The organism is Pseudoalteromonas sp. SR41-1 (genome assembly GCF_014164015.1).
GTDB classification, from domain to species: Bacteria; Pseudomonadota; Gammaproteobacteria; order Enterobacterales; family Alteromonadaceae; genus Pseudoalteromonas; species Pseudoalteromonas distincta.
Map to the genome: position 1 here is coordinate 1 of NZ_JACJEK010000022.1, position 86,893 is coordinate 86,893.

General features: G+C 39.9%; 96 protein-coding genes. 27 read left to right on the top strand and 69 right to left on the bottom strand.

Annotation, left to right across the window (positions count from 1 at the left end; genetic code table 11):
- Positions 1-772: 772 nt before the first annotated feature.
- The 18 genes from rplQ to H5118_RS17175 form a co-directional block, all read right to left on the bottom strand.
- Positions 773-1,174, bottom strand: a complete 402-nt coding sequence (gene rplQ / locus H5118_RS17090; protein WP_002959450.1) for a 50S ribosomal protein L17 — start codon at positions 1,172-1,174, stop codon at positions 773-775.
- A gap of 39 nt (positions 1,175-1,213) precedes the next feature.
- Positions 1,214-2,200: a DNA-directed RNA polymerase subunit alpha gene (locus H5118_RS17095; RefSeq protein WP_002959452.1), complete on the bottom strand. Its 987-nt coding sequence runs from the start codon at positions 2,198-2,200 to the stop codon at positions 1,214-1,216.
- Between the two features lie 24 nt (positions 2,201-2,224).
- Positions 2,225-2,845 carry a 30S ribosomal protein S4 gene (gene rpsD / locus H5118_RS17100; protein WP_002959461.1) on the bottom strand — a complete coding sequence of 207 codons (621 nt, stop codon included), beginning with the start codon at positions 2,843-2,845 and terminating at the stop codon, positions 2,225-2,227.
- Positions 2,846-2,866: 21 nt separating this feature from the next.
- Positions 2,867-3,253, bottom strand: coding sequence for a 30S ribosomal protein S11 (gene rpsK / locus H5118_RS17105; protein ID WP_002959471.1), 387 nt, complete (start codon positions 3,251-3,253; stop codon positions 2,867-2,869).
- Positions 3,254-3,265: 12 nt separating this feature from the next.
- Positions 3,266-3,622, bottom strand: a complete 357-nt coding sequence (gene rpsM / locus H5118_RS17110; protein WP_002959473.1) for a 30S ribosomal protein S13 — start codon at positions 3,620-3,622, stop codon at positions 3,266-3,268.
- 125 nt (positions 3,623-3,747) lie between these two features.
- Positions 3,748-3,861 carry a 50S ribosomal protein L36 gene (gene rpmJ / locus H5118_RS17115; protein ID WP_002959476.1) on the bottom strand — a complete coding sequence of 38 codons (114 nt, stop codon included), beginning with the start codon at positions 3,859-3,861 and terminating at the stop codon, positions 3,748-3,750.
- Between the two features lie 22 nt (positions 3,862-3,883).
- Complete coding sequence (gene secY / locus H5118_RS17120) at positions 3,884-5,212, bottom strand: preprotein translocase subunit SecY (RefSeq protein WP_182749565.1); 1,329 nt, start codon at positions 5,210-5,212, stop codon at positions 3,884-3,886.
- A gap of 10 nt (positions 5,213-5,222) precedes the next feature.
- Positions 5,223-5,657 (bottom strand): 50S ribosomal protein L15, encoded by a 435-nt coding sequence (gene rplO / locus H5118_RS17125; protein WP_002959480.1) that lies wholly within the window; start codon positions 5,655-5,657, stop codon positions 5,223-5,225.
- Between the two features lie 4 nt (positions 5,658-5,661).
- A complete protein-coding gene (gene rpmD / locus H5118_RS17130; protein WP_002959482.1) occupies positions 5,662-5,844 on the bottom strand; it encodes a 50S ribosomal protein L30 in 183 nt (60 codons plus the stop codon).
- A 2-nt stretch (positions 5,845-5,846) separates the two neighbouring features.
- Positions 5,847-6,353 (bottom strand): 30S ribosomal protein S5, encoded by a 507-nt coding sequence (rpsE, locus tag H5118_RS17135; RefSeq protein ID WP_002959485.1) that lies wholly within the window; start codon positions 6,351-6,353, stop codon positions 5,847-5,849.
- Between the two features lie 9 nt (positions 6,354-6,362).
- A complete protein-coding gene (gene rplR, locus H5118_RS17140) occupies positions 6,363-6,713 on the bottom strand; it encodes a 50S ribosomal protein L18 (RefSeq protein WP_002959486.1) in 351 nt (116 codons plus the stop codon).
- Between the two features lie 9 nt (positions 6,714-6,722).
- Positions 6,723-7,256 (bottom strand): 50S ribosomal protein L6, encoded by a 534-nt coding sequence (rplF, locus tag H5118_RS17145; protein ID WP_002959488.1) that lies wholly within the window; start codon positions 7,254-7,256, stop codon positions 6,723-6,725.
- Between the two features lie 13 nt (positions 7,257-7,269).
- Positions 7,270-7,662, bottom strand: coding sequence for a 30S ribosomal protein S8 (gene rpsH, locus H5118_RS17150; RefSeq protein WP_002959491.1), 393 nt, complete (start codon positions 7,660-7,662; stop codon positions 7,270-7,272).
- A gap of 21 nt (positions 7,663-7,683) precedes the next feature.
- A complete protein-coding gene (gene rpsN, locus H5118_RS17155) occupies positions 7,684-7,989 on the bottom strand; it encodes a 30S ribosomal protein S14 (RefSeq protein WP_006794245.1) in 306 nt (101 codons plus the stop codon).
- 10 nt (positions 7,990-7,999) lie between these two features.
- The gene (rplE, locus tag H5118_RS17160; RefSeq protein WP_010554915.1) at positions 8,000-8,539 is read right to left on the bottom strand and encodes a 50S ribosomal protein L5; all 540 of its coding nucleotides are present in this window, start codon (positions 8,537-8,539) and stop codon (positions 8,000-8,002) included.
- A 16-nt stretch (positions 8,540-8,555) separates the two neighbouring features.
- Positions 8,556-8,870: a 50S ribosomal protein L24 gene (gene rplX / locus H5118_RS17165; protein ID WP_002959496.1), complete on the bottom strand. Its 315-nt coding sequence runs from the start codon at positions 8,868-8,870 to the stop codon at positions 8,556-8,558.
- 10 nt (positions 8,871-8,880) lie between these two features.
- Complete coding sequence (gene rplN, locus H5118_RS17170; protein WP_002959498.1) at positions 8,881-9,249, bottom strand: 50S ribosomal protein L14; 369 nt, start codon at positions 9,247-9,249, stop codon at positions 8,881-8,883.
- A 272-nt stretch (positions 9,250-9,521) separates the two neighbouring features.
- On the bottom strand, positions 9,522-11,492 hold the full coding sequence (locus H5118_RS17175; protein ID WP_182749566.1) for an AsmA family protein: 1,971 nt from the start codon (positions 11,490-11,492) through the stop codon (positions 9,522-9,524).
- A 232-nt stretch (positions 11,493-11,724) separates the two neighbouring features.
- Here H5118_RS17175 and H5118_RS17180 point away from each other — a divergent pair, with 232 nt between their 5' ends.
- From H5118_RS17180 to H5118_RS17195, 4 genes are all read left to right on the top strand, one after another.
- Positions 11,725-12,144, top strand: a complete 420-nt coding sequence (locus H5118_RS17180; RefSeq protein ID WP_182749567.1) for a hypothetical protein — start codon at positions 11,725-11,727, stop codon at positions 12,142-12,144.
- A gap of 8 nt (positions 12,145-12,152) precedes the next feature.
- Complete coding sequence (locus tag H5118_RS17185) at positions 12,153-12,353, top strand: helix-turn-helix transcriptional regulator (protein ID WP_024595207.1); 201 nt, start codon at positions 12,153-12,155, stop codon at positions 12,351-12,353.
- A gap of 155 nt (positions 12,354-12,508) precedes the next feature.
- Entirely contained in the window at positions 12,509-13,672 is a 1,164-nt protein-coding gene (locus H5118_RS17190) for a hypothetical protein (RefSeq protein ID WP_024606326.1), read from the top strand.
- A 276-nt stretch (positions 13,673-13,948) separates the two neighbouring features.
- On the top strand, positions 13,949-14,635 hold the full coding sequence (locus tag H5118_RS17195) for a TorF family putative porin (protein ID WP_182749568.1): 687 nt from the start codon (positions 13,949-13,951) through the stop codon (positions 14,633-14,635).
- A gap of 54 nt (positions 14,636-14,689) precedes the next feature.
- Here the strand turns inward: H5118_RS17195 and H5118_RS17200 are convergent, their stop codons facing one another.
- The 4 genes from H5118_RS17200 to H5118_RS17215 form a co-directional block, all read right to left on the bottom strand.
- The gene (locus H5118_RS17200; protein ID WP_182738358.1) at positions 14,690-15,025 is read right to left on the bottom strand and encodes a Bor/Iss family lipoprotein; all 336 of its coding nucleotides are present in this window, start codon (positions 15,023-15,025) and stop codon (positions 14,690-14,692) included.
- Entirely contained in the window at positions 15,022-15,333 is a 312-nt protein-coding gene (locus H5118_RS17205; RefSeq protein ID WP_182693249.1) for a Bor family protein, read from the bottom strand. The genes H5118_RS17200 and H5118_RS17205 overlap by 4 nt, the downstream gene beginning before the upstream one ends.
- Before the next feature lie 183 nt (positions 15,334-15,516).
- Positions 15,517-19,092 carry a M1 family aminopeptidase gene (locus H5118_RS17210; protein ID WP_182749569.1) on the bottom strand — a complete coding sequence of 1,192 codons (3,576 nt, stop codon included), beginning with the start codon at positions 19,090-19,092 and terminating at the stop codon, positions 15,517-15,519.
- Positions 19,093-19,101: 9 nt separating this feature from the next.
- Entirely contained in the window at positions 19,102-19,983 is an 882-nt protein-coding gene (locus H5118_RS17215; protein WP_002959519.1) for an ABC transporter ATP-binding protein, read from the bottom strand.
- A 187-nt stretch (positions 19,984-20,170) separates the two neighbouring features.
- On the opposite strand from H5118_RS17215, the gene H5118_RS17220 reads away from it, so the two are divergent.
- A complete protein-coding gene (locus tag H5118_RS17220) occupies positions 20,171-20,848 on the top strand; it encodes a nitroreductase family protein (RefSeq protein ID WP_182738363.1) in 678 nt (225 codons plus the stop codon).
- Here the strand turns inward: H5118_RS17220 and H5118_RS17225 are convergent.
- A complete protein-coding gene (locus H5118_RS17225; protein ID WP_010554926.1) occupies positions 20,841-21,149 on the bottom strand; it encodes a helix-turn-helix transcriptional regulator in 309 nt (102 codons plus the stop codon). The two genes, H5118_RS17220 and H5118_RS17225, sit on opposite strands and share 8 nt — an antisense overlap.
- 285 nt (positions 21,150-21,434) lie before the next feature.
- On the opposite strand from H5118_RS17225, the gene H5118_RS17230 reads away from it, so the two are divergent.
- The gene (locus H5118_RS17230) at positions 21,435-21,779 is read left to right on the top strand and encodes a rhodanese-like domain-containing protein (protein ID WP_024591370.1); all 345 of its coding nucleotides are present in this window, start codon (positions 21,435-21,437) and stop codon (positions 21,777-21,779) included.
- Between the two features lie 15 nt (positions 21,780-21,794).
- Here the strand turns inward: H5118_RS17230 and H5118_RS17235 are convergent, their stop codons facing one another.
- The 5 genes from H5118_RS17235 to H5118_RS17255 all read right to left on the bottom strand — a co-directional run bounded on the left by H5118_RS17235 (position 21,795) and on the right by H5118_RS17255 (position 24,062).
- Complete coding sequence (locus H5118_RS17235; protein ID WP_182749570.1) at positions 21,795-22,196, bottom strand: DUF1801 domain-containing protein; 402 nt, start codon at positions 22,194-22,196, stop codon at positions 21,795-21,797.
- A 37-nt stretch (positions 22,197-22,233) separates the two neighbouring features.
- A complete protein-coding gene (locus tag H5118_RS17240) occupies positions 22,234-22,779 on the bottom strand; it encodes a PH domain-containing protein (RefSeq protein ID WP_182716547.1) in 546 nt (181 codons plus the stop codon).
- 66 nt (positions 22,780-22,845) lie between these two features.
- Positions 22,846-23,463: a LysE family translocator gene (locus tag H5118_RS17245; protein ID WP_182749571.1), complete on the bottom strand. Its 618-nt coding sequence runs from the start codon at positions 23,461-23,463 to the stop codon at positions 22,846-22,848.
- A complete protein-coding gene (locus H5118_RS17250) occupies positions 23,464-23,646 on the bottom strand; it encodes a hypothetical protein (RefSeq protein WP_182749572.1) in 183 nt (60 codons plus the stop codon).
- A gap of 17 nt (positions 23,647-23,663) precedes the next feature.
- Positions 23,664-24,062 (bottom strand): DUF3224 domain-containing protein, encoded by a 399-nt coding sequence (locus H5118_RS17255; protein WP_182712836.1) that lies wholly within the window; start codon positions 24,060-24,062, stop codon positions 23,664-23,666.
- Between the two features lie 89 nt (positions 24,063-24,151).
- Between H5118_RS17255 and H5118_RS17260 the strand changes: the two genes are divergently transcribed.
- Positions 24,152-25,930 carry an ABC transporter transmembrane domain-containing protein gene (locus tag H5118_RS17260; protein WP_182737900.1) on the top strand — a complete coding sequence of 593 codons (1,779 nt, stop codon included), beginning with the start codon at positions 24,152-24,154 and terminating at the stop codon, positions 25,928-25,930.
- Here the strand turns inward: H5118_RS17260 and H5118_RS17265 are convergent, their stop codons facing one another.
- Positions 25,931-26,563 carry an OmpA family protein gene (locus tag H5118_RS17265; RefSeq protein WP_002959537.1) on the bottom strand — a complete coding sequence of 211 codons (633 nt, stop codon included), beginning with the start codon at positions 26,561-26,563 and terminating at the stop codon, positions 25,931-25,933.
- A gap of 190 nt (positions 26,564-26,753) precedes the next feature.
- On the opposite strand from H5118_RS17265, the gene chrA reads away from it, so the two are divergent.
- Entirely contained in the window at positions 26,754-27,908 is a 1,155-nt protein-coding gene (chrA, locus tag H5118_RS17270) for a chromate efflux transporter (protein ID WP_182725092.1), read from the top strand.
- Here chrA and H5118_RS17275 read toward each other — a convergent pair.
- From H5118_RS17275 to speA, 4 genes are read right to left on the bottom strand one after another with little or no spacing between them, the layout of a single operon-like run.
- Positions 27,865-29,124 carry a mechanosensitive ion channel family protein gene (locus H5118_RS17275; RefSeq protein ID WP_002959539.1) on the bottom strand — a complete coding sequence of 420 codons (1,260 nt, stop codon included), beginning with the start codon at positions 29,122-29,124 and terminating at the stop codon, positions 27,865-27,867. The genes chrA and H5118_RS17275 overlap by 44 nt on opposite strands.
- Complete coding sequence (locus H5118_RS17280; RefSeq protein WP_182749573.1) at positions 29,121-30,041, bottom strand: acetyltransferase; 921 nt, start codon at positions 30,039-30,041, stop codon at positions 29,121-29,123. Before H5118_RS17280 ends, H5118_RS17275 begins: the two co-directional genes overlap by 4 nt.
- Positions 30,042-30,066: 25 nt before the next feature.
- Entirely contained in the window at positions 30,067-30,945 is an 879-nt protein-coding gene (locus H5118_RS17285) for an acyltransferase (protein ID WP_182720125.1), read from the bottom strand.
- Between the two features lie 60 nt (positions 30,946-31,005).
- On the bottom strand, positions 31,006-32,886 hold the full coding sequence (gene speA, locus H5118_RS17290; RefSeq protein ID WP_002959544.1) for a biosynthetic arginine decarboxylase: 1,881 nt from the start codon (positions 32,884-32,886) through the stop codon (positions 31,006-31,008).
- 199 nt (positions 32,887-33,085) lie between these two features.
- Between speA and speE the strand changes: the two genes are divergently transcribed.
- A complete protein-coding gene (speE, locus tag H5118_RS17295; protein WP_182701651.1) occupies positions 33,086-33,949 on the top strand; it encodes a polyamine aminopropyltransferase in 864 nt (287 codons plus the stop codon).
- 180 nt (positions 33,950-34,129) lie between these two features.
- Here speE and H5118_RS17300 read toward each other — a convergent pair whose 3' ends face one another.
- From H5118_RS17300 to H5118_RS17310, 3 genes are all read right to left on the bottom strand, one after another.
- Positions 34,130-35,731 carry a methyl-accepting chemotaxis protein gene (locus H5118_RS17300; protein WP_182672576.1) on the bottom strand — a complete coding sequence of 534 codons (1,602 nt, stop codon included), beginning with the start codon at positions 35,729-35,731 and terminating at the stop codon, positions 34,130-34,132.
- Positions 35,732-35,796: 65 nt separating this feature from the next.
- A complete protein-coding gene (locus tag H5118_RS17305; RefSeq protein ID WP_182749574.1) occupies positions 35,797-37,029 on the bottom strand; it encodes a hypothetical protein in 1,233 nt (410 codons plus the stop codon).
- Positions 37,019-37,642 (bottom strand): methylamine utilization protein, encoded by a 624-nt coding sequence (locus H5118_RS17310; RefSeq protein ID WP_182693754.1) that lies wholly within the window; start codon positions 37,640-37,642, stop codon positions 37,019-37,021. The genes H5118_RS17305 and H5118_RS17310 overlap by 11 nt, the downstream gene beginning before the upstream one ends.
- 158 nt (positions 37,643-37,800) lie before the next feature.
- On the opposite strand from H5118_RS17310, the gene H5118_RS17315 reads away from it, so the two are divergent.
- Positions 37,801-39,843 carry a glycoside hydrolase family 97 protein gene (locus tag H5118_RS17315; protein ID WP_182749575.1) on the top strand — a complete coding sequence of 681 codons (2,043 nt, stop codon included), beginning with the start codon at positions 37,801-37,803 and terminating at the stop codon, positions 39,841-39,843.
- A 19-nt stretch (positions 39,844-39,862) separates the two neighbouring features.
- Here H5118_RS17315 and envZ read toward each other — a convergent pair whose 3' ends face one another.
- The gene (envZ, locus tag H5118_RS17320; protein WP_182749576.1) at positions 39,863-41,179 is read right to left on the bottom strand and encodes a two-component system sensor histidine kinase EnvZ; all 1,317 of its coding nucleotides are present in this window, start codon (positions 41,177-41,179) and stop codon (positions 39,863-39,865) included.
- A 5-nt stretch (positions 41,180-41,184) separates the two neighbouring features.
- Positions 41,185-41,904 carry a two-component system response regulator OmpR gene (ompR, locus tag H5118_RS17325; protein WP_002959552.1) on the bottom strand — a complete coding sequence of 240 codons (720 nt, stop codon included), beginning with the start codon at positions 41,902-41,904 and terminating at the stop codon, positions 41,185-41,187.
- A 195-nt stretch (positions 41,905-42,099) separates the two neighbouring features.
- Here ompR and greB point away from each other — a divergent pair, with 195 nt between their 5' ends.
- The 4 genes from greB to H5118_RS17345 all read left to right on the top strand — a co-directional run bounded on the left by greB (position 42,100) and on the right by H5118_RS17345 (position 46,135).
- Positions 42,100-42,579, top strand: coding sequence for a transcription elongation factor GreB (gene greB, locus H5118_RS17330; RefSeq protein ID WP_002959554.1), 480 nt, complete (start codon positions 42,100-42,102; stop codon positions 42,577-42,579).
- A 116-nt stretch (positions 42,580-42,695) separates the two neighbouring features.
- Positions 42,696-43,007: a hypothetical protein gene (locus H5118_RS17335; RefSeq protein ID WP_033020846.1), complete on the top strand. Its 312-nt coding sequence runs from the start codon at positions 42,696-42,698 to the stop codon at positions 43,005-43,007.
- Positions 43,008-43,057: 50 nt separating this feature from the next.
- On the top strand, positions 43,058-43,639 hold the full coding sequence (locus tag H5118_RS17340) for a CBS domain-containing protein (protein WP_039489108.1): 582 nt from the start codon (positions 43,058-43,060) through the stop codon (positions 43,637-43,639).
- 168 nt (positions 43,640-43,807) lie between these two features.
- Positions 43,808-46,135 carry a Tex family protein gene (locus tag H5118_RS17345; RefSeq protein ID WP_182725074.1) on the top strand — a complete coding sequence of 776 codons (2,328 nt, stop codon included), beginning with the start codon at positions 43,808-43,810 and terminating at the stop codon, positions 46,133-46,135.
- Positions 46,136-46,207: 72 nt separating this feature from the next.
- Here H5118_RS17345 and H5118_RS17350 read toward each other — a convergent pair whose 3' ends face one another.
- From H5118_RS17350 to bioH, 3 genes are all read right to left on the bottom strand, one after another.
- Positions 46,208-47,062: a putative metalloprotease CJM1_0395 family protein gene (locus H5118_RS17350; RefSeq protein ID WP_182737890.1), complete on the bottom strand. Its 855-nt coding sequence runs from the start codon at positions 47,060-47,062 to the stop codon at positions 46,208-46,210.
- A gap of 4 nt (positions 47,063-47,066) precedes the next feature.
- Complete coding sequence (locus H5118_RS17355) at positions 47,067-47,375, bottom strand: hypothetical protein (RefSeq protein ID WP_002959563.1); 309 nt, start codon at positions 47,373-47,375, stop codon at positions 47,067-47,069.
- A 90-nt stretch (positions 47,376-47,465) separates the two neighbouring features.
- Positions 47,466-48,203, bottom strand: a complete 738-nt coding sequence (gene bioH / locus H5118_RS17360) for a pimeloyl-ACP methyl ester esterase BioH (protein ID WP_182749577.1) — start codon at positions 48,201-48,203, stop codon at positions 47,466-47,468.
- 74 nt (positions 48,204-48,277) lie between these two features.
- Here bioH and H5118_RS17365 point away from each other — a divergent pair, with 74 nt between their 5' ends.
- Entirely contained in the window at positions 48,278-48,955 is a 678-nt protein-coding gene (locus H5118_RS17365; RefSeq protein ID WP_182694083.1) for a ComF family protein, read from the top strand.
- Between the two features lie 211 nt (positions 48,956-49,166).
- Here H5118_RS17365 and H5118_RS17370 read toward each other — a convergent pair whose 3' ends face one another.
- Positions 49,167-51,722 (bottom strand): M14 family zinc carboxypeptidase, encoded by a 2,556-nt coding sequence (locus tag H5118_RS17370; RefSeq protein ID WP_182749578.1) that lies wholly within the window; start codon positions 51,720-51,722, stop codon positions 49,167-49,169.
- Positions 51,723-51,868: 146 nt separating this feature from the next.
- Here H5118_RS17370 and nfuA point away from each other — a divergent pair, with 146 nt between their 5' ends.
- On the top strand, positions 51,869-52,444 hold the full coding sequence (nfuA, locus tag H5118_RS17375; RefSeq protein ID WP_002959571.1) for a Fe-S biogenesis protein NfuA: 576 nt from the start codon (positions 51,869-51,871) through the stop codon (positions 52,442-52,444).
- 9 nt (positions 52,445-52,453) lie between these two features.
- Positions 52,454-52,723, top strand: coding sequence for a hypothetical protein (locus H5118_RS17380; protein ID WP_002959572.1), 270 nt, complete (start codon positions 52,454-52,456; stop codon positions 52,721-52,723).
- A gap of 9 nt (positions 52,724-52,732) precedes the next feature.
- Here H5118_RS17380 and H5118_RS17385 read toward each other — a convergent pair whose 3' ends face one another.
- Positions 52,733-54,004 carry an MATE family efflux transporter gene (locus H5118_RS17385; RefSeq protein WP_138489783.1) on the bottom strand — a complete coding sequence of 424 codons (1,272 nt, stop codon included), beginning with the start codon at positions 54,002-54,004 and terminating at the stop codon, positions 52,733-52,735.
- A 42-nt stretch (positions 54,005-54,046) separates the two neighbouring features.
- Between H5118_RS17385 and H5118_RS17390 the strand changes: the two genes are divergently transcribed.
- Positions 54,047-55,084 carry a polysaccharide deacetylase family protein gene (locus H5118_RS17390; RefSeq protein ID WP_165724171.1) on the top strand — a complete coding sequence of 346 codons (1,038 nt, stop codon included), beginning with the start codon at positions 54,047-54,049 and terminating at the stop codon, positions 55,082-55,084.
- On the opposite strand, the gene H5118_RS17395 is transcribed toward H5118_RS17390, so the two are convergent.
- The 13 genes from H5118_RS17395 to H5118_RS17455 form a co-directional block, all read right to left on the bottom strand.
- Complete coding sequence (locus H5118_RS17395; protein ID WP_024596107.1) at positions 55,074-56,105, bottom strand: chemotaxis response regulator protein-glutamate methylesterase; 1,032 nt, start codon at positions 56,103-56,105, stop codon at positions 55,074-55,076. The two genes, H5118_RS17390 and H5118_RS17395, sit on opposite strands and share 11 nt — an antisense overlap.
- Before the next feature lie 8 nt (positions 56,106-56,113).
- Positions 56,114-56,731 carry a chemoreceptor glutamine deamidase CheD gene (gene cheD / locus H5118_RS17400; RefSeq protein WP_039489124.1) on the bottom strand — a complete coding sequence of 206 codons (618 nt, stop codon included), beginning with the start codon at positions 56,729-56,731 and terminating at the stop codon, positions 56,114-56,116.
- Entirely contained in the window at positions 56,721-57,545 is an 825-nt protein-coding gene (locus H5118_RS17405) for a protein-glutamate O-methyltransferase CheR (RefSeq protein ID WP_033020851.1), read from the bottom strand. Before H5118_RS17405 ends, cheD begins: the two co-directional genes overlap by 11 nt.
- A gap of 83 nt (positions 57,546-57,628) precedes the next feature.
- Complete coding sequence (locus H5118_RS17410) at positions 57,629-59,935, bottom strand: methyl-accepting chemotaxis protein (RefSeq protein ID WP_182749579.1); 2,307 nt, start codon at positions 59,933-59,935, stop codon at positions 57,629-57,631.
- A gap of 45 nt (positions 59,936-59,980) precedes the next feature.
- Entirely contained in the window at positions 59,981-60,466 is a 486-nt protein-coding gene (locus H5118_RS17415; RefSeq protein ID WP_182749580.1) for a chemotaxis protein CheW, read from the bottom strand.
- A complete protein-coding gene (locus tag H5118_RS17420; protein WP_182693825.1) occupies positions 60,463-62,553 on the bottom strand; it encodes a chemotaxis protein CheA in 2,091 nt (696 codons plus the stop codon). Before H5118_RS17420 ends, H5118_RS17415 begins: the two co-directional genes overlap by 4 nt.
- Positions 62,554-62,563: 10 nt before the next feature.
- Entirely contained in the window at positions 62,564-62,926 is a 363-nt protein-coding gene (locus H5118_RS17425; protein WP_002959593.1) for a response regulator, read from the bottom strand.
- Between the two features lie 8 nt (positions 62,927-62,934).
- Positions 62,935-63,207: an STAS domain-containing protein gene (locus H5118_RS17430; protein WP_002959595.1), complete on the bottom strand. Its 273-nt coding sequence runs from the start codon at positions 63,205-63,207 to the stop codon at positions 62,935-62,937.
- Positions 63,208-63,358: 151 nt separating this feature from the next.
- Positions 63,359-63,976, bottom strand: coding sequence for an SCO family protein (locus H5118_RS17435; RefSeq protein WP_024595084.1), 618 nt, complete (start codon positions 63,974-63,976; stop codon positions 63,359-63,361).
- Positions 63,973-64,902: a heme o synthase gene (cyoE, locus tag H5118_RS17440; RefSeq protein WP_182716562.1), complete on the bottom strand. Its 930-nt coding sequence runs from the start codon at positions 64,900-64,902 to the stop codon at positions 63,973-63,975. The genes H5118_RS17435 and cyoE overlap by 4 nt, the downstream gene beginning before the upstream one ends.
- A 12-nt stretch (positions 64,903-64,914) precedes the next feature.
- On the bottom strand, positions 64,915-65,904 hold the full coding sequence (locus H5118_RS17445) for a heme A synthase (protein WP_182749581.1): 990 nt from the start codon (positions 65,902-65,904) through the stop codon (positions 64,915-64,917).
- A 28-nt stretch (positions 65,905-65,932) separates the two neighbouring features.
- Positions 65,933-66,427: a hypothetical protein gene (locus tag H5118_RS17450; protein ID WP_024595087.1), complete on the bottom strand. Its 495-nt coding sequence runs from the start codon at positions 66,425-66,427 to the stop codon at positions 65,933-65,935.
- Entirely contained in the window at positions 66,417-67,157 is a 741-nt protein-coding gene (locus H5118_RS17455) for an SURF1 family protein (RefSeq protein ID WP_182712890.1), read from the bottom strand. The genes H5118_RS17450 and H5118_RS17455 overlap by 11 nt, the downstream gene beginning before the upstream one ends.
- Positions 67,158-67,171: 14 nt before the next feature.
- On the opposite strand from H5118_RS17455, the gene H5118_RS20860 reads away from it, so the two are divergent.
- The gene (locus tag H5118_RS20860) at positions 67,172-67,480 is read left to right on the top strand and encodes a DUF2909 family protein (protein ID WP_182749582.1); all 309 of its coding nucleotides are present in this window, start codon (positions 67,172-67,174) and stop codon (positions 67,478-67,480) included.
- Here H5118_RS20860 and H5118_RS17465 read toward each other — a convergent pair.
- The 5 genes from H5118_RS17465 to lexA form a co-directional block, all read right to left on the bottom strand.
- Positions 67,383-68,258 carry a cytochrome c oxidase subunit 3 gene (locus H5118_RS17465; RefSeq protein ID WP_002959610.1) on the bottom strand — a complete coding sequence of 292 codons (876 nt, stop codon included), beginning with the start codon at positions 68,256-68,258 and terminating at the stop codon, positions 67,383-67,385. The two genes, H5118_RS20860 and H5118_RS17465, sit on opposite strands and share 98 nt — an antisense overlap.
- A gap of 35 nt (positions 68,259-68,293) precedes the next feature.
- A complete protein-coding gene (locus H5118_RS17470) occupies positions 68,294-68,824 on the bottom strand; it encodes a cytochrome c oxidase assembly protein (RefSeq protein WP_182693454.1) in 531 nt (176 codons plus the stop codon).
- Positions 68,824-70,416 (bottom strand): cytochrome c oxidase subunit I, encoded by a 1,593-nt coding sequence (gene ctaD / locus H5118_RS17475; RefSeq protein ID WP_002959615.1) that lies wholly within the window; start codon positions 70,414-70,416, stop codon positions 68,824-68,826. Before ctaD ends, H5118_RS17470 begins: the two co-directional genes overlap by 1 nt.
- On the bottom strand, positions 70,416-71,558 hold the full coding sequence (coxB, locus tag H5118_RS17480) for a cytochrome c oxidase subunit II (RefSeq protein WP_182693453.1): 1,143 nt from the start codon (positions 71,556-71,558) through the stop codon (positions 70,416-70,418). The genes ctaD and coxB overlap by 1 nt, the downstream gene beginning before the upstream one ends.
- A 483-nt stretch (positions 71,559-72,041) precedes the next feature.
- On the bottom strand, positions 72,042-72,659 hold the full coding sequence (gene lexA, locus H5118_RS17485) for a transcriptional repressor LexA (protein ID WP_024595093.1): 618 nt from the start codon (positions 72,657-72,659) through the stop codon (positions 72,042-72,044).
- A 167-nt stretch (positions 72,660-72,826) separates the two neighbouring features.
- Here lexA and H5118_RS17490 point away from each other — a divergent pair, with 167 nt between their 5' ends.
- Positions 72,827-73,267: a PaaI family thioesterase gene (locus H5118_RS17490; RefSeq protein WP_149603343.1), complete on the top strand. Its 441-nt coding sequence runs from the start codon at positions 72,827-72,829 to the stop codon at positions 73,265-73,267.
- Here H5118_RS17490 and H5118_RS17495 read toward each other — a convergent pair whose 3' ends face one another.
- Positions 73,268-73,648 carry a hypothetical protein gene (locus H5118_RS17495; RefSeq protein WP_024595094.1) on the bottom strand — a complete coding sequence of 127 codons (381 nt, stop codon included), beginning with the start codon at positions 73,646-73,648 and terminating at the stop codon, positions 73,268-73,270.
- Between the two features lie 313 nt (positions 73,649-73,961).
- Here H5118_RS17495 and H5118_RS17500 point away from each other — a divergent pair, with 313 nt between their 5' ends.
- Positions 73,962-74,687: a hypothetical protein gene (locus H5118_RS17500; protein WP_182749583.1), complete on the top strand. Its 726-nt coding sequence runs from the start codon at positions 73,962-73,964 to the stop codon at positions 74,685-74,687.
- Between the two features lie 62 nt (positions 74,688-74,749).
- Here the strand turns inward: H5118_RS17500 and H5118_RS17505 are convergent, their stop codons facing one another.
- Together H5118_RS17505 and H5118_RS17510 are read right to left on the bottom strand one after the other, a co-directional pair.
- On the bottom strand, positions 74,750-75,070 hold the full coding sequence (locus tag H5118_RS17505) for a chaperone modulator CbpM (RefSeq protein WP_024599636.1): 321 nt from the start codon (positions 75,068-75,070) through the stop codon (positions 74,750-74,752).
- On the bottom strand, positions 75,070-76,038 hold the full coding sequence (locus tag H5118_RS17510) for a DnaJ C-terminal domain-containing protein (protein WP_182725086.1): 969 nt from the start codon (positions 76,036-76,038) through the stop codon (positions 75,070-75,072). Before H5118_RS17510 ends, H5118_RS17505 begins: the two co-directional genes overlap by 1 nt.
- A gap of 231 nt (positions 76,039-76,269) precedes the next feature.
- Between H5118_RS17510 and H5118_RS17515 the strand changes: the two genes are divergently transcribed.
- The 3 genes from H5118_RS17515 to H5118_RS17525 all read left to right on the top strand — a co-directional run bounded on the left by H5118_RS17515 (position 76,270) and on the right by H5118_RS17525 (position 79,002).
- Positions 76,270-76,923 (top strand): endonuclease, encoded by a 654-nt coding sequence (locus tag H5118_RS17515; protein WP_149603346.1) that lies wholly within the window; start codon positions 76,270-76,272, stop codon positions 76,921-76,923.
- Positions 76,924-77,023: 100 nt separating this feature from the next.
- Positions 77,024-78,631 (top strand): S41 family peptidase, encoded by a 1,608-nt coding sequence (locus H5118_RS17520; protein ID WP_182692764.1) that lies wholly within the window; start codon positions 77,024-77,026, stop codon positions 78,629-78,631.
- Positions 78,631-79,002 (top strand): hypothetical protein, encoded by a 372-nt coding sequence (locus H5118_RS17525; protein ID WP_024605009.1) that lies wholly within the window; start codon positions 78,631-78,633, stop codon positions 79,000-79,002. The genes H5118_RS17520 and H5118_RS17525 overlap by 1 nt, the downstream gene beginning before the upstream one ends.
- Before the next feature lie 71 nt (positions 79,003-79,073).
- On the opposite strand, the gene hmpA is transcribed toward H5118_RS17525, so the two are convergent.
- On the bottom strand, positions 79,074-80,255 hold the full coding sequence (gene hmpA, locus H5118_RS17530; protein WP_182749584.1) for an NO-inducible flavohemoprotein: 1,182 nt from the start codon (positions 80,253-80,255) through the stop codon (positions 79,074-79,076).
- 20 nt (positions 80,256-80,275) lie between these two features.
- Positions 80,276-81,508: an NnrS family protein gene (locus tag H5118_RS17535; RefSeq protein ID WP_182749585.1), complete on the bottom strand. Its 1,233-nt coding sequence runs from the start codon at positions 81,506-81,508 to the stop codon at positions 80,276-80,278.
- 279 nt (positions 81,509-81,787) lie between these two features.
- On the opposite strand from H5118_RS17535, the gene norR reads away from it, so the two are divergent.
- On the top strand, positions 81,788-83,344 hold the full coding sequence (gene norR, locus H5118_RS17540) for a nitric oxide reductase transcriptional regulator NorR (protein WP_182749586.1): 1,557 nt from the start codon (positions 81,788-81,790) through the stop codon (positions 83,342-83,344).
- 32 nt (positions 83,345-83,376) lie between these two features.
- On the opposite strand, the gene H5118_RS17545 is transcribed toward norR, so the two are convergent.
- Entirely contained in the window at positions 83,377-84,276 is a 900-nt protein-coding gene (locus tag H5118_RS17545; protein ID WP_182749587.1) for a LysR family transcriptional regulator, read from the bottom strand.
- 119 nt (positions 84,277-84,395) lie between these two features.
- Here H5118_RS17545 and H5118_RS17550 point away from each other — a divergent pair, with 119 nt between their 5' ends.
- A complete protein-coding gene (locus H5118_RS17550; RefSeq protein WP_008138682.1) occupies positions 84,396-84,962 on the top strand; it encodes an NADPH-dependent FMN reductase in 567 nt (188 codons plus the stop codon).
- Positions 84,963-84,983: 21 nt separating this feature from the next.
- Here H5118_RS17550 and H5118_RS17555 read toward each other — a convergent pair whose 3' ends face one another.
- Complete coding sequence (locus tag H5118_RS17555) at positions 84,984-85,424, bottom strand: TerB family tellurite resistance protein (protein WP_154904115.1); 441 nt, start codon at positions 85,422-85,424, stop codon at positions 84,984-84,986.
- Between the two features lie 99 nt (positions 85,425-85,523).
- Here H5118_RS17555 and H5118_RS17560 point away from each other — a divergent pair, with 99 nt between their 5' ends.
- A complete protein-coding gene (locus H5118_RS17560; RefSeq protein WP_039489163.1) occupies positions 85,524-85,904 on the top strand; it encodes a hypothetical protein in 381 nt (126 codons plus the stop codon).
- Between the two features lie 2 nt (positions 85,905-85,906).
- On the opposite strand, the gene H5118_RS17565 is transcribed toward H5118_RS17560, so the two are convergent.
- Positions 85,907-86,500 carry a hypothetical protein gene (locus H5118_RS17565; RefSeq protein ID WP_182695887.1) on the bottom strand — a complete coding sequence of 198 codons (594 nt, stop codon included), beginning with the start codon at positions 86,498-86,500 and terminating at the stop codon, positions 85,907-85,909.
- Positions 86,501-86,893 lie beyond the last annotated feature (393 nt).

Below are 86,893 nucleotides of genomic sequence, written 5' to 3' on the forward strand. Positions count from 1 at the left end.
CAATCTAAGTTTTACTTAACACCCTGAGTTGTTCGTGCCTCGCTATGCGTTGCTGTTTCCCGTCTCAGTGGGGTCGCATTATAGGGAGATCCGAAAACAGATCAACCCTTTTTTGAAGAAAACTTGAAATAATGTGCTGTTCGCTGAGTATTTGAACTAAACGCTCAAAAACACAACTAAACCTCCTGTATTGAGGGGTTTAAAGAGCTATTTAAAGTCAAAGTTATGGTAACTAGTGATCAGTAGAGACATATTTGGATCATCAATGCTGAAAAAGCCAACCAATAAGTTAAGAGTCGTGTTACTAAAATCATTTGAAATAGTCAAAAGCTGAGATTTAAATTCATTGGGCTATATTTTTATTTGAGAAGTGAGTTTACTAAGGCCCCAATGGTTAGCTTTACTATGAGGCTCTTAGTACCGGTATATAGATAAGAGAGCGACCCCATATATCTTCTGAGCAGCTCTAATCACTAAAAACTTCGTTAGGGATTGCTTAATGGTAGTTAAATTCGAAGTGCTATTATTAATAACTGTAAATCACTATATAAAGTGAAAATACTCTTTAACTAAAACCGGATAGGCTATTTTGGATGAATGGTAAGTAAAGGTAACTAGGCTAAGTTATTAAAACAGCAGTCAAAACAACCTATCGATTCAGAATCTATGAGTCGATGCACATAATAGAAGGTAATTACTGGTTCATATAGTTTGACAAATTTTAGGCAAGAAAAAGCCGAGCATAAGCTCGGCTTTTAGGTTTCTTTAAGACTTACTCTGCAGACTGTGCGTCTTCTTGAACTGCTTCGCTAGTCGCTGGGCGACCAACTAGTTCAATATAAGCCATTGGTGCATTATCACCAGTACGGAAGCCACACTTAAGAATACGAGTGTAACCACCTGGACGATCCGCGTTACGTGGACCGATTTCACTGAATAATTTACCAACAACTTCATTATCACGCGTGCGAGCAAACGCTAAACGGCGATTTGCTACACTGTCAGTCTTAGCCAGTGTGATTAAAGGTTCAATTACACGACGTAACTCTTTCGCTTTTGGCAAAGTAGTTTTGATGATTTCATGTTTCACCAAAGAACCTGCCATATTGCTAAACATCGCTTTACGATGGCTACTGTTACGGTTTAATTGACGACCACTCTTACGATGGCGCATGACCCTATCCTTCTAACTAAACTAATATAGTGATTTAGATTATTCAGCTAAGCTTGCAGGTGGCCAATTTTCTAGGCGCATACCTAGAGAAAGTCCACGTGAAGCTAGCACGTCTTTAATTTCAGTTAGAGACTTCTTACCTAGATTAGGCGTTTTAAGAAGCTCAACTTCAGTGCGCTGAACTAAATCACCGATATATTGAATTTGCTCGGCTTTCAAACAATTTGCTGAGCGTACTGTTAATTCAAGATCATCAACTGGACGAAGTAGAATAGGATCGAATTCTGGCTTCTCTTCTTTCTCTTCTGGCTCAGTTACATCACGTAAATCTACGAATGCATCTAATTGCTCAGCTAAGATAGTAGACGCACGGCGGATCGCTTCTTCTGGATCTAAAGTGCCGTTTGTTTCCATATCAATGATTAACTTGTCTAAATCTGTACGTTGCTCAACTCGAGCTGATTCAACCGAGTACGCAATACGTTCAACTGGGCTAAATGATGCATCAAGCAACAATCTACCAATTGGACGCTCATCGTCATCAGAGGATAAACGACTAGATGCCGGCACATAACCACGACCACGTTCAACACGAATACGCATGCTGATCTCGCTGTTATTTGTAGTTAAATTACAAATAACGTGATCTGGATTAGCAATTGTCACATCGCCATCGTGCTGAATATCAGCCGCAGTAACAGGGCCTACACCAGATTTAGTCAGGGTCAGAAAAACTTCATCTTTGCCTTCTAACGTTACTGCTAAACCTTTAAGGTTTAATAGTATTTCAATGATGTCTTCTTGAACGCCTTCTTTCGCGCTGTACTCATGTAATACACCGTCGATTTCAACTTCAGTTACTGCACATCCAGGCATAGATGAAAGTAATATACGGCGTAAAGCATTACCCAGAGTATGGCCAAAGCCACGCTCTAATGGTTCTAAAACTATTTTAGAACGCGTTGGGTTGATAGCGTCGATGTCGACTAACCTTGGTTTTAGAAATTCTGTAACAGAACCCTGCATTTTATCCTCTCTTAACTCTTAACTTTACTTAGAGTAAAGTTCGACGATTAGTTGTTCATTAATGTCCGCAGACAGGTCTGAACGCTCAGGTAGACGCTTAAAGCTGCCTTCCAATTTCTTACCGTCAACTTCAACCCAAGTCGGCTTTTCACGTTGCTCAGCCAACTCTAGAGCAGCGATGATACGTGCTTGCGTCTTAGACTTCTCACGGATTACAACAGTATCTTCTGGAGTAATTACGTATGAAGGAATGTTCACAACACGACCATTAACTAAAATCGCTTTATGGCTTACTAACTGACGTGCTTCTGCACGTGTGCTAGCAAAACCCATGCGATATACAACATTGTCTAAACGTTGCTCTAAAAGCTGTAACAAGTTTTCACCTGTGTTGCCTTTAAGGCGAGCAGCTTCTTTGTAGTAGTTACGGAATTGCTTTTCTAATACACCGTAGATACGACGTACTTTTTGCTTTTCACGTAATTGTAAACCGTAATCAGATAAGCGACCTTTACGAGCGCCGTGCTGACCAGGTGCAGTCTCAAGTTTACACTTAGAGTCGATAGCTCTTACGCCGCTCTTAAGGAACAGGTCAGTACCTTCACGACGACTCAGCTTGAGCTTAGGGCCCAAATATCTTGCCATGTTATTTCTCCTAACCTATTGTTAAACGCGACGTTTCTTCGGTGGACGACAACCATTATGTGGTATTGGCGTCACGTCAGTAATGTTGGTAATACGGTAGCCAGCAGCATTCAAAGCACGTACAGCAGATTCACGACCTGGACCTGGACCTTTAATGAAAACTTCTAGATTTTTTAAACCGTATTCTTGAGCAGCAGTACCTGCACGCTCTGCAGCAACCTGAGCAGCAAATGGTGTAGATTTACGTGAACCACGGAAACCTGAACCACCGGCAGTAGCCCATGATAGTGCATTACCTTGACGGTCGGTAATCGTTACAATAGTGTTGTTGAAAGACGCATGAACATGAGCCATACCATCAGCAACTTGTTTTTTAACCTTTTTACGACGAATTGGTGTCTTAGCCATAATACTATCCCCTTATCGCTTAATAGGCTTACGAGGACCCTTACGGGTACGCGCGTTAGTCTTAGTTCTTTGACCACGTAGTGGTAAAGAGCGACGGTGACGTAGGCCACGATAACAACCAAGGTCCATTAGGCGCTTGATATTTAAAGTAACTTCACGACGAAGATCACCTTCAACAGTGTACTTGCCAACTGCATCACGCAGTACGTCAAGAATTTCGTCTGAAAGTTCACCGATTTTTGTGGTTTCGGCGATACCAGTCGCTTCTAAGATAGCCTTAGAGCGAGTCTTACCTATGCCATAAATAGCTGTTAAACCAATAACTGCATGTTTATGATCAGGGACGTTAATGCCAGCAATACGGGCCACTAACACATCTCCTATATTCGAATTTGGTAATCAAAAGTTTGAAAAGCCCGTAAGGATACTCAAACGAAGACCAAATCACTACTAAAAACACAGGCCGAGAAAACTCAGCCTGCACGACTGTTTACTTAGCCTTGCCTTTGCTTATGCTTAGGCTCACTGCAAATTACGCGTACTACACCAGCACGTTTAATAACTTTACAGTTACGGCATATTTTCTTAACGGAAGCACGTACTTTCATTGCTCAACTCCGTAAACTGACCTTATCGACCGTAGCCTTTAAGGTTCGCTTTTTTCAGCACAGAATCATACTGATGAGACATCAGGTGAGTCTGTACTTGTGCCATAAAGTCCATGATTACTACAACGATAATCAAAACTGATGTACCGCCGAAGTAGAATGGCGTTTGCCACGCCATCGTCATGAATTCAGGCACCAGACAGATAAAGGTTATATACAAAGCACCTGCCAATGTCAGGCGTGTCATCACTTTATCAATGTATTTAGATGTCTGCTCACCTGGACGAATACCTGGGATAAATGCGCCAGATTTCTTAAGGTTATCTGCTGTTTCACGTGGGTTAAAAACCAACGCTGTGTAGAAAAAGCAGAAGAAGATAATGGCCGCAGCTAAAACAAGCGAGTACAACGGTTGACCTGGAGTCAACGTAGTAGCAACAGCTTGTAATACATCAGCGACTGGACCTTCACCTTGGCCGAACCAGCTAGCAATTGTACCAGGGAACAGAATTATACTGCTAGCGAAGATTGGTGGAATAACACCCGCCATATTTACTTTTAGTGGTAAATGCGTGCTTTGGGCAGCAAATACTTGACGACCTTGTTGGCGTTTAGCGTAGTTAACAACAATACGACGTTGTCCACGTTCGAAAAACACTACAAGATAAGTAACAGCGAATACGATTACCGCAACCATCAACAGTACAAAAACATTCAAATCACCTTGGCGCGCCATTTCGACTGTCGAACCAATAGCAGACGGCAAGTTAGCTACAATACCAACAAATATTAGAACAGAGATACCGTTACCGATACCACGCTCTGTTATTTGTTCACCCAACCACATAAGGAACATAGTACCAGTAACTAAACTCACCACTGCGGTGAAATAGAAACCGAGACCCGGGTTAACAACTAACCCTTCCATCATGCCCGGTAAGCTAGTAGCAATACCGATTGATTGAATAGTAGCTAGCACAAGCGTGCCATAGCGTGTGTACTGGCTAATTTTTTTACGCCCTTGCTCACCTTCTTTCTTAAGCTCTATAAACGGAGGATACATATGCGTTAATAGTTGCGTAATAATCGAAGCCGAGATATACGGCATAATACCCAGTGCTAACACTGAAGCTCGCTCAAGTGCACCACCACTGAACATGTTGAACATTTCAACAATGGTGCCCTTTTGTTGCTCGAAGAAATCGGCAAGTACAGCGGCGTCAATCCCAGGGATCGGCACAAATGAACCTAGACGGTAAATTATGATAGCACCCAATACGAAGAGTAATCGGCGCTTCAATTCCGAAAGTCCACCTTGTGCACTTTTTGTATCTTGACCTGGTTTAGCCATTAGTACTTCCTTAGTCTTCTACCTTGCCTCCGGCAGCTTCAATAGCTTCGCGAGCACCTTTAGAGGCTTTAAGGCCTTTAACGGTAACAGCGCGTGAAACTTCGCCAGATTTAACAACTTTAACGAAAAGAACGTTCTTTTTAACTAGACCAGCTGCTTGTAACGCGCTTAGGTCTACCACATCGCCTTCAACTTTAGCGATTTCAAAAAGGTTTATTTCTGCAGATACTAAAGATTTGCGAGAAGTAAAACCAAATTTAGGTAGACGACGTTGCATAGGCATTTGACCGCCTTCAAAACCAACGCGTACTTTGCCGCCAGAACGTGATTTTTGACCTTTGTGACCACGACCACCAGTCTTACCTAGACCAGAACCGATACCACGACCAACACGTTTTGGAGCAGTTTTTGAACCTGCAGCAGGTGAAAGTGTATTCAAATGCATCGAATTAACCCTCTACCTTAACCATGTAAGAAACCTTGTTTATCATACCACGTACACATGCTGTGTCTTCTAACTCAACAGTGTGGTTGATACGACGTAAACCAAGACCGCGTAATGTAGCTTTATGTTTCGGTAAACGACCGATAGAGCTTTTTACTTGTGTTACTTTTACAGTTTGATTTGCCATGGTTACCCCAGTATTTCGTCTACGCGAAGGCCACGTTTTGCAGCGATTGACTGTGGAGAATTCATATTCTCAAGAGCCGAAATCGTTGCACGTACTACGTTGATTGGGTTAGTAGAACCGTAACATTTAGAAAGTACGTTCTGAACACCAGTCACTTCTAGTACTGCACGCATAGCACCACCTGCGATGATACCAGTACCTTCAGAGGCTGGTTTCATGAACACTAGTGAGCCAGCATGACGTCCCTTAACAGGATGCTGTAATGTATTGCCATTTAGGTCTACATTGATCATGTTGCGACGTGCTTTTTCCATTGCTTTTTGAATAGCAGCTGGAACTTCACGTGCTTTACCATAACCAAAACCTACTTTACCTGCGCCGTCACCAACTACAGTTAGTGCAGTAAAGCTAAAGATACGACCACCTTTAACTACTTTAGACACACGGTTCACCGCGATTAGCTTTTCAGCTAGATCAGGCTGTTGTTGCTTTGCTTCTACGTTAGCCATAGTCTACTCCTAGAATTGCAAACCGGCTTCACGCGCAGCATCAGCTAGCGCCTTCACACGGCCGTGATATTTAAAGCCACTGCGATCAAAAGCAATCTTTTCGATGCCTTTGTCAGCCGCACGTTCAGCAACCGCTTTGCCAACTGCTTGCGCAGCTTCAACGTTACCGGTGCCTTTAACTGTTTCGCTAATAGCCTTTTCAACAGTAGAAGCAGCAGCCAGTACATTACCCTCAGCATTTACAACTTGAGCGTATATGTGACGTGGCGTGCGGTGGATAACAAGACGCGTTGTGCCTTGTTCAATATAATTTCTACGAGTGCGTTTAGCACGACGTAGACGAGCTGTTTTTTTATCCATCGTCTTACCTTACTTCTTCTTAGCCTCTTTACGGCGTACATTCTCATCTGAATAACGAACACCCTTACCTTTATAAGGCTCAGGTTTACGGTATGCACGAATGTTAGCAGCTGTTTGACCAACTAACTGCTTGTCTACGCCCTTAACTAGAACTTCTGTTTGGCTTGGAGTTTCAATCGTAATTCCTTCAGGAACTGCGAAATTAACTGGGTGTGAGAAGCCAAGAGTTAAATCTAATGTTTTACCCTTCGCTGCAGCACGGTAACCCACGCCTACTAACTGAAGTTTCTTCTCGTAACCTTCATGCGTACCAACAACCATGTTGTTGATTAGAGCGCGAGCAGTACCTGCTTGAGCCCATGCATTAGCTACGCCATCACGAGGTAAAGTAGTAATAACGTTGTCATTTACTTGTACTTCAACAGCGTTGTTGATTGTACGAGTAAGTTCACCGTTTTTGCCTTTAACTGTGATTTCCTGGCCTTTTAATGTAACTTCTACACCGGCAGGAACAGTAATTGGTGCCTTTGCTATGCGAGACATAGTTCCCCTCCGGTTAAGCTACAAAACCAATGATTTCACCACCAACACCAGCACTACGTGCTGCGCGGTCTGTCATTAGGCCTTTAGAAGTTGATACGATAGCGATACCAAGACCACCCATTACCTTAGGTAATTGGTCACGTTTCTTATAGATACGTAAACCAGGGCGACTTACACGCTGGATATTTTCAATTACAGCTTTGCCTTCGAAGTACTTCAACTCGATAGAAAGCTCAGGTTTAGTTTCGCCGTTAACAGCGAAATCTACGATATAACCTTCGTCTTTTAGTACTTTAGCTAATGCTACTTTCAGCTTTGAAGTTGGCATCGTTACAGATACTTTCTTCGCTGATTGACCGTTACGAATTCGTGTGAACAAATCCGCGATAGGATCTTGCAAGCTCATAGTCTTACTCCCATGATTCTATTACCAGCTAGCCTTTTTAAGGCCAGGAATTTCACCGCGCATAGCTGCTTCGCGAACTTTAATACGGCTCATGCCGAATTTGCGAAGGAAACCATGTGGGCGGCCCGTAATGTTACAACGATTACGTTGACGTGCAGGGCTAGAATCACGTGGTAAAGCTTGTAGCTTAAGTACCGCGTCCCAACGATCATCTTCAGATGTGTTAACATCACTGATGATAGCTTTTAGTGCAGCGCGCTTTTCAGCGTACTGAGCAACTAGTTTTGTGCGCTTTGCTTCGCGCGCTTTCATAGAATTCTTTGCCATAACCCTACCCTTATTTCTTAAATGGGAAGTTAAACGCTTCTAACAACGCACGGCCTTCCTCATCAGATTTCGCAGAAGTAGTGATAGTAATATCCATACCGCGTACACGGTCTACTTTATCGTAATCGATTTCTGGGAAGATGATTTGTTCACGTACGCCCATGCTGTAGTTGCCACGTCCATCAAAAGACTTTGCACTTACGCCACGGAAGTCACGAATACGTGGGATAGCGATTGATACCAAACGCTCAAAAAAGTCCCACATACGCTCGCCGCGTAGGGTTACTTTACAACCAATCGGGTAGCCTTCACGCACTTTAAAGCCAGCAACAGATTTGCGTGCTTTAGTGATTAAAGGTTTCTGACCAGAGATTGCTGCTAGATCCGCGACTGCGTTATCTAAAATCTTCTTGTCAGCTAGGGCTTCGCCCACGCCCATATTCAATGTGATCTTTTCGATCTGAGGGACTTGCATGACAGAGCTGAAACCAAACTTCTCTTGAAGTTCAGCAACTACTTTGTCTTTATATACTTCATGCAGTTTCGCCATCATTCTACTCCAACTATTAGATAGTTTTACCAGTAGATTTAAAGATACGTAATTTCTTACCATCTTCAATCTTGAAACCTACACGATCAGCTTTACTCGTTTCCGAGTTGAAGATCGCAACGTTTGATGCATCCATAGATGCTTCTTTCTCAACAATGCCGCCAGCTTGGTTCAATTGTGGAACCGGCTTTTGGTGTTTCTTGATCAAGTTTATGCCTTCGACAAAGATTCGACCAGATTCAGTAACAACTGAAAGCACTTTTCCGCGCTTACCTTTGTCTTTACCTGCTAGTACGATTACTTCGTCATCACGACGTATTTTTGCTGCCATGATTGGCTCCTTACAGTACTTCTGGGGCTAGTGAAACGATTTTCATGAACTTATCATTACGAAGTTCGCGAGTCACAGGGCCGAAAATACGTGTACCAATTGGCTGTAAGTTATCATTTAAGATAACAGCAGCGTTGCTGTCAAAACGGATCAGAGAACCATCTGGACGGCGAACACCTTTTCTGGTACGCACAACTACCGCGTTTTTAACATCACCTTTCTTCACTTTACCGCGAGGAATAGCTTCTTTTACAGAAACTTTAATGATGTCGCCAATCGCTGCGTAGCGACGGTGAGAACCACCAAGGACTTTTATACACTGCACTTTGCGAGCGCCGCTGTTATCAGCAACTTCCAGCTGAGTTTGCATTTGGATCATGTTAATGACCTCCGGTGTAGTAATTACAACGTGTCTTAAATTTGTTTAAAATCAAGACATTTCGATTAAATCCCACTCAAAAACAAACGAGTTGTCTCTTAAGGGCGGGCAATTGTACCAGCATTGAGGGGGTAGCGATAGGTTATTTTTTAATTAATTTGGATTGATGGGAAATTAAAGCTGAGTAATTACGGCTATGTAGCTATTTTACAGGTGGTTACAAAACAAACAAGGCACCTGTAATGTGCCTTGTTTGTTTAAAGTGTAATAAATTAACCAAATAAACCTTTTAATTTATCTTTAATTTTATCTTTTGCTTTGTCTTTGGCTTTTTCTTTTGCCTCATCGACCTTCTGCTTAGCTTCATCTTTGAGCGCATCACCAACATCTAGCTTTATACCTACATCGTGGAAAGGCCCTTTTATACGTAGTGGTATTTTAAAGCCAGTGCTGTCATCGGTAGTTCCCTGACCTTCGATAGATCCAACTATACCTGTAACCAAACGATAGTTGACCGTTGTTTGCGGTAAATCAACGTCGCCTTCACCTGATATTCTAATAAGTGGGCTGATAAGTGATAGGTCGGTATTTTTGCCAACGCCATTAGTAAAGTTAAAACTTCCAGTTAATGCTGAAAAATCTGTTTGCTCAGATTCTTCAAATCCGGTATCAAGCCCTTCAGATGCAGCACCAAAGTTACCTGAAATGAGTTCCTTACCTTTACGAACCATCTCAGCTATATTTGCACCTTTTACAGCTCCATCAGCAAACTCAAATCCAAGCTTTCCATTAAGCGCACCAATAAACGACTTTTGACTTTGGCCAGTTGTGTTTAGGTTCCAATTTAAAGACCCCTTACCCATTAGCTTGTCAAAACCTGCCGCATCCGTTAATAAAGGCTGTGCATCTATTCCAGCTAAGTCAAAGTTAGTTGATATTTTATAAGGTACTTGCTGTGCGTTTACATTGATAACGCCTTTACCTGACCCTTCATAAGCAGAAAAGCTATCTAGGCTTAGTTTTGCAACGCTATTTTTTAAAGCAACAGTAAATTGATTTGCGCCTAATTTAATATCATTTGCTTTTAATCCACTTGAACGAATCACTACATTTGCATCTAGTGAATTTAATGCACTTAAATCAATTTTAGTGTCATCCCATACTATTGGCTCTGCAGGTTTATCTTCTTGCTCTTCTGGCTCTTCTTGTTTTGCCACTGCTTCAGGTAGATACGGGTTTAAGTCAAGCATACCTAAATCAATATCAGCATTTACTGCTAAACGCTTACCTAGGTTAAGCTCGCTCTTACCTTTTATTTCTAATGCGTCTAACGTCGCAACTAAATCTTCTAGATTAAATTTCTCACCTAGTAGGTGCATTTTACCGTTTACACTAAATCCGTTAAATGCATTGTCTTTAGCGTCTAGCTCTACACCTTGCCATTTCGCAATACTTTTAACAGACTCACCGCTTAGTGCTAACTGACCTTTAATATCTTGGCCTTGCTTAGCTATGCTCCCTTCGAACGTTAAATCAACTAAACGAGAATCTAAGGTTTGTTTAACATTAAAAGTAGCACCTTCAATTGCTTTAGCAGGAGTATCTAATTTTATATCAAGATCAAAACGCTCTTGCATATAAGTAATACCCCCTTTTACTTCTAATGTTTTACGAAGTGAAGGAAGTAAAATAGCGAGTTCTAAATCGCTAATTTGTTGTTTGGCACCTGTTTGACCATCTAGATAAGTAAATGTGCCGCCATAAATAGCAACCTCACCTAACTCAATATCAAAGTTATCTGGAAGCTTTATCGCTTCACCTGATTGGCTCTGCTCTTTTGGTTGCTCTGCAACTGCATCAAACAACTGCCAATTGGCTTTACCATTTTTATCGGTTTCTAATAGAATATTTGGTTCGTTTATCACAAACTTATCTAATTTAAACTCACCACCAAATAATGAAAACCAAGGTATGTGTACAGCAAGCTGTTTCATACTCGCCATATCGGCGCGCGAACCTGATTCCATATTTGCAAAATGCACGTCGTTAAGTTCTAACTTTAATGCAGGGAATACGCTAAGTGTTTTATCACCTTTAATAGTAAGAGTGCGCCCAGTTGCTTGTTCTACCTGCTGCGACACTTTGTTAAAAATAGTATCAGTAGGGATTAGAAACGGTGCGGCAACAATTAGTGCTATACATAGTAAAAGTATTACACCTACAATTTTAAGTAAGGTTTTCATGATCGTCCTTTAAAACGTGCAAATAATGTTCTTATCATAGCGAGTGTTAGCCTTAAAATCATTGTCGTTCTGATAAAAAAGCTTTTTATTAGATATTACATTCCCATCCTGAATCGCCCCTGAAACATTTTGATACCTTTAGGTTACAAATAAATATTGACCCAATGAAACCTTAAGGTTACATTGATACCTACAGGTTACATATTGTAAAAATTTTAAATGGAAATGAGCTATGTCTAATTACGATATTAAAAGTGAAGAAAAATTTATGGGCCAAAATGCATGGTTTTCATTATTCATGGGGGTCACTTTATTAATCATTAGTGTTTACCCAATGCTTAATCAAACATCAGCCCCACTATTGTTTTTAGGAACTGCTGCTTTTTTAGGTTCATTCTTTATGTTTGTGATCAGAGGCGGGTTTACATGGAGAATGAAATACCACCTTACATATAAAGATGAGTATTTAAATACCATCGACACTATTGCCTATAAACATGTCATGCTTGGCTTACTTTTTAGTTTGGGTGGCGTGTACTTACTCTCCGATACTCTTGCTTTAGAAGTTTCTCACAGCATGATGGCTACATTTTACCTTGCTGTAATGAGTTTAATATACGGCGCTTCATTACTTTGGCAAAATCGTGATTAGGAGAGGAAATGCAAAATAACATAGCAAAGTACCGAAAAGAAGCTGGGCTTTCACAACAAGAACTTGCTGATGCTATTAACGTGTCGCGCAAAACAATAAGTACCGTAGAAACAAACCGGTTTACCCCTTCGGTAATAATTGCTCTAAAAATAGCAAAGCATTTTAATACCTCAGTTGAAAGTCTCTTTGTACTAGATAAAAATGATTGATACATGTTAAAGCGTTAGTCTCATTCTATTAGCAAAAACACCGATTTAGCTACTTCAATTACAACGTATGGAGGACAGCGCTGTTGTTATTAGCGTAATTGCGCTAAAATAGACCAGCAAAAAAATATATATCTAAACCGGAGATTCTACAAGGCATGAAAAAACTGCTAATTTCACCGTCAAAAATGACGCTAGGCGAACAAGAAAATCAAATCTATCAGAACATTCTGAAGCAATCTTCAGAATTAAGCCTTAACCTTATGGCCGTGAAAGTAGAAAACCACCCTGATGATTTTTTACCTTGGTGTTACGAATTGCTAAGTGCAAGCAGAGATCGTATGAACTACGACTTACTAGAGCCGCAGCAATTACCAGTACTTAAGAAGCTACACGATCAGCTTATTTCAGCTATCAGCTTTTTACAGGTTAAAACTTTACGTATTGCTCCGTGGCCTGTAGTAAGTGTATTTGTAGAACAACACAAAGACGTTATTGCTCTTGATGAACAGCTTCGCTTAGTAGATTACATTAAAAGCATTCGTGAACAATCTCTTAAAGATATGATTCCTGAAGATTTACTTGCGTTTAGCGGTAAGCACATGGCATCACTTGATCCAAGCACATACAACTTTGACGTTGAATGGTTTGCATCAACAAAAAGTGCGAAGAGTTTTCATCAAATGCTTGGCGATTTACCAGGTGCCTTTGACGATGCACTAGTAAATATTCCACTTGAAGGTGACATTACTCAATACGAATATCAACAATTTGTTGCTGCTTATTCAAAAATATTCACCGACAATAATGAAAAACCAACACTTGCGCCTGCAACACGACTACTTGCAATGCGTCGCCCTGATATATTTACTCCGATCACAAACAATCGATTAGATGCATTATGCGGTGCCCTTGGTGTTTCTAAACTAAAAAATAGTGATTTTGAGCGTTACTGGCAAGATATTGTAAAAGGTATTCAAGCTATGTCATGGTACAAAATGGCTAAACCTAGTAATGAGTTAGAAGAACAATTAGTTGCTATTAAAGCACTAATCCCATGTTTCTTTCACTATGCTGATGCTAAAACACCAGATAACTCTAACTACATCAAACTGTTAAGTAAGCCTAAACGAACTACAACTACGACAGGTAAAACTCAGCGTAGAGGTAAAGAGTCTGCAGAAATTTTAGTAGACCGCGCACTTGCTGCTGACGATATTCCTGAGCACATTCGCAGTAAGCGCGATTCAATTGTGAGTGAAGTTCAAAAAGGTCGTAGTGTAAACGAAACAATTAGCCTTATGCGCACTATATTTGGCTAAAAACTTCTAATTTAGCCGTACTTTTATGGTGCGGCTAGGTTAATTTATGCACCAGCAGTGTGCGCAACATCTTCCTACATACCATCTCTCATCTCAATCTATAAAATACAAGCCCATGTTTTTAATGTATAAAAATAATTTTTAATAAAAAATAATGAAGCTGGCACATACAGTGCAATTATCCCGTTAGTTAAACAATAAAAAGCCGTCAGCCTAAAGGTTCCGAATACATAATAAAAACCTTGGCGAGCAAAAATCATATAACGGGAAATGGACATGCTAAAACTAAAAAAAACCATCGCTATAAGTGCTATAGCATTAATGGGCGCAACATCTTTAACATCAACAGCCGTACATGCTGAAGTAACAGCTAATGCAGCGGCAACATCAAACTACTTATGGCGTGGTCAAGAGCAAACTGGGGGCGATGCAGCTATTTCAGGCGGTATTGATTACGCCAATGAATCGGGCTTTTATACAGGTACTTGGGCTTCAAATGCATCGTGGGCAGATGAAATGACATATGAGCTTGATTTATATGCAGGCTTTGGTGGCGACATTAACGAAAGCGTTAGCTATGATGTTGGCTATATTTATTACGCTTACCCAGATGCAGCTTCTGAAGCTGACGCAGATTTCTCTGAAATTTACGGTAGCATCAGTGTTGAAGGCTTTACATTTGGTGCTTCAGTACTTGCAACATCAGCTGCAAGTGGTGATGGTACAGACTTTGGTGATTCACTTTACCTGACAGCTGACTACGGTTTTGCTGTTGGCAGTAACGGCACTGAAATGGCACTTCACTTAGGCCACTACTCTGGTGACTTTATTGGCGATGATAATATCTTAGATTACGGTGTATCAATTTCGAAAGATGGTTTCACTTTTGGTTTATCTGATACAGATATGGATGACTCAGATATTAAAGCTTACGTTGCTTATTCTGTAGACTTTAATTTATAAGAAAGAATGTGTTACTTGCTGCGACACGAAGGGCCTTTTGGCCCTTTTCTAGTTTTATAGCTGTTTTGCTTTAAATGGTACCTTATTACATTGTACTTCTACTGTTTTAGGGTACCAAGCTGGGCCAATTTGATTCACAACCACCTCAGCTAAACCATTAGTAAACGATTTATACGTATGAACGCTTTGCCACTCCCCTTGTGGGCAATGTTTTGTTAAATCTAACGGCTCTGATCCCTCGTACAACGCAAGTGCAAAATTATGATGCCACTGTGAACTTTTTAGCGTCTTATTGCTTACTTTGCTCTGCATACCGTTATCAAAGTAAATATTTGTACACCCCGTTAAAATAATCAGTGTGCAACCGGCTGCAAATAGCTTGATGCTCATAATGCCTCCCCTAGTACTTGCTCTTGGCACCACACTTTAATGGTATGAGGCGAGTATATTCCAAGCGTAATTAAACTCAGCGCTCCATCACTAAACGTTTGCTGTGACTGCATTTGAATAACCGGTGTATTTGAACATATTTGTTTTACGTCTACCCGCTGCTCACCCACTAATCCCCATAAATAAAATGGGCGGCTATCTTCGTAATTAGCTTGGCTCGTTATTTTTGCTGTTGCCCGTGGCTGAATGGTTACCGCAGAACAAGCACTGAGGCTTAATGCTATCGCCCCTATAATTAATGGTTTCATACTCTTCCTTATAAACTAAATACCAGTAAGGTAACTTTATAAGAGAACATAAAATATTAGCGTAAAAAGCTGTGGGGAATATGTAGAAACGCTATGAAGTTTTATACAGTTTATTACACATAAAGGCCGCATAAATGCGGCCTTTAAAGTAGTCAGTTTAAGTGGTTAGTAAATAAATAGACTTTAAAACTTAGCTAAGTTGTTTTTACTGTCTTTGTCGACCAGCTTAATGTAAGGATCAACCCCTGCAAATAATGGTTTTTCTTTTACTTTTAGCTCAATAGTATTGGTACCAGATACTATTTGATGCTTTTGCGAGTAAATAACAAAGTCTTCAGCGAGTAAGTTTTCAGGGTCGTCGCTAAATAATGCAATATCAATTAGCTCATCGAGCGGCTGCTCAGTTTCTTCACCTTGTCCATCGGCATGCTGCTTAGTTGCTTCAACGCTCAGTGTTACTGTATAAAAACCTTCGCCATCAACATCAGTAACCGACACTTCTTTCATTTCAAGCTCATAAAGCGTTATATATTTAAACTGATCATCAATAAAACGTTGTTCAGCTTGTGTTGCATCTCGCTTTAAATAACTAAGTAAATCAAGTGTGGTTGGATATGGCGTTGATTGATATTTAAACTCATTCAAAAACGCTTTAAGTGCTGCATTTAAGCGTTTTTCACCTAAGCGGTCATACAAAGCCATCATCGCAACTGAGCCTTTATTATAGTGAAGATACAGCTGACCCTGCGTTTTATATAGCGGCATTTCTTCAAAGGCTTCACCTGTACGGCCCATTAAGTATTTATCTAGCTCGTACTTTAAGAATTTACGAAGCTTCTCGGCGCCAAAGCGTTTTTTTAGCACCATTAGCGCACTGTATTGCGAAAGTGTTTCAGAAATAACAGCACTGCCCTCTACATTGGCCCCCGAAACTTGATGCCCCCACCATTGGTGCGCAACTTCATGTGCGGTTACATAGTAAGGTAGGTCAACTTTATTCTCATCTCTTAGGTCTGAAATAAAACCAATACTTTCAGAGTAAGGCACCGTATTGGCAAAACTTTGCGCAAACGAGCGATACTTAGGAAATTCAATAATACGTAACTGCTTATGCTGATACGGGCCAAAGGCTTGCGTGTAGTAATCTATTGAGTCTTGTACCGATTCAATCATACGGTCAACATTCCATGCATGATCTTTGTGGTAGTACACCTCAATATTTACACCGTTATGCTCAACCTTTTTACTTTCAAGCTCTGCCGAAAGCACAGAGTAAAAGTTTATAATTGGAGCATCCATTTCATAAACAAAGGTGCGGCGTCCATCTTTTACACTCTCACTTTTTAAGTAACCTGGAGTAATCGCAAATTGTGACTCATCGGTGGTTACGGTTGCCTCGTAGTTTATAAATCCATTAGCAGGCCCAAACTCATTTTGCGTATAATAGCGGCTGTCTTCTAGTTTATGTGCGCGCTCAAGTTCAGGTAAATCGTGCTTGCGGCGCTCATACTTATCGGCAATTTGAAAATACTTTTGATAACCAAAATTTGGTAATAATTCTCCATTATTTACAAATGTACCGTTGTGCACGAGTTGAGTATCAGATCTTCTATCATCAAAACCGTCGTGTTCACGAGAAACTGAGAGCTCGCCTTCTCGTACTTCATTGGGCATTAGCGGTTGTTCAAACTCAAACCATACCATGCCAAAATCGGTTAAACGCTCTACTATTTTTCCGCCCGCCATTTTTACATCCCAGCTTTTAGATTGGCTAGGCTCGTTGATTAACACACGGGTTATTGGCTCGTTTGCGGTATTGGTAAACTTAATTTTAGCCACGGCATTTAAAGCACGCTTTTTAGGATAAATATCAATGTGTAAGTCAACATCAGTTATTATAGGCAGTGGCAAGTCTTTGTATTGTGAAAACTCTTGCTCATACCTTACTTGTAGCGCTTCGTTATCATCACTTGTTACAAACTCGTTGATTACACGGGTGTTGTAATAAATGTTATAACCCGCGCCCACAAATACCAATAAACTTATAACGGCTGCAATCTGGCCTTTTAAAGACATGTTGTAACGCACTAAAGATAAACGAGTACGCAATGATTGCGACGGGCCGCGATGCCATAAAGCAAACCCTACAATAGCTAAAAACACACTCAATGCCCCCCAATATAGGGTATACCAATGCGCGCCTTGTAAAAAATGTCCATAACCATTTATATCAGAATACGGTACGCTACTGCTTTGAGAAAAATGATACATATGATGCTCAAACCCGTAAGCACCCATTACCATTTGAGCAATGTAATACAGAATAAATAAACCCATACCTATGTATTTATTAGGGCTAATTATTTGTAAAAAGAACGCCAATATAGCCATCATAATTAAAGGCAGTAATGTAAGGTAACCCAACCTAAATAAGTACTGACCAAGCTCTAGGTTAAATTGCCCCTTAAATAGCTGCACTGCAATGGTAAACATCATGCCTACTAAATAAAGGCCACAAACTGCAGTGATTAACGCAATAATTTTAGATACCCAAAACACACTGTTATGCACCGGGAAACTGTCAACAATATCACCCATACCACTTTGGCGTTCTCGCCAAACCAGCTCTGCGCTGTAATAAGCAATAATGATAAACATGAACAAAGCGGAGGAGTTTTGAATAATGCCCACCATGTTTTGTGTGAGCGGCCAATCCGTTGTGCCATATGCGCCAATAGGTGCAAAAAGTGGTGCGAGTAACATAGTAATACTGACACCCGCTAAAATCATAAAAGGGGCACTTAATATAACTTGCTTAAGTTCAAATAAGCTGCGCATTACTAATTGCGATTTCGTATTTACCCCTTTTGACTTGTAATTTTTAGCGCTGCTAATAAGTGCTGCTTGTTTGTTTTTTACAAACGTTGAGAGAGCAAATTGCTTTTTCTGTTTTTTAGTGACTACGCGATTACCTAACTTTCCGAGGCCAAAAAACATCGCTAAACTTATTGCTACCCATAAAATACGGTTAATTAAAAAATCGCCCGAAAGCGTTAACACTTCAGTATTTTTATCACTTACAGTCCAGTAACGGGTTAAGTCAATTAACGACCCTGTGCCAAATGGGTCTGCGTAAACAACAATATTTCTAAACGCTAAATCGTCAAAATAGATACTCGCCAATTGGTAGGTTATATAAACCACCACGGCCGTTACATATACCGCCATCATGGTTTTAAAATAGACCGCCACACTATTAAAAATAGCACTGAGGACCAATAAGCTTGGCACTGCTAAATATAAAAAAGGCGCTGCGTAATATATAAACTTATTGGGGCCTACTAGCTCGCTATCGAGCCAGCCAACCAACAAGCCAAATTGAGATCCCAAAAATACGCCTAGTGGCACGCTTAAAAACACAATAAGTACAACTAAGTAAGAACCAAAAAAACGCCCTGATTGATAAGCAAGCGGGTTAACGGGCTTACTAAACACCAGCTCATCCATTTTGGTCTCGCTGTTGCGAATCGCTGAGCTTGCAACAAAGTTAACCACTAAAAACATAGCAAGCGTACAAAAGGTAACCGTTAAAACCATAATGGTATAAGGCGAGTTCATATGAACATTAGCCCCACCTAACGGAAACTTACTACTGGAGCTTATAAAAAACGCCATAAAAAAGAATATTAATGAGGTCACATAAAACGAAGGCTGACGCATAAAATAGCGCAGCTCAAACGCTAGCATATTAAAAAACATAGCGCCCCCTTATGCTACTTGGCTGTTACGATGATTAAGCAACGTAGAAAAATACACATCTTCTAGGTTTGCACTGCTGAGCTCAAAACCTTCAGGGGCTTCATTGGCTAATACATGTAATATGGTTTGCCCAGCAAATAAGCGTTTTGAAATAACAGGCAGCTGCGGTTCAAGCTCTAGCGCTTCTTCTTGGCTCATGGCTTTGCGCCAAATTTGGCCTTGGAGTTTATCGGTAAGGGCAATTGGATTGCCCTCTAATAGTATTTTACCGCCTGCCAGCACCGCCATGTTTGGGCAAAGCTCTGCTACATCTTCAACAATGTGGGTCGATAATATAACGACTTTTTGCTCGCCTAAGCTTACTAACAAGTTATGAAAGCGATTTCGCTCTTCAGGATCTAGCCCTGCGGTAGGTTCATCAACGATAAGTAAGTCGGGGTCGCCTAGTAAGGCTTGTGCAATACCAAAACGCTGGCGCATACCGCCCGAAAAGCCACTTACCGCTTTTGAGCGATGTTGATATAAATTAGTATGTGCAAGTAATCCTTCAACCGACTCTTTACGCTCTGCTTTATTATGAATTCCCTTTAAAACAGCCATATGGTCCAGTAAGTCGTAAGCACTAACACGCGGGTACACACCAAAATCTTGTGGTAAGTAACCTAAGCGTTGGCGCAGAGCCTGTGGGTCTTTAAAAACATCAATACCATCAAAAGTGATTGAACCCGAATCAGCCGACTGCAGTGTTGCAATGGTACGCATTAGCGATGATTTACCTGCGCCATTTGGCCCAAGTAATCCAAACATCCCTTTGCCGATAGATAAATCAACACCTTGTAGTGCATGTACGCCATTATCGTAGGTTTTAGATAACCCTGTTATTGATAGCATTTTTACTTCCTTGAATATGAGTAATTATTTTTATAATGTTTTATACCACAAGGAAAATAGGAACATAAGTTACTTGCTGGTTAAATTTGTAACAACAAATAAACATAATTTAAACTCATAACACTTGCCTGCACTGTATTCACTCGGTATAAAAACCACATATACTTTTTATAAGAAACGAAAAGCCATGCAAGATCACCAAAGCCAGCCGTTAAATGACTTTATAGAATATCCACATGAAGAAATGCTAAATCGTGCTAACGAGTTTTTACAAACCAGCCAACGCCGCCATAGCATTCGCAGCTTTAGCGATCGCCCAGTACCAAAAAATATTATTGAAGCATGTATAAAAGCAGCTGGCACAGCACCAAGTGGAGCGAATCATCAGCCTTGGCATTTTGTGGCTATAAACAGTAGCGATGTAAAAAAACAAATAAGAGAAGCCGCAGAAAAATTAGAGCGTTCTTTTTACGAAGGCAGAGCAGGTGAAGAATGGTTAGATGCGCTAAAACCGTTAGGTACCGACGCCAATAAACCTTATTTAGAGCATGCACCTTGGCTTATAGCTGTATTTAGTCAAAAAAAGGGCGGCGTAAGCAGCGATGATAAAAATACGAATTATTATGTGCATGAGTCTGTTGGCTTAGCTACCGGCTTTTTAATTCAAGCTTTGCACCGCAGTGGTTTGGCAACCCTTACTCATACTCCAAAGCCAATGAGTTTTTTAACCGACATATGTAATCGCGATAAAGATAACGAACGCCCATACATGCTACTTATTGCAGGCTACCCAAGCGATGATGCCACAGTACCTGCCCATGCACTTGATAAAAAATCGCTTAATGAAATAGCTACGTTTATTTAGTATTTTCTTGTCGGCAAAACCACTCATATAGCAAAGCAATGATCGACTCAACTTTTGGATCGGTCAATGAGTAATAAATAGTGTGCCCTTCTCTGCGAGTAGCAACCATATCTGCCTTGCGTAAACTTGCTAAATGCTGAGATAACGCTGACTGTGCTAAAGGTACATTTTTATTTAGCTCACCTACACTTTGCTCACCTTGTAATAAACTACATAAAATCATTAAGCGATTTTTGTTAGCCATTAATTTTAAAAACTGTTCGGCTTGCTCTGCGTTGACAGCTAGTTGTTCAATATTCATTTTTATTATTTCTCTTTTTGATACCTTTTTAAGTATAGACTTTTACATTAGTAGGTTCTAATATAATTAACATTAGACTTTACTAATATTAAGGTAATCACAAAATTAACGATGCCGTTTTATTAATCGGCGGAAGTGCTGTAGCAGTATCCGCACTATTAAGTTACTTTATATAAAGTAACTTTCAGTTTTTAACGTTATTTATAAGTATTAACTCAATTCACCTACTTATACCAAGTAGCACTCATTAATGTCTTTTTTAAGAAAAAGAGGATTTACAAACTAATGCTTACATCAATCCCTGACTTACTAAAAATTATCACACCTAACCAACGCCGTATTGACGCAGCGCAAGCAAAACTCGAGCTTGAACAAAATAAAGGTTTACTTATTGATGTGCGAGAACCTGCAGAGCACGCGACAAAATCGGCTGCCGGCGCTATAAATATTCCGCGTGGATTACTCGAGATGAAACTGATGGAAATAGAAAAAGACGCAGCTCGCCCTATTTACGTGCACTGCGCAAGTGGTGCGCGCGCAACGTTGGGAGCAGAAGCGTTAACGCGTGTGGGTTATGAAAACGTAACCGTTATTACCTGTGACGCAAACCAAATATGTAGTGTGTTTTAAACATCAACTGAATACTTATAATGATGCGCCTAGTAAAGGTAGGCGTTTAACTTTGTGATAAGTCAGTGCTAATTTAATACACTCTTTAACTGGGTATTCTGGTAATGGCTTTTCACTATTTAATACAATTGCCCGGTTACCTTCGAAAGTGAGAGTGTGGGAATACAACTCTCTAAATGTGCTTACTAGCTTTGATTGGCAATGAAAAAACAAATAACACGAGGAGCCCTTAAAGCCTACGCGAATGGGGCTGCCATTTATTGTGTTATAACTTGGCTCTCCCCACTTTAAAGACTCTTCAACAGCTCCTAAGTTTTGCTCTTGTGCTACGGTATAAATTAACTCTCGTAATTTTATAAGCTTACTTTTTGCTATCTCAGGATAATTATTAAATATATTTTTTATTTCCGTATTCATAAAAATATCCTTATAAGCTTTACAATTTTAAAACAGGCTACTTTTGCTGCCTTTCATCAAGTAAAACAAGTAGCATCTGCTCAATATTTTTAACACTATAAGTAAGTGATCTCAGTAGCTCTTTCTCACTTTGCTCTGTTGCCTGCTGCGACGCTTTACCTTGGTTTGCCAATACATCTTTTTGCTCAAGTATCGCCTCTCTAAACTCACTCGCATTAACTACACCAAGCAAAGACACTAAAGCACCATTTCCTGACTGCCCAGCTGTTTCAAAGCTTAAACGATATAATCCAAAAATTCGCATGAGCGGCCCTTGGCTTAACCCTACATCTGTTATTTTTTCAAGCGGAATAGATTTTTCTTCTTTAAATAATATGCCACGTTTAACTACCAATTTTTGTGGTAATAAGTCAGCAGACATAGCTGCGAGTATTCGCCCGCCCACTAGCCATACAATCGCCAAGACAATGGGTAACAACGGAATAGTCACCAGCGCTAGTACACTAAAAAAAGCGGCCATTAGCATCCAGTATTGCTGAACCTTCGGGTCGAAAGATGCACTTTTTAAAATATGTTTTGTCATTGTTTTAATCCTTTATCTATATAACTAAAAATACACTCTGCAAGCTTCAATAATCTCTACTCAATCTTACAAGCTAATAACAACTTTTATCGCAAGGGCAATAAATACGACTCCCAGTATTTTATCAAGCCACGGACTTTGCTTGGTAAAGCCAAAGCGATTTTTTGAAACCTCTGTCAGCAACGCCACCAGCAAATACCAACCGGTATCAATTACAAACACGGTTAAACACATAATTATGCCCACGCTTAAAGTAAGTAGCTGAGGGTCAATAAACTGCGAGAACAAGGCTAAAAAGAAAATAGCGAGCTTGGGGTTCAAAAAGGCAATAGCAAAGCCATCTTGTAAAGCTTGGCCAGCACTTACTTCACTTTTTTGTACTTCAAGTTCGTTATTGCTGGGTTTTGCTAGCAATATTTTTATACCTAAATACGCCAAATAGGCTGCGCCTAAATACACCAGTATTTGATAAACAGTCGGAAACTGCATCATTAAAGCGCCTAGCCCTAATAACGATGCACCTGCGTATAACCCCACACCAGTACCATGGCTGAGCGCGGCAAGCATTCCGTTTTTCATACTGCCGTTAAGTGAGTGCTTTAAAACCACCGCTAAACTTGGCCCTGGCGACATTGCCCCCATCATACAAATAGCCGCTAGGCTTAACCATACTGTAAATGTCATTTAAAGCTCGTCAATTTCAATAAGTAATGTATAACCGTGCACTTGCCCATAAAAACCTGTCAATGGCACTGCGCTAATTACTTTCCAGCCATCTTGATTTAATTCCTGTATGCGGTCATTCAATGCAGCTATATCTACGCCACCCAAAAAACGGGTCTTTCTAAATTCGATTACTTTTTGCATTTTAATCCTTGTGTATCTTATAAGGTGTATTCAAAATCGTAGTAGTGAATCCCTTGCTCAATACGTATTTTCATACTGCCCGTTAACCCTTCTAGCTCATGAGTGCCTGAATCGGGAATTACATTTAAAATTAGGCTGTCTTGGCCTTTATCCATAGTGCCAAAATGCTGCAGTACAAAACTGCCTTTTTTGCCGTCAAGCTCGCCTATTACTTGCTCTATGGCAACATAACCGGCACTGCCTTGTGTGGGTGTCATGGCGCTTAGCATTTCGCCTTGGCTGGTGGCATTTAAGCTACCTTTAAATGTTTTATCTATCGACATACGCCCTAAATTAACGCCGTTTTGGCCGCTTGCGTAGCCTTCAATTGGGGCTAGATTTACATTAAATTCTCCACTTACGGTTGCAGTAGTCATAACGTTTCCTTATTGGCTAATATTTAATAGTATTGATTTTTATTATCTTAGTGCCATATCTATACCTTAACCTTTAAAAAGAATCCACTATGTCAAAAACAAGCCCTAAGCCCGAAAAAGCCGCTTTTAGTAGTTTATTACCTATTTTTGCTTTTATTAAACCGTATAAATGGATGGTAGTAGCGGCGCTTGCTGCCCTTTTAGTCACCGCTGGTGTTAACTTATCATTAGGTCAAGGGGTTAAGTTTGTCATAGATCATGGCTTTATAGCTGGCTCTAAAGATCAGCTACAACAAGCTGTATTGGTGCTTATTGGTTTAATTAGTTTATTGGCTGTAGGCACCTTTAGCCGCTTTTATTTAATGTCGTGGATTGGCGAACGAGTCAGTAACGATATTCGCAAAGCGGTGTTTAATCGCATTGTTACCTTGCACCCAAGTTACTTTGAAGAAAACCGCAGTGGCGAGCTTATGTCGCGTTTAACAACCGATACAACATTACTGCAATCAATTATTGGTTCATCATTTTCTATGGCGTTGCGCAGTGTACTTATGCTGGTTGGTGGACTTGCTATGCTGTTGTTTACTAATTTAAAACTTACTTTAGTGGTTGTTGCTTGTGTGCCGTTGGTACTTGTTCCTATGATGGTATTTGGTAAAAAGGTGCGCAAACTTGCAAGCTCCAGCCAAGATGCCATAGCCGATATAAGCACCTATGCCGGCGAGATCATTCAAAATATTAAAGTAGTGCAAAGCTATAGCCACGAAGAACAAGAGCAGCACGCTTTTGCACTTGAAACCGAAAAAGCCTTTAATGTGGCTAAAAGCCGCATTAAACAACGCTCGTTTTTAATTGCAGCGGTAATATTTTTAACTTTTAGTGCTATTAGCGCAATGCTGTGGGTCGGCGGCAGCGACGTATTAGCAGGTACCATGACTGGCGGTGAGCTAGGAGCCTTTGTGTTTTACGCTATTATGGTGGCAATGTCGGTGGCAACCGTTGCTGAAGTATATGGCGAACTACAACGCGCAGCAGGCGCAGCTGCAAGATTACTTGAGTTACTTGCTGTTAAAAGTGAGATAGAAAACCCACTAAATCCACAAGATAGTAACTTACTAAAAAATAGTAACAGCCCTGCTATTACGCTTGAGAATATAAGCTTTAACTACCCTTCTCGCCCAGACGTAAGCGCACTTAATAAAATAAGTTTAAATATACTTCAAGGCCAAACTGTGGCTATTGTTGGCCCTTCTGGCGCAGGTAAAACAACCTTATTTGAATTACTACAGCGCTTTTACGATCCGGCTAGCGGAGCCATTAAATTTAAAGATATAAACATTAAAGAATTATCGCTTAATACCCTCAGAGGTAAAATGGGTATGGTAGCGCAAAACCCTATTTTATTTAGCTCCGATGTAATGCATAACATTCGCTACGGCAACCCAAAAGCAAGTGACGAGCAAGTATATGCCGCTGCCAAACATGCTCATGCTGATGAATTTATTAAACAATTACCGCAAGGTTATAACAGTTTTTTAGGTGAGCAAGGTGTGAGGTTATCGGGTGGGCAAAAGCAGCGTATTGTACTGGCACGCGCTATTTTAAAAGACCCTGAAATACTCCTTCTTGATGAAGCCACCAGTGCACTCGATGCTCAAAGTGAGCACCACGTGCAAGCTGCGCTTGAGCATTTAATGCAAAATAGAACAACGCTTATTATTGCCCATAGGCTGGCAACGGTTAAACATGCCGATGTGATTGTAGTCATGGAAAATGGAGAGATTATAGCAACGGGTACCCACCAAGAATTAGTAGCAAGTAACCCGTTGTATCAAAAACTGTGTGAATTACAGTTTAATAAAGACTAATTATTCTTCAGTGTTTGGTACTATTTGAATTTCTACACGGCGGTTTTGAGCACGGCCATTTGCACTATCGTTAGTCGCAATTGGACGTGTTTCGCCATAACCCATAGTACTTACACGCTCAGCCATGATTTGCTGGTTCACTAAGTAGTTTTTAACGCTTTGAGCACGTTCACGCGATAGGTTCATGTTGTAGCTGTCTTTACCTGTGCTATCTGTGTGGCCTTCAATACTTAGGTACGTTTTTTCGTATTTGTTCATCACTTTAGCAATAGCATCTAAGGTATCGTTAAAGCCAGACGAAATATAAGATTGGTCGGTCGCAAACGTAATATTAGATGGCATAACTAAACGCAAGTTATCTCCTTCACGTACAACTTCAACACCAGAGCCTGCAAGTTCATCACGAAATGCTTCTTCTTGCTTATCCATGTAGTTACCCACTGCAGCGCCAGCTAGTGCGCCGATAGCAGCGCCTATAAAAATACGCTTATCTTTATGGTTACTTGTTGCTTTACCTAATACGCCACCCGCTGCTGCGCCAATAGCCGCACCTTTGCCGGTGTTATTCATTTCACAACCAGAAAGTAATACAGCTACTACGGTTACGCTTAAAAGTGATTTAGTTAAAGTCATGGTGATACCCTATTCATTAAGAATTTAGCAAGAGTATGCAAATACATGTATGAACAAACTATGAAGAGAGTGTTAAAAGCAGCGCATCTTGCATGATTGTTAAACAGACCTCAAACTAATGTGCCGTTTTAATAAAAATGTCATACTACGCTGTGACAATTTAATGAATTTTACAAAGGATATTGGCGCAATGTTAATTGCTATTTTTAGACAATTTTTTTTACTAGGGTGCATGAGTTTTGGTGGCCCCGCTGCGCATTTAGGCTATTTTAAGCGCCACTTTGTAGACTCGTTAAATTGGCTAACTAACACGCGTTACGCACAACTTATTAGTTTAAGCCAAGCATTACCAGGGCCAGGCTCTAGCCAAGTTAGTTTTGCTATTGGTGTTGAGCGTGCAGGAGTACTGGGTGGTATAGCTGCTTTTGTAGGCTTTACCTTGCCTTCGTTTTTAATAATGGTGCTGCTTGCGGCTAGTGCCCATCAGTTTGACGCTGTTTACTTTGCAATTATTGCAGGCTTAAAGTTATTTGCCGTTGTTATAGTCGCTGATGCAACACTTAGTATGGCTAAAAGCTTTTGTACAAGTGGCGCGCTTAAGTTACTTGCGATAATGAGTACACTTGCCTTGGTGTTATTTCCAATGATGGGAACTCAAATAGCGATTTTAATCACTGCTGCAACAGTAGGTGCTATATGGCCTTTATTAAAACTTGGCACAGTAGCAGACGATGTTAGCAGTAAAAACAGTAATATTAATTGGATTGCACTGGGGTTATTTGCGCTCTTACTTGGGGTTAGCTTTATTCCACTAGGGCATGAGTTTGCTTTGTTTACCCCTTTTTACCAAGCGGGTGCAATGGTGTTTGGCGGCGGACACGTAGTACTGCCGGTACTTCAAGCTGGCGTACCAGCATTGAGTGATGATCAGTTTTTAAGTGCTTACGCGAGTGCACAGGCAGTGCCAGGGCCAATGTTTACTATTGCTACTTACTTAGGCGCACAACTTACTACTGAGCAACCTTTAGTGGGTGCCCTTATAGCTACACTGCTTATATTTATGCCTGGTTTTTTACTTATACTCGCATTCCAAAAGAGCTGGATTAATTTGGCAAGTAAGCCACGTTTTGCAAGTTCAATAGCGGCGCTTAATGCAGCGGTAGTCGGTTTTTTAGCGGCCGCATTGTATTCACCAATTTGGACATCGGCTGTCCATAACCTTTGGCAGGTTGCGTTAGTAATAATTACATTTGCATGGCTGCGATTTAAAAAGCCACCTATTTGGTGGCTCTTAGCTTTATTTATTGCTGTGGGTCTTTTGCAGCACTATTTGCCATCACTCTAAATGTTGGCTTATCTGTTTGTTGCTCGTTAGGAGGGCTTAATTGCCCACTAACACTTTGATATGCCCTAAGCCCAAACACTGGCAATACTGCAAGTAAATGGTCCATTATTTCGGCTTGTAGATGCTCGTACGAAATCCAGCGTTTGTCTTCACTAAAGCAATAAAACTCAATCGGTAACCCGTGGTTCATTGGTTGTAGCTCTCGTACCATTAACGTAAGCGACGTATTAATTTTACTGTGCTGCTTTAAATAGCCCTCAGCATAACGACGAAACAGCCCTAAATTAGAAACTTGAGCGGGTAATGTCGTCACTCGAATGTAATCATGCAACGGAATAGCCGCATCTATTTGCTTTCTAAATTCATCACTTACTAAACAAATACTGTGCATATCTATATTAAGTGAACGTTTAATACGTCTACCGCCCGACTCTTGCATACCGCGCCAGTTTTTAAACGAACCCGCAACTAGCATATAAGTTGGAATAGTTGTAATGGTGTTATCCCAGTTACGTACCTTTACAGTGTTTAAACCCAAATCAATTACTTCGCCATCGGCGCCGTAGTTTTCTACTTGAATCCAATCACCATAGGTTACTAGGCGATTTGCTGCGATTTGAATACTAGCTACAAAGCCTAAAATAGTGTCTTTAAATACTAATAACGTAACAGCAGCAATAGCACCAAAGCCAGAGAGAATATAAGTGGGTGACTTCTCAAGGAAAATACTTACAATTAAAATAGCACACACAATAAAGGTGATTAGCTTAACAACCTGAATTAAGCCCTGAATAGGGACTTCGCGTGCAAACTCCAATTGGTTATAAATAGAACCCGCAATACTTACAATACTGCTAAAAATAAAACCTACATGAATAATTAGTATGGCTTGGCCAACCGTTTTCAAAATTTCAGCGGTCAGCTCATTAACCGGATAAACACTGTCAAAGGTCGCCAAAAATAATACGCAGCAAAGCATACCTGCAATACGTCTATTAAGCTTATTAAGCATAGGCGACAACGAACCAATACGTTGAGGCGAAAGCTTAGTTACCACTTTTTGAATGCCTGGTAACATTAACCTACGAGTAAATAAGTAAACAATTAATAAAGAAAAAATCCCTATTGAAACTGCGGTAATAGAACTAAGAAAATCCGCATCGGGTACTTTTTCAAACCAAGGAGCTATTAACTCCTGTAGGTGGGTGTTGGTCATAGTGTTTCAATTTCCTTACTGATTTGTGGTTCAGGTAAATCTTGTTGAGCATAAATATCGGCAAGCTGCTGATCTTTCGCAACCCATAGCTCATTCACATAATGTTGAAAATTAGCTTTAAATACGTCATCGGTTTGATAGCTGCCCTGCATATTGTCATTAATGGGCGTTACGTCTATTGAAACATAAATAGAATCTAGCTCGCCTTTGAGTAAGTTCCGACAAACGTGATCTGTTTTACCGCTATACACTAAACTTGTATTTAGCATGGCATCAAATTGGTTGGCTAGCACTTCAAGCGCAAAAGCAATGCCACCCGCTTTGGGTTTTAATAAGTGCTTAAAAGGACTTTGCTGCAGATTATGCTTAGCTGGCGTAAAGCGTGTGCCTTCAACAAAATTAACGATGGTAGTAGGATAGTGACGAAAATTGCGACAGCTGTGCTTTGTGCGCTCTACATCCAACCCTTTCAATTTTGGGTTTTTAGCAAGCTGTGCTTTGCTTACCCGTTTCATAAACGGCATACCCATAGCCCACGCACCAGTGCCAATAAAAGGCACGTATTTTAATTCATCTTTTAAAAAAAACTTAGGGGCTGGTAATGCATGTAATGAGCTAAGCACGGTTATATCTAACCAACTCGTGTGATTACATATAAGTAAATACCAACTTTTTGAATTTAAATCGCCAGTTATATCAACCACAATATTAGGACAACCTAGCCACAAGCCAAACCGATTGCCATTACACCACCCTCGATAAGCGCTGTGCAATAAAGAGTTAACAACAGACAAAGGCAGTAATAACTTAATAAGCCCTAGTAAAAATACTAGCGAACCAAAAAGCATTACATTAGAAAACAATACGCAGCCCACAATTAAGCCGTTAAGCCAATTTGGTAACCACTTTTTTAGCATAACTGTAAGCTCATATTTTTGCCTTTTATTTGGGATGTTTTTCGAGCGATTGTAATGTTTGCTCTTTATTTTCCCATAAACGATTTAGCTCGCTTTGAAAGCGCACTCTAAATTCAGAATCGCCGGTGTAGTCACCAATAAGCTCTTCGCTTACAGGCCTTACATCCACGTGTACGTTGATATTTTTTACCTTACCACCAGCAAAATCCATGAATGTAGGAATGCCATTAGGGTAATGAATTGTAACGTTAACCACTTTAGTAATTTGCTCGCCCATTGCTTGCATTACAAAAGCAATACCGCCCGCTTTTGGTTTTAATAAATGTGGAAACGGGCTATTTTGGCGCGCGTGCTTTTGTGTAGTAAAACGAGTGCCTTCTACAAAGTTAACCACACTTACTGGCATCTCTTTAAATTTTTCGCAGGCTTTACGCGTGGTTTCTAAGTCTTTTCCACGCAGCTTTGGATTCTTTTTTAATTGGCTTTTACTCGTGCGAGTCATAAACGGAAAATCAAGCGCCCACCAACACAAACCTAGAATAGGTACGTAAATAAGCTCTTTTTTCAAAAAGAAGTTTAAAAATGGAATTTTACGGTTAAACACACGCTGCAATACTAAAATATCGACCCAGCTTTGGTGATTTGCAATTACTAGGTACCAATCCTTTAGCTTAAGGTCTTCAAGGCCAGTTACATTAAGTTTAGTTGGCGTAAATAACTTTTGATTTAAGCTATTAAAGGTCACCCAAATAGTTGCAAATTGCTTTGCAGCCCAGCTCATAATCTTTTGTAGAGGCTTAATAGGTATAAGCTTTATAAGCCCACAAATAAAAATAGGCACAAACCAAAAAAGTGTGTTTATTGTGTAAAAAATAATACTAAATACACCGCGAATAACTGACATTACTTCCATTCCTTTAAACATTGCGCAGCCACTAATACTGCGCTTTCAGTTGCTTACAAATTAATCTTCAAAATAGGTATAGCCTTCAAGGCCTGCATTAAGCTCAGCTAAGTAACCTTCTTTGCACTGCGCTGATACATCAAGTTTATTAACTTGGTACGCAAAGTTGTCAGCTAAAATGGCGCTATCATAGTCAACAAACTTTAATACATCCTTAACGCTATCACCTTTTATAGCATTGGTTAACACATAACCTTCATCGTTAAGCTCTACATGCACTGAATCAGTGTCACCAAATAGGTTATGTAAATCGCCTAAAATTTCTTGATATGCACCCACCATAAACATTGCAATATGGTATTGCTCGCCGTGTTTATACTCTGGTATTGGTAGGCTGGTTTCGATACCAGCGCCTTCAACGTATTCGCGGATTTGCCCGTCAGAGTCACAGGTAATATCTTGAATAATCGCGCGCTGAGTCAATGGTTGAGTTAAGTTTTCGATTGGCATAACCGGAAACAACTGCTGAATACCCCATACATCAGGCAATGACTGAAATAATGAAAAGTTAACAAAGAGTTTATCGGCAAGCTTTTCGTTTAAATCGTCGAGGACTTCACGGTGCGCGCGCGCGTTATTACTAAGCGATGCACGTACACGATGTAAAATAGTAAAGTAAAGCTGCTCTATTTTCGCCCACTCTAGCATGCTTACTAAGCCATGCACGTACTGATCGTGCGCTTCGCTAAATAAGTGCATAGCGTCGTGATAAATCTCAAGTGCCATACGCGGGTTTAAACGCTGTAAACACTGCCACATTTCATCAAGCACTAACGCGCTATTTTCAAGCGGTGGCTCTGGATTTAAATGATTGGGCGCTTTTTCTACGTCAATTACATCGGTAATTAATACCGCATGGTGAGCGGTTAAAGCGCGCCCCGATTCGGTGATAATGGCCGGATGCGTAAGGTTATGCTGATCGCACACCTCTGCAAATGCATTCACTACATTACGCGCGTACTCTTCTACGGTGTAGTTCATTGAACACGCACTGCGTGAGCCAGAGCCCTCGTAATCAACGCCTAAGCCGCCACCCACATCAACGGTATTTAACGGTACGTTTAATTGCGTAAGCTCAGCAAAGTGGCGTGCGCATTCACGCAAAGCACGGTGAATATCACGAATGTTGGCAATTTGAGAACCAATATGAAAATGCACCATTTGCATTAAGTGCAGCTTATTATGCTTTTTAAGCACTTCAACAGCACTTAGTACTTGGCCTGCCGTTAAACCAAACTTGCCTTTTTCGCCGCCCGTGTTTTGCCACTTGCCTTTGCCTACTGAGTTTAGGCGAATACGAATACCAATAGCAGGTTCTATGCCTAGGTTGTCTATTTCTTCAAGTAGTGTGGTTAGTTCTGAAAGCTTCTCTACCACAATTTTTACGCTGTGGCCCATTGCTTGACCAATACATGCTAAGCGTAAAAACTCACTGTCTTTATAGCCGTTACACACAATAGTAATTGGCTCTTTTGCTACGCCCAAAATAGCCATAAGTTCTGGCTTTGAGCCTGCTTCTAGGCCAACAAGCCCGCTTGGATGCGCTAATAGCTTACTTACTACAGAACGTTGCTGATTTACTTTTATTGGGTAAACACAGGTGTATTTTCCGTTATATTCACGATTTGCTCGCGCTTGCGTAAACGCGTTAGTAAGTGTGTCTACACGATTTTTTAAAATATCAGTAAAGCGTACTAAAACCGGCAACGTTAAACCTTGTTGCTTAAACTGCTCAGTTAATTGCGTTAAAGAAATGGCCGGTTTTGTTTGGTCGCCATCTGGGTAAGCCACCAGTTCGCCTTGTGCGTTAATATCAAAATAACCATCACTCCAATGAGCAACGTTATAAGTGGCGCGTGCTGTTTCTAAACCCCAGGTCATGGCAACTCTTCTTTAGTCAATTAGGTATAAAGGCGCATTTTAATACGTCACTATCCACTAGGCTAACAAAAATTGAACTTTCACTCACTCCTAACTAACTTTATTCGTCAAATCAGTTAAAATGTCATTGAGCAAAACGCCAAGCACTGGCAGAATTGCCCCTTTTTCATACTCAACCTAAAAAAGTGTAATAGTAACTATGGCAAATTTAGATCAAAGTAAGTGGTTTACTGAAATTAGCGACCGCGATGGCAGCGCATTTTCATTACGTATTAATAAAAAGTTAGATGAAAAACAGTCTCCTTTTCAAAAGGTAGAAATGTTTGAAACCACAGACTTTGGTAATTTAATGATCATCGACGGGTGTACTATGGTAACAACCCGCGAAAACTTCTTTTATCATGAGATGATCAGCCACCCTGCACTTTTAGCGCACCCAAACCCTAAAAACGTCGTTATTATTGGCGGCGGCGACTGCGGTACTTTACGCGAAGTATTAAAACACCCAGGCGTAGAAACTGTAACGCAAATAGATATAGACGAAGTAGTAACGCAAATGTCGTTAAAATACTTCCCAGAGCTTTGTGAATCTAACAACGACGCCCGTGCAACGGTTATGTTTGACGACGGTATTAAATATATGCGCGAAGCGGCTGGCGAATCCATTGACGTGGTTATTGTTGATGGCACCGATCCTGTGGGCCCAGGCGAAGGTTTATTTAATCATGCATTTTATACAAGCTGTTTAAATGCACTGCGCCCAGGTGGTATTTTAGTGCAACAAAGTGAATCACCACTTATGCATATGCCATTATTAGTTGAAATGCGCGAAGCAATGCTAAGCGTAGGCTTTAACGATTTACAAACACTGCCATTCCCGCAACCAATTTACCCAAGCGGTTTATGGTCGGTAACACTTGCACGTAAATCACAAGCATTTGACGGTTTTAGAGAAGACGGCGCAGCACAAATAGCTGAGCAAAGTGAATACTACAACAGCGGTATTCATCATGGTGCACTCGCTACACCTAACTACATGAAACGCGCTTTTGATAAAAAATAATACTAATTCACTTTAGGCTTTGTTGACTTCTCAAGGTTAAAATCGCATTAAAAAAGGGACTTTTAAAGTCCCTTTTTATATTTATAATGACTATTCAAACTGAGCTCGAGCTAACAAACAACATAAGTACAGTTATATTTTAAAACCTTAAAGAGCTATCTAACCAAATAATCAGCTTATTTAAACTTTAAATCGATGCACTAAATGATTTAGCTCATCAGTCAATTGTTCCATTTTTTTAGATACATCCTCAGTAGTTCGAGCAAGCGCCCCCCCTTCTAAAGTTTGATCGTTTAATGATGATAGGTTTTGACTTATTTCATCTGCAACCGTTGTCTGCTCTTCAGTCGCTTGCGCTGTTTGCATCGCCATATCATTTACTTTAGTAGACGAGCTTTGCATTGCATTAAGCACATCATTAGTTTGACTAAACGAGCCAACCGCATCATCTGCAAATTGCTTACCTTCATCTATCGCTTTAATTGATTGTTCTACGCTCGTTGCAAATTGCTCTATCATTTTTTGAATATCGTTTGTGCTTACTTGCGTGCGTGTAGCCAATGTTCTTACTTCATCTGCTACCACAGCAAAACCTCTGCCATATTCACCAGCTCGCGCGGCTTCAATAGCAGCATTAAGCGCCAGCAGATTTGTTTGCTCTGCAATTGCACGAATAACCTCAAGTACTTTGGCAATGTTATCAGAACTTTGTTGTAGTTCTGTAGAGCGCGCCATAGCTTGCTCCATATTTTGCGACAAAGAAATAATACGAGAACTAGAGTGCGCAACCGCTGTTAGTCCTTGCTGAGCTAAATTTAACGATTTATCAGCTTCTGTTGATGATTGCTGAGCAACACCTGCAACTTCTCTACTTGCTACACTCATCTCATGCACTGCACTTACTATTGACTCAGAGGCTTGGCTGAGCGTTTGATTTACAGCATTGTTTTTATTTGCAACCTGACTTAACTCACCTCCTAATTCACTTAGTTCTTTTGATTGCTCTAAAATATCGCGAATTAATTGCTGTAAGTTGTCGAGAAAACGATTGAACTGCGTTGCAAGTTCAGAAAATTCATCTTTAGACGTTATAGCGATCCTGCCAGTTAAATCGCCATCACCAGAGGCTATATCGTTAATACGAGAAGTTACATAGTTAATTTGCTGTGTTAATTGCTTAGGAATAAGGTAACTAAACCAACACGCCACTAATAAAATTAATATGACAAAAATAAGCATAGTTAACTTAGTTGAAGCAATTGTGTCTGATAGTTTTTGAACTTCTTCAACCGATGTTTGCTCTGCTAATTCACCAGCTTGATCAAGCGTAGCTCTTAATTCGTCAAATGCTTTTTCTGATTGAGACTGTTTTTTTAGATTTGTTTTATCATTCATATAGGCCAGTGAAGCGTTTAACCAAGTATTATAAGCACCATCAAAACCGCGAAGCCCATTTATAGCTTTTGGATAATCCGATAACAAAGTTAAGTACTGCTCTAACCTTTGTGTTACTTGCTCGGCATTTTCTTTATGCTTTTGCAAATAAGCTTCTTTATTGTCGTTATGTGCGACTAAATTTAACTCAGCAACCTTTGCTTGATACAAATCCCTGTCGGCACTCAAAGCAAGAGACACAGCCTTAATAAATTTATCGGATTGCACATCTAATGCATTTTTTTGTAAGTTAATTAAGTATGAATACCCAATAATTAACGACAAGATAGCAATACCTAAAATAACAATAGGAAAAGAGACTTTGACGCGGATACTATTCAAATTCATTAATTACTCCAAAAAAAAACATATTTAATACCTACCTTTTTGATAATAAATCTAGTTTATAAAACCTAAAATCGCCATTGAGCGTTTAGCATTATTTGCTGCTGCGAGATTCGTTCATTAAATCCAATTGGCTCTCTATTTTTTGCAACACTTTTAAGTGCAGAACCTTCAACCCCTATTTGTAGTTTATTAGTGAGCTGGTAGCGCCATGTTGCGGTTAAACCTTCCCCATTGCTTGCATTAGGATCAAACGCAGTGGTGTCGTTATCTGTCACTTTAAAGTAATCGTAGCGTACAGAAACTCGATGCTTGCCTTCTTTATGGCTTAACATTAAATAATGGCTGTAAAAGGCATTATCTATTAAAGCATTAGCGCCCATTTCGGTTTTACCATTAAGTACCTGTGCTATAAAGCGGGTTTTATTATTAAACTTATAAAGCCAAGCGGCGCTTGTAAAGCGAGTATCCCAAGCATACTGCCCTGAACTAATATTAAGTGTGGTTGGGTCACCGTTATTGTTGTAATAATAAATTCGAAATTGTGATTTTTTTAAGTAATCCCAGTGTACGCCAGCGTAATAGCCAAAACGTCCGTCTACTTCTTCAAACGGTAAAACCTGATTAGCTTGCCAGCGTAATTCATACGTATTTAATGCCGCTACAGGCGCAAATTTAACACTTTCGTTAAATGTAGTTTGCCTATCGTGTAATGCAAAACCACGCCAAGCAAGTAAAGTACCGGCAGGGTCATTGCCTTTAAATGTAGCACCTACAAAACTAAAGCTATGAGCGCTGTTAAAACGTTTTGCTGGGCGCTTAATAGTTACCTCTGCGCCAACAGTGCGTACTTCCTCGCCTATCCAGCTATTAATAGCTGAGTTTGTATAGTTATAAGGAGAAGTCCATCCTATATCAGGGTTTTCAAGCGACATAAGTGGATAAAAGCCCCCTACACGCACATGCCATTTATAGTTGCTGTTAGATAGCGGCTGATACTTTATATAAGCTTGCGTAAAACCAAGGCCAACGTCAGGATCTTGATTCGCATTTAACACCCCATGAGCCGACCAACTAGATGCTAAATCAACATTAAAATCTAAAATACCTTGGGATAAAATAAGTTCGTCGCTTTTAGTATCGTGCCGATATAGCCCAAGGCCGCCCTCTTGGAAGCTACGTGTATCGTCACCCTGCACGGCTCTAATTTGTATCAAGCCTTTTACTTGTGCATACAATGCATTACTAAAACATAAAGCACCGGCTAAAAATATCAGCCTCGTTAAACGATTAATAGTCATCAAATTCATCCGTAGCAAAGTCAATTTGCTCCGCAATTTCCTGCTTTACTTTATAAGTGATCGGGTTAGTAGCCACAGTAATAGTTTGAGATTCAACCTTACTAATATCACTAAACCCAGAATGCCAAACACTTAACGTGTATTCGCCTACATTGGCATTTAAATCAACATGACCATTTTCATCAGTGATTGCAAAAATAGTACTATCGACCACCACAATATAACCTAACATCCAATCATGAATATTACAGCCAAGCTCAACAACCCCTGTTTGATCAAAAGTAATGGGCGCTTTTGGGTGCTCCTTATATAGCTTTAATTCAAATGTTTTAGCTTTAGAAAATGAATAAACATGATGCATGATTGAGTCCGCATTCGGAAACTCTACCTTTGCATTTTGTGGGACAACTAAAATACGCGGCTTAAATTCTCGATTTTGCTGGGTCATCGCATAAGGTGCTTCTGGAGGAATAACGTTAGAGGAATCCCCTGCAGTTAGCCACACAACAGCATTAGGTAATGGGCCATTATTAGCATTTTTAATTGTAATATTTGCTGCAAAAACTCCAGTACTAGCACTTAGTAAAAATACACAAAGTAAGCTTTTTATCATTTTCTTGTCGCTATTATCAATTTGTTTACATTATAGACCGATTAAGCCACCAAATTCTTTCTATTTTTTAAAACATTGAATACGTATGTAGGCAGTCGTATTAATCATCAACAGTCATTATCCTTAAATGTCACCACCGACTCATCTAAGGACACACCATGAGAATCCCTGCACTTGTGCTTTTAGCCTTTGCTAGTAATAGCTACGGACAAACTGTAGAGCTAAAATCGCCAGACACACAAATAACAGTAAGCATCTCTGACGAAAACAACACGCCAAGCTACGCAATAAAATTTAAAAACAAAGCGGTTATAAACAAATCTTTACTGGGGTTTGAATTTAAAACACAAGCGGCCTTTAGCGACGGTTTTAAAATTAAAAGCATTGAACAACAAAGCGTTAACTCGCAGTGGCAACAACCTTGGGGCGAACGCCAAAACGTTGTTGACGAATATAACGAAGTAGCCGTTACCTTTACAAAAAACGAGCCAAATAAAGGTACCTACACTATTCGATTTAAAGCATTTGATAGTGGTGTAGGTTTTAGATACGAAGTGCCACAACAAACCGGCTTCGAACATACAGAAATAACCAAAGAGCTGACTGAGTTTGCAATAAACAATAGCCATGATGCAACAGCATGGTGGATACCTGCTCGTGGCTGGAACCGCTACGAATATGTTTACAACACTACTCCACTTAACGAAGCTCCACTAGCTCACACACCATTTACGTTTAAAACAAGTGACGGTACTCATATTAGTATTCATGAAGCCGCTCTTGTTGATTATGCGGGTATGGTGCTTAATCAGCGCCGTCCAGGCACATTTACAGCAGACTTAACCCCTTGGTCAGATGGTATTGCCGTTAAAAAGCAAGGCGCTTTTAAAACACCATGGCGCACCATTCAAATAGCCGACAGCGCTGTTGGCCTAGTTAATTCAGATATAATACTAAATTTAAACGAGCCTAATAAACTCGGTGACGTGTCGTGGGTTAAACCTGGCAAATACGTCGGTATTTGGTGGGGTATGCATATAAACACGCAAACTTGGGGTAGCGGTAAAAAACACGGCGCCACTACGCAAACCACAAAATACTATATGGATTTTGCAGCGCAGTATGGTTTTGATGGCGTACTCGTTGAAGGCTGGAATATTGGCTGGGATGGCGATTGGTACTTTAATGGCGATGTATTTAACTTTACCAAACCGTACGATGATTTTGATATAGCAGCGCTGACTCAATACGGCAAAGAAAAAGGCGTACAGCTCATTGGCCATCACGAAACATCAGGCAATGTAAGCAACTACCGAGACCAAATGGAAGATGCCTTTACACTTTACGAAAAGTCAAACGTCAGCCAAGTAAAAACAGGTTATGTAGCCGATGGCGGAAATATAAAACGTATAGACAAAAACGGTATTGCGCGCCATGAATGGCATGACGGCCAATTTATGGTTAACGAATACCTTCATAACGTAAAGCTTGCGGCTAAACATAAAATTAGCATCAATACTCACGAGCCAATTAAAGATACAGGCCTGCGCCGTACTTACCCAAACTGGATCGCGCGCGAAGGTGCACGCGGGCAAGAATATAATGCATGGGGTTCGCCTCCTAACCCACCAGAACACGTACCAATGCTTGCCTTTACCCGCATGCTCTCTGGCCCTATGGACTTTACGCCAGGTATTTTTGATATGAGCTTTAATGGTTTAGGAGGCGATACAAACCGCCCACAAACTACACTTGCCAAACAACTTGCACTTTATGTTGTGTTGTATAGCCCAATTCAAATGGCTGCCGACTTACCTAAAAACTATTTGGCTAAGCCCGACGCATTTCAATTTATTCAAGACGTACCAACAGATTGGCAGCAAAGTATTGCCCTTGATGGCGAAGTAGGCGACTTTATTGTATTTGCCCGTAAAGAACGTAAAAGCACTAAATACTCAGGAAACGATTGGTACCTAGGTGCTGTTACTGACGAGAAAGCCAGAACAATTCAGGTAAAGCTCGACTTTTTAGAGCAAGGCAAGAAGTTTGAAGCACAAATTTATAAAGACGGTAAAAACGCAGAGTGGAAAAACAATCCGTACGATATAGCTATCGAAAAACGTATTGTAACTGCAAACGATAAACTTACGCTTAAACTGGCCACCAGTGGCGGTACTGCTATTCGCTTTAAAGCACTTTAGTACAATAAAACCCCTGCATTTATTGTGCAGGGGTTGATACCTTGATTGGCAAATATACTTGTGCACTTAAACCGCCTTCTGGGCGGTTTTCTAGCTTTACTTTACCGTCGTGCATATCAACAATGCGTTTAATAATAGCAAGGCCTAAACCACTGCCTTCACTTCCGCGAGCTGCATCGCCTTGCTTAAAGGGCTCAAACACAGACTCTAATTCGTTTTCAGGGATCCCAGGACCACTATCGTTTACAGCGATAACTACATATTTTTTGTTTGAATTAAAGTAACTAAGTACTTCAACATCGCCCTCAGAATAACGCAGCGCATTACCAATCATGTTGGTAATTACACGTTTAATAGCTACAGAGCTTAAGGGTATATTGCCTATATTTGGATTACTTTTAAACGTAATAGTACGTTGATGCTGAAGCTCAGAATTAACAACCTCGGCAACTAAAGCATTTATATCTTCGCAACTTAGTTCTTCACGTTTATGGTGGCGTAAATACTCAATAAACTGATCGATAATCCCGTTCATATCTTCTATATCGTAAATAATACCTTCACGAAGATAGTCATCTTCATCAACCATCATTTCGGTGGCTAAACGGATACGCGTAAGCGGCGTACGTAAATCATGCGATACACCAGCCATTAGTAAACGGCGGTCGTTTTCAAGTGCGGCAATTCCGCGCGACATTTGATTAAACGCGCGCGTTACTTCTATTACTTCTGTTGAGCCTTCTTCTTCTAATTTGGTAGAAAAATCGCCTTTGCCTACTTTTACTGCAGCTTGTTGCAGTGCTTTTAATGGCCTATTAAGGTGCCTTGCAAACAACCACCCACCCAGCACACTTAAAAAGCCAATACTTGATAAGTAGAAAGTTAAAAACTCTAAGTTATTCTCTTTAAAGCCTTTAAGCGGTACTTTTACCCAATAACCTGGCGCTTGCGGTGCTTCAACCCAATAAATTAATGGATCAGTTTGGCTAATACGTACACGAGAATAACCACCAAGTTGCTCAGTCATGCTGCGCGATAGCATAGAATATTCGCGGCTTTGTCCAAGCCCTTGACGCATTGCTTCGCGCTGCGTCATTACTTCAATGCCGGTAATTTCAAAAAACTTCGCAGATACTTCGTCGTTTATTTCAACGCCATCTTCCCAGTCAATAAATACCGTTTTAATTTGCTTAGCAAGCATCAAGTTAACTTGCTCAATAGTTGGTTTTACAACATAAAAACTAACCGTAACATAAGAGACTATTTGATTTATTAGCAGCAAAGCCGCCACTAAAAAAACAGTTTGCCCAAAAGCACTTCGCGGAAACATGCCCATAAATATTACTTTTCACCATCGGGAACAAACACATAGCCCAAACCCCAAACGGTTTGAATATATCGCGGATTAGCAGCATCTACTTCTATCATGCGGCGAAGTCGCGATACTTGCACATCAATACTTCGCTCAAGCGCACTGTAATCGCGGCCACGCGCTAAGTTCATTAGCTTATCGCGGCTAAGTGGCTCACGCGGATGCGAAACAAGCGCTTTAAGCACTGCAAACTCACCACTGGTAAGCGATATTGTTTTATCCCCTTCACTCATTTCGCGCGTTGCTAAATTAAGCGTAAATTTACCAAAAGCGATTAAGTTTTCTTCAGCTGCTGGAGCACCTGGCACTTCTTTTGCGCGGCGGCGTAAAATTGCTTTTATGCGAGCAAGTAGCTCACGTGGATTAAATGGTTTTGGAATGTAATCGTCAGCGCCAAGTTCAAGGCCAATAATACGGTCGACTTCGTCGCCCTTTGCAGTAAGCATAACAATAGGAATTTCATTTTCTTTTTGGCGTAGTCGGCGGCAAATAGATAAGCCATCCTCGCCTGGAAGCATTAAATCGAGAACCATTAAGTGAAAGTTTTCTCGCTCTAGGAGTCTATCCATTTGCTCCGAGTTTCCTGCGGTTCTAACAATAAAGCCTTGCTCTACTAAATAACGTTCAAGCAAACTGCGTAAGCGCATATCGTCATCAACAACTAATACTTTTGTGGTCTCGTGTCCCATAATCTCGTTCTTATTTTTATATCCAATTACTAGTTAATATAAATGAAAAACTTAATAATCAAAAACTAATTACTTGCTTAGATTGTTACTGAACATTTCAAAGCTTCCTTACTCGTACTTTATTACATTTTACGCTCGACAAGTTTTGGCAAATTTAATAACGTGCACACCATTAGAGTTAATAAAGAATTGGCCATGAAAACAAATTTAGTTACCCGCGAAGGTTACTTGCAATTACAACAAGAACACGATCAACTATGGAACGTAAAACGCCCAGAAGTAACAAAAATAGTAAGCTGGGCAGCCAGCCTCGGAGATCGCTCTGAGAACGCAGACTATCAATATAACAAGCGATTGCTGCGCCAAATTGACCGCCGAGTACGCTACTTACGCAAACGCATACCAGATTTAAAAATTATTGACTACTCTCCGGTGCAAGATGGAAAAGTATTTTTTGGTGCATGGGTTGAAATTGAAAATGAAGAAGGTGAAGTTAAAAAGTTCAGAATTGTAGGTCCTGATGAAATTTACGACCGTAAAGATTACATATCAATAGACTCACCTATGGCGCGTGCGTTGATTAAAAAACAAGTGGACGACGAATTTGAAGTGACCACTCCTCAGGGAAAAAAGCAGTGGTATGTAAACAGTATCGATTACCAAAAAAAGAAATAAAAAGTTTTGATTCAGATCATGTTAACTTTTGATTGTGTAAATTAAAGCAATAAGCTATAACTGAATTATTCAAGTTGATTTGTTTAATTTGAAAGCAGTTAATTAAGGTCGTGATTATGTCAAACATAGTACAGCGCATATTTAGTAATGCCGTATTGTTTGCACTTTTAATGAGTGTAAGTTTGACGCTGCATGCCAGCAACACTGACGTAAACCTTGATAACGCTAAACTATCTAATCACTTTATTACTTGTGATATTCCTGACCAAGCAAACCTCGATTTTGACGTGGACTCTCACGTTAACACTATTACCTTTAGGTCGCCTCAACCACTTCCTAATGTCGTAGATTCTTTTTATAAGAGCACTAATCTAAACAGACCTTTTAGCACTGCATACCAACGCGGACCACCTAGCTATTTAATTTAATTCATTATTTTACAACTTAATTAAATTTTATAACTACTAAGGTGATTACTATGTCTAACTTTAAAGAATTACGTACCCAAAATATTTCTCATGGCGTTATTGCTAGCACATTTGCAGATGATCAACCATTAATCGATTTATCTTCTCCAGCGCTAAAAATGGTGAATAACTTTACTCAAAAAACACCTATTCGTGCAGAGCATGGAACAACGATTACAGATGCACTTAAACAAGTAAGTGCACAACAATCTGACTTTGTTTTAGTAACAGACGAACACCAAAAATTAATTGGCCTAGTTTCTAGCGCCGATTTACAAAGCTCTAAAATTACTATTATTGCAGAGCGCTTAAATATGCAACGAAGCGAAGTAAGCTTACGTGACATCATGACACCAGTTAACCGCCTTACAGGTGTAAGTATGCAAAGCTTAAGCTACGCATGCATTGGTGATGCGCTGCAAACGATGGAGCATCAGGGCACAATGTTTTTATTAGTTACAACAGCGAGTAACGAAATTTGTGGTTTAATTTCAGCTCGCCAAATAGCTAAAACATTACATATTCCTGTACATATCTCACCTATTGCTCACTCTTTCAGTGAGGTATTAGAAAACATTGAGCACCCTCACTAGGGCGCTCTTTTAGTTGAATTGATTTGCTCCCGACCCAACCATCTTAAAGCAAGTAAAATAGCTTGCTTTAAGAGCTTTTCATTACTACCTCCTGTGATATTATTCAAGCAATTAACAGCGCCAGTAACACGCTTCTGGTCTTATTTTATTGTATAAAAAGGTTTTTGCATGAGCGATATCTCTGCACGTTTAGCCGGTGAGTTAAACGCACAGCAGCAACAGGTTGTTGCTGCAACAAAGTTACTTGATGAAGGCGCAACTGTTCCTTTTATTGCCCGCTACAGAAAAGAAGTTACAGGCGGCCTAGACGACACCCAATTACGCCTTTTAGAGCAGCGTTTATCGTATTTACGTGAACTAGAAGAGCGCCGTAGTTTTATTTTATCGACAATCGAATCGCAAAATAAACTAACGCCAGAGCTAAGTGCCGATATAACTAATGCACAAAGTAAAACAGAACTTGAAGATTTATACCTACCATATAAAGCTAAGCGCCGCACTAAAGGCCAAATAGCAATTGAAGCTGGTTTAGAGCCTCTTGCAGATGCACTATTTAAAGATGCTAACCTTGACCCAGAGCAACAAGCGGAACAGTTTGTAAGTGCTGAAAAAGGTTTTGCAGATACAAAAGCAGTACTTGAAGGCGCTAAATTCATCTTAATGGAACGCTTTGCTGAAGACGCAAAATTACTTGCTAAATTTAGAAGCCACATTAGCCAAAATGGCGCAATTGAAAGTACTGTGATTAAAGGCCAAGAGCAAGCCGGTGCAAAATACCGTGATTACTTTGAGCATCAAGAACTTCTTAAAAAAGTACCTTCTCACCGTGCGCTTGCAATGCTTAGAGCTCGAAATGAAGGTGTACTTCAGTTAAATATAAACCCAGAGCCTAGTGCAGAAAATTCAGCACAATTATGTGCAAACATGATTGCTGAGCATTACCGTTTAGATATTAAATATAAAGCGGCAAGTCCTTGGTTATTAAACGTTGTTCAATGGGCGTGGAAAGTTAAGCTAGGGTTACACCTAGAGAATGAGTTTTTTGCAGCAATGCGCGAAAAAGCTGAAGCCGGTGCAATAGATGTATTTGCTAAAAACTTAAAAGATTTATTAATGGCTGCACCTGCAGGCCCTCGTACTACTTTAGGTCTTGATCCAGGCCTTCGTACTGGCTGTAAGATTGCCGTTGTTGATAGCACAGGTAAATTACTAGCTACACAAACTATTTTCCCTCATGCACCACAAAATCATTGGGATAAATCAGTGCGTACGTTAGAGCAACTTTGCCGTCAGCATAAAGTTGAGCTAATTGCGATTGGTAATGGTACTGCATCACGCGAATCAGATAAGTTGGTTGCAGAGCTTATCAAAGCAAACAGCGAACTTAAACTTAGTAAAATTATGGTTAGCGAAGCAGGTGCATCGGTTTACTCAGCTTCTGAATTTGCAGCTAATGAATTTCCAGATTTAGATGTTTCTATACGAGGGGCTGTCTCTATTGCACGCCGCCTTCAAGATCCTCTTGCTGAACTTGTTAAAATTGAGCCAAAATCAATTGGTGTTGGCCAATACCAACATGATGTATCGCAAAGCCAATTAGGCCAGAGCCTTACTTCAGTAGTTGAAGACTGTGTAAACTCAGTAGGCGTAGATTTAAACATGGCCTCGGTACCCTTACTTACACGCGTATCTGGCTTAAACAAAACATTAGCGCAAAATATCGTTAATTATCGCGATGCTAACGGCACATTTACTAAACGTAGTGAGCTTAAAAAGGTTGAGCGTTTAGGGCCAAAAGCATTTGAACAAGCGGCTGGTTTTTTACGTATTAACAATGGTAGCGATCCACTAGATAACTCATCAGTACACCCTGAAGCTTATCCTGTTGTTAAACGCATTTGTGAACGCAATAGCTTAGATGTCAGTAACCTAATTGGTAACAGCGACTTTTTAACTAAACTTGCTGCTAACGATTACACTGACGAAAAGTTTGGCTTACCAACCGTTACCGACATTATTACTGAGCTTGATAAACCTGGTCGAGATCCTAGACCTGAATTTAAAACAGCTGAGTTTAAAGCCGGTGTTGAAAAAATTAGTGACCTAAAACCAGGTATGATTTTAGAAGGCGTGGTTTCAAACGTTGCTAATTTTGGTGCGTTTGTTGATGTAGGTGTTCACCAAGATGGTTTAGTGCATATTTCAGCAATCACGAATAAATTTATATCAGATCCGCGTGAAGTTGTTAAAGCTGGTGATATTGTAAAGGTTAAAGTTGTTGAAGTAGACGCTGCACGTAAACGCATAAGCTTTACTATGCGCTTAGATGACGATATTGACACAAGTAATAAGTCAGCAGCTCCAGCTACGCAAAAGCCACAAGCACGTGCTAATAATTCGCAACCTCGCGCTGCAAAGCCTAAACGTGACAACGGTAATGCGTTAATGGGCAATGCATTTGCCGATGCGTTCGCTAATGCTAAAGTAAAAAAATAATACTTGTACAACTAAGCTAAAACGAAAAAAACCGCGTAAGCGGTTTTTTTGTGGTTATGTTTTGCTAAATTATTAACTTAACGCTGAAAAACTACTTTGGCTCGCTGGCGATGTAGCCATTTGATAAAAGTTAGCAATACGCCCCGCCCGTGCTTCAACATCGGCATCACGTGTTTGCTCGTCACTTTTAGCTGTTTTTGTATCGCTGCTTTCATCGCTAGAGAATGACGCTTCAAGTTTACTTTTTGCGTCTTCGTCGTCTTCTTTTTCAGGTTGTGCAAGCTCAGCTTGAGCCGCTGCTAGCTTTTGCGTAGCATCTGCAGCAATAGAGCGATCAGCTCCTGAAGGCTCTGCAGGCGCTAATGCGGCAGCGCGTACCGTTTGCATTTTGTCTATAGTCGCTTGCGGGTCACCCGGAATTTCTGATACATCTATTTGTACTTCTCCGCCAACTGCGTAGTTAGTACCATCTGGGCCACGTTGGTATTCATAGCTTGGCGAGCCAGCATATTGCCCGCCTACAGAAGCGTGTGCTTGTTCGTGTATTCGTACTTCAGTATCCCGTGCTTTTAGTTCTGTAATTTGTTGTTGTTCTTGTTCTAATTGCAGCTCTTCTTGCTCAGATTCTTTTTTCTCAATTGCTTCACTTTCTTGCTCAGTGCCCTCAGGGTTTTCTGAGTTTCCATCGCGCTGCTGAACTGACTTTTCGTCTGCTATTTTTCCCGTTGCGCTATACGTCGCACCATCGCTACTACCTGGCAATTTTGCTTTTTCAGCATCACTTTGCGCTTTGGTTTCTGTGTTGCTTGCGCTACTAGATGCGGGAGCCGGAATAACTTCGCGTAGTTGGTTGTCACGCCGTGCGGTTTCCGTATAAACATTTGCGGTGTTTATATTGATAGACGGAAATGGCGTGACAATATTCATAATACTAAACTTTAATATCGATTAACGTGCCAAGTACATCATCGGCCGTTTGAATTGATTGCGTATTTGCCTTGGCATTAAACTCTTCAACTTTTAAGTTAACAAGCGCTTCATCAACACGAGCTGGTTGTGCTACTGGTGCAGTAATCGCTTCTTCAGGGCGTGCTGCCGTAAGCTGACGTTGCTGCGCTAATTGCGCGTCATCTTGTTGTTCTATACTGGCACGGTTAATCTCAGCACTGGCTTTTTCAATACCTTGGCTAGCTCGGTTAAACCCTTCTATACCACTATTAAATACTGATCCGATTGGCATATTAAAACCTCCACCAAATAAACATTGTTTAATTATCGCTCAGGTTCTGCTCAAAATAAAGCTTTAAACAGCGCTATTCTTAGCTCTATTTTAAAGCATTGATTTAACGACAGATAAAAACTCACTTTTATGAGAAATAAATGGTGCATGAGATGCTTTATCTAGTACTTCATATTCAAACTCAGTATTTAGTGCTGACATTTTGCTAATTGCTTTATAAGGTACTAAAGCATCAAGCCGGCCAAATACTCCTCTAATAGGGACTGGGCAATGAGTAAATAAGTCACGTAAATCGTCGTTTTGTAAAATATCTAAACCAGCACTCAGGGCATCGCTTTGGGGTGCGCGGTACTGATTTAGCAATTGTTTAAGCTGCTTTATATCATCACGCGCCGACTCGCTACCCATTGCTTGAATAGCTAAGAAGCGCTCTATTGTTTTTTCTCGATGATTAACTAACTGCTCTTTAAACTGCGCCAATACATTCGCTTTTATTCCAGGCCAGTTATCTGCCTCAGCAAAAAAAGGAGTCGATGCTATTAAAATAACTTTAGATACTTTTTCAGGCCAATGTTTAGCAATATAAAGTGCAAATAATCCACCTAACGACCACCCCATTAAAATGCTCTTTGGCTTTAATTGCTTACTTAAAATTTCTGCTGCATCATGCAAAGTATAAGGGCTTGGGCAAACATGGCTATTACCAAACCCAGGTAGGTCAAGGCTACGTACATTTCCTGAATATAAAAACTCAAGTTCTGGCTGTACTAACTGCCATACGCCCTGATTCATTCCCCAACCATGTAATAACACTAACTCATTTTGCATATTTGCCTAACCTTTACCAAACTTAAGCTCATCATAACGTTTAAAAAGGCGATTGCAATGCAAGGAGCGAGTCTGTGAAACAAGCCGTTTTAAATTGGTTATTTCCCTCTTATTGCGTGCAGTGTCAAAACTCGATTGCGACCTCTTTAGGGCTATGTGATTATTGCCTTGAAGATTTACCATTGTTTGATTTTAGTAAGCATACGAGTTTATTGCATCGACCTGATATTATTGAGATGTTTCCTAATTGCGAGTTTGATAAATTATTTGCATGCGCTTTTTATCAGCCTCCCTTTGAGCATTGGCTTAAAAGGCTAAAATTTAATAATCAAATTCATTATAAAAAGGCATTGCAGCAAATTATACAAAAACAGTTAACGCAGTTTTTTGAGCAAAGCCCTAACTTGCCAGATACCTTTATTATTTTACCTCTTCATAAAAGCCGCTTTATTACTCGTGGATTTAATCAGGTAAGCCAAGTTTGGCAACCCTGTTTAGCTAATTACGCCCCACTAAGTAATGTTCTTATTCGCGATAAAAAAACACAAGCTCAGTCGGAGCTATCCAAAGCAAAGCGTATAAGAAACTTAAAAAATGCCTTTATTTGTACACAGGATATGGCCGGTAAAACAGTCGCTATTGTTGATGATGTGATGACGACAGGGGCAACATTAAACGCAGCTACTAGTGCACTAAAACAAGCAGGCGCTAAACAAGTGTGGGCTTTTACAACTTGCTTAACGCCTATTTAATTATTAAAAAGTATTAAACCAATCCGCAATAATACTTAATCATTTTGCGGGCTAAGCGTGTTGCTACCTGTGTTAAAAAATTCTCATTTACGACTGCATGGATGCAGAAGGTAGAGCAATTGCCGAGAACAACTAATTAGCGAATTTTTTGCCTAGCTATCAACACGTTTTTCCATCCTCAAAATAGATTACTTAATTAAGCTAATTGGTATTATTCGCCATTTGCACGAAACGTATGACCAAAAAATAACGCATTGCTTAGTAGTCGACTAGTCCCATACCAGTAACCCCTAAATACAGGATCGTCGGTCATGCCTATTACTGTACCTCGTCCATATGAGTGCGCAATTAAGCCAGCACCACCAGCAACTTGCTCAACATTAACAGCATCGGTAAAACCCGCTAACAATGGCTTTTTAGTATAGGTAAGTACATTTACAAACGGTGCATCGGAAGCTTCTAGCAACCAAGTACTGTTTTTGAATACGGGCAATGTATTGCGTTTAAGTGAAAATGTAAGTGGGTGAGTTAAATCTACATTAGTATTAAAAATAGCTCCTGCAATGCGTTGACGTCCTGCTAAATGGTCCTTATCGCCATAACTTAAACCTGTCGTTTTAAATGCACTCGCTACATCTTGGCGTGATAGATAGCTTGCTTTGAGTAATTGCTGATCAGCTAAAAATTTAGCGCCGCCTTTGTGACCCCAAATAACGCCGCCTTTTCTTATCCAGCTTTTTATAGCCACTTTGTCGGTATCAGATAAGCTGTTGTAGTTACCATGAGCAAGTACTATATGGCTGTAATTACTGAGTTCAATAGAGTTTAAACGCTCCATTTCAACAATTGTTGGCGCAACACCTACAAAGCGATCGAGGTAATACCATACTTCCCCAGCTTCGTACTGGCTTACGCCTTTACCACCTACCAATAATACTTTTGGCTCGCTAACAACCGCCATTGTACGAGACCCTAAATCGGCTCCTTTGCTTGTAAGCCCTGAGTTAATAGGCTTGATTGCAATTCCAAACTCGCTTTGTGCTTTATTTAATATTCCAACCCAATCATTATTCGTTTGTAAGCCTGCTGGCACAATAATACTACCAGCATCAAAGCTTACTTCACTTGAGTTTGATTTGGCTGTTAATGGGCTTAGCGCTACACGCGCTTTAATACCTTGCTTTAACAGGCTGTTTAGCATTTTAGGTGCTAGGTAATCATCCCACGAAAAGCCAAACGCATAGCCTTGCTCAAGTGAAGCAAAAGAAGGTTTTACCGCTTTTTGCCACGGTGTACTTGCAACCTCTAAACCCCAACTGCTTTTCACTTTTGCAAAAGGTAAGTTAAACGCATGCGCTAAAGTCCAGCCAGATACGTCATAAAAGGTGTTATCAGCAAAGTTTTTTTGCTCGCTAAAAATAGCTTTTATTAGGCGGTACTGTGGCTGGGCTAAGGGCACAAAGTAGCTATTGGTTGTATAGTTGTTGCCATTTGCCTTGAGTGATTTAGTAAGCGAAAAAGCATCTATTTGATGCTGTTTCAACAACCCTAAAAAATCTTTAATACGAGTGTTGTCATCCGCGCCCTCAATAACATAACCTTCAAAACTTTCATCACTGGCTAAATCAGTAGCTTGATTATAAAACTTAGCTTGGTAATCAAGTAATGCTTGGCGGTTATCAACAGCGGCTTTAAAGGTAGATAAACTCGTTAATAGTTGATTTTTAATAGTAAAGGGAAAGCTCAAAGGTCCATTTATAGTGTCTTGGATATGCCCGCGAGAACTTGCTTGCTCAAATAAAATGCCTATGCCACCATTTACATCGGGATAGGTTGAACCTTTACCGTAATAGAAGTCGTCAAAGCTTTCTTCAGTAAAGTACAGTGCGTTGTTTTCATCTAACGTTTTTGCGTGATAGTTAGCAATCGCTTTAGTTAACGTTACATTTTCATCCGGTGTTATTGGGTGTTTACGACTAGGGATACCTGGCTGAAAAAAGTAACTGCTGTTTGGTCCCATTTCATGAAAATCGGTTAAGACATTTGGTTTCCACTGATGAAATTTAGCAATACGCGCGCGCGATTCAGGATGTTGTAGTAATAACCAGTCACGATTTAAATCAAACCAGTAATGATTGGTACGACTGCTTGGCCAGTTTTCAACATGTTCACGAGTTTTAGGGTCGCTTGATAAGTTCATACCTCGGTTACTGTTGGCCCAATTAGCAAAACGAGCAAGTCCGTCAGGATTAAGCGAAGGGTCGAGTAAAATAACCGTGTTATTTAATAACTCATCTATTTCAGCGCCTTGTGCAGCAGCTAAGTAATACGCCACCAGCAAAGATGAGTTACTACCTGATGACTCATTACCATGCACACTGTATCCCATCCATACAACGGCAGGCTGTTTTGTAGAATTAGCATCTGATCCATCGTTACTTAAGCGTGCTAAGTGAGCTTGGCGTGTCTGCTCTATGCTTGATAACTTATCAGCTGCTGTAATTGTTAGCATGACAAGGGGGCGTTGTTCATGTGTGCGGCCAATCACTTCAAAATTTATACGGTCGCTTTTATCAGCAAGTATTTCCATATAACGTACGAGCTGATCGTGTCTCACGTGCCACTCTCCTACTTCGTAACCGAGTACTTGCTCAGGAGTAGGAATTGAAGGGTCAAATTTTACATCTTCTTCAAAATAATACGAAAGTGGCTTAGCTACACTTGAAAAGCTAAGCAACACCACCATTAATGTTAATACCAAACGCATATAAATCACTCAAAAAATGTTCGTTGTTTGCACGCTACCATTGCTTAAAATAGATGCCAACTTTTTACGCTCAACACTAGCCGCAACACGATGAGCGGAGTATGATACGCAGTATCCGAGTAATTTAGTCAAGTATAGATGGTTTTATGATTTCTATTTCCGAAACAGCGCAAGCGCATTTTGCTAAACTATTAGCAGATCAATCACAACAAACCAATATTCGTGTGTTTGTTGTAAACCCTGGTTCATCACAAGCGGAATGTGGTGTGTCTTATTGTCCAGAAGACGCTGTAGAAGCGAGCGATATTCGCCTAAACTTTAACGGTTTTGATGCCGTTGTAGATGCAGAAAGTGCTCCATTTTTAGAAGAAGCTGAAATCGATTTTGTTACCGACAAAATGGGTACTCAGTTAACGCTAAAAGCACCAAATGCAAAGGCGCGTAAAATAGGTGACGATGCATCGTTAAACGAACGTGTACAGCACATGCTAGAAACCGAAGTAAATCCACAACTTGCTAACCACGGTGGTCAAGTAAGCCTTGTTGAGATTACAGCTGCAGGTATAGCTATACTTCAGTTTGGTGGTGGTTGTAATGGTTGTTCTATGATCGATGTAACACTAAAAGAAGGCATTGAAAAAGAAATGATAGCTAAGTTTGAAGAAATCACCGGTGTTGCTGATATAACAGAACACGAAGCGGGCGATCACTCTTACTATTAGGCCTTGTAAATGCTAAAGCAGCTTATCTATCGCTTAGGGAGCAATCCTAAGCTGAGCTTAAAGCGCTTTTTTCGCGGCTTAGCACTGTTTGTGCTAGCCGTGATATTCATATCTATTGGGTATTACACCCACTACAGCTTACAAATAATTGGCGTTATAATTTTACTCCCCGCATTATTTTTTGCCGGTTGGGGCTACTGCGGTATTTTTGCCAATCGTTTTTCACAAGTTTTAAAAGATATGGGCCCTAAACACCATGACCCCGATCTCTGGAAATAAACCATTTATTTAATCTAATAGCTGATTATTTATTTTTAAGTGGTGATATTTAATTATTAATGTAACCCCGCGCATTAACATAAAACAGCTCATAGCCAGCCATAACCCGTTATTTTGCAAGTCTATAAACACCCAAAACACACCAAAAAAGCCAACTCCAGCTGAAAGTATCATACTGTTACGCATGTTCTTTGCTCGCGTAAGCCCTACAAAAACACCATCAAACAAAAAGCAACTCATGGCCAAAATTGGTAATACTACTATCCATGGTAAATAATGCGTTGCCTCTTGAATAACCTCTGGCACATTGGTTAAAAGCTTGATTATGGTGTTGCCAAATAATGCAAAAAATAGGCTATATAACACACCAAAAAGCATACCCCAAAATACGCTTATTTTAACCCACAGCTCTATGTTTTTAACACTTCCTTGGCCTTTCGCTTGCCCTACTTTTGCCTCAGAGGCGTAAGCAACGCCATCAAGAGCAAAGCTCACCAACATTAAAAAATTAAGTAAGACAGCATTAGCAGCTAATGTAGTTTCGCCTATACGCGCCGCGTAAAATGTCATAAAACTAAAGCATAATTGCAGTATTAAAGAGCGAATAAATATATCTCTATTCAAACTCAATAATTCAGCCATTTTGCTAATACTCAACCAATTCGGTACATTTAGATCAATGTCTTGTTTTTTAGCTAGTTTAGCCACTAAAAACAGTGCAAATACTAGTGCTGTATAGTCAGCAATAAGTGACGCCCATGCAGCGCCTGCAACTGCCCAATCTAAATAAACAACAAAATAAATATCGAGCACTATATTAACGATATTAGTGACGAGTAATAAATAAAATGGACCTCGACCATAATGCACACCAAGCATCCAACCCAGTAACACTAAATTACATAATGCTGCTGGAGCACTAAAAATACGAATGCTAAAATACTGATAAGCTTGGTTAAGTACGTCGCCATTGGCTGCGGAGAGGTAAGCAATAGCGTGCTTTATTAATGGGGATAACACAATTAATAGCACGGCCACTGCGCTTGCAAGCAATAGGCTTCGTTTAAGTAAAGCGGCAAGTTGGGTTAAATCGTTTTTTCCGTATGCTTGTGCCACGAGTCCCGTGGTGCTCATTCTTAAAAAACCAGCAAGCCAAAATAAAATAGATATAACTGCAGAGCCAAGGGCAATTCCAGCTAAGTAATGAGCGCTTCCTAAGTGCCCAATTACAGCAGTATCAACAATTCCTAACAACGGCACTGTGATATTTGATAGTATCATCGGACCCGCTAACAACAGCAAGCTTTTATGGTGTGCCTTATTATGTATAAGAAATTGTTTCATTTAGTGTTATTTATCCTCATTAGTGTATCTGTACGGGCTCAAGCAGCCATTATTTTACAGTATCATCATGTTAGTGAAACCCTACCCGCTGTCACGAGCGTTAGCGCCAATACATTTACGGAGCACTTAAGCTATTTAAAAGAGCACAACTTTAACGTTATTCCTCTTAATGAGTTAATTAGCGCGCTTCAACAAGGTGAAACTTTACCTGATAAAACTCTCGCCATCACCTTTGATGATGGCTATAACAATAACTATGAACAAGCCGCACCTATTTTAGAAAAGTTTGGCTACCCATACACTATCTTTGTAAATCCTAAATTAATAGACGAAGGTATGAGTTACGTAATGGGGTGGGATAAGCTCAAAGAATTATCTAAAAAAGGGGCATTAATAGCCAATCATAGCGGACAACATGATTACTTACACCTTAAGCTTGAAAACGAAACCGATGCACAATGGCAATCACGTATTAAGCAAGATATTCTTAACTCTCAAAAGCGCATAAAAGAAGAAATAGGCCACGACTATAAATACTTAGCATACCCGTATGGTGAGTTTAATAACGAGCTGCAAGCACTCGTGACAGAGCTTGGTTTTGTGGGTATTGGCCAGCACTCAGGCGCTGTAAATAAAGATTCTAATTTTAGCCGCTTGCCGCGTTTTCCTGCATCAGGCTTTTACAGCAAGCTAGAAACCCTTATTACTAAGCTCAACTCACGCGCGTTTAATATCACCAATTTAACTTATCAAGATAGCGTTACACAGCAAAATCCACCCACGCTCACAATGGAATTTAAGATGGGTGATTTTCATAAGAGCCAATTTGCCTGTTATGTATCAAGCGTAGGCCAAGCAGATTTAAAATGGATAACTAAAAATACTGTCGAAATCACCTCACCAAAGGTGCTTAATAAAGGGCGTTCTCGTTTTAATTGCACGGCCCCTTCTATTTCAAGCCCTGGTGATTACTTTTGGTTTTCGCAGCCTTGGGTAATTGAAGCATCTAAACCTTAACGGCCTGATGTAAAAGACGCTGGGTTATTTTATCCAGCGCAACTATCTCGTCAGCTGCATTTAGCTCAGCAGCTGCTTTAGGCATACCCCATACCACAGACGAATACTCATCTTGAGCCAAGGTATGTGCTCCGTTTTGTTTTAGTGCAAGTAAACCTTTTGCGCCATCACTCCCCATTCCTGTTAGTATGGCTGCAACTACGTTTTTAGCCCCAGTTTCAACTAATGAGTTAAACAACACATCTACCGCAGGTTTATGTCTGTTCACCGGCTCGCCATCATCAAGCTGGCAATACAAGCTAACACCTCGTTTTTTAATACTTAAATGAAACCCACCCGGTGCTATATAAGCCCAGCCTGCGCTAAGCTTATCGCCATGTTCAGCTTCTTTCACATTTATCGTGCATGTACGATTCATTCGCTCAGCAAATGAAGCGCTAAACACAGGAGGAATATGCTGAGTAATTACAATTGGCGGGCAATTTTGTGGCATTTTAATAAGCACTTCTTTTATAGCCTCAGTCCCCCCCGTTGAAGCACCTATCGCTATTACTTTATTAAGTAAAAACTGAGAATGAGTATTAATAGGCTCATTTGTGACGACCGTTTTTTTATAGCTTCTTACTCTTGCTCCAGCAGCTATTCGCACCTTTTGTTGGACAAGTGATGCATATTGGCTCAATTGCTCTCTTACGTTATTAGTAGGCTTAGCTATAAAATCAACAGCCCCTAATTCGAGCGCTTCTAGTGTGATAGGAGAGCCTTTTTGTGTTAGTGTTGAAATCATCACTACTGGCATTGGTCTTAATCGCATTAAGTTTTTTAAAAAACTAATACCATCCATTTTTGGCATTTCTACGTCGAGCGTTAATACATCAGGACTGAGTTTTTTTATCATTTCGCGAGCTTCGTAGGGATCCTCAGCACTCCCCACTACTGTAATGTCTTTAGCTTGTTGTAATATTTCAGTGAGTAAACGCCTAATTAAAGGGGAGTCGTCAATTATTAATACTTTAATCATGCATACTCCTAAAACAGCTCTATATCGGTTACTACTTCTTGCTTTTTAAGGTTTTGTAAGTAACGGACTTCGCGTTTTTCAATCGTATTATTATGTAGGTTTTTAAGTTTTTTCATATGAACTTTACCAGTGTTCGGGTGAAAAAATATTTTTCGCGGCCACGGCCCCCCCATATCATGGGCAACTAGATTTAATGCCTCTTCTTTAATATACGCTGCTGCAAAACTAATATTACCCAGCCCTATATCAGTCATCGCACTAATAATTTTCCCCCCGCCAAAAAGTTTTACTTTTAGGTTACACCGAGACGCGCCATTTTTTAAAACTTCGTTTATAAGATACTCCATAGCCCAATTACCGTAGCGACAACTTAAACTATGCGCATTTTTAAGTTCTACTCCCTTTTGAATTGGTAACATAAAGTGATTCATCCCGCCAATACCAAGTACTTCATCGTATACACAAGCCGCAATACACGAACCCAGAACTGTAGAGATCAGTTCATTATTTTTAGAAACATAAAACTCCCCCGGAAGTACTTTAGCAACAACGCTACCTCGGCCCGAATCCCAGTATCGTTTAATATGTTCAAAGTTAGGTAATACCGGCCTAAACTCAGCGTGCATTTTGTCCCTTTTGGTACATAGTTTTCCCTAAGTTTTTGAATTGTGAATGCTCTTTACCCATACTTTCTGAGTGACCTAAAAACAAATAACCTTGTTCATTTAATATATTGGCGTAACGCTTAAAAAGCTGATCTTTTGTTTCTTTATCAAAGTAAATAACAACATTACGACATAAAATAAGATCAAATGATCCTTTCATTGGCCAGTCTTGTAATAAGTTTAAACGCTTGAAAGAAATAGACTCTTTTAGTTTATCTCTAACTTTATAATTTTCACCGTCTTTGCTTTTTAAAAACCAACGCTTAAGTTGCACGTCATCTAAGCCATTAACATTCGCTGCGGTGTAAATACCTTTTTGTGCTTTTGCCAATACATTAGAATCTAAATCGGTTGCTAGTATTTTTACATCCCAATTGCTCGGAAATGCGTTATTTAAAGTCATCGCCAAACTGTAAGGCTCTTCCCCTGTGGAGCAACCTGCAGACCAGATTCTTACTCGCTTACTGTTTTTATTTGCCTTTAAAAGAGCAGGTACAAGCTCAGATTTTATAAATTCAAAGTGATGTATTTCACGAAAAAAAGACGTTAAGTTCGTTGTTATTGCATTAATAAAGGCATCAAACTCCTGATCTTTATGGCTATTTAAATACTCTAAGTAAGCTTTAAAATCAGTTAATTTACGCTCCCTAATACGTCTTGCTAAGCGTGAATAAACCATCTCTCGCTTATGATCCCCTAATACAATTCCACATGCGCTGTAAACTAAACTGGCAATTTCCTTAAAGTCGCGGTCGGTACACAAAAACTCTTTCATTGTCCGCTCCCAATTAAACCTAACGCTAACAAGTAGTGCCTCGCTGTAACTATTTATTAGACGAGGCATAAAAAGGCTAAATATTAAAACTCTTCCCACTCATCAGCTGAGTCTACAAAGTTATCGCCCCTTGGCTTATTACTCACAAAACGACTTTGCGGCTTATGAGATAGTTCAGGGGTTCGCATAGTTGATGACATCATTGTCATCTCTTGCTGATCTACTGAGAAAAAGTTAAGTAATCGGCGCATCTCATTAGCTTGCTCAGCCATAGACTCACCAGCAGCAGAGGCTTGCTCTACTAGAGCGGCATTTTGTTGCGTCATTTCGTCCATTTGAGAAATAGCTTTGTTAACTTGCTCAATACCCGCACTTTGTTCTTCAGATGCCTCCGTAATATCAGAAATCATTTGCGTCACTCTTTGCACCGACACAACAATCTCTTTAAGTGTAGCGCCCGACTCATTAACTAATTGAGAGCCATCAGCTACTTTGCCTACACTATCTCGTATTAACTCTTTAATTTCTTTCGCTGCGCCCGCAGAGCGCTGCGCTAAATTACGAACCTCACCTGCAACAACCGCAAAGCCTCGACCTTGCTCACCCGCTCTTGCTGCCTCTACAGCGGCATTAAGCGCTAATAAATTCGTTTGAAACGCGATTTCGTCTATTACACCGATAATATCTGCAATTTTTTTGCTCGACTCATTAATTGCCGACATGCTCGTAACTGCTCTATTAACAACTTCACCACCTTGAATCGCTTTTTCACAGGTTTCTTCTGCCAAGTCGTTTGCTACTTTTGCGTTATCAGCATTTTGACGAACGGTACTGGTCATTTCCTCCATACTTGAAGCTGTTTCTTCAAGTGACGAGGCTTGCTCTTCTGTACGTTGGCTTAAATCAGCATTACCTTGAGAAATTTCTTCTGCACCACTGGCTACTAACGTTGCCGATGAATTTATGCGATTAATCACTTCTGTTAATTTATCTGCCGTAGCATTTGCGTCGCGTTTAAGTTTATCAAATGAACCTTTGTATTCTTTTTCAATACGTTTTGATAAATCACCACTTGCCATCGCATCGAGCATATTGCCAGTGTCGGCAACGGCATCATCAACTATTTTAACTAAGCTATTTAATCCTTGAGCCAAACGTAAAAAGAACCCTTCCTTCCCGTCTTCTGCAACTCTTGTATCTAATTCGCCATTACCTGCAGCACCAATAAGCTCAGCGATTTCTTTTTCAAGCGCAACTTCATTGGTTCTATCTTCCCACTCAACAATGGTGCCTAAATGCTTTCCGTCTTGACTGATCCAAGGTGAAGCAATCAAGGTAAAAGTGACACCTGCTAACAGTAGCTCGGCTTTATAGGGCTTATCTAGGTTTTTTAATAAATCACGTTGATGATTAGGGTGCTTATGAAAATCATCAACACAGGTGCCAATTAAATTATCAACAGAAAAGCTCGGCAATACGGTTTGTAATTCTTTTTCGCGGACTTTTAGCATTTGCTGAACACGGTCGTTCACAAATACTATATTAAGGTTTTCATCAGCAATCATTACGTTTGCTTGGCAAACTTTAAGCGCATTTGCTAAATCGGCTGCTTTGCGAGATGCTTTTTCAAGCTCTTTTTGTTCAGTAATATCAGATGCATATTTAATCACTTTAAACGGCTTGCCGTTCATATCATAAATTGGATTATAAGATGCTTGGATCCAAACCTCCTGACCCTGCTTTCCTATTCTTAAATATTCCCCTGAATCAAATTCACCGCGACCTAGTTTGGCCCAAAATTCTTTATATTCGATACTATTTGCAAGTTCGGGATCAATAAAAAGCCTATGGTGCTGACCTTTAATCTCGCTAAGTTGATAGCCAAGCGCATTTAAAAAGTTATCATTGGCATCAATAATAGTGCCATCTAAATTAAATTCGATAACCGCTTGAGATTTACTTATAGCACTAATTTGCCCTGAAGCTTCTGCTGTTATTAACTTTTGCTCAGTCACGTCGGTGGCAAACTTAACTACTTTTAATACTTGCCCTTGCTCATCAACAATTGGGTTATAAGTTGCTTGGATCCATACCTCAGTTCCACCTTTAGCATTACGCTTAAACTCATCTGAGATAAACTCGCCATTACGCAGGCGTTGCCAAAAGTTTTTATAATCGTTGCCCTGAGCTTCATCTGGGTCAACAAACATCGAGTGATGCTGACCTTGAACCTCCTCAAGACGATAGCCCATCGCGTTTAGAAAATTCATATTTGCAGTAATTATTTTTCCGTTAGGTTCAAATTCAATTACCGCTAATGATTTATTCAATGCGTCTACAATTAAATCATTACTTGATTTTGACTGCTTTGGATTACTAAACCATCCCATGCTCATCACCACCTTTAAGTTTATTATTCATTTAGTTTCTATTTGCTAAATATTCATTGTTTTTTGCAGGTCAATTAGCGCTACCATTTTTTCACCAACATTCACCAACCCAGCTACATATTCACAATTACTCGATTCAGACAAACTAGGAACTGCTTTAGCATCTTGCTCCGCAATACTGTAAACATCAGAGACGGCATCAACAGCAACACCTATAATTTTACTACCTAGTTCAAATTCTATTTTGACAACGATAACCACCGTTAATGGTCCATAGTCGACACTTGGTAATCCAAAGCGCAACCGTAAATCAATAATTGGCACTATTGTTCCGCGTAAATTAATAACGCCTTTTACAAATTTTGGTGCATTGGGCAGTACTGTAATTTCTTCCCAACTGCGAATTTCTTGTACTGTTAAAATATCAACGCCATATTCTTCATCAGCCATAATAAAAGTTAAAAACTGTTTTACACCTTGCTGTTGCTGAAGATTTAATTGGTTACTTAACTGGCTTTGATCTGAGCTCATAACGCCTCCAAAGTGGCTTGCGTTTCAATAGTTAGTTCTTGGCTACCTGGCTTTTTTAAGCCTGAGAGCTTTATTAAGCCGCTAATGTCCACAATCAGCGATACACGCCCATCTCCTAAAATGGTAGCACCCGATACGCCATCCACTTTATGGTAGTTTGCCTCTAAACTTTTAATAACAACCTGCTGTTGAGACAGTAAATCATCAACTAATAAACCCACCTTTTGGTTATCTGTTTCTACAACAACAAGCAGCGTTTTATCGAGTGATTCAATAGCATTTTTATGATTAAAAATATCGTAGAGTCTTAATATAGGAATGTATTCGTCTCGAAGCCTCAATACATCAAGGCTTTTACCCACTCGACTCACTTTTGCAATATCAATTTGCAGTGACTCCACAATAGAAATGAGCGGAATAATATAAGTATGCTGAGCCACCTTAACTAATTGCCCATCTAAAATAGCGAGAGTAAGGGGTAATCTAATAGTAAACGTAGAACCAACACCGGGCGCTGAGGTTACTTCCACTGACCCATTTAATGATTGGATATTTCGCTTAACAACATCCATCCCAACTCCACGTCCAGATAAGTCACTTACCTCATCCATTGTCGAAAAGCCGGGCATAAAAATAAGCTCATTTATTTCATCGTCACTGAGATGGTTATCAGCTGAGATTAATTCGTTAGCGATGGCTTTTTCTTTTATTTTTTTTGTATTTAACCCTTGCCCATCATCCATTATTTCAATAACGATGTTTCCACCCTGATGAAATGCATTTAAGGTTACTGTGCCAACGGGGTCTTTACCTGCCGCCAGTCTTTGCTCAACAGTCTCTAACCCATGATCAAGTGAGTTTCTTACTAAATGCACCATAGGGTCAGATATTTTTTCCATTACTGTTTTATCAAGCTCGGTTTGCTCTCCGATCAGCTTTAGCTCAACCTGCTTATTTAGCTTTTGTGCTATATCTCGTACTAATCGAGGAAAACGACTAAATACAAAATTAATTGGGAGCATACGAATACGCATCACATTTTCTTGTAAATCACGCGTATTATGTGCAAGTTGTGCTAAGCCTTCTTGTAGTAAAGTGATTGTGGCTGGTGTGATTTCTTGTTCGCTGAGTTGATTTAGCATGGCTTGTGTAATAACAAGTTCACCTACCATATTTATTAACGAATCAACTTTATCAATGCCAACACGTATAGAGGTAGATTCTGGTGCACTTGTAGGTTTTTTATCTTTATTAGCAACGGGTTGCTGTGGCTTACTTGGTAACTCAGCTACTTTTATTGAATCGGGTTCTTCAAGCTCAACAGCTTTAGGTATCTCCTCTTGATTAGGTTGTATTGGCTCATCATTGCCAAATAAGCCGCCACATAATTCAACTTTTATATCGGCATCGTCTTCAACCCATTCAAACACTTCTTTTATGGCTTTTTCATCATGGCTAGTGCTTAAAAAAAAGCGCCAATGTAAAAAACATTCATCACTACTTAAATCGGTGATTTCTGGAACTTCATCGTAAAATACTGTGGTTTCTAACTCACCTAGCTCTTCAAGCTCACTGATCATATACAGTGGCTCGTTTCCTGTTTTAAATAAATGATGATGAGGTTTAAAGTCTATTTGATAGGTATTACTACTTGTTTGCTCTTCACAGCTTTGAGGTTTATTCTCATGTGTTTCGTTTTTCATTCCAAGTACATGTTCAAATTGTACTTTTAACAAATCTGCTTCGGTTAAATCTGGCTCTTGTTCACCTTGAAGTGCAGCAAGTAAAGCGCGTAAGCAATCCACAGCTTTGAGTAATAAATTAACATGCTCGGTACTAAGCTCTCGTTCACCTTGGCGAATTTGATCTAGTAATGTTTCAAGTACATGAGTAAAGTCAGCAACGGAGCTAAAACCAAATGTCCCACTGCCTCCTTTTATTGAGTGAGCAGCTCTAAAAATAGTGTTGATAGTTTCTAAATCTTCCTCACCTGGCACTAAGTTTAATAGCTCAGCCTCCATGGTATCTAGGCCTTCAAAACTCTCTTCAAAGAAAACTTCAAAAAATTGACTTAAATCTATACTCACACTGCGCTCCTTAGCGAATAACTTTTTTAATTACCGCTAGTAGCTGATCGGGATTAAATGGTTTAACAATCCAGCCTGTTGCCCCAGCAGCTTTACCTTCTACTTTTTTTTCTAAACCCGACTCAGTTGTAAGCATCAGTAATGGTGTAAATTTATAACTAGGCAAAGTACGCAGCTCTCGTATTAATGTAATTCCATCCATTATTGGCATGTTTACATCTGAGATCACGGCATCAAAGTCTTGCTGCTTGGCAATAGCGAGAGCTTCACTGCCATCTTTAGCTTCGGTTACATCAAACCCTGCGGTTTTTAATGTAAAGCTCACCATTTGACGCATCGATGCTGAGTCATCAACCGCTAAAATTCTTTTCATATATACCCCTAACTTTTACTTTCGGTTGTTAAGTATTGGCTTAAGCCAAGTTTATTGATTGTATGTGTTAAGGCCTCGCTACTGCCTACCCAAATGATTTTGTGCTGTATGGTAAGTAGGTGTTTTTGTAAGGCGCATAAAAGTTGAATTGAGGCAGTATCAGCAGAAATCACATCGTTAATATCAAGACAGATATCATCGTTGCTATTGAGTTCGTGCAGTAAATCTTGATGTAGTGTTTCAACTTGCGTAATAGCAAGTTCGCTTGGAAGTTTTAGCATTTAGTAGGTGCATTCCCTGTCAATTCAATTCATAACAAAAGCTTAGCCCTAGTTATTAAAATTGCCATAAAATGCTTAATTAAATTTAAATCGTCGTTAAAAAACAAAAAAAGGAGCCTAAAGCTCCTTTCAAATTGGTAAAAAGTAAAAACTAGTTTTTGTAGTAATCGGCTATTTTTTTAAACTCTTTCGTTAAAGTCGTCGCATTAATTAATGGCACACTACCTTGTTTGAATTCTGGTTTAAAAATAGCTCTAACCGCTCCATTTTGATCAACCATAGCGACCGAAGCACTATGATCAACTGCATATTCTGATTCACTACTATCGCTAATGGCGTAAATTAAACCAAGCTCTCTAACAACAGGAAAAAGGTGTTTATGCTCCCCTGATACAGCTAAAAAGTCAGGATTAAAGTAATCTATATATTGCTTTCGTTTAGCTGGTGTATCGCGTTTTGGATCAACCGATAAAAACCAAATTTGCAGCGGATAATCTGCTTGTAAGTTTTTATAAACAGCATTTAACTTAGCAAGTGTTAATGGACAAATATCTGGGCAGCTTGTGTAGCCTAAAAATACTAAATTCCACTGTCCTAAAAATTGTTGCTTAGTCACTAATTCGCCGCGCTGATCGTTTAGCGTAAAATCAGACAATGGCTTTGCATTTTCGTAAACTAATGCATCTACATCTGGTGGACTATTTTCATTTGAACATGCTGATAAAAACAAAACTAAAACAACAATTAATCCAAGCCATAACTGCTTCATAAAGTGAGCCATTTATCTATAAATAAGATTACAAAGAGTACCATTAAATGAATAATCGAAAAACGAAATAAGTCCATTGCAGTCTCATCATTTCCAGCAATTTTTAATTTGACGGCTTTATATATAAACACTGCATTTAATACACACGCACCTATTAAATATATTAATCCAGACATACCAATTAAATAAGGTAATACGCAAACTACAGCGAGTAAAACAGAGTAGGCAACGACGCACGTTTTACAAAAGTCGATTCCATGGGTTACTGGTAACATAGGAATTTTAGCGCGTTCATAATCACTTTTTCGCGCTATAGCCAGCGCCCAAAAGTGTGGCGGAGTCCAGGTAAATATTATCATTACAAGTAACCAAGGGGCTGCTGCCATTTGGTTTGTTTCTGACACCCAACCTAATAATGGAGGCATTGCGCCAGCCAACCCACCTATAACAATATTTTGCGGTGTAGCACGCTTTAAAAATGATGTATAAACAAATGCATAACCTACCAATGCAAATAACGTTAATATAGCGGTTAAGGTATTAGCCCACACCATTAGCATAATAAAACCCGCAACCCCAATAACAGCTGCAAAACTAAGCGCATGTGTTTTACTTAAACGCCCTTTAGCCACAGGACGATGACGAGTCCTTGCCATTTTTGAGTCTATCTCACTATCAACCACATGATTAATAACCGCTGCAGCAGCAGAAAGTAGCCCTATACCTAACAAGCTAATAAACTGTACAGCCATACCGCGCCCTACATCAGGAGCCAGCGCTAAACCAACCCAAGCTGTTAGTACCAGCATGGCTACCACTTTAAATTTACTAATTGCTAAGTAGTCTTGCAGCAAATTATGAGTACGCGAAATTAGCGATTGAGTATTAACGGGTAGCAGTATTTTTTTATCAATTATAAGTGCCATTATATTTCCCCTTTATGTGCGTGATTTTAGGTAATAACACAACCTAACCATGCTTAATAATAGTATGGCAGCCATCAAGTTATGCGCCAGTGCAACTCCCAACGGAATATGCCAATGTACTAAAATAAGCCCTAAGCTAATTTGGCAAAGCAGGGTAAGCAATACGCTCACCACGCAATTTTTAATTTTTTTAGAGTACGCTTGGCTGTATATTTTCCACATAATTAGCGCCAGAACGATGCAAGTAACCAGTGCCCAAATGCGGTGTAATAAATGAATAGACATACGCGCTTGCTGCGATAACACACCAAATTCATAATTACTGTGCTCAAGTGGTAATTGAAATACGCTACTCAATGAAAACGGTTGTGCGTAATTACACAATGGCAAACCACTACAATGAGGAGCGGCGTAATTTGCAGCCAGCCAACCACCAAGTGCAATTTGGATAATCAATACACCGAGCGCAACTAAACTTAAACCAAAATAGCGTTTTGCGCCGCTATCGCCACCCATAATAGGTTTTGCGGTTAGCCGTAAATATAAAAGCGTTATAAGTGACAAAATACTAAAGCCACCTAATAAGTGGCCCATTACAATAAGCGGCTGAAGGTTCATGGTTACTGTCCACATACCAAGGGCAGCCTGAAACACCACTAGTAGAAGTAAAGCCAAAGGCAATTTAACTGGCGTAGTTGGATATTGGCGCTTTAAAAAAGCCAACACAAATAAACCTAAAATAAGTAAACCTAAAGCACCTGCAAAGTAGCGATGAATCATTTCTTTCCACGCTTTTGCGGTTTCGAACATCATATCGGGGTAGCTTTGAGCTGCTAAGGCTATGTCAGCCTCATGCTTAGGTACCGTTAAAAAGCCATAACAACCAGGCCAATCGGGGCACCCTAATCCTGCATCACTTAAGCGGGTGTACGCACCTAAAGCAACTACAATCAAAGCGAGTAATCCTGTTATTAATACTAAGTTTTTATAATTTTTATACATCAGATACTCCAACTTAAGCTCAACTTAATTAGCTAGAACGAGAATAGTTAAGTAATTTTTTTAGATCTTTTAATAACCCTTTTTGTACTAAACGGTTTTCTTGTGGCTCGACCTTAAAGGGATATTCAAGTACCACTAACCCCATATGATCAATTAAATATAAACTTGCAGGGTTTAAACTCTGTTGTTCGGTAATAATTTTCCATGGTAGATTTTTATTGTCGGGGCTTCCCATTACAGCCATATCAACCTTGCCTTGGTTTTTACCAAGTGCCACATATAAGTTATTAAGTGCATTGAGTTGTTCGCTGCATGGGGTGTTACATTCGTTTGAATAATTAAGTGCGATAGTCCATTGTTTGGGATTATTTTGCGGCCAATTTTTAAGTTTTATTTCTTGGCTTAAAAACTCGCCATTATTAGTAATTGCAGTAGGCAACCAATCAAACTTTAATGCGCCATATGCCAAAATTAATGGGATAGCGCAGCAACCCACAAACAACAAAAGGGGATTATTTTTCATTATGTGTCCTTTTTTTACTCGCAAAAATAGCCACAACAGCACATGCAACAGCAATTAAAAACCATTGCAAAGCGTAGGCATTATGCTTTTGAGGGCTCATAACAACGGCCTCATAATGAGGTGTTGCAATCTCATCACCAGTACCTTGTCTGTAAGCCATAAAATTAATTAATGATTGCTGGCTTTGAGTGCTCAGCATATTCAAGTCGATAGATTGGATTCTTGTAGGTAAGTCGTTATTTGTAGTTTTATCTTCAAGCGTAAAGCTACTTAGGTTATTTTCTTTTATTTGCGCTTTAAGAATAAAAACACCTGTAGGCAGAGCAACCTTTGGCAGTGTATCTCTAGATATAGGCGCTTTTACCCATCCTAAATTAACTAAAATCACTTTTTCTTCGGTGTCTGGCTTTAGTAAAGCAAGTAGGTCGTACCCTACTTGTCCGTTATAAACTTGATTATCTAAAAGCCAATATTGGTTTTGTACAAACCGCCCTTTTAACTCAACCAATACACCAGTTTTGTTCCAGCTATCAGGCAAGTTAAGTAATTGAGACCAGCTCATCACACCACGAGTCTGTTGCTTAGCAATGGCGGTTAGTTGTTGCTGCTTTTGCTCACCTCGCTCCAACTGCCAAAACCCCAATCGCACACACACAAGTACAACAACCACAACCATACAAAGTGTGATTAGTGAGCTAAGCTTTTGTTTGTGCCATAAAACTAACTGCATAAAGGGTCAACTCAGTGATTATTAAAATTATTATCGTACTGTTGTTAATATTTATACTTTTTAACTTATTTAGAGCATTGTTTATTATGGTGTCAGGGAAAACAGGGGGACGACCTATGTCTCACTTTTTAGGTCGTCGCGTATTGTTTTCGTTCGTTGTTTTAATTGTTGTTATTGCAGCGCTTAAACTTGGTTTTATTAAAGCGAATAATTCGCGAATAAACGCTACAGCACATATACAAATACAAACAAACACAGCCACACCACATCAACAAAGTGCCAATACCAAGCAGCTGCTTGAAAAGCAAAGTGCTTATCTTTAGTAAAGTGCCCTTTTAATATCCGTAAAAATATTACAAATAAAAGTACGGTTCCTAGCGTTACATGCATGCCATGAAAACCAGTCAATAAAAAGAACGTATTACCGTAAATACCCGCATCTAGCGTTAGATTAAGGTCATTATATGCATGCATGTACTCCTCAACTTGCAGCCCTAAAAAGCAAACACCCAGTAAAATAGTAGCGCCTAAAAAAACCTTAAGTGGAGTACGTTTATTGTTTTCCATCGCTACGTGGGCAAAATGTAAAGTAACTGAGGAAGTAAGCAGTATTAAGGTATTTATAAGTGGTAAGCCTTGCCAGCCCATAGCCTGAGTAGTTTCGCCAGCAGGTGTTGAAACTAGCGGCCAAACAGCTTCAAAAGTTGGCCATAAAACCTCGTTAGTCATTGCATTATTGCCTGCACCTCCAAGCCAAGGTACCGACAATACCCGTGCATAAAAAAGCGCACCAAAAAAGGCCATAAAAAACATAACTTCAGAAAAAATAAACCAGCTCATACCTTGTCTAAAAGAGCGATCCATTTGTGCTGAGTACAAACCTTGGTCCGATTCACTAATTACATTTTTAAACCAGCTAAACAACATATACACAAGCACAGCAATACCGGCATAAAGAAGATAAACCCCGCTACCACCTTCTTTACCTACACTCATAACAGTCAAGCCTGCCCCTACTGCAATAAAAAACAATGCAACTGCACCTACAATAGGCCACGGGCTTTGCTCAGGTACGTAATAATGCTCATATTCTTGATTCATTTTATTTACTCCTAGTTTCACACTAGTTTAAAAAGCTAGTTATTACTTGCCACCAGCTGTTCACTAATATCAAATACGGTATAAGATAAAGTTAATTCTTCAATGTCGCTTGGCAATGCGGTATCAACATAAAAAAGTAATTTAAATTCAAGCTCTTCCCCTGCTTTTAGAGGTTGCTGATCAAAGCAAAAACAAGCTATTTTATGTAAATACTTTGCCGCTTTACCTGGCGAGACTGATGGTACAGCCTGCATTACTTTATCTAGATTGCTGTTATTTTTAGCACTAAACATTACTTCACGCATTGCACCGGGTTTTACCACTACACTGTATTCTTTTGATTTAACTTTAAACGGTGCACCACTTTGTGCGTGAGTAGTAAAGCTAACGCCAACTTCTCGGTTTTGTACTATTTGTGTACTTTGCTCTGCTTGCTCAAGCGAAGGCTTTCCATTAAGCCCTGTTACATCACAAAACACGTCATACAAAGGTACTAAAGCAAAGGCAAAGGCAAACATGCCTATGCAAATAAGTACCAAACGTTTGAGTAGCGGTGCATGTGTCATTACTTAATAACCGGCGGCGTAGAAAAAGTATGATATGGCGCTGGAGAGTCAACTTCCCACTCAAGGCCTTCTGCCCCTTCCCATACTTTTGCAGGCACTTTATCACCGCCACGCGCGCATTTAATTACCACAGCTACAAACAACAATTGCGATAAACCAAAGGCAAACCCACCAATACTTATGATTGCGTTAAAGTCGGCAAATTGAAGAGCGTAATCGGGAATTCGACGCGGCATACCAGCAAGCCCTACAAAATGCATAGGAAAAAACAGTACGTTCACGCTCACCAGCGATAGCCAAAAATGCCATTTAGCCAATGTGATATTAAACATATTGCCCGTCCACTTGGGCAGCCAGTAATAAGCCCCCGCCATTATCGAAAATACAGCCCCTGTTACTAATACATAATGAAAGTGCGCCACTACAAAATAAGTATCGTGATATTGAAAATCAGCAGGTGTAATTGCCAGCATCAATCCCGAAAAACCACCCAAGGTAAACAGCACAATAAACGCAATACTAAAAAGCATTGGCACTTCAAAAGTTATTGAGCCTTTCCACATTGTGGCAACCCAATTAAATACTTTTACTCCTGTAGGTACCGATATAAGCATGGTCGCGTACATAAAAAACAACTCGCCAGCGACCGGCATCCCAGTGGTAAACATATGATGAGCCCATACAATAAAGCTCAATAGTGCTATGGAGGATGTGGCGTATACCATTGAGGCATAGCCAAAAAGTTTTTTACGAGAAAAGGTAGGTACTATTGTAGATATAATGCCAAAGGCAGGAAGAATCATAATGTATACTTCGGGGTGACCAAAAAACCAAAAAATGTGTTGGAACATCACCGGGTCGCCACCGCCTGCGGCATCAAAAAAGCTGGTCGCAAAATACTTATCGGTAAGTACCATAGTGACAGCCCCTGCAAGCACTGGCATTACGGCTATTAATAAAAAGGCAGTAATTAACCACGTCCATACAAATAAGGGCAACTTCATCCATGTCATGCCTGGGGCACGTAAGTTCACTATGGTTACAATCACATTGATTGCGCCCATTATTGAGCTAATTCCCATAATATGTACGGCAAATACAAACAATGCAGTATTATCATTACTGTATGTTGTGGACAGTGGTGCATAAAAAGTCCAACCAAATGCAGGCCCCCCACCAGGCATAAATAACGATGCCAATAGGATTAGAAACGCAAACGGTAAAATCCAAAAGCTCCAGTTATTCATTCTTGGCAATGCCATATCTGGCGCGCCAATCATGAGTGGTATCATCCAGTTAGCAAGGCCTGTAAAGGCGGGCATAACCGCACCAAACACCATAATTAAACCATGCACTGTGGTCATTTGATTAAAAAAGTGAGGGTCGACCAACTGTAAACCTGGTTGAAATAATTCAGCTCTGATCACCATAGCCATTGCGCCACCAATTAAGAACATGGTCAGCGAAAAAATTAAATATAAACTACCTATATCTTTATGATTAGTTGTGTAAAGCCAGCGTTTAAAACCTTTAGCTGGGTGATGAGCATGATGAGCTTCATTGGCGTTAGGTTGTTCTACTATGCTACTCATTAGTTCGCCTCCACTTTGGCATCAAGTGCCGTCTGTATTTGACTCGGTTGAATAACATCACCCGTATCATTACCCCACGCATTACGTTTATAAGTAATAACCGCAGCTAATTGCTTTATAGATAACTGCTTGGCAAAAGCTTGCATTGCCGTACCGGGTCGTCCATGGATAACTACATCAATGTGATCTTTTATATCGCCAAGCACTATCGGGCTGCCTTTAAGTGCAGGAAATACGCCCGGTAACCCCATGCCAGTAGGTTGATGACATGCAGCACAATTAGCCATATATACTTGTTCGCCTAAAGTCATTAATTCTTCTTTTGGGAGGGTTTTATCAAGTAATGCGGCATCTGCTAATGCTGCTTTTTGTTTAGCCTGCTTTGCATCTGTAAGCCATGTTTTAAAATCAGCCTCAGATTTAGCGACCACCACAACGGGCATAAAGCCATGGTCTTTACCACACAACTCAGCACATTGGCCTCGGTAAGTACCTTCTTCGTTTATGTTCGTCCATGTTTCGTTTATAAAGCCGGGGTTCGCATCTTTTTTAACTGCAAAATCAGGTACCCACCAAGAGTGAATAACATCGTCAGAAGTCATTAAAAATCGTACTTTTTGATTTATTGGCAGTACAAGAGGCTTATCAACCTCAAGTAAGTAGTTAGGATTTTTATCTGCAAGATTCGCGATTTCATCTTGCGGGGTAGATAAAATAGAGTAGAACTCTACATCTTCGCCCATATATTCATAATGCCATTTCCATTGCGAACCCGTAATTTTAATAGTGAGATCAGCTTTGCTGGCATCTTCCATTGCAATTAGGGTTTTAGTGGCTGGTACTGCCATAGCAATTAAAATAACAAACGGAATTGCAGTCCAAAGTATTTCTACTTTAGTGCTTTCGTGAAATTGGGCAGGTACAGCCCCTTTAGATTTACGGTGATGAATAAGTGCCCAAAACATAATTGCGAACACTATCACCCCAATCACACAACATATTATAAATATGGTCATGTGCAGCTGATATACATTATTGCTTATATCGGTTACGCCTTTGCGCATATTGTATTGGCTGTTAGCCAAAACTGGGTGCGAAAAAACACATAATATAAGCCACAAGGTAGAGGTCAGTTTACCCATGTGACGGCTCCTTTGATGCTATTGCGAATGCAAAGCGAAGAGGCATACGGCTTAAACGCCAATTCGTTATTTTTATTTTTTTAGCCAATCTTATTTAATATTGATTGGTTTTGCTGCGCCAACAACGAGTTTGTGTATATTGTGTGTTCTCAAAACTAAAAAGCTGTGAGTTATTATTAGCTCAGCACATTAACAATTAGCTAAAAAACGAACAACAAGCAAGTTTTAGTATAAAAAACAATCAGGTGATATTGAATAATTAATAAAAATCGGTAATCAACTGGGCAACAGGAAGTTCAAAATATGAGCAAAACAAAGGGGTTTAACGCATTCGGAGGGGAGAAATATAAGTGCAAAAAAGTTTACAGCTTAAATAGTCAGTGGGCTGTTTACGCCCTATTTTTTAGTACAAATTTTAAAACAAAAATGCGTACTAATTAGTACGCATTTATAAAACTGCTTGTTTAAAAGCTATTTTTAAAGTCACATCCAATCAGCGTTTCTTATAACGCCAACGGCTAAGCCTTCAATATTAAAAGACTCATTCTCAAGATCTACTTCAATAGAGTCAAAATCGTCGTTTTCAGCATGAAGTAATACTTTACGACCCGCTTTCTCAAGACGTTTTACAGTTACGTCTTCGTCTAGGCGAGCAACAACAACTTGTCCATTTTCAGCGGTTTGAGTACGATGTACAGCAAGTAAATCACCATCCATAATACCAATATCTTTCATGCTCATACCGTTAACGCGTAGTAAAAAATCTGCAGCCGGTTTAAACATTAATGGATCGATTTTGCAGTGACTTTCAACGTGCTCTTGCGCCAAAATAGGTGAACCAGCAGCAACACGCCCTATAAGCGGTAAACCTAATTGTTCTGGCTCTTCTTCTTCAATTAATTGAATACCACGGCTTGCACCTGGTTTCATTTTAATTGCGCCTTTTTTAGCAAGTGCTTTTAAATGTTCTTCAGCAGCATTGGCACTTTTAAAACCTAATGTTTGCGCTATTTCAGCACGTGTAGGAGGCATACCAGTGTCTTTAATAAAAACTTTAATTAGTTCGAGTATTTGAGCTTGGCGGTTCGTTAATGGTCGCATACAACTGGTTTTCCATACAGTACATTTAACTGTGAGTATATACAGTTAAATAAAAATCGCAAATTTAAATTAAGCCTTAAAATAGCTAAAGTAATTTCACTTGTGTACATTTTAGGGATATAACTAAAGCTAAGTTTATAAATGATTAAAAATGCAAAGGAGACATTATGAGTATTTGGTACCAGCCCATCACCTTAGAGCTGTGCAAGCAGTTAGAACAAGGCATTAATGGCCAAGGAACATTAATGAAAACTATGGGGATAGAAGTCACAGAAATTGGCGATGATTATTTGGTTGCCACAATGCCGGCAATTCCTGAGCATCATAACCCAATGGGGATGGTTCACGGCGGTGCTAACGTTGTACTTGCCGAAACAGTTGCCAGCTATGCCGCTAACTTTGTTGTCGATTTTACTAAATTTTACTGTGTAGGACAGGAGATTAGCGCAAGTCATTTAAAAGCATCTCGCAACGGCACTTTAACAGCAACGGCAAGAGCGTTTCATATTGGCAAACGTAGTTCAGTGTGGGAAATAAAAATTACAAATAGCCGCAATGAGCTGTGCTGCGTATCAAAAATGACCGCAGCAGTCGTAGAGCGAAGATAGTTACTTTTCGATTGGGTAAATGGTAATTTCCATACCCGCACCAATCGCAGATATACGCAATAATGTATCTGCATCTAAGGCTTGATTAAAGCACTTAGGAGAAGTCCCTGATTCAAAACCAATATCAAACGTTCTACGTGAACAGCTTAACCATTGCTTTAGCGCGTTACGCGAACACGATTCAATAAGCTCACATATATGGTTTATGGCTTTATCAGGTGTGCTCACCTCACCTGTAGCTTCAATACGCGCTAGTTGACGGTATTCGTCTTTGTCATAATGTAAAATCGTCGCGACTTTTTTCAAGTCCGCCACTAGCAAACTAATATCTTGCTTTGATTCAAGCTCAAGATCTACATTTAAAAATTGAATTTCCGACATCGTTTCGTATTTATCCTCTAATAATTTCATTGCAAACTTTAACGCAGTTTTACCGTTATACCAAATCAACTATGCCCTAATAACCACTTTATATGGATATTTCGCAGCTTTTAAGTATTTTTTAGCATTTAAAGCTAGCTGGATATCAAACATCCAGCTCAATTAAACAGATAAGTCATGTTAGGAATTTAAGTGTAATCTTTTTTATTTTTAAATGATTACAGTAAGCTATAGTTTAAACTGCGACAAAATGTCGCAGTAACTTATCCCATTAATGTAATAAACTAGCCTCTAAAAATAATAAGACTAAAACATGAATAAAAAAATATTTAAACATGCTCGCAAGTTACATAAATGGTTAGGATATTTATTAGCACTACAAATTTTAGCATGGTTACTAGGTGGTTTAATTATGAGTGCAATCCCTCTTGATAAAGTTCATGGGGAGCATCTTGCAACACGTACTCTTAATAACCCATTTACGCAGGCTGATTATGTTGCCTCCCTTGACGATATTGCCACTCAGGTGGTTAATCCAACACAAATAATTTTTGAGAACTTCTTAACTACACCACTTATTACTGTCTTTAGTAATAACGAGCAGCAAAGCTTCAATGGAATAACAGGCCGACCATTTGAACCGCCAACTAAAATACAAATTACCGCAAATGCTAAAGCACACTTACTTATTGACGCTCAAGTAACAAGCGCTGTACTACTAAAGCAAGGTATGCGAGAAGTTGGATATAAAACCAATGTTTGGCAGGTACAATTTGACGACACATTTAACACAACACTGTACTTGTCAGAAAATAACGGCAAAGTTGTTACCGTTCGCAGCACGCTATGGCGAATATTCGACTTTTTTTGGATGTTACATATTATGGATTACGATGAGCGAGAGGATTTTAATAATCCACTGCTTATTAGCTTTTCAGCAACCAGTGTACTTTTTTGTTTAAGTGGAATATTACTACTTATACAAAATATACGACTAAAACGATTTATCCGAATTAAAAATAAGAATAAATCAAAGTAGTCATATTGGTTTTTGAGAGCTAGCGCCCACTTATCAAAGAGTAAATAAGCCTAGGGCTTATTTTATTCCAAGTGCTTAAATCGACTCAAATGTCGCTTTAACATTTCGTTTTCGAAAATCAACTCATCACGCTCATCCAGCAATTGTAAAACTAAAGCTATTGCCGACCAATCTAACGAAAAGTCATGTTGGATACGGGCCGCTTTTTTAACTAAGGTCACTGCAGATACCGTAAATTGCCACTGCGTAACATGATCCCCCTCAATTGGAACCGCAATATTATGCTCAACTAGCTCATATAAAATTGCTTCGCTAATATCACTGCTCAAACATAGCTCTTTGCTAGTAAGTAAATCGTCTTTTTGTGTCACGATAATTTGCATTATGGCTTGCTCCAGTTATTACGGGGATCAAAGTGAGCTTTTTTGGCTAATTCTTCCCACAGTTTTTTACTGGCATCATCAACAGATGTTGGATTAACAATTTTAAGCACAGCAAATAAATCACCTTTAGCTTTTTTACTCATTAATCCCTTACCTTTAATACGCAAGCGTTGACCAGACTGACTATTAGAAGGAATAGTTAATTGGATGTTTCCTGTCAACGTAGGTAAATTTAGCTTTGTACCAAGAGCCGCTTCCCATGGTGCAAGAGGGACAACTATATTTAGGTTATGACCTTCAACATCAAATAATGGGTGAGGCACTAAACTAATTTGTAAATACAAGTCGCCATTTTGCCCATTAGCTGACCCTAATCCGCCTTGCCCTTTTAGTCGAATTCGCTCGCCATTTACTGAGCCTGCAGGAATTTTCACTTTAAGTGATTTTTTAATTTCAGTGACACGGCCACTGCTGTCTCGCTGCGGTAACATAAACTCAACAGGCTTAACGGTATCAACTAAAGTCTCTTCAAGAAAAATTGGGAACTCTATTTCCACATCTTGTCCTTTTTGCGCGCGAGCGGCGTTACTTCTGCTCTGCCCGGAACGATCGAATCCACCAGCTCCGCCAAACATTGAATTAATAAAGTCAGAAAACTCTTGGTCGGTTTGAGGATCGCTTTGCTGATAATTACTTTGCGAAGAGGCATTGTTACCACCATAATGGCCTTGCTGTTGACGAGCACGATTTTGTTGGTGACGACGTAACTCGTCGTATTTTACCCGTTCTTCTTTGTTATGGATGACTTCGTAAGCTTCTGCTATTTCTTTAAACTTATCTTCTGCTTGAGGCTCTTTGCTTACATCTGGGTGATATTTTCTGGCTAACTTTTTATAAGCAACTTTAACCGCTTTATCATCTGCATCAGGCGATATTCCAAGCACTGCATAATAATCAACAAATTTCATTTGCAATCCAAATCCTCATATTGAGTAAGCTTTAAGCATACTCCTTAACGGGTAACCTTGTGTGGTTAAAATACGATAAATAGTGAGAAATAAATGAATAGTGAAAATAACTTTGAGTAAAAAATTAATCAGGCACTTTTTATTAATATAAGCGTAGGCCTTAAGTTAACTTTATCTTTTATCTTCAAGGCTTTAAACTGCCTATTCCTGTAGTTCACATTTGTGATGGATATGACTCGATTTATTCTGGCCTTATTGGCTTGTTGTGTGTGCGTTTCGGTATCAGCTGAACAATTTACCCGTTTTTCAACGGCTAAAAGACATTTAATTAAAACCCTACCTGACAACGCCAAAAGCATTTACTGCGGCTGTGATATTAAAAAAGAAGGCAAAAAACTCGTTCCTGATCCGTCTAACTGTGGTTACATTCCTCGAAATACCCTTACCCGCTCAGGCAAAGTAAATGTGCGAGCACTACGCATTGAGTGGGAACACATTGTTCCGGCGTGGGAATTTGGTCACCAGCTACAATGCTGGCAAGATGGCGGGCGTAAAAACTGCCGTAAAGTAAGTGCTAAATTTAGAAAAATGGAAGCTGATATAAATAACTTAGCGCCAGCTATTGGCGAAATTAATGCCGATCGCTCTAATTATCGTTTTGGTATGCTTAGCGAAAACGCCACACAATATGGTCGTTGCGAAGTAAAAGTAAACTTTAAGCAACGTGTAGTTGAACCGCCTGTTTATGCACGAAAACGTATAGCTGACACCTACGCTTACATGCAAAAAACATACGGTTTAAAAATCTCTGATAAACAGCAAAAGTTATTTAATGCATGGCAAAAGCAAGCATTCGCAGATACAAGTAGTGCGAGCAAGCTCTAAGCTTTAACACTCGTTTACATAAATCAAAGTTATAAATGTTGAATAAACGAGCGAGTGTTGTAATATTTTAAACAACTTATTTACAAAAAAGCCCTTAACTATGTTTAAAAATAATAAAACCTCGCTTGCCATTTTCACTGCATTTGCGGGCTTTGCTTTGACCGGTTGTGGCGGCGGCGGTAGCGGTATCGACTCAGCCCCTGTAGTTACAACACCTGTTAGTAGCAGTCCAACATGGACTGCGGGTGTATTTGAACCCTCTAACGATTTAAAAAACTTTTGCGAAACCCCGCGTACGGGTAACGATCCCTTTAATAACAACGAGCCTTACCCAGATCAAGCCGGTTCTGCCCTTTACGAAAAACTCTGGCTTCGTTCTTGGAGCGACGAAACCTACCTTTGGTATGATGAGATTGCCGATAACGATCCTGAAAGCTTTGCCACAGTAGCCGATTATTTTGCCCAATTAAAAACAGAGCAGCTTACCGACTCAGGAGCAAAAAAAGATAACTTTCATTTTTCAGAACCTACTGAAGATTACTTTCAAGAAGCGCAATCGGGCGTTACTTCTGGTTACGGTATAAATTGGGCGTTTATTGGCGATACAGCCGACCGTATTTTACGCGTTGCTTATCTTGAAGATGATTCACCTGCAAGCCAAATAGGCTTTCAACGTGGTGATACTGTACTTTCAGTTGACGGTGTTAGCATTAATACCAATACACAGTCGGGTGTAGATACGCTTAACGAAGGTTTATTTAGTCCTACTAACGGCGACTCACATACTATTGTTGTACGCAGTAACGATGGCGCCGAAAAAACATTTAATGTAACCGCTGGCAATATTGAACAAACACCGGTTCAAAATGTTAAAACGATTACAACCGCAAATGGTTCAAGCGTGGGTTACATGCAATTTAATAGCCATATAAGCATTGCCCAAGAAGGGCTTATTGATGCAGTAAATAAGTTTAAAACCGATGGTATTGATGAGCTTGTAATCGACTTTAGATATAACGGTGGTGGTTTATTAGCACTGTCGGCACAATTAGCTTATATGGTTGCCGGTAATGCCAACGTTAACAACCGCTTTTATTATCAAACTCAACAAAACGATAAACAACCCGTTGATTCACCTTTTCCATTTATTGATGAAGAAATAGATTACTCTACTTTTTTTAGCACAGGTGAAAACCTACCTGATTTAAACTTATCGAAGGTTTATGTATTAAGCACATCAGGCACCTGTTCGGCATCAGAAGCTTTTATTAATGGTTTAAAAGGTATAGACGCAGAAGTTATTTTAATTGGCGATACAACCTGCGGTAAGCCCTATGGCTTTACCCCAACTCACAACTGCGCAACAACCTATTACACTATTCAATTTAGTGGGGTAAATAGCAAAGGATTTGGCGAATACGCTGCGGGTTTTACACCAACCCCTACGCCACAATTTGATGCTGATGTTCAAGGTTGTGAAATTGAGGACGACTTTGATCATCAGTTAGGCGACAGTGACGAGGCCGTTTTAGCCACCGCATTGTTTCATGTTGAAAATGGCAATTGCCCAATTAGAACGGCTGCTGCAAAAGCAGAGCCAGCTAATTTTTCAAGCTCTCGTGAATCTCTCATTCCTTTAAATATGCCTGAGCAATTTACCCAGCGTAATATGGACTTAACTTGGCCAACACTGAGTGAGGAAAGGTAATGGCTAAATTAGTACTCCCATTAGCTACCTTATTCGCTTTAGGTGGATGCCAAAGTGTAAATAGTGATCCCGCTAAACCCGCTATATTAACGAGCGTTAATCCTAGCGTTATTGCAACACTACAACAGGCAATTCAACAAGCTAAGGGAGGCGCATTAGTAACACTTTCCGATTCCGTATTTACTAAACGTAGCGAACTGCTAATTGATCATGCAATGAGTAAAGGGTCTGATGGCAGAGTAATTATGGGCGCGCATAATATAAAATCTGAGAAGTTTATTTTGCAACTACGTAATAACCAATGCGAGCTTTACTATCCTAAAAAAGAGCTTACTACAGTACTTGAAGGTGTGACCTGTAAAGAGTTATAAGGCACTTTATTAGCGTTTATAAAAAGGCGCGCAGCACATCGCTGTACGCCTTTTTCTATTTTAAAGCGTTATTACAAGTCTTCATGCGGACCAAACACTTCATAATGAATCTGCTCGTTTTTAACACCTAGTTCAAGTAACTGCTTTTTTATAAATGCCATAAAACCGGCAGGACCACATAAGTAAAAGTCGCCATTACTCAATGGTAGCTGTGCTTGTACTGCATTTAGGTTCATTAACCCAGTAAAGTCAGCGCCCTCTGTCGCTTGGTTAAACCACGTTATTGTTTTCAAGTGGTTATTCTGCGCTGTTAGATCATATAAATATTTTGAAAACGAATGTTGCTGAGTATTTTCGCAAGCATGTAAATACATAATCTCTTGATTAGAATTGTCACTTAATAACGTTTCAAGCATAGCCAGCATTGGCGTTTGCCCAACACCTGCTGAAATGAGAACCACTGGACTTGTGTTATTGCGTAAAAAGAAGTCTCCTGCCGGCGGGTATAGCTCAACAATAGTGCCTTGCTCTAATGAGTGTAAATGATTAGACACCATGCCAGGCTTTGGCTGTAGCTCTTTTTTAACACTAATACGGTAGTTTTTAGCGTTACTTTTTTGTGAAATAGAATACTGGCGAATTTCTTCATATTCAGCGCCCTCTGGCTTAACTTTAATACCTAAATACTGCCCTGGTTTATGTGTAATAACAGCTTCGCCATCAACTGGCGTAAGTGTAAAACTCGTTACTAGTTCTGATTCAGCCTGTTTGTTGGTTATTTCAAATTGGCGAGTTCCCGCCCAACCACCGTGTTTATTTTTACTGTGCTCATACAAAGCAGCTTCTTCGGTTATACAAATATCAGCAAGTACGCCGTAAGCTTCGCGCCAAGCGTATTCAACATCGGGAGTAAATTGCTCAGGAAGAAGCTCTTTAAGCGTACCAATTAAGTGTGCACCTACAATAGGGTAATGCTCAGGTAAAATATTCAAGCTTGTATGCTTATGATTAATACGTGTTAGCGCTTCTTTTAATACGGCTAAATTATCAATATTTTGTGCATACGCAGCCAATGCATTAAAAAGTGCAAATTGCTGACGACCTGTATCTTGATTCGCCATATTAAAAATATTTTTAAGCTCAGGATTATGGCTAAATAAACGCTTATAAAAATGATCGGTAACAACCGTACCCGCCTGCGCTAATAACGGAACTGTGCTTTTTACAATCTCAATGGTTTTATCAGATAACATATGTGTTTCCTATGGATGAACTAACCACGACGCCCATCAACACGACGCCGCGTTAATATAGGTGTGCAGTGAATTAAAAATAATGAAAAAGCCACTAACCACAGCAAAGCACTTATTTGCCAAGCAAGGTGAGGCCCAATAATAAAAGGGAGTAATGAACGAGTAATAGCGGCCACAAGCAAAAACGCAAAAGCAACAGCCATGTAATGAGGAATAGCGAGTGTACGCCCTGTATGACCATGTGATACACGCGTCATCATTGCTAAAATCATCATACCTATTGTGCCAATAGTGATTAAGTGCAGCGCATCTTTAAATTGTATTGCACTGCTATAAAAGCTAAATGCAACCATCATTAACCCTACGCCTAACGCTAAGTAGGAAAAATGTAAAGACCATAACAACGGCACTCTCAATACCTTGCTATCCCACCAACAACCAGCCCTAAGCAGGTGAAGCGCAGCAACAGTTGCAACAACTAACGCAGGATTAATCGTGTTCAAAAACAACTTGTTGATGAAAAATAAAGTGATAGCCACAATAGATAAATACATAACAGCTTTATCTATTTTAGGAGTGCGAACTTGTGCGGCTAACCCCAGACCTTTAGCGGTAAAAAATGGTAAAACGCGGCCCGCAACAATGCCAACTAGTAAAGTAATAACCAGCACTGCGGTATCAACCACACCAAGTGCAAGCTGCATGTTTTGTTGTAAAACAAGTATTAAATACAATACATTGAGCCCACAAAGCACAGCTAAAATAGCTAAAAACGGATAGTTACTTTTGCTATTGGCTTTTAATAACATATTAGCCAACGCGGTTATGGCGCCTAGCCACCAAATAACTTGTAATGTAAGTGCAGCATATAAATTAAAATGAGCAATATCTGGCAGTACTACAAAAAATGCTAAGCGCGCTGCAAGCCATATAAACGTAAGCCACATAAGGGCTTTGCCACTTATGCTCGGCACGCCTGTCCACGTTTGTGCTGCGGTAAGTAAAAAGCCAACAGCTACAACTCCTGCAAAGCCAAACAGCATTTCGTGCGCGTGCCATAATGTCGCAGGTATCGATAAGTGCCAACTTGCATGGCCTGTTAAAATAAGTTGCCAATACCCCACTGACAAAAATGCCAATAAGCCACCGCCTAAAAAGAAAGGCCTAAAAGCTAGCATCCATAACGGCCATTGAGATACTTGATGAATAGCAACGCGTGCTGGCATTGGCTCAGTTAAGTTTATAGGGCGCATTATTTTATTTCCTGCCCTACACCATACTGAGCAAAAAAGTATTCAGCGCACGCTAGTGCCTCATGCAGTGAACTAAACTGTGTTTGATTATTTAAATTATTCAGCATTAGTGTGTTCATGGCGATCTCTGTAACTAACTACGTTACTTAGCTATTACACATACTGTGCCAACAAGTTTAATTAATTAAATTCAACAAGTTAAATTAAATCACTTTGCAGTGTGAGTCTTTATGACCTACTATAAATTAACTCATAAAAACACAAATAGGTCATTTTGACGTGAACCAGCAATTCAACCTTACACAAGTTGCTCTAGAGCTTGCTCAGAGTACACTACACGAGCATAGCTTTGATCAATTACTAGCAACGGTTGAGCGGGTTATTCCTAGTGATGCAAGTGCGTTATTAGTGCTTCAGGGCGAACAATTAAAACCACTGGCAATTAAAGGATTAATGCCCGACAGTTTAGGCAGACGATTTAAAATAGTAGAACACCCTCGCCTAGAAGCTATTTGCAAAAGCACACTCGCGCTTCAATTTGCGCACGACTGCCCACTACCCGATCCATACGACGGATTACTATTAGCTAAAACCGGCGACATACCGGTACATGCATGTTTAGGTTTACCTCTTTATGATAAAAACGCGCTACTTGGCGTACTTACGTTTGATAGCCTTAACGCCAATGCATTTAACAGCATAAGCGCTGATACACTCAATACCTTACAAACGCTGTGTAGCGCGCACTTTAAAACGGCCTTAGAACTTGCCCATTACAAACAGCATGCACAGCACTCAAGTGCATTAGTACAAGAACTAAATCGTGAAGCATTAACACGTGACGGCGGTGAAATTATTGGTCAAAGTCCACTAATGCAAACACTTAAAAACGAAATTAAACTCGTTGCAGCATCTAACTTTAGCGTGCTTATATTAGGCGAAACAGGGGTAGGGAAAGAACTTGTTGCGCGTAACATTCACTTAAATTCAGCTCGAAAAGATCAACCGCTTATTCACTTAAATTGTGCATCGCTTCCCGAAAACCTCGCTGAAAGTGAATTTTTTGGTCATGCGAAGGGGGCTTTTACAGGCGCACAAAATTCGCGCCAAGGTAAATTTCAATTAGCTGATGGCGGCACGTTATTTTTAGATGAAATTGGCGAACTACCCCTTGCCATGCAAAGTAAACTATTACGAGTGCTACAAAGTGGCGAAATACAAACGGTAGGAGAAGACACGCCAAAGTACGTAGATGTACGCGTCATTGCTGCAACCAACAGAAATTTAAAAGAAGAAGTAGCTCAAGGTCGCTTTAGAGCCGATTTATACCATCGCCTCAGTGTCTACCCTATTACTGTGCCACCACTTAGTAAACGCGAGCACGACATAACACTCTTAGCTGGTTATTTTATCGAGCAAACAGCACGTAAATTAGGGATAAAACAATTAAAACTAAGCCCTGAAGCGCAAGTATTGCTTAATCAGTACAACTGGCCAGGTAACGTGCGCGAGCTTGAACACGTCATTAGCCGCAGCGCCCTTAAAGAAAAACAAAGCCAATGGCAAAATCCGATAATAACCATTACAAGCGAGCACTGTGACTTAACACCGAGTGCGCCGCAAAACTCTCTAGTAGCAAGCCAAAGTACAACCAACACCTTAATCAACCAACCTTTAAAGCAAGCTGTAGAATCGTTGCAATACAACGTAATTACCGAGCAATTAAAGAAGCATAACTACAACTGGTCAGCAGCAGCAAGAGTACTTGAATTAGATAGAGCAAACTTAGTACGCTTGGCTAGACGCCTAGGGATAGAAGTAAAAAAAACACTATAATCATTTAAAATACAGCTAAAACGCTGCTAAAACTATTGATTAGCAGCTAACTTACTAAAGTGTGTTTTTAACAACCCTGCAAAAGCTTGTACTTTAGCAGTACGATGCACTAAGTGATGCGTGACTAACCATACATCGGTAGGCCAGCTTAACTCACTGTGTAATATAGGCACTAAATCAGGATATTGCGCCGCTACGTCATGTTGTAATCCGCCAATGCCTAGCCCTTTAATGATTGCACGAGTCGCTTCTGCAGTTTCAGATACTCGCAGCTTTATTTGCGATGCAGGAATGTGCTCATCAGCCCATGCAAAATAAGGCACGCGGGCATTAAAACCAGCCACGCCCGATACAAAGTTATGTTGTTGTAAATCACTTAATAATTTAGGCATACCGTATTTATTAATGTAACGTTTATTAGCGTATAAACCCGATGAAAGCTGCGCCAAATGCTGAGCAATATAATCGCCTTCATCAGGCCTTGGGCCTGCACGCACTGCAATATGTGCTTGTCCGTGATCGAGCCTTAGCCTTTTTTGTTCTAAAATAACCTCAAGCTGCACTTGTGGATGTAGCGCCTGAAATTGCTCACATACATCACCAAGTATATCCATGAAGCCACTTACCGTCGTTAGCAACAAACTACCTCTAAGGGTGCTATCGGCCGCTACTATATCGTTATGTAACTGCTCTAAGGAGCTATGGATTGTTTGTGCTGTTGCAAATAACTTGGTGCCAATTTCAGTAACCTTGTAGCCACGAGCATGGCGATGAAAAAGCCGTGCATTTAAGTTTTTTTCAAGATTATTAATTCGCCTAAGCACTGTGCTGTGGTGCACATTAAGCTCCTCGGCCGCTGCTGTTAGCGTGCCTAACCGTGCTACTTCGAACGCAACTTTAACGTCTTGCCAATCTTCAAATTTTATCGCCATGCTGCCTACCTTTTACTTATGTGCATATACGCACACAAGTGTTGCGTTTATTAGGGTTTTCTACAAGTGAAATTTTGCTACATTAGTCATGTAACTTAAAACATTAAAAGGCCACTACCATGTCAGCACCAAAAATTATCGCCCTAGCTGGAAGCCTTCGCCAAGAAAGCTTTAACCAAAAAATTATTAATGAGGCAGCACGTTTTGCTCTACAAACAGGTGCTGAAGTAGAAGTAATAAAACTAAACGAATTAAACATCCCACTATTTAACGAAGATATTGAAGCGCAAGGTACACCAAGCGATGTACAGCTTTTAAAAGATAAGCTACGTACAGCCGACGGTATTTTACTAGCAAGCCCAGAGTACAACGGCTCTATTACCGCAGCACTAAAAAATGCGATTGATTGGGCATCGCGTACAGAGCAAGGTGCTGTTCCTGCTTTTCGTAATAAAGTGGTTGCTTTGTTTGCAGCATCGCCTGGTGGGCTTGGCGGCTTACGCGGTTTAAATCATGTGCGTGATATATTAAGCGGCATTGGATCGTTAGTACTTGCCGATCAACTTGCAGTACCCGCTGTGCACACACTGTTTAATGAGAATGGGCAAATAAATGAACCTGTAACGGCTGAAAAAGTATCAGCCCTCGCTCATCAGTTAGTAAGCGTTGCAAGTAAGTTAAGATAACTTGCACGCCTAAATAACTAATTACTTTGTCGCTGCTATTTTGGCGGCGATAAAGTCGGTATGCGTTACATATAAAAGCCCTGCTACTTTACGTATAACGTAGTCTTCTTGGGGATCTATTTCTCCATCGGCATACGCTAAGCGCCATAATAACTCTATTATTTCTATTCGCTGCTCCGCGCTACAATGCTCATTAATCTGTTTTGAAAACTGAAAGTAATCTATCGAATCATCTAAGCTACTTGCCGCATTATTAGTAAGCTCATTAACCTCAGTGTCTGTTAAATTAAAGTACTTTTTTAAGGTTACAGTCAGGGTTCGTTGTTCATCATGTTCAAGCTTGGTATCTGCGCGCATAACTTCAATTAATAATGCAGCAACCGCTGTTTTTAAGTCGTGCTCTTGCATACTTGGCTGCTGTTCATCGAATACAGCAAAAAGTTGTTTTATTTGTTTGAACATCACACTTTCCCTTTTTGGGTGTTAGACTAATACGTAAAGAAATCGACCTTATTACTCTTATTAATGGGTATAAAGTTCGCAAATTAAAGGATACATTTTATGAAAGGAATAAACACACCACGCTTATTTATAGGCGCTACGCTGGTGGCCCTTTCGAGTGCAAATACTGCACTTGCTGAAAAAGCCGAAACCGAGAAGCTCTACGACTTTGATAACAAAGTACATTACTACCAAACACAAATTGGCGAAGACAACTATAAAATAGAAATCCAGTCAGACGATTACAAACACTTTACCAATCAAAGTGTATTTTTGTTACGTCATGCTGACCGTCTATGCCGCGGCAATACCTTTATGTTGAAAGTACTTGAAGGCGTGCAAGAGTACGAACGCTTTCCAACAAAACCACGCGCTTACCAACCAGATTTAAGTGTTTTACTCCAATGCGAAACTAAAGAAGATACAAGTAAAGGTAAGTAACCTTAGTCTTTATAACCCCAAGGTGCTGATGGTGGAATAATCGGTTTAGTTAAATCAAAATCCACCTTAAACTCACGTCCTTGACGAATTAATCGATAAGTAAATACTTCTGGGTAAATATACATTTGCCATGTATTACCTACAGACTGCGCAAGACCTTGTTTTACAAATAACTCTTTAGAGTATTGGTCTGCTGGAAACGACTGCATTTGCGCAAACCCTGCATCAAGCGTATGGCCACCATACATAGTTGATGCGTCGTCTGTTCCATCTCTATGACGATGATCGTGCTTTAAACTCAAGCCGCTACCCGTTTTAGTTATGATCCACGTACGTGATGCATCGTCTCCTACATGAAACGGTACTTGTAACTCAGTCTCACTACATTTACGTACATGCATAACCAGTTTTTTATCTGTAAATGAGCTTGGGCCTTTCGCGTTATCTACCGCTACTTCACCTTCAAAAGCTTTACCACAATGCGCTGCAATACTATTAAAAAAGGCATCATGAGTAGGAATAGACACTAACGGTGCAGGGCGTGCAAAGGCTGTCGATGAAGCAAGTAATAAAGTTGCTGCAGTTAATAATTTCATTTGTTTCTCGTTATAGTTATTTTAAAACACCTGTAATAGTACAGTTTTCTTAAGTACTTTATTAGAAGTATCTATATAAAAATGAGAACGGGACAGCTAGATAAAATTTTAAGTAATGATTAACGACTAAATATCTCTGTACTCATTAACAATCCTACTTTTATAAATATTAATTGCACACTTCTAGATGTGATTTTAACGTCGGGAGTCGCTACGCTCGCCCGGCCTACGAGATGGGTGTTGCTATGAGTGGATGATAATTGCGCACATTTTACTTTTCTGCAGACGTAAAAAAGCCCGACTATTTCTAGTCGGGCTCTCTACAATTTGAAGCCTGGTAATGTCCTACTTTCACATAGCAAATGCTACACTATCATCGGCGCTGTTTCGTTT

Bases quoted from the DNA above. Each gene is read 5' to 3' on its own strand.
- rplN (WP_002959498.1), bottom strand. From the start codon at position 9,249: ATGATCCAAATGCAAACTCAGCTGGAAGTTGCTGATAACAGCGGCGCT.
- H5118_RS17465 (WP_002959610.1), bottom strand. From the start codon at position 68,258: ATGAATCAAGAATATGAGCATTATTACGTACCTGAGCAAAGCCCGTGG.
- H5118_RS17380 (WP_002959572.1), top strand. From the start codon at position 52,454: ATGCTAAAGCAGCTTATCTATCGCTTAGGGAGCAATCCTAAGCTGAGC.
- H5118_RS17255 (WP_182712836.1), bottom strand. From the start codon at position 24,062: ATGACTACTGCAACCGTAAGTGGAGAATTTAATGTAAATCTAGCCCCA.
- H5118_RS17565 (WP_182695887.1), bottom strand. From the start codon at position 86,500: ATGAAATTATTAACTGCAGCAACTTTATTACTTGCTTCATCGACAGCC.
- rplQ (WP_002959450.1), bottom strand. From the start codon at position 1,174: ATGCGCCATCGTAAGAGTGGTCGTCAATTAAACCGTAACAGTAGCCAT.
- rplX (WP_002959496.1), bottom strand. From the start codon at position 8,870: ATGGCAGCAAAAATACGTCGTGATGACGAAGTAATCGTACTAGCAGGT.
- H5118_RS17180 (WP_182749567.1), top strand. From the start codon at position 11,725: ATGTCTAATTACGATATTAAAAGTGAAGAAAAATTTATGGGCCAAAAT.
- speA (WP_002959544.1), bottom strand. From the start codon at position 32,886: ATGACCTGGGGTTTAGAAACAGCACGCGCCACTTATAACGTTGCTCAT.
- H5118_RS17205 (WP_182693249.1), bottom strand. From the start codon at position 15,333: ATGAAACCATTAATTATAGGGGCGATAGCATTAAGCCTCAGTGCTTGT.
- H5118_RS17390 (WP_165724171.1), top strand. From the start codon at position 54,047: ATGTATAAGAAATTGTTTCATTTAGTGTTATTTATCCTCATTAGTGTA.
- H5118_RS17225 (WP_010554926.1), bottom strand. From the start codon at position 21,149: ATGAATATTGAACAACTAGCTGTCAACGCAGAGCAAGCCGAACAGTTT.
- H5118_RS17525 (WP_024605009.1), top strand. From the start codon at position 78,631: ATGGCTAAATTAGTACTCCCATTAGCTACCTTATTCGCTTTAGGTGGA.
- H5118_RS17235 (WP_182749570.1), bottom strand. From the start codon at position 22,196: ATGAATACGGAAATAAAAAATATATTTAATAATTATCCTGAGATAGCA.
- H5118_RS17245 (WP_182749571.1), bottom strand. From the start codon at position 23,463: ATGACATTTACAGTATGGTTAAGCCTAGCGGCTATTTGTATGATGGGG.
- H5118_RS17315 (WP_182749575.1), top strand. From the start codon at position 37,801: ATGAGAATCCCTGCACTTGTGCTTTTAGCCTTTGCTAGTAATAGCTAC.
- H5118_RS17215 (WP_002959519.1), bottom strand. From the start codon at position 19,983: ATGCTATCAATAACAGGGTTATCTAAAACCTACGATAATGGCGTACAT.
- H5118_RS17555 (WP_154904115.1), bottom strand. From the start codon at position 85,424: ATGTTCAAACAAATAAAACAACTTTTTGCTGTATTCGATGAACAGCAG.
- rplE (WP_010554915.1), bottom strand. From the start codon at position 8,539: ATGGCGAAACTGCATGAAGTATATAAAGACAAAGTAGTTGCTGAACTT.
- H5118_RS17425 (WP_002959593.1), bottom strand. From the start codon at position 62,926: ATGAAAAGAATTTTAGCGGTTGATGACTCAGCATCGATGCGTCAAATG.
- H5118_RS17350 (WP_182737890.1), bottom strand. From the start codon at position 47,062: ATGAATATTGTCACGCCATTTCCGTCTATCAATATAAACACCGCAAAT.
- H5118_RS17410 (WP_182749579.1), bottom strand. From the start codon at position 59,935: ATGGGATGGTTTAGTAATCCAAAGCAGTCAAAATCAAGTAATGATTTA.
- H5118_RS17310 (WP_182693754.1), bottom strand. From the start codon at position 37,642: ATGATAAAAAGCTTACTTTGTGTATTTTTACTAAGTGCTAGTACTGGA.
- H5118_RS17335 (WP_033020846.1), top strand. From the start codon at position 42,696: ATGTCAAACATAGTACAGCGCATATTTAGTAATGCCGTATTGTTTGCA.
- H5118_RS17490 (WP_149603343.1), top strand. From the start codon at position 72,827: ATGAGTATTTGGTACCAGCCCATCACCTTAGAGCTGTGCAAGCAGTTA.
- speE (WP_182701651.1), top strand. From the start codon at position 33,086: ATGGCAAATTTAGATCAAAGTAAGTGGTTTACTGAAATTAGCGACCGC.
- ctaD (WP_002959615.1), bottom strand. From the start codon at position 70,416: ATGAGTAGCATAGTAGAACAACCTAACGCCAATGAAGCTCATCATGCT.
- H5118_RS17095 (WP_002959452.1), bottom strand. From the start codon at position 2,200: ATGCAGGGTTCTGTTACAGAATTTCTAAAACCAAGGTTAGTCGACATC.
- H5118_RS17395 (WP_024596107.1), bottom strand. From the start codon at position 56,105: ATGATTAAAGTATTAATAATTGACGACTCCCCTTTAATTAGGCGTTTA.
- H5118_RS17285 (WP_182720125.1), bottom strand. From the start codon at position 30,945: ATGTCAGTTATTCGCGGTGTATTTAGTATTATTTTTTACACAATAAAC.
- H5118_RS17195 (WP_182749568.1), top strand. From the start codon at position 13,949: ATGCTAAAACTAAAAAAAACCATCGCTATAAGTGCTATAGCATTAATG.
- rpmJ (WP_002959476.1), bottom strand. From the start codon at position 3,861: ATGAAAGTACGTGCTTCCGTTAAGAAAATATGCCGTAACTGTAAAGTT.
- rpsD (WP_002959461.1), bottom strand. From the start codon at position 2,845: ATGGCAAGATATTTGGGCCCTAAGCTCAAGCTGAGTCGTCGTGAAGGT.
- H5118_RS17175 (WP_182749566.1), bottom strand. From the start codon at position 11,492: ATGAAAACCTTACTTAAAATTGTAGGTGTAATACTTTTACTATGTATA.
- greB (WP_002959554.1), top strand. From the start codon at position 42,100: ATGAAAACAAATTTAGTTACCCGCGAAGGTTACTTGCAATTACAACAA.
- rpmD (WP_002959482.1), bottom strand. From the start codon at position 5,844: ATGGCAAATCAAACTGTAAAAGTAACACAAGTAAAAAGCTCTATCGGT.
- H5118_RS17455 (WP_182712890.1), bottom strand. From the start codon at position 67,157: ATGCAGTTAGTTTTATGGCACAAACAAAAGCTTAGCTCACTAATCACA.
- rpsH (WP_002959491.1), bottom strand. From the start codon at position 7,662: ATGAGCTTGCAAGATCCTATCGCGGATTTGTTCACACGAATTCGTAAC.
- secY (WP_182749565.1), bottom strand. From the start codon at position 5,212: ATGGCTAAACCAGGTCAAGATACAAAAAGTGCACAAGGTGGACTTTCG.
- H5118_RS17495 (WP_024595094.1), bottom strand. From the start codon at position 73,648: ATGTCGGAAATTCAATTTTTAAATGTAGATCTTGAGCTTGAATCAAAG.
- H5118_RS17260 (WP_182737900.1), top strand. From the start codon at position 24,152: ATGTCAAAAACAAGCCCTAAGCCCGAAAAAGCCGCTTTTAGTAGTTTA.
- nfuA (WP_002959571.1), top strand. From the start codon at position 51,869: ATGATTTCTATTTCCGAAACAGCGCAAGCGCATTTTGCTAAACTATTA.
- H5118_RS17560 (WP_039489163.1), top strand. From the start codon at position 85,524: ATGAAAGGAATAAACACACCACGCTTATTTATAGGCGCTACGCTGGTG.
- cyoE (WP_182716562.1), bottom strand. From the start codon at position 64,902: ATGGCACTTATAATTGATAAAAAAATACTGCTACCCGTTAATACTCAA.
- rpsK (WP_002959471.1), bottom strand. From the start codon at position 3,253: ATGGCTAAGACACCAATTCGTCGTAAAAAGGTTAAAAAACAAGTTGCT.
- H5118_RS17340 (WP_039489108.1), top strand. From the start codon at position 43,058: ATGTCTAACTTTAAAGAATTACGTACCCAAAATATTTCTCATGGCGTT.
- H5118_RS17280 (WP_182749573.1), bottom strand. From the start codon at position 30,041: ATGCTAAAAAAGTGGTTACCAAATTGGCTTAACGGCTTAATTGTGGGC.
- hmpA (WP_182749584.1), bottom strand. From the start codon at position 80,255: ATGTTATCTGATAAAACCATTGAGATTGTAAAAAGCACAGTTCCGTTA.
- H5118_RS17230 (WP_024591370.1), top strand. From the start codon at position 21,435: ATGCTTACATCAATCCCTGACTTACTAAAAATTATCACACCTAACCAA.
- H5118_RS17535 (WP_182749585.1), bottom strand. From the start codon at position 81,508: ATGCGCCCTATAAACTTAACTGAGCCAATGCCAGCACGCGTTGCTATT.
- H5118_RS17210 (WP_182749569.1), bottom strand. From the start codon at position 19,092: ATGTTTTTTAATATGCTAGCGTTTGAGCTGCGCTATTTTATGCGTCAG.
- rpsE (WP_002959485.1), bottom strand. From the start codon at position 6,353: ATGGCTAACGTAGAAGCAAAGCAACAACAGCCTGATCTAGCTGAAAAG.
- H5118_RS17500 (WP_182749583.1), top strand. From the start codon at position 73,962: ATGAATAAAAAAATATTTAAACATGCTCGCAAGTTACATAAATGGTTA.
- bioH (WP_182749577.1), bottom strand. From the start codon at position 48,203: ATGCAAAATGAGTTAGTGTTATTACATGGTTGGGGAATGAATCAGGGC.
- H5118_RS17200 (WP_182738358.1), bottom strand. From the start codon at position 15,025: ATGAGCATCAAGCTATTTGCAGCCGGTTGCACACTGATTATTTTAACG.
- H5118_RS17240 (WP_182716547.1), bottom strand. From the start codon at position 22,779: ATGACAAAACATATTTTAAAAAGTGCATCTTTCGACCCGAAGGTTCAG.
- H5118_RS17345 (WP_182725074.1), top strand. From the start codon at position 43,808: ATGAGCGATATCTCTGCACGTTTAGCCGGTGAGTTAAACGCACAGCAG.
- H5118_RS17430 (WP_002959595.1), bottom strand. From the start codon at position 63,207: ATGCTAAAACTTCCAAGCGAACTTGCTATTACGCAAGTTGAAACACTA.
- H5118_RS17265 (WP_002959537.1), bottom strand. From the start codon at position 26,563: ATGACTTTAACTAAATCACTTTTAAGCGTAACCGTAGTAGCTGTATTA.
- H5118_RS17550 (WP_008138682.1), top strand. From the start codon at position 84,396: ATGTCAGCACCAAAAATTATCGCCCTAGCTGGAAGCCTTCGCCAAGAA.
- H5118_RS17300 (WP_182672576.1), bottom strand. From the start codon at position 35,731: ATGAATTTGAATAGTATCCGCGTCAAAGTCTCTTTTCCTATTGTTATT.
- rplO (WP_002959480.1), bottom strand. From the start codon at position 5,657: ATGCATTTGAATACACTTTCACCTGCTGCAGGTTCAAAAACTGCTCCA.
- H5118_RS17520 (WP_182692764.1), top strand. From the start codon at position 77,024: ATGTTTAAAAATAATAAAACCTCGCTTGCCATTTTCACTGCATTTGCG.
- H5118_RS17470 (WP_182693454.1), bottom strand. From the start codon at position 68,824: ATGACACATGCACCGCTACTCAAACGTTTGGTACTTATTTGCATAGGC.
- H5118_RS17370 (WP_182749578.1), bottom strand. From the start codon at position 51,722: ATGCGTTTGGTATTAACATTAATGGTGGTGTTGCTTAGCTTTTCAAGT.
- H5118_RS17190 (WP_024606326.1), top strand. From the start codon at position 12,509: ATGAAAAAACTGCTAATTTCACCGTCAAAAATGACGCTAGGCGAACAA.
- H5118_RS17355 (WP_002959563.1), bottom strand. From the start codon at position 47,375: ATGCCAATCGGATCAGTATTTAATAGTGGTATAGAAGGGTTTAACCGA.
- H5118_RS17545 (WP_182749587.1), bottom strand. From the start codon at position 84,276: ATGGCGATAAAATTTGAAGATTGGCAAGACGTTAAAGTTGCGTTCGAA.
- H5118_RS17445 (WP_182749581.1), bottom strand. From the start codon at position 65,904: ATGTATAAAAATTATAAAAACTTAGTATTAATAACAGGATTACTCGCT.
- H5118_RS17435 (WP_024595084.1), bottom strand. From the start codon at position 63,976: ATGAAGCAGTTATGGCTTGGATTAATTGTTGTTTTAGTTTTGTTTTTA.
- lexA (WP_024595093.1), bottom strand. From the start codon at position 72,659: ATGCGACCATTAACGAACCGCCAAGCTCAAATACTCGAACTAATTAAA.
- H5118_RS17405 (WP_033020851.1), bottom strand. From the start codon at position 57,545: ATGAAAGAGTTTTTGTGTACCGACCGCGACTTTAAGGAAATTGCCAGT.
- H5118_RS17305 (WP_182749574.1), bottom strand. From the start codon at position 37,029: ATGACTATTAATCGTTTAACGAGGCTGATATTTTTAGCCGGTGCTTTA.
- envZ (WP_182749576.1), bottom strand. From the start codon at position 41,179: ATGGGCATGTTTCCGCGAAGTGCTTTTGGGCAAACTGTTTTTTTAGTG.
- H5118_RS17515 (WP_149603346.1), top strand. From the start codon at position 76,270: ATGACTCGATTTATTCTGGCCTTATTGGCTTGTTGTGTGTGCGTTTCG.
- rplR (WP_002959486.1), bottom strand. From the start codon at position 6,713: ATGGATAAAAAAACAGCTCGTCTACGTCGTGCTAAACGCACTCGTAGA.
- H5118_RS17250 (WP_182749572.1), bottom strand. From the start codon at position 23,646: ATGCAAAAAGTAATCGAATTTAGAAAGACCCGTTTTTTGGGTGGCGTA.
- chrA (WP_182725092.1), top strand. From the start codon at position 26,754: ATGTTAATTGCTATTTTTAGACAATTTTTTTTACTAGGGTGCATGAGT.
- ompR (WP_002959552.1), bottom strand. From the start codon at position 41,904: ATGGGACACGAGACCACAAAAGTATTAGTTGTTGATGACGATATGCGC.
- rplF (WP_002959488.1), bottom strand. From the start codon at position 7,256: ATGTCTCGCATAGCAAAGGCACCAATTACTGTTCCTGCCGGTGTAGAA.
- H5118_RS17385 (WP_138489783.1), bottom strand. From the start codon at position 54,004: ATGATACTATCAAATATCACAGTGCCGTTGTTAGGAATTGTTGATACT.
- H5118_RS17415 (WP_182749580.1), bottom strand. From the start codon at position 60,466: ATGAGCTCAGATCAAAGCCAGTTAAGTAACCAATTAAATCTTCAGCAA.
- H5118_RS17510 (WP_182725086.1), bottom strand. From the start codon at position 76,038: ATGAAATTTGTTGATTATTATGCAGTGCTTGGAATATCGCCTGATGCA.
- H5118_RS17275 (WP_002959539.1), bottom strand. From the start codon at position 29,124: ATGACCAACACCCACCTACAGGAGTTAATAGCTCCTTGGTTTGAAAAA.
- coxB (WP_182693453.1), bottom strand. From the start codon at position 71,558: ATGGGTAAACTGACCTCTACCTTGTGGCTTATATTATGTGTTTTTTCG.
- H5118_RS17220 (WP_182738363.1), top strand. From the start codon at position 20,171: ATGCAAGATCACCAAAGCCAGCCGTTAAATGACTTTATAGAATATCCA.
- H5118_RS17450 (WP_024595087.1), bottom strand. From the start codon at position 66,427: ATGAAAAATAATCCCCTTTTGTTGTTTGTGGGTTGCTGCGCTATCCCA.
- cheD (WP_039489124.1), bottom strand. From the start codon at position 56,731: ATGCACGCTGAGTTTAGGCCGGTATTACCTAACTTTGAACATATTAAA.
- H5118_RS17505 (WP_024599636.1), bottom strand. From the start codon at position 75,070: ATGCAAATTATCGTGACACAAAAAGACGATTTACTTACTAGCAAAGAG.
- H5118_RS17185 (WP_024595207.1), top strand. From the start codon at position 12,153: ATGCAAAATAACATAGCAAAGTACCGAAAAGAAGCTGGGCTTTCACAA.
- rpsN (WP_006794245.1), bottom strand. From the start codon at position 7,989: ATGGCAAAGAATTCTATGAAAGCGCGCGAAGCAAAGCGCACAAAACTA.